Source organism: Mesobacillus sp. QJM3NY_10 (genome assembly GCF_056173465.1).
Map to the genome: position 1 here is coordinate 107,501 of NZ_CM149675.1, position 115,056 is coordinate 222,556.

Below are 115,056 nucleotides of genomic sequence, written 5' to 3' on the forward strand. Positions count from 1 at the left end.
ATTATATACGATTGGCTTAAGACAGGTTTGGAGGTAAAACACGTAAAGCTGTCAGAAGAAGAGCTAACTTAAGACAGGTTTGGAGGTAAAACAGGTAAAGCTGTCAGAAGAAGAGCTAACTTAAGACAGGTTTGGAGGAAAAACACGAAAAGTTGTCAGAAGAAGAGTCAACTTAAGACAGGTTTGAAGGGAAAGTACAAAAAGCTGTCAGAAGAAGAGCTAACTTAAGACAGGTTTGGAGGAAAAACACGAAAAGTTGTCAGAAGAAGAGTCAACTTAAGACAGGTTTGAAGGGAAAGTACAAAAAGCTGTCAAAAGAAGAAGCAACTTCGGACAAGTTTAGAGGAAAAGGTTGAAAAGCTGTCAGAAGTAGAAGCAACTTCAGACAAGTTTAGAGGAAAGGTACGAAAAGCTGTCAGAAGAAGAAGCGACTTCGGACAAGTTTAGAGGAAAAGATCGAAAAGCTGTCAAAAGAAGAAGCAACTTCAGACAAGTTTATAGGAAAAGTATAAAAAGCTGTCAGATGTAGAGGCACCTTTAGACAAGTAGGTGCTTGTACTCTAAACTCCTAGTGCGTTGATCCAAGAAGGATTAACGCTTTTTTTGTGGAATCTATTTAACAATCAGAGCACATTTCTGATCTTCCCAGTTATTCTACGATCATTATAAAGATCTAATTACTTTTAGTTTTTTAAAAGAGTGATTGGGATAACAGGTCCGTTTCATTGATATGAAAAGACTAATAGGAGGAACTAAATGAGTAAGCAATTGAATTTTTGGTCATTCATCTTTTCAACAATCTGGGTCTTACTATTTTTCTTAGCTTCCTCCACAGGGCCTATTGATTACACCATATTAGGCAGGCATCCATTCGTTCTGCTTTTATATGTAACCTTGCTGACTTTTATAACAGGGCTTACAGGGATGGCAGGTATGGTGGATTGGAAGGGTATGACCAGGAGTTTTTCGACGATCATCATGACTTTAGGGTTATCTGCATTTTTAGCTATCGTTATATTTTTTGGCAATTTATTGAGTTAGTGGTAGCACTAATACAGGCACAGGTGAGTCCCTCAAAAAATAAAATATACCAGAATTTAATGTTTTTCGTGAAAGAATGCTTATGTAATATGGATGGAAATGCTGGTTAGGCACGGACTCCTTCGCATTAAAGCTGGTTCTGAACAAATTTTTCATTGATGTGTTCAGATACAAGTTTCCACATGTTACAAAATGGGTATAATAACCAACACACCCCTTATTGTCATGTTTTGGCATACATAATTTTGGCGAATATAATTCAGGATGCATTCATTGCACCAAAAAAAAATTTTTTGTATAATTAAAGTCAAATATAGTCAAAGTCAGATTGGGGGAGGTTTAGTGAGGAATATATCGGACATCATAGAACATTACCTTAAGCAGGTTTTAGAAATGAGCGATAAGGACATCGTTGAAATCAAACGAAGTGAAATCGCCGATAAATTTCAGTGCGTGCCGTCCCAGATCAATTATGTCATCAATACAAGGTTCACGATTGAACGGGGCTATCTTGTTGAGAGTAAACGGGGTGGCGGTGGCTACATCCGTATCATCAAAGTCCAGGCTTATGATCATGCACATTTGATTGATGATTTACTGTCTTTGATTCAGACACGAATTCCGCAAAGCAGCGCTGAGCATGTCATTTTCCGGCTTGTTGAGGAAGATGTAGTCACTGACCGCGAGGCGAAGATCATGCTGAGTGTGCTTGACAGGTCCGTCCTGTATATAGAGCTGCCGCAGCGTGATGAGTTGCGTGCGAGAATGTTGAAGGCAATGCTTATGGCATTGAAGTATAAATAATATCAAAGCAGATGAAGAGGTGAGGGCATGATCTGCCAAGAGTGTAATCAAAGGCCGGCAACGCTGCACTTCACGAATTATTCAAATGGAGAAAAAACGGAATTGCACTTGTGTGAAATATGCGCACAAGAAAAAGGCGAACTGTTTATGATGAACAACGGCCCTGCTTTTTCGATCAATAGCTTACTTGCCGGATTGTTGAATATGGAACCTGCTTTTCCGGCACAGAAAAAGGAACCCTTTGAAGCTGAGCAAGTTGCCCAGTGCCCGCAATGTTCAATGACGTTTCCGCAGTTTGTGAAAGTAGGCCGTTTTGGCTGTGCGACTTGCTATGATGCTTTTCGTGAACAGCTTACCCCGATTGTAAGGAGGCTCCATAGTGGTAATTCCATGCATAATGGAAAAATCCCTAAAAGAGTCGGCGGGGACCTTCATGTAAGGAAGACAATCGATCAGCTTAAGCTAACCCTGAAAGACTTAATTTTGGCAGAGGAATTTGAGAAAGCTGCTGAGAAAAGGGACCAGATCAGGGAACTTGAAAGGAAATTGTCAGCAGGTCAAGAGGGAGGGGAGTAGCCTTGTCATTGGAGAAGTTTATCAATCAGGCTGTCAGCTCCTGGATGAGTGATGATGGACCTGATTCAGACATTGTCCTTAGCTCTCGTATCCGTTTTGCAAGGAATCTTGATGAATATAACTTTCCGACGCTGTTCACCAATGGAGAGGCAGAAGCAGTGGTAGGTACGATCATGGAACGTGCCAGTAATACACCAATAGCTGCCTTCGGTCAGTTGGAAATGATCAAAATGGATGAAATTCCGCCTTTGCAGAAAAGGGTGTTAGTCGAGAAGCATTTGATCAGTCCGAATCTAGCAGAAAACTCCGTTCATGGTGCCGTCTTACTGTCTGAAAATGAAGAAGTGAGTATCATGATCAATGAGGAAGATCATGTTAGGATTCAGTGTTTATTTCCGGGCTTCCAGCTTAGTGAGGCTCTAGGGGCTGCAAATGAAATCGATGACTGGCTTGAGGACTATGTCAATTATGCGTTTGATGAGAAGTTTGGCTATTTGACCAGTTGTCCTACTAATGTGGGCAGTGGCCTAAGGGCATCGGTGATGATGCACCTGCCAGGACTTGTGTTGACACAGCAAATGAACAGGATCGTCCCGGCGATTAACCAGCTTGGTTTGGTGGTAAGAGGTATTTACGGCGAGGGCAGTGAAGCGCTCGGCAATATTTTTCAAATCTCGAACCAAATCACACTCGGAAAATCGGAAGAGGACATCGTAGACGATTTAAAAAGTGTTGTAAGCCAGATTATATCTCAGGAAAGGTCAGCGCGGGAAGCATTAGCGAAGACTTCGAACATACAATTAGAAGACAGAGTGTTTCGATCATATGGGACACTTGCCAATAGCAGGATCATCGAAACGAAGGAAGCTGCCCGCTGCCTTTCTGATTTAAGGCTTGGAATAGATATGGGCTTTATAAAAAATATATCAAAATCGATACTGAATGAATTGATGATATTAACTCAACCTGGGTTTTTGCAGCAATATGCGGGAGGACCATTAAGACCGAATGAACGGGATATCCGCAGGGCTGCTTTAATAAGAGAACGATTGAAAATGGAAACAAAAGACGAGTCAGGAGGATGATCTTATGATGTTTGGACGATTTACCGAGAGGGCACAAAAAGTATTGGCACTCGCACAGGAAGAGGCAATCCGCCTTGGACATAACAATATCGGTACAGAACACATCTTGCTTGGCCTTGTGCGTGAGGGAGAGGGCATTGCGGCAAAGGCGCTTTATGGACTTGGGCTTGGAGCAGAGAAAATCCAGAAGGAAGTTGAAAACCTAATTGGCCGCGGCCAGGAAACTTCCCAGACAATCCACTATACACCTAGAGCTAAAAAGGTCATCGAGCTTTCCATGGATGAGGCAAGGAAGTTGGGCCATTCCTATGTAGGCACAGAACATATCCTTCTCGGATTGATCCGTGAGGGAGAGGGCGTGGCTGCAAGAGTGCTGAACAACCTTGGTGTAAGCTTGAACAAAGCGCGCCAGCAGGTTTTACAGCTGCTTGGAAGCAATGAAACTTCAGGTCATCAGGGAGGCGGAACGGCTAATGCCAATACTCCTACACTTGATAGCCTTGCAAGAGACTTAACAGTAATCGCCAGGGAAGGCAGCCTTGATCCGGTTATCGGCCGCAGCAAGGAAATCCAGCGTGTCATCGAAGTGTTAAGCCGCCGGACGAAGAACAACCCTGTCTTGATCGGGGAGCCTGGTGTAGGTAAAACAGCGATTGCTGAAGGGTTAGCACAGCAGATTGTAAACAATGAAGTGCCTGAAATCCTCCGTGACAAGCGTGTCATGACCCTGGATATGGGTACGGTTGTTGCCGGGACTAAATACCGCGGTGAATTTGAAGACCGCCTTAAGAAGGTAATGGATGAAATTCGCCAGGCTGGAAATATCATTCTTTTCATCGATGAGCTTCATACACTGATCGGTGCCGGCGGAGCAGAGGGTGCGATTGACGCGTCCAATATCCTGAAGCCATCATTGGCTCGTGGTGAACTGCAGTGTATCGGCGCGACCACTCTTGATGAATACCGCAAATACATCGAAAAAGATGCTGCGCTTGAACGACGTTTCCAGCCGATTACTGTTGATGAGCCAACTGCGGAAGAGTCAGTACAAATTTTGAAGGGGCTTCGTGACCGCTATGAAGCTCACCACCGAGTATCGATTACGGATGAAGCAATTGATGCGGCGGTAAAATTATCTGATCGCTACATCTCCGACCGTTTCCTACCGGATAAAGCGATTGACTTAATTGATGAAGCTGGTTCGAAGGTTCGCCTGCGCTCTTATACCACTCCGCCAAACCTTAAGGAGCTTGAGGTGAAGCTGGAGGAAGTACGCAAGGAGAAGGATGCTTCTGTCCAAAGCCAGGAGTTTGAAAAGGCTGCTTCATTAAGAGATACAGAACAGCGTCTTCGCGAACAGCTTGAAAATACGAAGAAATCATGGAAAGAAAAGCAGGGCAAGGAAAACAGTGAAGTGACAGTGGAAGACATCGCTCATGTGGTGTCCAGTTGGACGAATATACCTGTTTCTAAGCTTGCGCAAACCGAAACAGATAAACTGCTGAACCTTGAGGAAATCCTTCATTCCCGTGTTATTGGCCAGGATGAAGCGGTTAAAGCAGTATCCAAGGCAGTAAGGCGTGCTCGTGCAGGCTTGAAGGACCCGAAACGTCCTATTGGCTCATTCATCTTCCTTGGACCAACAGGTGTTGGTAAAACAGAATTGGCAAGAGCATTGGCAGAGTCCATGTTTGGGGATGAAGATGCGATGATCCGCGTCGATATGTCCGAGTACATGGAGAAGCATTCGACATCCCGTCTTGTTGGTTCACCTCCAGGCTATGTCGGATATGATGAAGGCGGCCAATTGACTGAGAAGGTTCGCAGGAAGCCATATTCCGTCATCCTGCTCGATGAAATCGAAAAAGCGCATCCAGATGTGTTCAATATTTTGCTGCAGGTCCTCGAGGATGGTCGTTTGACTGACTCTAAAGGCCGGACAGTCGATTTCCGTAATACAATCATGATCTTGACATCCAATGTCGGAGCTGAAGCGTTGAAGCGGAATAAATATGTTGGTTTCAATATCCAGGATGGCGAACAGGATTACAAAGATATGAAGGGCAAAGTGATGGAAGAGCTGAAAAAGGCGTTCCGTCCTGAATTCCTCAACCGTATCGATGAGATCATCGTCTTCCATGCACTTGAAAAGCCGCATTTGAAGGAAATTGTGACATTGATGTCCGATCAGCTTGTGAAGCGCCTGAAAGAACAGGAAATCACACTAGAGCTGACAGAGGCGGCAAAAGAGAAGATTTCCGAGGAAGGATACGATCCGGAATACGGCGCACGTCCGTTGCGCAGGGCAATCCAGAAGCATATCGAAGACCAGCTGTCTGAAGAATTGCTCAGAGGAACTGTCCTTACCGGGCAAAATGTCGTCATTGACGTTGAAAATGGCGAGTTCGTCGTCAAGACTCCAGAAGGATCGACAAAAGTTTAAAATGGCTTAACATGTTATCAAAAGGGGTATACGTACTAAATACGTGTACCCCTTTTTTTCTACTAAGTCATATTTAATCATTTTGGTTGCATAAGTTTTATTTGCACTTTCCCTCGTAAGAGCCTCGGTGCCTATTTGGGTTGCGGAAGTTGAATAGCAGGGAAACAGGCCATTCTTAAAAATAGTTGGAATTGCGGCATCTGTATATGAACATAATTTAATTGAAGAAGTAAACATTTTGGATTCATGACCTCAAATAAGCCTTGGAGAAAAAATTACATAGGTACTTCAGTCGCTATCATTTCTATTATTACTTGTTTGGCTTTATTATAAAGTTAATAACTTTTTTTATTGAGAGGCTAAGAAAATGGCAAAAAGAAAAACAAAATTCATGTGCCAGGAATGCGGCTATGAATCTCCGAAATGGATGGGGAAATGCCCGGGATGCGGGCAATGGAATAAGATGGTCGAGGAAGTGGAAAGCACTGGCTCGACAAGAAGAGGAGCTTTTGCCAACACAGGGAATACGGGTGTTGCCGCAAAGGCGACTCCAATCACCAGTATTGAAACTGTCAGTGAGCCGCGGATTACGACAGACTTGAATGAGTTGAACCGCGTACTTGGCGGTGGCGTTGTCAGGGGATCGCTTGTATTGATTGGCGGGGACCCTGGTATTGGTAAATCGACACTATTGCTTCAGGTATCTTATCAGCTGGCCAAAAAGGCTCATTCAGTCCTATATATTTCAGGTGAGGAGTCGATGAGGCAAACGAAGCTGCGCGCAGACCGTCTTGGAGTCACATCGGATAACCTGCTTGTTTATTCGGAAACAAATCTACAAGAAATCAGCCTCACGATTGAAAATACTAACCCGGACTTTGTCATTGTGGACTCAATCCAAACCATATTCCATCCGGAAGTGACATCTGCTCCTGGGAGCGTGTCACAGGTTAGGGAATGTACAGCGGAGTTAATGAGGATTGGAAAAACAAAGGGGATCGCGATTTTTATCGTTGGCCATGTCACAAAGGAAGGCTCTATCGCCGGACCTAGACTGCTGGAGCATATGGTGGATACAGTTCTATATTTTGAAGGGGAAAGGCACCATACGTACAGAATCCTCCGGGCTGTCAAAAACCGTTTCGGCTCCACGAATGAAATGGGTATTTTCGAGATGAAGGAAATGGGTCTTGAAGAAGTGGCAAACCCCTCGGAAATTTTTTTAGAAGAAAGATCCCAGGGAGCTTCAGGTTCAACGGTTGTGGCCTCGATGGAAGGAACACGGCCAGTATTGGTTGAGATACAGGCCTTGATTTCACCGACGAGCTTCGGGAATCCAAGGCGGATGGCTACCGGAATCGACCATAACCGCGTGTCGCTGCTGATGGCGGTGCTGGAGAAGCGTGTCGGGTTGCTGCTGGCTAACCAGGATGCTTATTTGAAGGTCGCCGGCGGAGTGAAGCTGGATGAACCGGCAATCGATCTTGCGGTGGCTGTCAGCATTGCTTCAAGTTTCAGGGATAAACCCACCCGCGCTACTGATTGTATCATTGGCGAGGTGGGTCTGACTGGGGAAGTAAGGAGAGTCTCGAGGATTGAACAGCGCGTCCAGGAAGCGGCGAAGCTTGGCTTTGAAAGAATTATTTTACCGGAGAATAATCTTGGCGGATGGACTCCTCCGCGGGGTGTTGAGCTTATCGGGGTATCATCTGTCAGCCATGCATTAAAAGTCACCTTGGGAGGTTGATGGATTGGAACACAAAGAGCTTGAAGAAAAAGGGTTAGGTGAAATCCTTCAATTTATCGCTCCAGGTACGCCTCTAAGGGATGGAATCGATAATGTGCTCCGGGCCAAGACAGGTGGATTGATTGTGTTTGGATACAATGAGAAAGTGAAAAACCTGGTCGACGGCGGTTTTGAGATCAATTGCAGGTTCAGCCCCAGCTATCTCTATGAACTGGCGAAGATGGATGGCGCAATCATCCTGAATGAGACGGGAAGCAAAATTTTATTCGCCAACGCCCAGTTAGCTCCTGATACGGGAGTACCCTCGACTGAGACAGGAATGAGGCACAGGACAGCGGAACGTGTGGCAAGGCAGACGAAGGCACTCGTTATCGCAATTTCCCAGCGAAGGAATGTCATTACCCTGTACCAGGGACACCTTCGCTATGCTTTGAAGGAAATCGGTGTCATCTTGACGAAGGCGAACCAGGCAATCCAGACGCTGGAAAAGTATAAAGTCGTCCTTGAACAAAGCATTACCAATCTGGGAATCCTCGAATTTGAGGACCTTGTTACCTATAATGATTTGCTTCAGGTTATCCATCGTTTTGAAATGGTACTGAGAATCAAGACAGAGCTTTTGACATATTTGAGCGAGCTCGGACTCGAAGGGCGACTGATCCGCCTACAAATGCAGGAGCTTTTATCTGAAATGGAAAAAGAAGCATTGCTTGTCATCAAAGATTATTCAGCAGAATCAGAAGTGAAGGCAGAGGATGTGATGGCTCGTTTTCAGGAGCTTTCAAAGGCCGGAGTCATTGAGGATTCTACCATCCTTAAGCTTCTCGGGCATCAGGGATATGTGCATATGGATGAATTTATCTGTCCTCGTGGATATCGAATGCTGAATAAGATCCCTCGGCTGCCGATGATCATTACGGAGAATTTGATAAAACGTTTCACCAAATTCACGAATATGATTGCAGCTTCCGTTGAAGAACTGGATGATGTAGAGGGTATTGGCGAAGTAAGGGCTCGGAAAATCAAAGAAGGCTTTAAACTCATCAGGGACCAGCTGATGGCGGACCGCCAAATGTAATCCCAAACATTGGCGGCCTGCTTTTAATTGACACCTGCATGCCCCGGTGCTACCTTAAAGATGAGATTTACTCCTATAGAGATTATGGCAATCTTGCTGTAATTTTGTCATTTTTAATTGTACAAATTACGTAACCTTTGCCAGGGTCAATTCGTATAATCATTTGGGTGTTTATATTTTAAGAAAATGTTTTCATTACGAGGGTTTCAAAAATTGGAAGTTGTTTATAATGAGTAAAAGGAGGTGAAAGGATGTTAAGACGTATCATTCAAGCCTGCTTCCTGATCATTGGGGGAACGCTTGGTATATTCTTAATTCCTGATTTATTATCATTAATGAACGCGGGAGACATGACTCTGATCAATAATCCTTATGTTACTGCTGTTTTGGGCGCACTTATTTTTTATCTTCTTACTTTTTGGGCTGTAGATCCTGTGACCAATTTTGTGAGGTGGGCTGAAGAGTCGCTGATCAAGGCACCAATTACGGATGTCCTATTTGGCAGTGTTGGCCTTTTCTTTGGATTGCTGGTGGCATTTTTAGTAGGCTTTGCCCTTAATGCAATCCAGGTTCCTGTTGTGAATACAGTCGCACCGACACTCCTGACACTTTTATTTGGATATCTTGGATTCCAGGTCGGTTTCAAGAAGCGTGATGAACTGCTTGGTTTATTTTCAAAACCAAAGAAAAAAGGCACTGAAGAAGAAGCGGATAAAGAAAATGAAACTCGTGCAAGAGAGTGGAAGATACTCGATACAAGTGTGATTATTGATGGCAGGGTTGCGGATATCTGCCAGACTGGGTTCCTTGAAGGCACCATTGTCATCCCGCAGTTTGTCCTCGAAGAATTACAGCATATCGCTGATTCATCTGACGTGTTGAAGCGCAATCGCGGACGACGCGGATTGGACATCCTTAACCGTATTCAAAAGGAACTTAAGATTAAGGTTGAAATATATGAAGGTGATTTCGACGACATCCAGGAAGTCGACAGCAAGCTTGTAAAGCTGGCAAAGCTGACAAATGGTGTCGTCGTCACGAATGATTTCAACCTGAACAAAGTATGTGAATTGCAGAAGGTTGCCGTGCTGAATATCAATGACCTCGCAAATGCGGTAAAACCAGTTGTCCTTCCTGGAGAAGAATTGAGCATCCAGGTAATCAAGGATGGCAAGGAACATAATCAGGGCATTGCCTACCTTGATGATGGCACAATGATCGTAGTCGAAGAAGGCCGCGATTATATCGGAAAGCGTATCGATGTTCTTGTAACAAGTGTACTGCAAACATCAGCTGGCAGGATGATTTTCGCTAAGCCGAAACTATTGGAAAAAAGCATAATCAGTTGATCCATCCCCGGATGGACCAAGCCTTTATGGGCAGTTGATTCCCGCTTCCTTCATTGACTCACTGAAGGCGTGAAGCAGGGCCTCGACTGCCCGTTTATATGTTAAAGTGTACGAAAAAGATTTGCTGCGATGTTTGATGATTTTTTTAAAGCAGAAATGAGATAGGAGTTTTTCGTCATGCCTTATCAGGTCATTATTCCAGCTGCGGGTCAGGGAAAAAGAATGGGAGCAGGAAAAAACAAGTTGCTGCTCACTTTGGAAGGTGTCCCGATCCTGATCCATACACTTAGGGTGTTTGAAGCAGATGCTGAATGCTCAGGCATCATTCTAGCCATCAACCCGAGTGATGAGCAAGAGTTTAAGTCTTTATTGAAAGAATATGGTATACATAAAGTATCTTCGCTTGTCACTGGCGGCGAGGAACGCCAGGACAGTGTATATAACGGGCTGAGGGCAGTCCATTCACTCGATGGGATCGTGCTGGTCCATGATGCTGCCCGTCCATTCATCAGACTAGAAACCATCCACAATCTCGTGGAGGCCGCTAGCAAGGATGGCGGGGCAATCGTGGCTGTTCCAGTTAAAGATACCATCAAGAAAGCGGACGACGGCAGGGTAGCTGAAACAGTTGAGCGTTCAAGCTTGTGGTCAGTCCAGACCCCTCAGGCTTTCCGTGCTTCCGTATTGCTTGAGGCCCATAACAAGGCAATGAGGGAGCAATTCATCGGTACAGATGAATCAAGCCTAGTCGAACGGATCCCACATCATGTCAGCATCATTGAAGGGGACTATGATAATATTAAGCTGACAACACCAGAAGATTTATATTTTGCCGAAGCGATTCTGCGCAAGCGAAAGGAATCCGGTGTTTGATAGAGTATATAAACCCAGCAATTTTAAAAGGAGTAATTCATTATGTTTCGTATTGGACAAGGTTTCGATGTACATCAATTGACCGAGGGCAGGCCGCTGATCATTGGCGGGATCACGATTCCATATGAAAAGGGGCTTCTTGGCCACTCTGATGCCGATGTGCTTTTACATACGGTAGCTGATGCATGCCTTGGAGCAATCGGCGAAGGAGACATCGGCAGACATTTCCCGGATACTGATCCTGAATTCAAGGACGCTGATTCAGCTAAATTGCTTGAACACGTATGGAAGATTGTGAAGGATAAAGGATACGAGCTTGTTAACATAGACTGCACGATTATCGCACAGCAGCCTAAGATGGCACCGCATATCGAAGCCATGCGTGAAAGGATTGCAGGCTTAATGGAAGGCACCCCTGACCAGGTGAATGTCAAGGCGACAACAACAGAAAAGCTTGGTTTCCCGGGGCGGGGAGAAGGTATCGCTTCCCAGGCAACCGTGTTGTTAAAGCAGCTTGAGAAATAAAACGCAGGCAGCTTGATAAGCCACTTCCGCTTTATATATCGATAGTGATACAATAATGGACAGCTATATTAGAGGAGGATTCAATATGTCATCAGATATCCGGGTGCGTTATGCGCCGAGTCCGACTGGACATTTACATATCGGGAATGCCCGTACAGCACTATTCAACTATCTATTCGCACGTAACAGGGGCGGAAAGTTCATTATCCGCATTGAAGATACAGATAAAAAACGCAATATAGAAGGCGGAGAGCAAAGCCAGTTGAAGTACCTTCAGTGGCTCGGAATCGACTGGGATGAGAGTGTCGATGTTGGCGGCGATTATGGACCGTATCGCCAATCAGAACGGAACCACATATATGAAAAGTACAATCAGGAGCTTTTGGAAAAAGGCTTTGCCTATAAGTGTTATTGCACAGAGGAAGAGCTGGAAGCTGAGCGCGAGGAGCAGTCTGCGCGCAATGAAACTCCTCAATACTCAGGACGCTGCCGAAATCTTACAGCAGAACAGAAGGAACAGTTTGAAAAAGAAGGTCGCCAGCCGAGCCTTCGTTTCAAGGTGCCTGCAGGCAAAATCCTTAAATTCGATGATATGGTAAAAGGTGAGGTTAGCTTTGAGTCCGACGGGATGGGTGATTATGTCATCGTCAAGAAAGATGGCACGCCTACTTATAACTATGCGGTTGTCATCGACGACCATTTGATGAAGATTTCCCACGTTCTACGCGGGGATGACCATATTTCCAATACACCGAAGCAGCTTGTGATTTACGAAGCGTTTGGCTGGGAGCCTCCGGTATTTGGCCATATGACTTTAATCGTCAATGAAAGCCGCAAAAAGCTGAGCAAGCGTGACGAATCGATCATCCAGTTTATCGAGCAGTATGAAGAGCTCGGTTATTTGCCAGAGGCTTTGTTCAACTTCATCACGCTGCTTGGATGGTCACCAGCAGGTGAAGAAGAGATTTACTCTAAGGATGAGTTCATTGAAATATTTGATCCAGCGAGGCTTTCAAAATCACCTGCGCTCTTTGACCAGCAGAAGCTTGCATGGATGAACAATCAATATATGAAAAAAGTTGATCTGGACCGTGTTGTCGAGCTAGCACTGCCGCACCTTATTAAAGCTGGAAAAGTCAGCGAGAATCGTACAGAGGAAGAGGATGTCTGGGTTCGCGGCCTTATTTCTCTTTACCATGATAAAATGAGCTTCGGAGCGGAAATCGTTGAGATGTCGGATTTATTTTTCCGCGCTGAGGTAAACTATGATGAAGAAGCAAAAGAGGTACTTGCAGGTGAACAGGTTCCAGAAGTGCTGAATGCATTCCTTGCGGAGATCGATAAGCTTGAAGAGTTCAAGGCAGATGGAATCAAGGCAGCGGTCAAGGCAGTCCAAAAAGGAACTGGCCATAAGGGTCAGAAGCTGTTCATGCCAATCCGTGCGGCTGCCACAGGGCAAACACATGGACCAGACCTGATGCTTGCAATGGAACTGATCGGCAAAGAAAAAGTGATGCAAAGAGTCCAGAAGCTTTTAGGCTAATAACTTTTTTAAGCTATTTTAGTTAACAGAAATACAAAAATGTAATATAGTAAGAGTAATTCTATATAACCAAAGTGTTGAAGAGGAAAAGTAGAAGAATGACGCTTATTAGAGAGAACCATCACCGGCTGAAAGTGGTTCAGGCCTCTCATTTTTCGAAATGCGCCTCGGAGTCCCTTTGCGAAAAGGCAATCAGTGCCTGAGTAGTATCGGGCGGGTCCTCCCGTTAACAGGTGAAAGTTGAGGCTATTGCTTAAGGTAGCCTAAACAGAGTGGAACCGCGCATATCAAGCGTCTCTGTCGTATACGACAGGGGCGCTTTTTTATATGGTGTCTGGCGAGCAAGTTGGATAATGTACCCGAAAAATGAGGGATCGCCACTTTAAGGTCACATAAACAAGGAATATGTGACCGAAAAAGCAGGAAAGCCATCGTTACGGTCACATAAAGGATTTTGTAAGGCTATATAATCAAATTTTAGCTTTATGGGTGCTCACTACTGAGCAAAAGTGCAATAACAATTTATTAAGAAGGAGGATTTCACCATGTTTAAGATGATGAAGGAAGACATAGATGTTGTTTTTGATCAAGATCCTTCTGCCAGGAGCGTGCTGGAAGTGGTTTTGACATACGCAGGCCTGCATGCGATATGGTCCCATCGTTTGGCACATGCTTTCTACAAGCGGAAGTTTTATTTTGTTGCAAGGGCCATTTCGCAAATCAGCCGTTTTTTCACGGGAGTTGAAATCCATCCGGGAGCCAAGATTGGCAGACGCTTTTTCATCGACCATGGAATGGGGGTCGTCATTGGTGAAACATGTGAGATTGGGGATAATGTGACGGTGTTCCAGGGAGTGACCCTGGGCGGTACTGGCAAGGAAAAGGGAAAACGCCACCCGACTGTTAACGACAATGCTCTGATTGCCACCGGGGCGAAGGTTTTAGGTTCGATCACGATTGGGGAGAATTCTAAGGTGGGCGCCGGTTCGGTTGTCCTGAAGGATGTACCTCCGAACTCCACCGTTGTTGGCATCCCTGGAAAAATCGTCATCCAGGATGGCGTAAGAGTCAAGAAGGACTTTAACCATCGCGATTTGCCTGATCCTGTTGCAGATCGATGCAAGGAAATCGAAATGGAATTGGTTAAATTGAAAAAAGAACTAGAATTAGTCAAATTACATGAAGAACTTGAAGTTGCGAAGCAAGGAAGGGGCATGGAAAATGGGAATTAAAATCTATAATACACTTACTCGTAACAAGGAAGAGTTTATCCCGCTAGAAGAGGGAAAAGTGAAAATGTATGTTTGCGGTCCGACCGTCTATAACTACATTCACATCGGAAATGCCCGCCCGGCCATCGTTTTTGATACGGTCCGCCGCTATCTTGAGTTCCGCGGCTATGATGTAAATTATGTTTCGAACTTCACCGATGTCGATGACAAACTGATCAAAGCAGCAAATGAACTCGGGGAAGATGTACCGACAATCGCGCAACGATTCATCGATGCTTACTTTGAGGATGTCCATGCACTTGGCTGCAAGACAGCTGATGCACACCCAAGGGTAACGGAAACAATGGATTTGATTATCGACTTTATCAGCGCGCTGATTGATAAGGGCTTTGCCTATGAATCAGGTGGAGATGTTTACTACCGCACGAGAGAATTCAAAGAATACGGCAAGCTTTCCCATCAATCCATTGAAGAGCTGAAGGTTGGAGCAAGGATTCAGGTTGGGGAAAAGAAACAAGATGCGCTTGACTTCGTGCTTTGGAAGTCGGCAAAGGAAGGCGAGATTTCTTGGGATAGTCCTTGGGGCAAAGGCCGTCCAGGCTGGCATATTGAGTGCTCAGCGATGGCCCGCGAATATCTTGGAGATTCGATCGATATCCATGCTGGCGGACAGGATTTGGCCTTCCCGCACCATGAAAATGAAATCGCCCAGTCAGAGGCGTTGACAGGCCAGACATTTGCCCGCTACTGGATGCATAATGGATACATCAATATTGACAATGAAAAGATGTCCAAGTCACTTGGCAATTTTGTCACAGTTCATGACATCATTAAGCAGATTGATCCACAGGTATTAAGATTTTTCATGATTTCAGTACATTACCGGAATCCGATCAATTATAGCCAGGAGCTGCTTGAAAAGACAAAGGCTGCTTTCGAGCGCTTGAAGACATCTTACCAAAATCTGAAGCACCGACTCGGAGCAAGCGCAAATCTTACTGATGACAACCAGGAATGGCTGGATAAAATCGCTGGGATCCGTGAGCAGTTCATCAAGGATATGGATGATGACTTCAATACCGCAAATGGCGTCTCCACGCTGTTTGAACTCTCGAAGCTATCCAATCTGTACTTGATGGAGAAAAACACTTCCGAGGAAGTAATTAACGCTTTCATGAAGGAATTCGAGATTTTGTTTGGCGTTCTCGGCTTGTCGCTTAAAGATGAGGAATTGCTTGATGAAGAAATCGAAGCCTTGATTGAAAAAAGAACGCAGGCTCGCAAGGACAGGAATTTCCAGCTGGCAGATGAGATCCGTGACCAGTTGAAAGAAATGAACATCATCATCGAAGACACTCCGCAAGGCATCAGATGGAAAAGAGGCTAAATGATGCTGCATTACGAACAAAAAGTAGATGAAAAACAATTGAATAGCCTGGCGCTTGCCTATATGGGTGATGCCGTATATGAACTGTATGTCCGGCATCACCTGCTGCAAAGCGGCAAGGTTCGGCCAAACAAGCTGCATAAAGAAGCGACCGCTTATGTATCGGCAAAATCACAGGCGAAATACCTCCACAAGCTGATCGAAATGGAGAAGCTGTCCGAAGCGGAAATAACGATTGTAAAAAGGGGCCGGAATGCGAAGTCAGGATCCGTACCGAGAAACACCGACGTGCAAACTTACCGGTACAGCACAGCATTTGAGGCATTGATTGGTTCTCTATATCTGGCAGGTAATGAGAAACGAATCGAAGAATTGATTACCACAATATTTGCACTTGCTGAAGAATAGAAGGGAGGAAAGATTCCATGAGCCAGAAACAAAGCCGGAACAATAGGCAAAAACCAGTTGATGACAAGAAGCGCAAACCAGCTCGGAACCAGGCGCAAAGACTGGATGATAAGCCAAAGAACAGACCAGCCAGAGGCCAGGACCAGAAACATGAGGCAAGGCGTGACCAAAAACATGAGCCAAGGCGTGACCAGAAGCACGGACAAAAACCTGACCAACTTCAAGAACAAAACGAAAACCAGGATTACATAATCGGAAAAAATCCGGTAATCGAAGCCTTGAAATCGGAGCGTGACATTAACAAAATCCTGATAGCGGAGGGCTCTCAGGGCGGACAGATGCAACAGGTAATCGGGATGGCGAAGGAAGCCAATGTCATCGTCCAATTCGTCCCGAAAAAGAAAATCGACCAGCTTGCGGATGGAAATCACCAGGGTGTCATCGCCCAGGTGGCAGCTTATGAATATGCAGAGATCGATGATTTGTTCGCGGCAGCGGAAAAGAAAAATGAGGCTCCTTTCTTTTTGCTCCTCGATGAAATTGAGGATCCACACAATCTTGGTTCCATCATGAGGACAGCTGATGCCTCAGGGGCTCACGGTATTATCATTCCTAAAAGAAGAGCTGTTGGGCTGACAACTACAGTTGCAAAATTATCAACTGGTGCCATCGAATATATCCCGGTTGCGAGAGTCACGAATATGGCGCAGACAATCGATGAGTTGAAGGAACGTGGTGTCTGGATCGCTGGAACGGATGCATCGGCAAAACAGGATTTTCGTCAAATCGATGGAACTTTGCCTCTTGGCCTGGTGATCGGCAGCGAAGGAAAAGGAATGGGAAGGCTGATCAGGGATAAGTGTGATTTTCTTTTAAGTCTTCCAATGGTTGGACATGTTACTTCCTTGAATGCATCAGTTGCCGCGGCACTCTTGATGTATGAAGTTCACCGCAAACGTCATCCGCTAGGGGAATAGGAATGGATATCCTGCTTGTTGACGGCTACAACATCATTGGCGCATGGCCGGAGCTGGTCAGTTTGAAGAAGAGAGAACTTTCTGCCGCCAGGGACCGGCTGGTGGAAATCATGGCTGAATACCAGGCATATACCGGCTATCACGTCATCATTGTTTTTGACGCCCATTTTGTATCGGGAACCCAAAAGAAATATAAAAATTATAAGGTGGAAGTTATTTTTACAAAAGAAAATGAAACGGCGGATGAGCGGATTGAGAGACTGGCCATCGACCTCAGTAACCGCAAAACGCAGATACACGTAGCCACCTCAGACTACACCGAGCAGTGGGCAATTTTTGGACAGGGAGCCCTAAGGAAATCAGCAAGGGAGCTGCTTAACGAAACAAATTTAATCAGCAAAAAAATCGAGAAAAGCGTGAAAGTGATCCAGGAAAAGAAGCCAAGTGCCAAGATTCCGCTTACAAAAGAAGTGGCAGAAATTTTTGAAAAATGGCGCAGAGGTGAACATTGACCTGTTGACGTCTTAAAAAAGCCTGCTGTATAATATTTCTAACTGTATGTGCGGGCGGGGGGATCGAAATGAGTGCTGACATCGGGAATCGTTTAAATGAAGCTTATTTGTTGATGGAAGATGAAGAAATTGTAGAAGCAGTGCACAAAGGAGAAAGTGATGCACTTGATTTTCTGATTCACAAATACAGGAATTTTGTTCGGGCGAAAGCACGGTCATATTTCCTGATTGGAGCAGATAAAGAGGACATCGTGCAGGAAGGAATGATCGGCTTATATAAAGCGATCCGTGATTTCCGAGAGGACAAGCTAACATCATTCAAAGCATTTGCAGAACTATGCATTACCCGTCAGATCATTACGGCCATCAAGACGGCCACAAGGCAAAAACACATCCCGCTTAATTCCTATGTTTCCCTGGACAAGCCGATTTATGATGAAGAATCGGACCGGACGCTGATGGATGTTTTATCCGGAGCCAAAGTGATGGACCCCGAAGAGTTATTTATCAACCAGGAAGAGTTTGACCAGATTGAAGTGAAAATGTCAGAGCTGCTGAGTGATCTTGAACGAAAAGTGCTCGCATTATATTTGGACGGACAATCCTACCAGGAAATCTCTGAAGAGCTGAATCGCCATGTCAAGTCAATTGACAATGCGCTTCAGCGCGTGAAGCGGAAGCTGGAGAGGTATCTTGAGCTGAGAGAGCTGTCGGTATAAGGTGAATTGCCGAAAAATAGCCGCAAAACTGACTTTTAATATCGCCACCTCTTATTGACACAAGCTATCAGCCATGGTATCTTTTTAAAGATATAATAGATGGCGGTTTCATGACATCAGATTGGAATCAGCCTGTTGAAGCGGGTGTAGTGTCAATGAACAACAAAGTGACTCTTGCTTGTAAGGAATGCGGTTCCCGCAATTATTCCACGACAAGCAACAAGCAAACGCAAACAGAACGGCTGGAGCTGAAAAAGTACTGCAGCAACTGCGGTGCCCATACAGTTCATAAGGAAACGAAATAAGGTTTTCAGATAGATCATCATATGGAATCCCGATAAGTTGGAGGTTACAAAATGCAGCGCATCACTAATTTTTTCAGTGAAGTTGGACGTGAAATGAGAAAGGTCAGCTGGCCTAGACGCAAAGAACTGACTCGCTATACGATGATAGTTCTGTCTACAGTTGCTTTTGCTGCTCTATTCTTCGCAGTGTTAGACCTTGGTATTTCTGAATTGATTCGCTTAATTCTTGAATAACCAATACGCACTCATGGTATAATGGAAAATATAAACGCAGGACAAGTTTAAAAGCCCGGATAACGGGTTTTTTATTTGCTTGAAAAATTCGCATTCAACGTCTGGGCTGCAGTGTTCGCTTAAACTGTAACACCCGGAAGTTTGGAAATGGGGAGGGACGGACGATTTAGTCCTCGATAATGGAAAAGAATTGGTATGTAGTGCATACTTACTCAGGCTACGAGAACAAGGTCAAGACAAATCTTGAAAAGCGCGTTGAAACAATGGGCATGCAAGATAAGATCTTCCGGGTTATAGTACCTGAAGAAGAAGAAACAGATTTCAAAAATGGTAAAAAGAAAGTTGTTAAGAGAAAGACGTTCCCTGGCTATGTCCTGGTAGAAATAGTCATGACGGATGATTCCTGGTATGTTGTCCGCAACACGCCTGGTGTAACTGGATTCGTTGGCTCTTCTGGTGCAGGCTCAAAACCAACCGCGTTATTGCCTGAAGAAGTAACGTTTATCCTCAAGCGCATGGGAGTGGTGGAGCAGAAGGTTGATATCAACTTCGAACTTGGTGAAACTGTCCAGGTAAGCGAAGGGCCGTTCGCCAACTTCACAGGGACAATCGAAGAAATCGATAAGGACAAGGCGAAGCTTAAAGTTCTTGTCAATATGTTCGGCCGCGATACTCCGGTAGAGCTCGAATTTTCGCAGATTGAAAAAATATAATCTGAAATAGCTTGAAATCAACTTTAAAAAGTGTTAATATTTCATAGGTCAGTATGTCTTGGACGATTGACAGATTATATGTCAAGTTCTTTATTTTATATAAAGACTTTTAAAATGAGTGGGAGGGGAAAATCCCCTATTACCACATCACGGACTTTAAGGAGGTGTGTCTCGTGGCTAAAAAAGTAATTAAGATGGTTAAGTTGCAAATCCCTGCTGGTAAAGCCAATCCGGCACCACCAGTTGGACCTGCACTAGGTCAAGCCGGTGTTAATATCATGGGATTCTGTAAGGAGTTTAACGCTCGTACAGCTGATCAAGCTGGATTAATCATTCCTGTTGAAATTACGGTTTTTGAAGACCGTTCATTTACATTTATTACGAAAACTCCTCCTGCTGCAGTTCTTTTGAAGGTAGCAGCTGGAATCCAGTCTGGTTCTGGTGAACCGAACCGTAATAAAGTAGCAACAGTCAAGCGTGATAAAGTACGTGAGATTGCTGAACAGAAAATGCCTGACCTGAACGCAGCTAGCGTTGAAGCAGCAATGCGCATGGTTGAAGGTACTGCACGCAGCATGGGAATCACAATCGAAGATTAATTTCTGCTGCAGAGGATTGATAGGTTGCGTAGCTGAATTTGATTTCACTCGCAACCTTTTATCTGTCTGATACGGCGCCTTTAGGGCGCCTTCGCTTTTCGTTGTCTAGCTTAGACGTCATAAGGCGCCTTCGCTTTTCAACTTGTCTGGCTTTGGCACCTGACAAAGGTGCCTCCGCTTTTCAAAGTGGGAGGTTATTCCGTTAAAACCACAATATAGGAGGAAATTAAAATGGCTAAAAAAGGTAAAAAGTATCTAGAAGCTGTAAAGCTTGTAGATCGCTCTCAAGCATATACAGTTGCAGAAGCAGTTGATCTTGCTAAGAAGACAAGCACTGTGAAATTCGACGCTACAGTTGAAGCTGCTTTCCGTTTGGGTGTAGACCCTAAGAAAGCTGACCAGCAAATCCGTGGAGCAGTTGTGCTTCCAAATGGTACTGGTAAAACTCAACGTGTTCTAGTATTCGCTAAAGGCGAAAAGGTAAAAGAAGCAGAAGCTGCTGGCGCAGACTATGTTGGCGATGCAGAATACATCACTAAGATCCAGCAAGGCTGGTTCGACTTTGACGTAATCGTTGCAACACCTGACATGATGGGTGAAGTTGGTAAGCTTGGTCGCGTATTGGGACCTAAAGGCTTAATGCCAAACCCTAAGACTGGCACAGTTACTTTCGATGTAACGAAAGCAGTTAACGAAATCAAAGCTGGTAAAGTAGAATACCGCGTTGATAAGTCTGGTAACATCCACGTACCTATCGGAAAAGTTTCTTTCGAAGACGGAAAGCTTGTTGAAAACTTCAACACAATCTTCGAAACTATGATGAAGGTTAAGCCAGCTGCAGCTAAAGGAACTTACATGAAGAACGTTACGATCTCTACTACAATGGGACCTGGCGTTAAAGTAGATCCTTCAACTGTAAAATAATAGTATTTGACAATTAAAGAAGCATTAGATATAATTCTTCTTGTTGTGAAAATAAAATAACATTTGTACCGCAGACAGCAGGGGCTTATAGCTTAATAACCTGCCGAGGTCATACGATAGAGCAACACTTTTACTATTGTATACTTCCTCCGTGTCTGTCCAGATGCGGAGGTTTTTATTTGATCGGTATAAATGCAAAAATCTACAGGAGGTGTAAGGATGAGCAATATCATCGAAGTGAAAAAGCAAATCGTTGACGAGATTGCTGGCAAACTAAAAGAAAGCAAATCAACAATCGTTGTTGATTACCGCGGACTTACAGTTTCTGAAGTAACTGAACTTCGTAAAGAGCTTCGTGAAGCTGGCGTAGAATTCAAAGTTTACAAAAACTCTATGACACGCCGTGCTGCTGAAGCTGCTGAACTTGCTGACTTAAACACATCTTTAACAGGTCCTAACGCAATCGCGTTCAGTACTGAAGATGTAGTAGCGCCAGCGAAGATTCTTAACGAATTCGCTAAAAAGCACGAAGCGCTTGAAATCAAGGCGGGCGTAGTTGAAGGCAACATCGTTACAGTAGAAGAAATCAAGGCACTTGCAGACCTACCGTCTCGCGAAGGTCTACTTTCTATGCTACTCAGCGTACTTCAAGCTCCAATCCGCAATCTTGCTCTTGCTGCAAAAGCTGTTGCAGAACAGAAAGAAGAGCAAGGCGCGTAAGTTAAAAATAATTACCGTTTAACAATAAAAAAACTAACCTATTAGGAGGAAACAAATCATGACTCAAGAACAAATCATTGAAGCAGTTAAAAATATGACTGTTTTAGAACTTAACGATCTAGTAAAAGCAATCGAAGAAGAATTCGGCGTAACTGCTGCTGCACCAGTTGCTATGATGGGTGGAGCTGCTGGAGCTGCTGCTGAAGAACAAACTGAATTTGACGTAGTACTTGCATCTGCTGGCGACCAGAAGATCAAGGTTATCAAAGTTGTTCGTGAAATCACAGGTCTTGGTCTTAAAGAAGCGAAGGAAGTTGTTGACAACGCTCCTAAAGCTCTTAAAGAAGGCGTTTCTAAAGAAGAAGCTGAAGAAATCAAAGCTAAGCTTGAAGAAGTTGGAGCTAACGTCGAAGTTAAGTAATCAACCTTACAATAAAAAGCTCGCTGCTAAAGCGGGCTTTTTTTTCGCTTTCAATCTTTGGTAGGTGAATGAAAAATAAGGTATTAACTTCGAGAAATGTCTAGCTCCAGCGCCTAGCCCCTCGAGACGCTTCGGTCCTGCCAATGAAGTCAAAGAACGACTTCAATGTCAGGCCCTCCAGCGCTTATCGGGGCTGATCAAGGCGCATCCGCTTTCCGTTTTTTGCTTTTTATTAATTAAAAGTTTATACTACCGCAGTAGCAATGCAATCCGCGATCGCATTCTTCAAATGAGTCCCCGTGGAGGTGAGAGATTTTGACTGAACATTATTACTCCCGCAAACCCAGTACCGAAAGCAATCCTGTGAAATGGCAAAGTGAATTGAAGAGGAATACCTTCCGCTTTAAGGTTGACAGTGGAGTTTTTTCGAAAAAGGAAGTCGATTTTGGATCAAGATTATTGATCGACACGTTCGAACTAAATAAAGCTGATGGATTGATTCTTGATGTTGGCTGCGGCTATGGGCCGATCGGACTTTCACTTGCCAAGGCTTATCCAGAAGCGATGGTCCACATGGTGGATGTCAATGAAAGAGCGATTATGCTTGCTGAGGAGAACGCGGCAGAAAATAAAATAGATAATGTGAAAATCTATGAAAGTGACCGGTTGACTGGAGTGAAGGAGAAAGGATTCGATGCAATCCTTACCAATCCGCCGATCCGTGCCGGAAAAAAGGTTGTGCATGATATTTTTGAACAAAGTTTTCTGCATTTAGCTGAAGGCGGAGAGCTTTGGGTGGTCATCCAGAAGAAACAGGGTGCGCCATCAGCAATGGAAAAAATGAAAGAGTTATTTGGTGAAGTAGGCATTGCGGCAAAAAGTAAAGGATACTTTATTCTCAAATCTGTTAAATGTTGACGTGAGAAAACCGCTATGTTAATATTATAAAATGCCAATATATTAGTTTCCTTTTCAATTGCTATTTTCATCGAAAGTTGTATAATTTTGGGCATAAAGGGAAAACTAACAAAATAATTGTTCGTTGCAGGAAATGTGGTTTTTAGGTGAAAACCCTTTTTCTTTTTGTCTTTTGAAATGGAGGAAACTTCATGGACAAGACAGGGATAGATGAATAATAACGCTTGATTTGAGGGGTGAATCAGTTGACAGGTCAACTAGTTCAGTATGGACGACACCGCCAACGTAGAAGTTATGCTCGCATCAGTGAAGTTTTGGAATTGCCGAATTTGATTGAAATTCAAACCTCTTCCTATCAGTGGTTTCTTGATGAGGGCCTCCGTGAAATGTTCCAGGACATTTCACCGATTGAAGACTTTACTGGTAACTTATCGTTAGAGTTTATCGATTACAGTCTTGGCGAACCGAAATATCCAGTGGAAGAATCGAAAGAAAGAGACGTCACTTACTCCGCACCATTGCGAGTAAAGGTCCGCCTTGTGAATAAGGAAACAGGTGAAGTAAAGGACCAGGATGTCTTCATGGGCGATTTCCCGCTTATGACAGAAACTGGCACGTTTGTAATTAACGGTGCTGAAAGGGTTATCGTTTCCCAGTTAGTGCGCTCACCAAGTGTGTACTACAGCGGAAAACTTGATAAGAACGGGAAGAAAGGGTTCACTGCGACCGTTATTCCTAACCGTGGCGCCTGGTTAGAGTATGAAACAGATGCCAAGGATGTTGTATATGTAAGGATCGATCGTACGAGGAAACTCCCTGTTACGGTTCTTTTGCGTGCATTAGGGTTCGGTTCTGATCAAGAAATCATTGATCTGATCGGTGATAACGAATATATCCGTAATACTCTTGAAAAAGACAATACGGAAAGTACGGAAAAAGCGCTTCTTGAAATTTATGAGCGTCTCCGTCCAGGCGAACCGCCTACAGTTGACAACGCAAAAAGCCTTCTGGTATCAAGATTCTTTGATCCAAAGCGCTATGACCTTGCAAATGTAGGGCGTTATAAAATCAACAAAAAGCTTCATATTAAAAACCGTTTATTCGGGCAAAAGCTTGCTGAAACATTAGTAGACCCAGAAACAGGAGAAATCATTGCCGAGAAAGGCGTCACTTTAGACCGCCGTACACTCGATAAGATCATACCTGCGCTGGAGAAGAATGTTGGCTTCAAGGATTTCAGCCCATATGGCGGCGTGGTTGAAGAGGACGTAACGCTGCAAAGCATTAAAATCTACTCTCCGAACGATGTTGAGGGCGAGAAAGAAATTAATGTTTTAGGAAACGCCTATGTCCCTGAACCGATCAAAAACATCACGCCTGCTGATATCATTTCATCCATCAGCTACTTCTTTAACTTGTTGCATGGTGTTGGCGATACGGATGACATCGACCATTTAGGAAACAGACGCCTTCGTTCTGTTGGTGAACTGTTGCAGAACCAATTCCGTATTGGTTTGTCCAGAATGGAGCGTGTAGTCCGTGAAAGAATGTCCATCCAGGATACAAATACGATTACACCACAGCAATTAATCAATATCCGCCCGGTAATTGCGTCCATTAAAGAGTTCTTTGGAAGCTCCCAGCTTTCACAGTTCATGGACCAGACAAATCCGCTGGCTGAATTGACACATAAAAGGCGTCTATCTGCATTGGGACCTGGTGGTCTTACACGTGAACGCGCTGGTTTCGAAGTGCGTGACGTTCACTATTCCCACTACGGACGTATGTGCCCGATTGAAACGCCGGAAGGTCCAAACATCGGTTTGATCAACTCACTTTCAAGTTTCGCTAAGGTTAATCGCTTCGGATTCATTGAGACTCCGTACCGCCGCGTTGATCCTGAAACAGGTAAAGTGACAAGCCATTTTGATTACTTAACAGCTGATGAAGAAGATAACTATGTAGTTGCACAGGCGAATGCTCGTCTTGCTGATGATGGTTCTTTCATTGATGATGAAGTAATAGCCCGTTTCCGTGGTGAAAACACAGTCGTCAAACGTGACCGCGTCGATTATATGGACGTATCACCTAAGCAGGTTGTATCTGCAGCGACTGCGTGTATCCCGTTCTTGGAAAACGATGACTCCAACCGTGCACTAATGGGTGCGAACATGCAAAGACAGGCTGTTCCGTTAATGCAGCCGGAAGCACCAATCGTAGGTACGGGAATGGAGCACGTGAACGCAAAGGATTCCGGTGCTGCAGTAATCTGTAAGCATGAAGGAATTGTAGAACACGTTGAAGCGCGTCAAGTATGGGTTCGCCGTGTTACTGAAGTAGACGGTCAGGAAGTTAAGGGTGACCTTGATAAATACCGCATGCTTAAGTTCATTCGTTCCAATCAGGGTACTTGTTATAACCAGCGCCCAATCGTAAGCCTTGGTGACCGTGTAGTTAAAGGAGAAATCCTTGCTGACGGACCATCAATGGAAAAAGGTGAACTGGCACTAGGACGTAACGTTCTTGTTGGGTTCATGACATGGAATGGCTATAACTATGAAGATGCCATCATTATGAGTGAGCGCCTTGTTAAAGATGATGTTTATACATCAATCCATATAGAAGAATACGAATCAGAGTCCCGAGATACTAAGCTTGGACCTGAAGAAATCACACGCGATATCCCTAACGTCGGGGAAGATGCATTGAGAAATCTTGACGAGCGCGGAATCATCCGTGTTGGTGCCGAAGTAAAAGACGGAGATCTTCTTGTCGGTAAGGTAACACCTAAAGGGGTTACTGAATTGACAGCTGAAGAACGCCTCTTGCATGCAATCTTTGGTGAAAAAGCAAGGGAAGTCCGTGATACATCATTGCGTGTTCCACACGGCGGCGGCGGGATTGTCCTTGACGTCAAAGTGTTCAACCGCGAAGATGGCGACGAGCTCCCTCCTGGAGTGAACCAGCTGGTCCGTGCTTACATCGTTCAGAAGCGTAAGATATCTGAAGGTGATAAGATGGCGGGACGCCACGGTAACAAAGGGGTTATCTCGAAAATCCTTCCGGAAGAGGATATGCCTTTCCTGCCGGACGGAACACCAGTCGATATCATGCTTAACCCACTAGGGGTACCATCACGTATGAACATCGGTCAGGTTCTTGAGCTTCACCTTGGTATGGCAGCGCGCTACCTTGGAATCCATGTTGCTTCACCGGTATTCGATGGTGCTCGTGAGGAAGATGTATGGTCAACAATCCAGGAAGCTGGTATGGCCAGAGATGCGAAAACTGTCCTATATGATGGACGTACAGGTGAACCATTCGATAACCGTGTATCTGTCGGTGTCATGTACATGATCAAGCTTGCTCACATGGTAGACGATAAGCTTCATGCTCGTTCTACTGGACCATACTCACTTGTTACGCAGCAGCCACTCGGCGGTAAAGCTCAGTTCGGCGGACAGCGTTTCGGGGAGATGGAGGTTTGGGCGCTCGAAGCATACGGTGCTGCTTACACATTGCAGGAAATCTTAACTGTCAAGTCCGATGATGTTGTTGGACGTGTTAAAACATACGAAGCAATTGTAAAAGGTGAAAACGTACCAGAACCAGGCGTTCCTGAATCATTCAAAGTATTGATGAAAGAACTTCAGAGTCTTGGTATGGACGTCAAGATCCTATCAGGCGATGAAAAAGAAATAGAAATGCGCGATTTTGATGATGAAGAAGAATTGCAGCATGCAGAAACATTGACAATTGCTCCTGAAACAGAAGAAATGAATTCTGAAAAAGTAGGAATGAAAGAATAGGTCCATCTAATTGGCACACGTGAACAAACAGTTGAATAACAGTATTGTCCACGTGTGTTCCTTTTTGGGTGGCCATAAGGGTAAAACCCTAGATTAAAAGGGAGGTAGGCCCCTTGCTAGATGTTAATAATTTTGAGTACATGAAAATTGGCCTCGCTTCACCAGACAAGATCCGTTCGTGGTCTTTCGGTGAGGTTAAAAAGCCGGAAACAATCAACTATCGTACTTTAAAACCAGAAAAAGACGGCTTATTCTGTGAGCGTATCTTCGGACCGACGAAGGACTGGGAATGTCACTGCGGAAAGTACAAAAGAGTTCGCTACAAAGGCGTAGTCTGTGACCGATGCGGCGTTGAAGTAACACGTGCGAAAGTCCGTCGTGAAAGAATGGGACACATCGAGCTTGCAGCTCCTGTTTCTCACATCTGGTATTTCAAAGGTATTCCTAGCCGTATGGGACTTATCCTTGATATGTCTCCGCGCGCACTTGAAGAAGTTATTTACTTTGCTTCTTACGTCGTTACGGAAACTGGCGACACTGCCCTTGAGAAGAAGCAGTTGTTGTCAGAAAAAGAATACCGCGCTTATCGTGAAAAATACGGTAACAAATTCCAGGCGGCAATGGGAGCAGAAGCAATCAAAAAGCTGCTTTCAGATATCGACCTTGATAAAGAAGCCGACATGCTGAAGGAAGAATTAAGAACAGCACAAGGCCAGCGTCGTACTCGTGCGATCAAGCGTCTTGAAGTAGTTGAAGCGTTCCGTGGTTCAGGCAATGAGCCATCTTGGATGATCCTTGATGTCCTCCCTGTCATCCCGCCGGAACTTCGCCCGATGGTACAGCTTGATGGCGGTCGATTCGCAACTTCCGACCTGAACGATTTATACCGCCGAGTAATCAACCGTAACAACCGTCTTAAGCGTCTTCTTGACCTTGGTGCTCCTAGCATCATCGTTCAGAACGAAAAGCGTATGCTTCAGGAAGCTGTTGACGCGTTAATCGATAACGGCCGCCGCGGCCGTCCGGTAACAGGGCCAGGTAACCGTCCGTTGAAGTCCCTGTCTCATATGCTTAAGGGTAAGCAAGGTCGTTTCCGTCAAAACCTTCTTGGTAAGCGTGTTGACTACTCTGGCCGTTCTGTTATCGTCGTAGGTCCTAACCTGCAAATGTACCAGTGCGGTCTACCTAAAGAAATGGCACTTGAGCTGTTCAAGCCATTCGTAATGAAAGAATTAGTGCAAAAAGGTTTAGCGCACAACATTAAGTCTGCTAAACGTAAAATTGAGCGCGTTAGCCCTGAGGTTTGGGATGTTCTAGAAGATGTAATCAGAGAGCACCCGGTATTGCTTAACCGTGCCCCAACTCTTCATAGATTGGGAATCCAGGCGTTTGAGCCAACGTTAGTAGAAGGACGTGCAATCCGTCTTCACCCTCTAGTATGTACAGCTTATAACGCTGACTTCGACGGTGACCAGATGGCAGTCCACGTGCCACTTTCTGCTGAAGCACAGGCAGAAGCACGTCTATTGATGCTTGCTGCTCAAAACATCCTGAACCCTAAGGATGGAAAGCCAGTTGTTACTCCTTCCCAGGACATGGTTTTAGGTAACTACTACCTGACTTTGGAAAGAGAGGGTGCAGTTGGCGAAGGTATGGTATTCAAGGATACAAATGAAGCGTTGATCGCATACCAGAATGGCTACGTACATCTTCATACTCGTATTGCTGTTGCCGCATCATCACTTGGCAACCAGACATTCACTGAAGAGCAAAATGGCCAGCTCTTGATCACGACAGTCGGAAAGTTGATTTTCAATGAAATCCTTCCAGCGTCATTCCCTTATATCAATGAGCCTTCCAAGCAAAATCTTGAGGAGAAAACTCCAGAAATATATTTTGTTGAAAAAGGTGCGGATATCAAGGAAGTTATCAAGAGCATGAAATTGGTGGATCCGTTCAAGAAGAAAATTCTCGGAAACATCATTGCTGAAGTGTTCAAGAAGTTCAAAATCACTGAAACATCAAAAATGCTTGACCGTATGAAGGGTCTTGGCTTCACATACTCGACTAAAGCGGGTATTACGGTTGGTGTGGCTGATATCGTGGTTCTTAAAGAGAAGCAGGAAATCATTTCAGAAGGACAAAAAAAGGTAGATAATGTTCTTAAGCAGTTCAGACGCGGTTTGATTACCGAGGATGAGCGTTATGATCGCGTAATTTCTATCTGGAGCCAGGCGAAGGATAATATCCAGGCTAAGCTAATGAAATCACTAGATAATTCAAACCCTATCTTCATGATGAGTGACTCCGGTGCCCGTGGTAACGCGTCCAACTTCACGCAGCTTGCTGGTATGCGTGGTCTGATGGCCAACCCGGCTGGACGAATCATCGAGTTGCCGATCAAGTCAAGTTTCCGTGAAGGTCTGACAGTATTGGAGTACTTCATCTCCACTCACGGTGCTCGTAAAGGTCTTGCCGATACAGCACTTAAGACTGCTGACTCAGGTTACCTGACTCGCCGTCTCGTAGACGTGGCACAGGATGTTATCGTTCGCGAAGACGATTGCGGTACAGACAGAGGTTTATTTATCAAATCACTTAAAGATGGTACCGAAGTAATCGAACCTCTAGATGAGCGTTTAATTGGCCGTTATGCAAGAAAGGCAATCAAGCATCCTGAAACAAAGGCTGTGATTGTACCTGAAAACGGATTGATTACAGAAGACTTGACTGTTGAAGTAATAGAAGCAGGGATCGAAGAAGTATGGATCCGCTCTGCATTCACATGTAATACACGCCATGGCGTATGTAAGAAGTGTTACGGCCGCAACCTTGCGACCGGCCAGGAAGTCGAAGTTGGCGAAGCGGTCGGTATCATTGCTGCCCAGTCAATCGGTGAGCCAGGTACTCAGCTTACAATGCGTACATTCCATACGGGCGGTGTTGCAGGAGACGATATCACACAAGGTCTTCCGCGTATCCAGGAATTGTTCGAAGCACGTAATCCTAAAGGGCAAGCTGTCATCTCTGAATTGGAAGGTGTCGTAGTCGGCATCAACGAAGGAAAAGATCGTCAGCAAGAAATCGTCATTCAGGGTGAAATCGAAAGCCGCACATACAATGCGCCATATACAGCACGCCTAAAGGTTGCTATAAATGACCATGTAGAACGCGGTCAGGAACTCACTGAAGGTTCAATCGACCCTAAGGAACTTTTAAGAGTCAAAGACGTTCAATCCGTGCAGGAATACTTATTGAAAGAAGTTCAAAAAGTATACCGTATGCAGGGTGTTGAAATCGGCGACAAGCACGTAGAAGTAATGGTTCGCCAGATGATGCGCAAGATCAGGGTTATCGACGCTGGTGAAACAGATGTACTACCAGGTACATTGCTTGAGATCCATCAGTTCACTGACGCTAACCGCAAAGCACTTCTTGAAGGAAAAATGCCAGCAACAGGACGTCCAGTATTGCTTGGTATCACAAAAGCATCACTTGAGACGGATTCATTCCTGTCTGCAGCATCCTTCCAGGAAACAACAAGAGTGCTTACAGATGCTGCGATCAAAGGCAAGCGCGATGAGCTTCTCGGCCTGAAGGAAAATGTTATCATCGGTAAACTCGTTCCAGCAGGAACAGGCATGCAGCGATACAGAAGAGCTGAGCCAATCTCAATGGAAGAAGAAAATGCCGAAGATGTAATCACTGTAGAATAAAATAAGAAGCGCGGTGCTCTCTGCCACGGCAGAAAGTGCCGCCTTTTTAAAGAAAAAAAGAATGGGTCTATGAATAAAAACAGCAATCTAGCGAAAAAAGTTTTTCAATGCTGTTGACATACCTTGCGCTAAGTGTTAATATTTCAAAGGTGCTCCTATTTACCGGTTACTTTGGAGGATATCATGTCTTATGAAAAAGTAGCTCAAGCTAAAAAGATTATAGTAGGATCAAAGCAAACAGTGAAAGCACTGAAGGCTGGCGAAGTAATCGAACTGGTCATTGCGAAGGACGCTGACATGAAAGTGACAGCGAATCTATTGCAGACTGCCAGGGAAATCAACACCGCCATCACCTATGTCGACTCAATGAAAAAATTGGGGAAGGCATGCGGGATTGCCGTAGGAGCTTCAGCTGTAGCGATAACCAAGTAAAAACTGTTTTTGCAGTGAACTGCAAGAACTTTGTTTTTTGTTAAAAAATGAACCACCTGGATGTGTGGGCTTACAAAAATGTGAAGGGAGGAAAATGATCATGCCTACTATTAACCAATTAGTGCGCAAACCGCGCAGCTCTAAAGAGGAGAAGTCAAAATCTCCAGCGCTTAATAAAGGTTACAACAGCTTCAAGAAAGCTCAAACTAACGTTTCATCTCCACAAAAGCGTGGTGTATGTACTCGTGTTGGTACTATGACTCCTAAGAAGCCAAACTCAGCGTTGCGTAAATACGCTCGTGTACGTTTGACTAACGGAATCGAGGTAACAGCTTATATCCCTGGTATCGGGCACAACCTTCAAGAGCACAGTGTTGTTCTTATCCGTGGAGGACGTGTAAAAGACTTACCGGGTGTACGTTACCACATCGTTCGTGGTGCTCTTGATACTGCTGGAGTAAACAACCGTATGCAGGGCCGTTCTAAGTACGGTACTAAGAGACCAAAAGCAGCTAAAAAATAATAAACAAAACTAATTAGCCTTTTTGAAAGGAGGAAAAAATATGCCACGTAAAGGTCCAGTTGCAAAAAGAGACGTATTGCCGGATCCGATTTATAACTCAAAGCTTATCACTCGCTTGATCAACAAGATGATGATCGATGGCAAGAGAGGTAAATCACAAAAGATCCTTTATTCAGCTTTTGATATCATTCGTGAGCGTTCAGGCAAAGAGCCAATCGAAGTATTCGATGCAGCACTTAAGAACATCATGCCTGTTCTAGAAGTAAAAGCACGCCGTGTAGGTGGAGCTAACTATCAAGTCCCAATCGAGGTGCGTGCAGACCGCCGTACAACTCTTGGTCTTCGCTGGTTGGTAAACTACTCACGTCTTCGTGGGGAAAAGACAATGGAAGAGCGTCTTGCTAACGAAATTCTTGACGCTGCTAACAACACCGGTGCTTCTGTTAAGAAGCGTGAAGATACACACAAAATGGCGGAAGCAAACAAAGCATTCGCTCACTATCGTTGGTAATCTTACCTTCAATCTAAAAACACTTATACTAGGAAGGAGAAAGACCAAATGGCAAGAGAGTTCTCCTTAGAAAAAACTCGTAATATTGGGATCATGGCTCATATTGATGCTGGTAAAACAACAACAACTGAGCGTGTTCTTTATTATACTGGCCGTATTCACAAAATCGGCGAAACACACGAAGGTGCTTCTCAAATGGACTGGATGGAGCAGGAACAAGAGCGTGGTATCACGATCACTTCTGCTGCAACAACAGCTTCTTGGAAAGAACACCGTGTAAACATCATCGATACACCAGGACACGTAGACTTCACTGTTGAAGTTGAACGTTCACTTCGTGTACTTGATGGTGCAGTAGCAGTACTTGACGCACAGTCAGGTGTTGAGCCTCAAACAGAAACAGTTTGGCGCCAGGCTACAACTTATGGAGTTCCACGTGTAGTATTCGTTAACAAAATGGATAAACTAGGCGCGGACTTCCTATACTCTGTATCAACTATTCATGATCGTCTACAAGCTAATGCTCACCCGATCCAATTACCGATCGGTGCTGAAGATGAGTTCGAAGCTATCATCGACCTAGTTGAAATGAGAGCAATCTTCTACGGTAATGACCTTGGAACAGAAATCTCTGTTGGTGAAATTCCGGAAGAATATATGGCACAAGCTGAAGAATACCGTGAAAAGTTAGTTGAAGCGGTAGCTGAGCTTGATGAAGAGTTAATGGAAAAATACCTTGGCGGAGAAGAGCTTACAGTCGAAGAGATCAAAGCTGCAATCCGTAAAGGTACAACAAATGTTGAATTCTACCCAGTTATCTGTGGTTCAGCATTCAAAAACAAAGGTGTACAGCTAATGCTTGACGCTGTAATCGACTACCTTCCATCTCCACTTGATGTACCTGCGATCCAGGGCCATCTTCCGGACTCAGAAGACGTAGTTGAGCGTCACTCTGACGACAGCGAGCCATTCTCAGCACTTGCGTTCAAAGTTATGACTGACCCTTATGTTGGTAAATTAACATTCTTCCGCGTTTACTCTGGTACCCTTGATTCTGGTTCTTATGTCCAGAACTCTACCAAAGGAAAGCGTGAGCGTATCGGACGTATCCTTCAAATGCACGCGAACAGCCGTCAGGAAATCTCAACGGTTTACGCTGGCGACATCGCTGCAGCTGTAGGTTTGAAAGATACAACTACTGGTGACACTCTATGTGATGAAAAGTCTCTAGTTATTCTTGAATCCATGCAGTTCCCAGAGCCTGTAATCCAGTTATCAGTTGAGCCTAAGTCAAAAGCTGACCAAGACAAGATGACAACTGCATTGCAAAAGCTTCAAGAAGAAGATCCTACATTCCGCGCACACACTGACCAGGAAACTGGACAGGTTATCATCGCTGGAATGGGTGAACTTCACCTAGACATCATCGTTGACCGTATGAAGCGCGAATTTAAAGTGGAAGCAAACGTAGGTGCACCTCAGGTTGCATACCGTGAAACTTTCCGCGAATCAGCTAACGTTGAAGGTAAATTTGCTCGTCAATCCGGTGGACGTGGTCAATACGGACACGTTTGGATCGAGTTCTCTCCAAACGAAGAAGGTAAAGGCTTTGAATTCGTAAACGGCATCGTCGGTGGTGTAGTTCCACGTGAATACATCCCAGCTGTTCAAGCTGGTCTTGAAGATGCTCTAGATCGCGGAGTTCTTGCAGGATATCCACTTGTTGACATCAAGGCAAGACTGTTTGACGGTTCTTACCACGATGTTGACTCCTCTGAAATGGCGTTTAAAATCGCTGCTTCAATGGCACTTAAGAATGCGGCTTCCAAGTGTAAGCCAGTTATCCTTGAGCCTGTCATGAGGGTTGAAGTTGTTATCCCTGAAGAATACCTTGGAGATATCATGGGTATGATTACTGCTCGTCGCGGACGCGTCGAAGGTATGGATGCTCGTGGTAACGCTCAAGTTGTTCGTTCGATGGTTCCACTTTCAGAAATGTTCGGTTATGCAACTGCCCTTCGTTCAAGTACACAAGGACGTGGTGTATTCTCAATGCACTTCGACCACTACGAAGAAGTTCCTAAATCTGTTTCTGAAGAAATCATCAAAAAAAATAAAGGTGAATAATTGATTTTCACCTATTAATCAAGTATAACTACTAATGTAAGCATAACGCTGTGGAATAGGTGATCCTGTTCCACGGCACATTAAAATATACTTAATTTTCATATATTAAAGGAGGATTTTTCTAATGGGAAAAGCTAAATTCGATCGTTCTAAGCCACACGTTAACATTGGTACAATTGGTCACGTTGACCATGGTAAAACTACTCTAACTGCTGCTATCACTACTGTTCTTTCTAAAGTAGGCGGCGGTGAAGCACGCGGATATGACCAAATCGACGCTGCTCCAGAAGAGCGCGAGCGTGGAATCACAATCTCAACTGCACACGTTGAGTATGAAACTGCAACTCGTCACTATGCACACGTTGACTGCCCAGGACACGCTGACTATGTTAAGAACATGATCACTGGTGCTGCACAAATGGACGGCGGTATTCTTGTAGTATCTGCTGCTGACGGCCCAATGCCACAAACTCGTGAGCACATCCTTCTTTCTCGTCAGGTAGGCGTACCTTACCTTGTTGTATTCATGAACAAGTGTGACATGGTTGACGACGAAGAACTTCTTGAACTAGTAGAAATGGAAGTACGTGATCTTCTTTCTGAGTACGACTTCCCTGGCGATGACATTCCAGTTATCAAAGGTTCTGCTCTTAGAGCTCTTGAAGGAGCACCAGAATGGGAAGAAAAAATCACTGAGCTTATGGCTGCAGTTGATGAGTACATCCCAACACCAACACGTGACACTGACAAGCCATTCATGATGCCTGTTGAGGACGTATTCTCAATCACTGGCCGTGGAACAGTTGCTACTGGTCGTGTTGAGCGTGGACAAGTTAAAGTCGGTGACGTAATCGAAATCATCGGTCTTACTGAAGAGCCAAAGTCAACTACTGTAACAGGTGTTGAAATGTTCCGTAAGCTTCTTGACTATGCTGAAGCTGGAGACAACATCGGTGCACTTCTTCGTGGGGTAGCTCGTGAAGATATCCAACGTGGTCAAGTACTTGCTAAGCCAGGTTCTGTTAAGCCACACACAAAGTTCACTGCTGAAGTATACGTTCTTTCAAAAGAAGAAGGTGGACGTCACACTCCATTCTTCACAAACTACCGTCCACAGTTCTACTTCCGTACAACTGATGTAACTGGTATTTGTAACCTTCCTGAAGGCGTAGAAATGGTTATGCCTGGCGACAACATCGAAATGACTGTTGAACTAATCGCTCCAATCGCTATCGAAGAAGGAACTAAGTTCTCAATTCGTGAAGGCGGCCGTACTGTAGGCGCTGGCGTTGTAGCTTCAATTCAAGAGTAATTTTTAATAATAACAATGAAAGCAGCTGGATGACGATCCAGCTGTTTTTTTTGTTTCTTATTTTAAAGAGAAGTTTGATAGCCGTTATTACAAATGTAAATTTTAGATTTGGATATATACAGTAATAAAAAAGAATAACGCCTTGATAGAAGAGAATGAAACGAGATATTGTTCACTAAAAAATGATAATGTGCGGATAAAAGAGAAACAAGTGAGTTTATCGTCACATTAAGACCGATAATGTGCGGATAAAAAGGAAACAGTTGAGTTTATCGTCACATTAAAACCGATAATGTGCGGATAAAAAGGAAACAGTTGAGTTTATCGTCACATTAAGACCGATAATGTGCGGATAAAAAGGAAACAGTTGAGTTTATCGTCAGATTAAAACCGATAATGTGCGGATAAAAGAAAATCAAGTGAGTTTATCGTCACATTAAGACCGATAATGTGCGGATAAAAGAGAAACAAGTCAGTTTATCGTCACATTAAGACCGATAAAGTGCGGATTAAAAAGGAATCCAGAGAGTTAATCGTCACATATCTAATTTAATCTATATCAGATTCTCTATAGCCAGATAATCAAACACCAATTTGAGTTAATGAGCAAGGGTGTAAACATTACTTCTCCGGCACACATTATTAAAATCCTTTCAAAACTCAAATGAGTTTCTTCTATAATATAAGTGCAAATCCAAAACGCTGCATGTATTCTCCGAATTCATGACCCCACGTTCTACAGGAATATTTTTCTCTACGTCCAAATAGTTAGAAATCTCTATCCCTACTTGTAAAATACATTAACGCCAGCTATAATAGTAAAAGTGTGTTAAACATAATTAAAAAGCGGAATACTTCTTGCATTTGGGTTATGTTTTATGTATAATAGACAATGTTGGTCTTTGACTGCGATGATGCGAAAGGTTGCTGACACACCCGGCCGCTTTGCCATGGCGAGTGTGTGGGAAATTTTCGCGGAGAATGTCTATTTTAAAATAGGCGAAAAGGAGGGAAAGTAATGGCAAAACAAAAAATTCGTATCCGTTTGAAAGCTTATGATCACAGGATTCTTGATCAATCTGCAGAGAAAATTGTTGAAACTGCAAAACGTTCTGGTGCGGCGGTGTCTGGTCCAATCCCACTACCTACAGAAAAGTCAATTTACACAATTCTTCGTGCGGTGCATAAGTACAAGGATTCTCGTGAGCAGTTCGAAATGCGTACGCATAAGCGTCTGATTGATATCATCAATCCGACTCCGCAAACGGTCGATTCACTAATGCGTTTAGACCTGCCATCAGGTGTAGATATCGAAATCAAACTTTAATAAATAAAACATTATAATTCACAGGAGGTGTGACTGAAATGACCAAAGGAATCTTAGGAAGAAAGATCGGTATGACTCAAGTATTTGCTGAAAACGGCGACCTTATCCCGGTTACTGTGGTAGAAGCTTCTCCAAACGTAGTGCTTCAAGTGAAATCTGCTGAGACAGATGGCTACGAAGCAATCCAGCTTGGCTTTGAAGACAAGCGCGAAAAGCTTTCTAACAAACCTGAAAAAGGCCACGTTTCAAAAGCAAACACTGCTCCTAAGCGCTTCGTAAAAGAATTAAACGGAGTCGATGTAGCAGGATATGAAGTTGGTCAGGAAGTCAAAGTTGATATTTTCGCAGAAGGCGATATCGTAGATGTTACAGGAATCTCAAAGGGTAAAGGTTTCCAAGGTGTAATCAAGCGCCACGGACAATCTCGCGGACCAATGGCTCACGGTTCTCGTTACCACCGCCGCCCTGGTTCAATGGGTCCTGTTGCTCCAAACCGCGTATTCAAGGGTAAATTGCTACCTGGACGCATGGGTGGAGAGCAGATCACTGTTCAAAACCTGCAAATCGTTAAAATTGACGTAGAGCGTAACCTTCTTCTTATCAAAGGAAACGTTCCAGGTGCTAGAAAAGCCCTTCTAAAAATCAAAGCTGCTGTAAAAGCTAAGTAATTTTTACAGGAAAGGAGGAAACAAGAATGCCTAAAGTAGCATTATTTAACCAAGCTGGTTCACAAGTTGGAGAAATCGAACTTAACGATTCAGTATTTGGTATTGAGCCTAACAACCACGTAATGTTCGAAGCAGTAGTCATGCAGAGAGCTTCATTGCGTCAGGGAACTCATAAAACTAAAATTCGTTCTGAAGTAGCGGGCGGTGGACGTAAGCCGTGGAAACAAAAAGGAACTGGACGTGCGCGTCAAGGTTCTATCCGTTCTCCACAATGGCGCGGTGGCGGTACTGTATTCGGTCCTGTTCCACGCAGCTACAGCTATAAATTGCCTAAAAAAGTTCGACGTTTAGCAATCAAATCTGCTTTATCATCAAAAGTACAATCTGAAAATATCCTTGTTCTTGAAAGCCTTGCTTTTGAAGCTCCAAAGACAAAGGAATTCAAAAACGTGCTTAGTGGTCTTTCTGTTAACAAGAAAGCCCTGATCGTAACAGCAGGTCTTGAAGAGAACGTAGCACTTTCAGCACGTAACATTCCTGGAGTAACTGTTGTTACTGCTGATGGAATCAACGTATTGGATGTTCTAAATCATGATAAGCTGATCATGACAAAAGCAGCTGTTGAAAAAGTAGAGGAGGTGCTTGCATAATGGATGCACGCGATATCATTAAGCGCCCCGTTATTACAGAACGTTCTTCTGATCTAATGACTGAGAAGAAGTACACTTTCGAAGTTGACACTAGAGCTAACAAAACTCAAGTTAAAGACGCGATTGAAACTATTTTCGGCGTTAACGTTGAAAAAGTAAACATCATGAATTACAAAGGTAAGTTTAAGCGTATGGGCAAGTTCGGCGGTTACACAAATAAGCGTCGTAAAGCGATCGTTAAACTAACTCAAGACAGCAAAGAAATCGAATTCTTCGAAGTATAATAATCCAATAAGAAGAGGAGGGAAACGAAATGGCGATTAAAAAGTACAAACCTACCTCCAACGGTCGTCGTAATATGACAGCATCTGATTTTGCTGAGATTACAACTGACAAGCCGGAAAAATCCTTGCTTGCTCCGTTGCACAGAAAAGGCGGTCGTAACAACCAGGGTAAGTTAACTGTTCGTCATCAAGGTGGCGGCCATAAGCGTCAGTACAGAATCATCGACTTTAAACGTACAAAAGATGGCATTCCAGGACGCGTTGCCACAATTGAGTATGATCCAAACCGTTCAGCAAACATTGCGTTAATTAATTATGTAGATGGTGAAAAGAGATACATCCTAGCTCCTAAAAACCTAGTAGTAGGTATGGAAGTTATGTCTGGCCCAACAGCTGACATTAAAGTAGGTAACGCTCTTCCACTAGCAAACATCCCAGTTGGTACAGTAGTACACAACATCGAATTGAAGCCTGGCAAAGGTGGACAATTAGTTCGTTCTGCTGGTACTTCAGCACAGGTTCTTGGTAAAGAAGGCAAATATGTATTGATTCGTTTGAACTCAGGCGAAGTACGTATGATCCTTTCTGAGTGCCGCGCGACTGTAGGTCAAGTTGGTAACGAACAACACGAATTGATCAACATCGGTAAAGCAGGTCGTTCACGCTGGTTAGGCAAGCGCCCAACAGTTCGTGGATCTGTAATGAACCCTAACGATCACCCACACGGTGGTGGTGAAGGACGCTCCCCAATCGGACGTAAATCACCAATGTCACCATGGGGCAAGCCGACTCTTGGTTACAAGACTCGCAAGAAGAAGAACAAATCCGACAAGTTTATTGTACGTCGTCGTAAAAAATAACGGGATTGAGCTACGGTTCGCGGGAACCGTAGGGCAATCACGAAGGGAGGTTCAATCATGGGTCGTAGCTTAAAAAAAGGACCTTTTGTTGATGAGCACTTAATCACAAAGATCGAAAAGTTAAATGAAACTGAAGCGAAGAAAGTTGTTAAGACTTGGTCTCGCCGTTCAACGATCTTCCCACAATTCATCGGACACACGATTGCTGTCTACGATGGTCGCAAACATGTACCTGTTTATGTCACTGAAGACATGGTAGGCCACAAGCTTGGAGAATTCGCTCCAACTCGTACTTACAAAGGACATGGTAATGACGATAAGAAAACAAGACGTTAATGAGAGGAGGGCATCCAAATGCAAGCTAAAGCTGTTGCAAGAACAGTTCGTATTGCTCCTCGTAAAGCTCGACTAGTTCTAGATTTAATTCGAGGAAAGCAAGTTGGTGAAGCGGTAGCTATCTTAAACCTTACCCCTAAGGCAGCTTCTCCAATCGTAGATAAAGTGTTAAAATCTGCATTAGCAAACGCAGAGCACAACTATGAGATGGATGTTAATAACCTTGTCGTATCGGAAGCTTACGCTAACGAAGGACCAACGTTGAAACGTTTCCGTCCACGTGCTATGGGCCGTGCAAGTGCTATTAACAAACGTACTAGCCACATTACTATCGTTTTATCAGAAAAGAAGGAGGGATAATCAGTGGGTCAAAAAGTAAATCCAGTCGGTTTGCGTGTCGGAATCATTCGTGATTGGGAATCAAAATGGTACGCAGGCAAAGACTACGCTGATCTTTTACACGAAGACCTTAAGGTTCGTGAGTACATCACTAAGCGTTTACGCGATGCTTCTCTTTCTAAAGTAGAAATCGAGCGCGCTGCAAACCGCTTGAATGTAACTGTCCACACAGCGAAGCCAGGAATGGTTATCGGTAAGGGTGGTACAGAAGTTGAAGCACTTCGTAAAGCGCTAAACGAACTGACAGGCAAACGTGTTCATATAAACATTCTTGAAATCAAAAAAGCTGATATCGATGCGAAATTGGTTGCAGAAAACATTGCACGCCAATTGGAAAACCGTGTATCTTTCCGTCGCGCACAAAAGCAAGTTATCCAACGTGCAATGCGTGCTGGCGCTAAAGGTATCAAGACAATGGTCTCCGGACGTCTTGGCGGTGCAGACATCGCTCGTTCAGAACAATACAGCGAAGGAACAGTTCCACTTCATACTCTTCGTGCCGATATCGATTATGCTACTGCTGAAGCAGATACAACTTACGGTAAGCTAGGCGTTAAAGTATGGATTTATCGTGGAGAGGTCCTTCCTACGAAGAAGAAAACTGAGGAAGGAGGCAAATAATATGTTATTGCCTAAACGCGTTAAATATCGCCGTCAACACCGTGGCAAGATGCGCGGTCAAGCTAAAGGCGGTACTGAAGTAAACTTCGGTGAATTCGGTTTACAAGCTCTTGAAGCTTCTTGGATCACGAACCGTCAAATCGAATCTGCCCGTATTGCAATGACTCGTTACATGAAACGTGGCGGTAAAGTCTGGATCAAGATTTTCCCTCACAAGCCATATACTGCAAAGCCTCTAGAAGTCCGAATGGGTTCTGGTAAAGGTGCTCCTGAAGGTTGGGTAGCAGTTGTTAAACCAGGCAAAGTAATGTTCGAAGTTGCTGGCGTTTCTGAAGAAATCGCACGCGAAGCATTACGCCTTGCAGCACACAAGCTTCCTGTAAAGTGCAAGTTTGTTAAACGAGAAGAAATTGGTGGTGAATCTAATGAAAGCTAATGACATTCGTGACCTTACCACTGCTGAAATTGAACAAAAAGTTAAATCATTAAAAGAAGAGCTATTCAACCTGCGCTTTCAATTAGCGACTGGACAACTTGAAAACACAGCTCGCATTCGTGAAGTACGCAAAGCGATTGCTCGCATGAAAACTGTAATTCGTGAACGAGAGATCGGCGTTAACAGATAATTGAGAGGAGGTTCTCACAATGAGTGAACGCAACCAACGCAAAGTTTATACTGGACGCGTAGTATCTGACAAGATGGATAAAACTGTTACTGTTCTTGTTGAAACATACAAAAAGCATCCTTTATACGGCAAGCGTGTAAAATACTCTAAGAAATTCAAAGCTCATGATGAGCAAAACGAGGCAAAAATCGGCGACGTAGTACGTATCATGGAAACTCGTCCGCTATCTGCCACAAAACGCTTCCGCCTTGTAGAAGTGGTGGAAAAAGCTGTTATTATCTAATTGTTCGGATTAAGGTTTATTCCGAAGGGAGGTTACTCGCATGATCCAACAGGAAACACGTTTAAAAGTTGCTGACAATTCAGGTGCTCGTGAAGTTCTTACTATTAAGGTTCTTGGCGGTTCCGGCCGTAAGACTGCTAATATCGGAGACGTTATCGTTTGCACAGTGAAACAGGCAACACCAGGTGGCGTTGTTAAAAAAGGTGACGTTGTCAGAGCAGTTATCGTTCGTACAAAAACTGGTATGCGCCGTACTGACGGTTCTTACATCAAATTTGACGAGAATGCTTGTGTAATCATCCGTGACGATAAGAGTCCTCGTGGTACTCGTATCTTCGGACCAGTTGCACGTGAGCTTCGTGACAACAACTTCATGAAGATCGTTTCATTAGCTCCAGAAGTACTATAATCTATTTCAAATGCCTTTAAGGAGGTGCACACAGATGCATGTAAAAAAAGGTGACAAAGTAATGGTCATCTCTGGTAAGGACAAAGGCAAAACAGGGATCATCCTTGAAGCTTTTCCAAAGCAAAGCCGTGTTCTTGTAGAAGGAATCAACATCGTGAAAAAACACGCTAAGCCTTCTCAAGTAAATCCACAAGGTGGAATCTTGAACCAGGAAGCACCTATCCATGTATCAAACGTAATGCCTGTAGATCCGAAGTCTGGCAAGCCAACCCGAGTTGGTTACACTGTCGAGAACGGCAAGAAGGTACGCGTTGCTAAAAAATCCGGTGAAGTTCTAGATAAATAGTCTATTGAAGAAGGGAGGTACAATCGATGAACCGCCTAAAAGAAAAGTTCAACAATGAAATTACTCCTGCTCTTATGAGCAAGTTTAACTATAAGTCAATCATGGAAGTTCCTAAACTTGAAAAGATCGTAATCAACATGGGTGTAGGTGACGCTGTTGCCAACGCTAAAGCTCTTGATGTTGCAGTTGAGGAATTAGCAACGATCACTGGTCAAAAGCCGGTCGTGACTCGTGCTAAGAAATCAATCGCTGGCTTCCGCCTTCGTGAAGGTATGCCAATCGGTGCGAAAGTAACACTTCGCGGTGAGCGCATGTACGAATTCATCGACAAGTTAATTTCAGTATCTTTACCACGTGTACGTGACTTCCGCGGAATCTCTAAGAAGTCTTTCGACGGTCGCGGCAACTACACACTTGGTGTTAAAGAACAGTTAATCTTCCCTGAAATTGATTACGATAAAGTAAATAAAGTACGTGGCATGGACATTGTTATTGTAACGACTGCTAACACTGATGAAGAAGCTCGTGAACTATTAACACAATTCGGAATGCCATTTCAAAAGTAATCTCTAATAAGAGGGAGGCGAAAACGTGGCTAAGAAATCAATGATTGCGAAACAAAAACGCACGCCTAAATATAAAGTACAAGAGTACACTCGCTGTGAGCGCTGCGGCCGTCCGCACTCTGTATACCGCAAATTTAAGCTTTGCCGTATTTGTTTCCGTGAATTAGCATACAAAGGACAAATTCCTGGTGTGAAAAAAGCTAGCTGGTAAAACTGAAAGCTCTGGAAGGAGGTAAATTAAATGGTCATGACAGATCCGATTGCAGATTTGCTAACTCGTATTCGTAATGCGAATATGGTTCGTCACGAAAAACTAGAAGTACCTGCTTCTAACATTAAAAAAGAAATCGCTGAGATCCTTAAGCGTGAAGGTTTCGTGCGTGACGTTGAATATATCGAAGACAATAAGCAAGGTATCATCCGTATCTTCTTGAAGTACGGTGCAAACAATGAGCGTGTTATCACTGGTCTTAAGAGAATCAGTAAGCCAGGACTTCGCGTTTATGCTAAATCAACTGAAGTACCACGCGTACTTAACGGTTTAGGTATTGCTCTAGTATCAACTTCAAACGGCGTTTTAACTGACAAAGAAGCTCGCGCTAAGCAAGTGGGCGGAGAAGTTCTAGCATACGTTTGGTAATAGATTTTTCTGAATGAATGGAGGTGCAACAAATGTCACGCGTAGGTAAAAAACCAATTGAAATTCCAGCTGGTGTTACTGTTACTCTTGATAACAATCACGTAACAGTAAAAGGACCAAAAGGTGAATTGTCTCGTACTTTTCACTCTGACATCGAAATCAAGATCGAAGAGAACGTAGTCAACATTTCTCGCCCAACTGATAACAAAGAACATCGTGCATTGCACGGAACGACTCGTGCGGTTCTTGCTAACATGGTTGAGGGTGTTTCTAAAGGATTCGAAAGAGGTCTTGAACTAGTAGGTGTCGGTTACCGTGCGTCTAAGCAAGGTAACAAGCTTGTACTTAACGTAGGATACTCTCATCCGGTTGAAATCGAGGCAGAAAAAGGCCTTGAAATCGAAGTTCCTTCAAACACTAAGGTGATTATAAAGGGAACTGACAAAGAGCGTGTTGGCGCATTGGCTGCTAACATCCGTGACGTACGTCCACCAGAGCCTTACAAAGGCAAAGGTATTCGTTATGAAGGCGAATATGTACGCCGCAAAGAAGGTAAAACAGGTAAGTAATGCCGCATAGGTTAACGAAAGGAGTGACGTAAATGATTACGAAGGCTGATAAAAACGCTACTCGCCGTAAAAGACACGGTCGTGTCCGTGCGAAACTTAGCGGAACTGAAGCTCGTCCTCGTCTAAATGTGTTCCGTTCTAACAAGCACATTTATGCTCAACTAATCGACGATGTAAAGGGAGTAACTCTAGCGAGTGCTTCTACTTTAGATAAAGAAGTTAATGTTGAAGGCAATAACCTGGAAGCAGCAAAGCAAATCGGTGAATTGATCGCTAAGCGTGCTGTGGAAAAAGGTTATAAGTCAGTAGTATTTGACCGTGGCGGATACCTCTATCATGGCCGCGTTCAAGCGCTTGCTGATGCTGCCCGCGAAAACGGCTTAGAATTTTAATAGAAAAAGGAGGGACACAAAAAGATGCGTCGTATTGATCCAAACAAACTTGAACTTGAAGAGCGCGTAGTTACGATTAACCGTGTTGCTAAAGTTGTTAAAGGTGGACGCCGTTTCCGTTTTTCTGCTCTAGTAGTAGTAGGAGATAAAAACGGTCATGTCGGCATGGGTACTGGTAAAGCACAAGAAGTACCTGAAGCGATTCGCAAAGCTATCGAAGATGCGAAGAAGAACCTAATCCAAGTACCTATGGTTGGTACTACAATTCCACACCAGGTTATCGGACACTTTGGTGCTGGTGAGATCCTTCTGAAGCCTGCTTCTGAAGGTACAGGAGTTATCGCTGGTGGACCAGTTCGTGCGGTTCTAGAATTAGCTGGTGTGCATGATATCCTTTCTAAATCATTAGGAACAAACACACCAATTAATATGGTTCGTGCAACTCTAGAAGGTCTATCTCAACTTAAGCGTGCAGAAGACGTAGCAAAACTACGCGGTAAATCTGTGGAAGAACTGTTAGGATAAGGAGGGAAATCAAATGGCTAACAAATTAGAAATTACCCTCACTCGCAGCCTGATCGGCCGTCCGCAAGATCAGCGCGAAACAGTTAAGGCTCTTGGCTTACGTAAAATGAATCAAACAGTTGAGCAACAAGATAATGCAGCAATCCGCGGCATGATCAACAAAGTTTCTCACCTTGTTACTGTAAACGAAAAATAATTTATCCTTTTTAAAATAAGGAGGTGCCAACATGAAACTTCATGAATTAAAGCCTGCAGAAGGTTCCCGTAAAGAACGCAAACGTCTAGGACGTGGTATCGGTTCTGGCCAAGGTAAAACTGCTGGTAAAGGTCATAAAGGTCAAAACGCTCGTTCAGGCGGCGGTGTACGCCCTGGTTTTGAAGGTGGTCAAACTCCTTTATTCCGACGCTTGCCGAAACGCGGTTTCACGAACATCAACCGCAAAGAGTACGCAGTCGTTAACCTTGATGCTTTGAACGTATTCGAAGATGGAACTGAAGTGACTCCAGAACTTTTAATTGAAACAGGTCTTGTCAGGAAAGAATTAGCGGGTATTAAAGTACTTGCTAAAGGAAGCCTTGAAAAGAAACTAACTGTTAAAGCTCATAAGTTCTCCTCTGCAGCCGAAGAAGCGATCAAAGCTGCCGGCGGTCAAACTGAGGTGATTTAATGTTCCAGACAATCTCCAATTTTATGCGCGTGGGTGAAATTAGAAATAAAATTCTCTTCACCCTTTTAATGTTGATTGTATTTCGTATCGGTACATTTATTCCTGTACCGAGCGTAAATGCAGATATTTTAAAAGCACAGGATGACATGAGTGTCTTCGGTGTGCTGAATACTTTCGGTGGCGGTGCGCTGCAGAACTTCTCCATCTTCGCGATGGGAATCATGCCGTACATCACCGCTTCAATCATCATCCAGCTCTTGCAGATGGATGTTGTGCCAAAGTTTACTGAATGGTCCAAACAAGGAGAAGTCGGACGCCGTAAATTAGCTCAGTTTACCCGCTATTTCACGATCGTTCTTGGTTTCATCCAGGCACTTGGTATGTCTTATGGCTTTAACAATATGGCAGGCGGATTATTAATCCAGAATGCCGGTATCGGTACTTACTTGCTGATTGCTACGGTCTTGACTGCCGGAACTGCATTTCTTATGTGGCTCGGTGAGCAAATCACAGCAAAAGGCGTAGGAAACGGTATTTCAATCATTATCTTTGCAGGTATCGTTGCTGGTATTCCGACAATGGCCAACCAGATCTATGCACAGCAATTCTCTGATGCAGGGGACGCATTGTTCCTTCGCATTGTGACTATGCTGCTTATTCTATTGGCTGTTATCGCAATCGTTGTGGGTGTTATCTTCATCCAGCAGGCAACACGTAAAATACCTATCCAGTACGCTAAACGCATGAGCGCAGGAAATAACGCGGTTGGCGGCCAGAACACTCACCTTCCATTGAAAGTGAATGCTGCTGGTGTCATCCCGGTCATCTTCGCGATTTCGTTTATCGTTACACCTCCGACAATCGCTCAGTTCTTCGGCACGAATGATGTGACACTTTGGATCCAGAAGACGTTTGATTATACACAGCCGATCGGCATGATCGTATATGTGGCATTGATCATTGCGTTCACGTATTTCTATGCGTTCATCCAGGTGAATCCTGAACAGGTTGCCGAAAACCTGAAGAAGCAAGGTGGATATGTCCCAGGCATCCGTCCGGGCAAAAACACACAGGAGTACCTGACTAGGGTTCTATACCGACTGACATTCGTCGGCGCGATTTTCCTTTCGGTAATCTCTGTGCTGCCAGTATTTTTCATTCAATTTGCTGGTCTGCCTCAATCCGTACAGATTGGCGGAACAAGCTTGCTGATCGTGGTCGGCGTTGCGCTTGAAACGATGAAGCAGCTTGAAGCTCAGCTTGTAAAACGCCATTATAAAGGCTTTATAAAATAAGGTTTAGGGGACTCCTGGTTCCCTGAATCTTTAATAGAGACTGAGGGGGGAAATCTTGTGAATTTGGTTCTGATGGGGCTTCCGGGTGCCGGGAAGGGCACGCAAGCCGATAAAATTGTTGGTAAATACAACATCCCTCATATCTCAACAGGAGATATGTTCCGTGCAGCTATCAAAGAAGGAACGGAACTTGGATTACAGGCAAAATCATTTATGGACAAAGGAGAGCTAGTTCCTGATGAAGTAACAATCGGGATTGTCCGTGAGCGCTTAAGCAAAGCTGACTGTGAAAATGGATTCCTCTTAGATGGATTCCCACGCACAGTAGCGCAGGCTGAAGCTCTGGATACTATGCTTGCTGATCTTGGCAAGAAAATCGATTTTGTCATCAACATTGATGTTGATCAAAGCATCTTAATGGAACGTCTGACAGGACGCAGGATTTGTAAGAACTGCGGCGCTACCTACCACCTTGTGTTCAACCCTCCTGCAAAGGAAGGCGTTTGTGACCGTTGTGGCGGCGAGCTATACCAGCGCGCTGATGATAACGCCGAAACTGTTCAAAACCGTCTGGATGTTAATGTCCAGCAAACAAAGCCTCTGTTGAACTTCTATGAAGATAAAGGCTACTTACGCAATATTAACGGTCAGCAAGACATTGATGTCGTATTTGCTGATATCGAAGAATTGCTTGGGGGCTTAAATTAATGATCGTTTGTAAAACCTCTCGTGAAATAGAGATTATGCGAGAAGCAGGTCGCATTGTAGCGATGACTCACCAGGAGTTGAAAAAGCATATTGCTCCTGGCATTACAACTAAAGAACTGGATGCAATTGCCGAGGATTTCATCCGCAAACAAGATGCAACTCCTTCTTTTAAAGGTTATAATGGTTTTCGCGGCAGCATCTGTGCATCAGTTAATAACGAACTAGTTCACGGGATTCCTGGCGAACGGGTTCTTAATGAAGGCGACATCATCAGTATTGATATCGGAGCAAAGTACAACGGATACCACGGGGACTCTGCATGGACTTACCCGGTAGGAAAGATTGATGAGGAAGCCAAGCGTCTATTGGACGTTACTGAAGAGTCGTTGTTCAGAGGCTTGAAAGAAGCCAAGCCAGGGGAACGTCTTTCGAACATCTCCCATGCGATTCAAACGTATGTGGAATCAGAAGGCTTTTCTATTGTTCGTGAGTATGTCGGTCATGGAATTGGGCAAGAATTGCATGAGGACCCGCAAATTCCTCATTACGGACCTCCAAACAGAGGACCTAGGCTGAAGCCTGGTATGGTTCTATGTATAGAACCGATGGTGAATGCAGGAAGCCGCTATGTTAATACGTTAGCCGATGATTGGACTGTTGTAACGGTTGACGGTAAAATGTGTGCCCATTTTGAGCATACAATCGCGATCACAGAAACTGGTTTTGAGATATTAACCAAAGCCTGATTAAAGTGATTGGCCGTCTGGCTCTGTTGTTAGTCTTTAAATAGGCGGAAATGTGATTTCTATGCGGACGGGATGCCAGCTTTATGATATAATCATAAGGTTGAGTATTTCTCAATGTTATTCTCAATTGCTTGCTGCTTAGAACGTGTCACAAATAGGAAGCTACATTCCGTCAACGCGGAGTATATGATTTAATACGATTTGAATAAAGAAGGGAGACCAGTTTATGGCGAAAGATGATGTAATTGAAATTGAAGGCACAGTATTAGAAACTTTGCCTAATGCAATGTTTAAGGTAGAATTAGAGAATGGTCATACAGTGTTGGCTCATGTTTCCGGTAAAATTAGAATGCACTTCATTCGGATCTTGCCTGGAGATAAAGTAACAGTAGAGCTTTCTCCATATGATTTGACTCGCGGAAGAATTACTTACCGCTTTAAATAAACCGTGACTCCGTACTATCAAGGAGGTTAGAGTAATGAAAGTGAGACCATCTGTTAAGCCGATTTGCGAAAAATGTAAAGTTATTCGCAGAAAAGGCAAAGTTATGGTGATCTGTGAAAACCCTAAACATAAACAAAAACAAGGATAATATTAAAGGAGGTGCGCATCTAGATGGCACGTATTGCTGGTGTAGATATTCCACGTGAAAAGCGTGTAGTTATTGCTTTAACATACATTTACGGAATTGGCAGACCAACTGCTGAAAAGGTTCTAGCTGAAGCTGGTGTTTCTGAAGACACTCGTGTTCGCGATCTTACTGAAGAGGAACTTAACAAAATCCGTGATATCATTGACAAGTTAAAGGTTGAGGGTGACCTTCGCCGTGAAATCTCATTAAACATCAAGCGTCTAATGGAGATTGGTTCATTCCGTGGCTTGCGTCATCGTCGTGGCTTGCCTGTTCGCGGTCAAAACACGAAGAACAACGCACGTACTCGTAAAGGCCCACGTAAGACTGTAGCTAACAAGAAAAAATAATACGTAAAGGAGGGTAACATTTAAATGGCTCGTAAAACTAATACACGCAAACGCCGCGTCAAAAAGAATATTGAAAGTGGAGTTGCGCATATTCGTTCAACTTTCAACAATACTATCGTAACTATTACAGACGTACATGGTAATGCATTATCATGGTCTAGTGCAGGTGCGCTTGGTTTCAAGGGTTCACGTAAATCCACTCCATTCGCAGCACAAATGGCAGCTGAAGCTGCAGCTAAAACTTCCATGGAACATGGTTTGAAAACTTTAGAGGTAACTGTTAAAGGACCAGGTGCAGGTCGTGAAGCAGCAATTCGTGCTCTTCAAGCTGCAGGTCTTGAAGTTACAGCTATTAGAGATGTAACTCCGGTTCCACATAACGGCTGCCGCCCGCCAAAACGTCGCCGTGTTTAATTTTTCTGTATAGAATTTGTAGTCCTGTCTATAATGGGATATGATACAAATATTTTCTAGGTATACAGAAATCATTAATCCAGTTGTTGTGCACAAACGGGAACGTATACATGGGGGAATTTCGGTAAGGTAAAAACCTGCCGGGGTTTCGACGTTTTGAAGGAGGGTATATTTGATGATCGAAATAGAAAAACCAAAAATCGAAACGGTTGAGATCAGCGATGATGCCAAGTACGGCAAGTTTGTCGTAGAACCGCTTGAGCGTGGATATGGTACAACTTTGGGTAACTCCTTACGTCGTATCCTATTATCCTCACTCCCAGGTGCAGCTGTCACATCGATTCAAATCGATGGAGTACTTCATGAGTTCTCAACAATTGAAGGCGTCGTAGAAGATGTAACATCAATCATTCTAAACGTTAAGAAATTAGCGTTGAAAATCTACTCTGACGAAGAGAAGACACTTGAAATCGACTTACAGGGTGAGGGTCCAGTTACTGCAGCTGCAATCACGCATGATAGTGATGTCGAAATCCTTAATCCGGATCTTCATATCGCTACACTTTCAAGCAAAGGTTCATTGCGTATGCGCCTTACTGCAAGAAGAGGCCGCGGATACAATCCTGCTGTCCAAAACAAGCGGGAAGATCAGCCGATCGGTGTTATTCCAATCGACTCAATCTATACGCCGGTTTCACGCGTATCTTATCAAGTAGAAAACACTCGCGTAGGGCAAATGACGAATTATGACAAGCTGGTATTTGACGTTTGGACAGATGGCAGTACTGGTCCTAAGGAAGCTATTGCATTAGGTTCTAAAATCCTGACTGAGCACTTGAACATTTTTGTTGGTTTGACTGACGAAGCTCAAAATGCTGAGATCATGGTAGAGAAAGAAGAAGACCAAAAGGAAAAAGTTCTGGAAATGACAATTGAAGAACTTGACCTTTCTGTTCGTTCATATAACTGCTTAAAGCGTGCCGGTATCAACACTGTCCAAGAGCTTGCTCACAAGACAGAGGAAGATATGATGAAGGTTCGCAACCTTGGCAGAAAATCACTAGAAGAAGTAAAAGCAAAACTAGAAGAGCTAGGCTTAGGCTTACGCAAAGATGACTAGTTAATGCAGATTAACTAGGCATTTTGCTGTCAGTACTAAAACTGCCGGTTTATGACTTCAACAAAGGAGGGAAACACTCATGGGATACAGAAAGTTAGGACGCACAAGTGCCCAGCGTAAAGCAATGCTACGTGACTTAACAACTGATTTGATTATCAATGAGCGTATTGAAACTACTGAAACACGTGCGAAAGAGCTTCGTTCAGTTGTTGAGAAAATGATTACTCTTGGAAAGCGCGGAGATCTTCATGCTCGCCGTCAAGCTTCTGCTTGGGTTCGTAACGAAGTTGCAAACGCTGAAACAAACCAGGATGCAGTTCAAAAATTATTCGCTGACATCGCTCCACGCTATGCTGAGCGCCAAGGTGGATACACTCGTATTATGAAACTTGGACCACGTCGCGGTGATGGTGCGCCAATGGTAATTATCGAGTTAGTTTAATACCATTAAACACACTCAAACAAGGGCGATGGACAGTTTATACAAACTTGTTTCATCCCCTTTTTTTCTTATACTGAGGCCAAAAGCCTCTGTCGAAAACTGAAAAAAGCAGCACAAGCCAAAACGAGCGTTATGATGAGCAGGCCACTTGGAAAGAAGAGTTCACTGGCCCCATCGGCCGGTTACTTCAGGACTCTCCTGAATCGGTTAGCGATAGATACTTCATCTATTTATAACCGGAGCTGTTCTGCCTGTCTCGTCTAGCTCATGTACCTCTCCCCAGTCCTAATCGGACCTGCAGTTGCGGATCGCTTCCGCCCGGGGAGAGGTGCAGGCTTTTTTTATATACAAAGAATTAAAAAAGGTAAAAACAAAGAGAAGAGCCAGTTAAGAAGAGTTGAGAGGAGGGGCGGAGATGAGCAAACCCTTAGTTAGAATAGAAAATGTATCTTTCAGTTATGAAGGGCAGCATACTCCCGCGTTAAAAAATATCAATTTTGATATTTTTGAAGGAGAGTGGCTGGCGATTGTCGGGCATAACGGTTCTGGCAAATCTACGCTTGCAAAGCTTTTGAACGGCCTGCAATTTCCGCAGCAAGGTTCGATTGAGGTTTGTGGAGTCACTTTGTCAGAGGATACTGTATGGGATGTAAGAGGAAATGTGGGAATGGTTTTTCAAAATCCTGATAACCAATTCGTTGGAACAACGGTTCGGGATGATGTGGCTTTTGGTCTGGAAAATCACGGCATACCTAGAGAAACAATGGTAGAGCGCGTGCAGACTTCACTTGATAAAGTCAATATGGGAACCTTTCTAAATCAAGAGCCGCACCATCTGTCTGGCGGCCAAAAACAGCGTGTTGCCATTGCTGGTGTCCTGGCACTGCAGCCGTCGATCATTATTTTGGATGAAGCAACATCCATGCTCGATCCAAGAGGCCGTGCAGAGGTAATCAAAACGGTTCGTGAGTTGAAGGATCGTGAGAACATAACGGTCATTTCGATAACCCATGATCTTGAAGAAGCTGCGAAAGCGGACAGGATCATCGTCATGAACAAAGGCGAGCTATACCGTGAAGGAACTCCCGAGGGAATTTTTGAAATGGATGAAGAGCTGGTTAAGCTGGGTCTGGATATTCCCTTCCCAGTAAAAATGAGCAAAATCATGCGTGAAAAAGGAATTGCACTTACAAAATCTTATTTGACAGAAGAAGAGCTGGTGACGGAATTATGGACATCTCACTCAAAAATGTAGAATATCGTTACCAGGCAGATTCCCCATTCGAGCGTCTCGCGATTTCAGATGTATCCATCGATGTCCCTTCAGGAACGTACCTTGCAGTAATCGGGCATACCGGTTCTGGCAAGTCAACTGTGCTGCAGCACCTGAACGCACTATTGAAGCCGACTAAAGGCTCTGTTCTGATCGGCAGCAGGGAAATCAAGGCTGGCCGGAAAGAGAAGAACTTGAAGGGTGTCCGCGAAAAGGTGGGTATTGTCTTCCAGTTTCCGGAACATCAGTTATTCGAGGAGACGGTCGAAAAGGATATTATGTTTGGCCCGATGAATTTTGGCGTTACAGAGAAAGAAGCGAAGGCACGGGCAAGAGTCGCAATCAATCTGGTCGGTTTACCAGAAGATATACTTGAAAAATCACCGTTCGATCTTTCAGGCGGACAAATGCGCCGTGTAGCCATTGCCGGAGTGCTGGCAATGGAGCCAGAGGTCATTGTATTGGACGAGCCTACTGCAGGTCTGGATCCACGCGGACGCAAAGAAATAATGGACTTATTTTATTCACTTCATAAAAAAAGAGATCTATCTACTGTACTTGTTACCCACAGCATGGAAGATGCTGCCCGCTATGCGGATGATATAGTCGTCATGCATCAGGGAAAGGTTTTTACAAAAGGGACGCCTGACCAGATTTTCTCGAACCCTAAGGCTTTATTGGAATTGGGACTGGATGTACCGGAAGTAGTTGGCTTGCAGTTGAAGATCGAAGAAGCCTTCAATACTAAGTTCAGCAAAATCAGCCTTTCCGAGGATGAACTCGCCGAAATGGTGGCAGAGTTTATGGAAGGGGGCGGTCCAAAATGATGGAAAAAATGATCTTTGGCCGTTATGTGCCGGGAGACTCTATCCTTCATCGGATGGATCCGCGTTCCAAGCTGATCATCGTATTCCTTTTTGTGATTGTCGTATTTATCGCGAACAATGTGCTGACGTACGGAGTGTTAGCTGCTTATACACTTATTATGGTCGGACTGTCGAGGATTCCGCTGAGGTTCTTATACGGCGGGCTTAAGCCAGTATTTTTTCTGGTAATCTTCACATTCCTGCTCCATATCTTCATGACAAAAGAAGGCGATGTCATCTTCGAATTGGGATGGCTGCAAATATATGAAGAAGGTCTCAGGCAAGGTATCTTCATTTCTCTGAGGTTCCTGCTTCTGATTTTGATCACGTCACTATTGACCTTGACTACTACGCCAATCGAAATCACGGACGGACTGGAGACATTGCTGAATCCTTTAAAGAAATTTAAATTCCCCGTCCATGAGCTGGCATTGATGATGTCGATTTCCCTGAGATTCATTCCGACGCTCATGCAGGAAACTGACAAAATCATGAAGGCACAAACTGCCAGGGGAGTGGAGTATAACAGCGGTCCGATCAAAGACCGAATCAAAGCGATTGTTCCATTGCTGATTCCGTTGTTCATCAGTTCGTTCAAGCGGGCGGAGGAACTGGCAGTCGCAATGGAGGCACGAGGCTACAAGGGTGGCGAAGGACGCACCAAATACCGCCAACTGACATGGGGTATGCCGGACACCATGATGATTCTGTTCCTGGCTGCAGTCACGGTTCTATTAATAGTTTTAAGAGGGTAATCACTATGCCGCGAATCAAATGCACAATTTCATACGATGGTACTGGTTTTTCCGGCTACCAGGTGCAGCCTGGCAAAAGGACTGTCCAGGGTGAGTTAGAAAAGGCTTTGGAAAAGATGAACAAGGGTACAAGCTTCAGAGTCAGTGCATCTGGCCGTACAGACGCAGGAGTACATGCCCTCGGCCAGGTTATCCATTTTGACACAACGCTTGAAATTGAGCCTGCCAGGTGGCACACAGCGCTTAATTCATTATTGCCTGTTGATATTGCCGTTAGCTCAGTAGACATAGCGAAACCAGATTTTCATGCACGCTTTGACGCAGTCGGCAAGGAGTACCGTTATTTCTTGCTGCTATCCAAGCATCGGGACCCTTTCCAGCGGAACTATTCCTATCAGTTCCAGTATGAACTCGATCATGACGCAATGAGGGAAGCTAGCAAACAGTTGCTAGGGACACATGACTTCACTAGTTTTTGCTCAGCCAAAACAGAAGTAGAAGACCGGGTCAGGACGTTGAAGGAAATCGATTTTTACGAGGAGAACGGGCTGCTGGTATTCAGGTTTGTCGGTGATGGCTTTCTGTACAATATGGTAAGGATACTTGTAGGAACATTACTAGAGGTAGGGACAGGCAGGAGACCTGCTGACACCATGCTTCAGCTGCTTGCTGACCAGGACCGAACTCTCGCCGGCAAGACCGCCCCTGGTCACGGACTGTACCTGTGGAAGGTTTTTTATGACGAAGAAGTTTTAGCAATTCAAAAATAAATTTTAAAAAAATGATATGACAACTAATCCTGGTGTTGACAATCTCTCAACCACAGGTTAAGATATCATATGTATGTATTTTAAACCCACGATCAGCCCCGGAAGAGCTTTATCGTGTTTGAAAATATACCAACAATGAACTTGATTTTTTTTTGACTATTTAGGAGGGAAACTCATGCGTACAACGTTTATGGCAAATGCCAACAATATCGAGCGTAAATGGTACGTAGTTGACGCTGCAGGCAAGACTCTTGGTCGCCTTTCAACTGAAGTTGCAGCTATTCTACGTGGTAAACATAAACCAACTTTCACACCAAATGTTGACACTGGTGATCACGTAATCATCATCAATGCTTCTCAGATCGAACTTACTGGTAAGAAATTGACTGACAAAATCTACTACCGCCACACAATGCACCCAGGTGGATTGAAGCAAAGAACAGCTCTTGAAATGCGTACGAACTACGCTGAAAAGATGCTTGAACTTGCAATCAAAGGCATGCTTCCAAAGAACTCTCTTGGACGCCAAATGTTTAAAAAGCTTCATGTATATGCTGGTAACGAGCATCCACATCAAGCACAACAACCTGAAGTTTACGAACTTCGCGGATAATTATTAAGGAGGTAATTAACTTGGCACAGGTTCAATATATCGGTACCGGTCGTCGTAAGAGCTCCGTTGCGCGAGTTCGTTTAGTACCAGGCACTGGAAAAATTACAATCAATGATCGTGAAATTGAAGACTATATCCCATTCGCAGCTCTACGTGAAGTAGTTATGCAGCCGCTTGTTGCTACTGAAACTGTAGGAAGCTACGATATCCACGTTAACGTAAATGGCGGTGGATACACTGGCCAGGCTGGCGCAATCCGCCACGGTATCGCTCGTGCGTTACTGACAGTTGACCCAGAATACCGTCCAACACTTAAGCGTGCAGGACTATTAACTCGTGACGCTCGTATGAAAGAACGTAAGAAATACGGTCTTAAAGGCGCTCGTCGTGCACCTCAGTTCTCAAAGCGTTAATTTACGCTTCGGAAAGACTCTCAACCTCTGGTTGGGAGTCCTTTTTTATTATTTTGTTTCAGGGAGGTGCGGGGAGGGAGGATCTCCAACTGGAAAAAAACGCCCGGAATTTCCAATTCGCCAATAAATTTTGATTTTCGCCAATAAGTGGGTGATTTTCGCCAATAAAAATTGAAAATCGCCAATAAAGTTGTGAAAAGCGCCAATAAAATTTTTCAAGTGTTAAAAGCAGTCGTTGACGATCGCAATTATTGTTGTTTTTTTGTGAAAGTAAGTCGGATTCATTAGTATATTGGTTTTTTTGTTGTCCGAAAAGCAAAAAGCGGTGAGAAACCAGCCAAAAAAGCGGAGGCATCATTCTATGCCCCCGCCTAACTCTTTAATCCTCATATCCCTGCATGGAATCCATGTGGCTTGCGATCATTGCGATGATGGTTGGAGCCTCTTCCTTGGTGAAAATAAAGTTCGTTTCGTCTCGAATCATTTCATCATCCTCAGTCCAAATCCGGTTGATGCGGCGCAGGACCCCGTCACCAGTCTCCTCAATAAGGCCGAACTGGTAGGTAACCTCAACTTCATCCTCTTTTAAAAATGCCGTAACCTCAGGAGTTTCCCACTCAACATCAATTTCCTCGAGAATATCGTCCTCGTCTACAACCTCCGCAACATATAGCTCATCATCATCATCGATTCCGTCATCTTCATAATATAATGTGTCGTCATCCTCTGTAGCATAAACGACATCGAGCTCATCCTCATCATCGTTTATGTAATCGTGGAATCCTTCGTGAACCGCATCGACAATATCATCAATATCCGAGAGGATGACACGCGCAGGCTGCTCCAAATCCTCATCAATGGTTTCTGTATAGAATTCTTCATTATGCGGATCAAAATATAATATATAGAAATAGTCTCTTTCACCATCATCATAATCCACATAGAACTGTATCCTTGGATGCTTCGAGCCTCTCTCAACCGCCATCTGGCCTTCTTGATCATACTTTTCACAAATAGATTCAAGATGATCCTGCAACTCTCCAACGACACGATCGAACCATTCCATAGACATAGAAATCCATCCCTTCATCTGTAGTCAGGTTTAGCTTGCCCTGTTGTCCACAATATCCTTGTTAGTAAATTAAAGGAAAATCATATACGAGGTGGCTGCTGTACAAGCAGGATGAAAGCCTGGATTGCCCGAAAATGCGTGAATGGAGCTAAAAGGGTAAAAGGAGAGGGGTTGCATTGCCCGAAAATGTGGGAAAGAAGCTAAAAGGGTAAAAGGAGAGGCTCTGGATTGCCCGAAAATGCGAGAATGGAGCGACAAGGGTAAAAGGAAAGGCGTTGCATTGCCCGAAATGTGGGAAAGAAGTCAAATGGGTAAAAGGAGAGGCACTTCATTGCCCGAAAATGCGAGAATGGAGCGAAAAGGGTAAAAGGGGAGAAGTTACATTGCCCGAAAAAGCAAAACTAATTCCTCATACACAAGAAAAGCCGCCTGAACTCACGCTTCAGGCGGTTTCCTTCTATAATCCAAGCATGTCTCCAGCTATATCCGGAAAATCAATAAAAGGGTTCCGATTACCCTGAAGCTCTTGGATTGCTGCATTTCGGTGCTTTTCGTATAGTGTAACAGGATACTCGTGATGCCAGCTAAGCAGAAGCTCGAAATTCATCTGTGTATCCATCCTGATAACATCCTTATATCTTATAGCAAAGTAAAAAACAGCTCTCGCTACAATGCCTTTTCCATATTCGGGTTCGAATTTACCGGCTTCCACCATGCCGCAGCCTGTTCTGATGCCAAAAGCTGCAAGCTCAGGTTCGTAGGACTGAAAATCGTAATAAGGAAGATTGCTCCTCATGCTATTGCATCCAGGTTCACAGGCAAACAAGTGATGGAGGTCGCCTCGCATTGGATCATCGCCATCAAACCAGGATTGGGGCACAACATGTTCGGTGTTGAAAAGAAACTCGGAACTGGTTGTAAAGCCTCCTTCGCTCAAAGTATTCATGAGCCGCAGATCCTCTTCAATCACCTCCACCGGGTCAAGATTCTGCCCGGAGTAAAGGCTCTTCAGCTGCAGGTTCTCCTGTAAGTCTACCCATGGGTAAACATACTCATGCGGCGAATATTTCAGATGGGAGGAGTGTGTTCTGACCAGCAGTGAATGTAGTTCTTCTGGTGCGAAAACAGCGTCACAGTAATACTCATCACACATTCTTGCATCCAGCTCAGCATCATAATACGATTTATTCTCGATGTTATGAATATACAGCTCGCTAGCCGACAGGATCATATCGCATCCATGACCATCGTTTTGAAGCTCTGGTCAAAGATTTCCGCTAGATGCTCCGGCACAGTCAGATAAACGAGACCATTGCCTTCCAGCTTAGGCGAATTGCCAAGGGGCACAGTCCGCTTGACCAGTTGCGCATACAATTCAGGTTCTGTCAGCTCTCGCTCAAAGTGGGCTTTAGCATATGTCTTAATCAATGCCAGGGCACCCGATACGTGCGGAGCTGCCATCGAAGTACCGCTCAAGGTCGCATATTTTCCATTCAGGTAGGTTGATGTAATCCGCTCACCTGGAGCGACGACATCAATTTCATTATGTGAGTTGGTAAAGTCAGATGATCCTCGTTCAAGGTTCACGGCGCCCACACTGATGACTTCGTTATAAGCACCAGGGTAGGCGAATTCGTTGGTAGCATCGTCGCCATCCCCTTCATTCCCAGCGGCACAGACAACAAGGATATTCTTTTTTACAGCGGCTTGAATTGCCTCGTGCAATTCAGGAACGTCAGCTGGTCCGCCCAGCGACATAGAGATAATATCCGCTTCTTGCTCAATGGCATAATGAATACCTTTGATAATCCACTCATACTTGCCTGAACCAGCCTTGTTCAATACTTTTACAATGAGCAGACCAGCCTCAGGCGCAACACCAATGACGCCTGCCTCATTTTCCTGGGCGGCAATCGTGCCTGCCACGTGAGTGCCGTGGCCATTATAGTCAGTATAAAGATCGGAATTGCCTCGGTCGTCATCTGTAAAATTCCTGCCGCCAATAATCCGGTCCTTTAAATCTGGATGTGTAGTTTCGCAGCCAGTATCTAAAACAGCAACCTTCATTCCCTTTCCTTTCGTTTCGTTCCAAAGCTTGGGTGCCTGGATTAGCTCAACACCTTTTGGCACCTCTTTGATTTCGTCAGCTTCATCAATCACGGTATAAGGAATAACACGAACACCTTGCTCCATTTCTTTCCCTCCTTAGAGATAAAATTGAAGCTAGTTCTAGTTGTAATAATAAGTCTAACAATTCTGACTATTATTGAACAGGACCGTTAGTAGGGAATTTATTAGAAATAGAAATCCATAATTGGGTATTTCATCCTAATGACAATGCGGGAATATTATTCAGTAAACGTCTGAGAAAACTGGAAAAGGAATCGTCGGTCAATATTGCATTACTCCCTTACGAAGGTTGAACACTACTTTCTAAGGGGTGAGATTACTTTGAACGTCGTAACGACATTTATAGATAAAAGAAAACAAAAACAAGTGAAATATGAGCGATCGATGCTCCGTGAATTATCAATCAACATCCTGCAAGGCAGGGTGAAACAATATTTTGGCTCATCAAGGCTGACCTCGAATCTCATCATGAATTCAGGAATCGAAGAAGCTTGTTATGATGTAGCTATAGAAGCATATTTACTGGGCGCAAAGTTCAGCCGTTTTGGATATTTCGGTGAGCCGATAGAGGCGGTTAAGCCCCGCTGTGAAAAAGAAGAGCGGCATTTGATTGACACCTTATATAACTTTTTCCTTTTTTGGGGGAAGGGTGAAGAGGGAGTAGGTTCAGAAGAGCTTTATTACTTGTGTGAACAGTATGTAGACAGCTGGTGGAGAGAAGGATTCATGAAGGGTGAAAAGAAATATAAAATGAGGCTGCACTAGCAGAAGTTCTAAACCGTCGACCTGTCCCATATAGTTTATTATCAGGGACTAGCTGGGAAGGATGGTTTAGAACATGCTGAAGAAACTCAAATTCGGATTATTTGCAGCCGGCCTTGCTGTGCTGTTCCTTATATTGCAGTATGATTTTACCGAGCATGACTCCTGGGAATCCTGGAACCTTCCGCTTTCAGGAAAAATCATCTATCTTGATCCAGGACATGGAGGCGTTGACCCGGGGGCGGGAGAAGAGGAACCCTTTGAAAAAGATATCGCCCTTAGCGTTTCCTTAAAATTGCGGGATTACCTACAGCAGCAGGGAGCCCTCGTCATCTTAACTCGCGAGACAGATGTCGACCTAGCGGATAAAGGACTCAAGGGCTACAGTAAGCGAAAGGTCCAGGATTTAAAAAGACGACTGGATTTGATAAATGAGTCTGAAGCCGATTTTTATGCAACGATACACTTGAACGCGATCCCATCCTCAAAATGGAAAGGGGCGCAAACATTCTACTCCACGAATTACAAGGAAAACAAACGAGCCGCCAAACTGATTCAGGATGAATTACGCCGAAATCTTGAAAACACAGACCGAGATGCAAAGGCGGCGAATAGCATCTATTTATTGAAACATACGAATAAACCTGGGGTTTTGGTCGAGATAGGTTTTTTATCAAATCCACAGGAAGCCGCAAATCTGAAAGATGAGGCTTATCAGGAAAAAGTTGCAGGATCAATTTATGAAGGTATGCTCAGATATTTTACAGATGAACAGAAATTTTGGGAAAAATAAAGAGGGGTCCTTGATCCTTCTTTTTCTTTTTGGAAGGCTCTTTTCTCAAACTTTGTTGCTATTGAATACAAAATTGTAGTGAATTATCTATATGCCTTCGTAAAGTTGACGCTTCTTATGAGAAAAGAGCATGCAAACTTAATACCGACCTGTATATATTACGTTAAAATCGGCTTAAGGATTTTAACAACAATCTTTATGAAAACAGCCTTTTGGAAAAATATCTTTCAGAAATGTGTGATAGGTTTAACACTTAGGAATTTTATCAATATGTTATACTGTCCTTGGAGATAAATTTTTACAGAGGAAGGTGTCATTATGTTAACTGAAGCTAAGGTACGCGAAAGTTTAAAAGACCTTAAGGAACCATTTTTACATAAAACACTCGAAGAGATAAATGCAATCGAAGAAATCAAGATTAAAGAAGAGAAGAACCATGTAAGCGTTAAAATAGCTATCGCGAAAATAGGTACTGCAGAACAGCTGCAGCTGCAAACGGAAATTGTCAATATCTTAAAAAGCGCTGGAGCGGCATCTGTAGGATTGCGTTTCTCTGAACTGCCTGCAGAAGTTCTATCAAAATTCCAGACAGCGGCCCCTGAAGAAGAGGAAGGCTTGCTGTCTCCTAATAGCCAAACAACATTCATCGCGATCGCGAGTGGAAAAGGAGGAGTAGGTAAATCTACTGTTTCCGTCAACCTTGCTGTCTCACTAGCGCGTTTAGGCAAAAAAGTTGGACTTGTGGATGCTGACATCTACGGTTTCAGTGTTCCTGATATGATGGGTATCACAAAGCGTCCGGTTGTAAGGGGAGAAAGAATCATTCCAGTAGAAAGACACGGAGTGAAAGTTATCTCTATGGGATTCTTTGTTGAAGATAACGCACCAATTATCTGGCGCGGACCGATGCTTGGCAAAATGTTAAACAGCTTCTTCAATGAAGTCGAGTGGGGAGAACTTGATTATCTTCTGTTGGACTTGCCTCCTGGAACTGGGGATGTTGCGCTGGATGTTCACACCATGCTGCCATCATGTAAAGAAATCATCGTTACCACTCCGCATCCGACAGCGGCATTCGTTGCTGCGCGTGCAGGTGCGATGGCTCTTCGTACAGAGCATGAAATCCTCGGTGTCATTGAAAACATGTCTTACTTTGAAAGCAAGCTGACTGAGGAAAAAGAATATGTCTTTGGACAAGGCGGCGGTGAAAAGCTGGCTGACGAGCTAAACACTAAGCTGTTAGGCAAACTGCCATTAGGACAGCCAACCTGGAATGAAGAAGACTTTGCACCATCCATTTATCAAGAAGACGATAAAATTGGCGCACTCTATACAAATATTGCCCAGCAAGTTGTCCAAATGCTTGGAAAGTAATAAAACGAGCCTCTCCTATACCAGGAGAGGCTCTTTCATTGGAATATCCGGTTGGATTGCTGGTCGGGGCTGACCAAAGCGCCTGTGCTTTCTTGCAATTATTATTGACCTCCAGAGCCGCCGCCTGATTCTTCGCCGCCACCGCCGCCGGATCCACCGCCGCCTTCTTCAGATTCGCCTTCCGACTTTTGGGTTGGCATTTCTTCTGCGGCTTTAACGATCAAAGCCTGAAGTTTCGCCTTGAAAAGCGGGCTTTCAAAGGTCTCGGTCATCACTTTTTGCAGATGTTCCCGATATTCTTTGCTTTTGAGGACGTTAGTTAATTCCTTTTCAAGTTCAGGATCCTTCATGACTTCAATCATCATGCCTTTATATTCTGGATCCTTCATAAGGTCCTTTAACAACTTTTCATTTTCCTTCTTCATGCTTTTTGCGACGCTCTCAGCGAATTTTGGATCCTCGAAGGATTTTTTCCAAAACTCCATGCCTTTTTCGGAGGTCATTGTCTTTTCGACTGTATCAATTACGACCGGCTGGTCCATTATTAGCTTTTCCTTCATGCCATCGTCACCCATGACTTCCTGAATTGCTTTTTTGCCATCATCAGTCTTCAGGATGTCGACAACCATTTTCTTTGTTTCCTCGTAATCGACTTGCCCCCCTGCTGACTCGGCCGGAGAAGCGCAGCCGGCAGCTAAAAGTAAAAAGGTTACAGGGAGTAAAAACTTCATGATCTTCTTCATCTTCCATTCCCCTTTCACATAGACAGCCCTAATTTTAGGATGAGTAAAATGACAAATTGTTATACACGAATAACGACACCTAGATTTTTCAAACCCGCATTGGTACAATCAAATGGTGAAGTTTAATTTTCTTTTGGGGGAAAAAATCGTGACAAGCCGTAATTGGGTACACTTATTTCTCACCACCCTGGTTGTTGGAGCGGTGACAACTGCTGTGGTTGGTTTTATTGTCCGCTGGAGTGAATTCCAGCAACTGTTAAGTGATTTCAACATTCTTGAATTCCTTTCAATTTTAGTATGGCTAATGGGTGTGGGTCTTATATTTAGCATTCTTAGCCAAATGGGTTTCTTCGCTTATTTGACCGTACATCGCTTTGGCCTTGGTATTTTTAAATCTCTATGGAATCCTGTACAAGTCCTGTTGATTGCTTTTGTATTGTTTGACCTCGTATATCTGCGTTTTAACGCCTTCGCGGAAAGCGGCGAGAGCATCATGCCTTATATAGGTCTCGCGGTAATTGTCCTGATCGCTGGGTTGATTGTAGCGTTTATGAAGGTTAAGCAAACCAACAAAGAAGCTTTAATACCAGCATTGTTTTTCATGATTGTCGTAACAGTGATCGAATGGGTGCCCGTACTCCGGGTAAACGAGCACAGCTGGCTTTATCTCATGCTGTTTCCATTGTTAGCATGTAATGCCTACCAACTGCTGGTTTTGCATAAGCTTAACCAGAAATCACAGGAAGAACGAAAAGCCCTTGAAAAAAAGGCTAAAACAAAAACAAATGAAAAAGTGCAAAAAAAGCCGTCCAACGCATAGTTGGACGGTTATTTTATTTCTGCTGATTTAGAGTCACCGTTGGCGATCATTTCTGAAACTGTGACCATCTTCAGATTCTTTGCCCTGATATCCTTTAACACCAGAGGCAGTGCTTCCGCGGTTTGTTTAGCTGAATCAGAAGCATGCATCAACAGGATATCACCCTTCTTTGCCTTTGCAGCATTCTCGGCAATAACCTCAGTGCCAGGATTCGTCCAATCCTTTGAATCAAGACTCCAGTGGACGACTGTATACCCGAGTCGTTCGGCAATTTTTAAAGTGCGTTGATCAAAATGGCCAGTAGGGGCACGCAGCAGCTCGATATTCTTAACATTAAGCTTTTTAAATGCTTCCTGAGCTTTTAGGATATCACGCCTGATTTTATCTTCCTCTAGATCGGTATAATCCTTATACTCATATCCAAGCATGCCAATTTCATATCCCTCTTTCACCATCCGGCTCACCAGGTCTGGATGTCTTTCTGCCCAGGATCCTGACAAGAAGAAGGTGACAGCGCCTGCTTTCTCTTTCTTCAGAACGTCAAGAATCGGTTCCGCTTTTTCATCGCCCCAGCCAATATTAAAGGTCAAAGCTAAATCCTTTTCTCCTTTATAAATGGCTTTAGGACCATCCTTTGCTGAAAAAGCAGGGAGTTGGACCATGTTTTCCATGTAAAAGAACCAAGCTGTAAAAAAGGCTGCGATCACGATGACAAAAACTGTTTTAATCGACTTAGCATTCATTACATAAAAGAAATTCATTTTCTCACCACCTCGTCCAATGCACTCCTTGTCTCATTTTTATTCCGCAGGTCAAAAAGATATGATAATAAAAAAATCAGATTATAAAAATCCGAAAAAAAGACAACACTACAAGCACTATGTGAAAATGAACAGGAGTGTATATATGCTTGGTGTTCTGATCAATGAAAAGGAAATGAAAGAGCTAGAATACTTAATTAAAAGGGAAATGGATGAAATCCTATTCGATCTGAAGGATGATCGTATTGATCATGTAGTAAAGCGGTCGATGAAAGAAAGATATCAAATACTGTTTTCGCTTTTTAAAAGAGTAGCATCCCCTAAGGAATGTCTTAAGTATATGCCAGCGAAGAAAAGCATGTATAAAGGTTAATAAACAATAAGGAAACTTTTTTCGTAATACTTATTGACGTAAATAAATTATCCTGTTATATTAATAAACGTCGCTGCTGAGCCACTCGGTAACACGGTGATCGGCGGGAAAAATAATAAAAAATGTGGTTGACATCAAATCGGTCACATGTTATATTATGAAAGTCGCTTCTGAGCGGCAAGACAATGAATTGTTCTTTGAAAACTAAACAAACAAGCGTCAACAAACAATAAATGATCATGTTTCTTCTATAAGAACATGAGCCAACGTTTTAACTTTATGAGCTAACTCATAACTCTTTCTTGGAGAGTTTGATCCTGGCTCAGGACGAACGCTGGCGGCGTGCCTAATACATGCAAGTCGAGCGGATCTTCATTAGCTTGCTTTTGAAGATCAGCGGCGGACGGGTGAGTAACACGTGGGCAACCTGCCTGTAAGACTGGGATAACTTCGGGAAACCGGAGCTAATACCGGATAATCCTTTCCCTCACATGAGGGAAAGCTGAAAGACGGCCTCTCGCTGTCACTTACAGATGGGCCCGCGGCGCATTAGCTAGTTGGTGAGGTAACGGCTCACCAAGGCAACGATGCGTAGCCGACCTGAGAGGGTGATCGGCCACACTGGGACTGAGACACGGCCCAGACTCCTACGGGAGGCAGCAGTAGGGAATCTTCCGCAATGGACGAAAGTCTGACGGAGCAACGCCGCGTGAACGATGAAGGCCTTCGGGTCGTAAAGTTCTGTTGTCAGGGAAGAACAAGTATCGGAGTAACTGCCGGTACCTTGACGGTACCTGACCAGAAAGCCACGGCTAACTACGTGCCAGCAGCCGCGGTAATACGTAGGTGGCAAGCGTTGTCCGGAATTATTGGGCGTAAAGCGCGCGCAGGCGGTTCCTTAAGTCTGATGTGAAAGCCCCCGGCTCAACCGGGGAGGGTCATTGGAAACTGGGGAACTTGAGTGCAGAAGAGGAGAGCGGAATTCCACGTGTAGCGGTGAAATGCGTAGAGATGTGGAGGAACACCAGTGGCGAAGGCGGCTCTCTGGTCTGTAACTGACGCTGAGGCGCGAAAGCGTGGGGAGCGAACAGGATTAGATACCCTGGTAGTCCACGCCGTAAACGATGAGTGCTAAGTGTTAGAGGGTTTCCGCCCTTTAGTGCTGCAGCAAACGCATTAAGCACTCCGCCTGGGGAGTACGGCCGCAAGGCTGAAACTCAAAGGAATTGACGGGGGCCCGCACAAGCGGTGGAGCATGTGGTTTAATTCGAAGCAACGCGAAGAACCTTACCAGGTCTTGACATCCTCTGACAACCCTAGAGATAGGGCGTTCCCCTTCGGGGGACAGAGTGACAGGTGGTGCATGGTTGTCGTCAGCTCGTGTCGTGAGATGTTGGGTTAAGTCCCGCAACGAGCGCAACCCTTGATCTTAGTTGCCAGCATTCAGTTGGGCACTCTAAGGTGACTGCCGGTGACAAACCGGAGGAAGGTGGGGATGACGTCAAATCATCATGCCCCTTATGACCTGGGCTACACACGTGCTACAATGGATGGAACAAAGGGTCGCGAAGCCGCGAGGTCGAGCCAATCCCATAAATCCATTCTCAGTTCGGATTGCAGGCTGCAACTCGCCTGCATGAAGCCGGAATCGCTAGTAATCGCGGATCAGCATGCCGCGGTGAATACGTTCCCGGGCCTTGTACACACCGCCCGTCACACCACGAGAGTTTGTAACACCCGAAGTCGGTGGGGTAACCTTTATGGAGCCAGCCGCCTAAGGTGGGACAGATGATTGGGGTGAAGTCGTAACAAGGTAGCCGTATCGGAAGGTGCGGCTGGATCACCTCCTTTCTAAGGATATTGCCGTAATGGCAATCGGAATGCGAATCTTTCGATTCGTACTGCGGATTTAACAATCCGCATAGTTGTACGCTTGTTTGTTTAGTTTTGAGGGAGCAATTGCCTCAAAGCTTTTTTTGTTCCTTGAAAACTAGATAATCGTAAGTAAGAAGAACCAAGAAAAAAAACCGAGTAATCGCCATTTTAGTTTTTCTCTCTATTTAATAGAGAAATGACCTTTTAGGTTAAGTTAGAAAGGGCGCACGGTGGATGCCTTGGCACTAGGAGCCGATGAAGGACGGGACTAACACCGATATGCTTCGGGGAGCTGTAAGTAAGCTTTGATCCGGAGATTTCCGAATGGGGAAACCCACTGTTCGTAATGGGACAGTATCTTTACCTGAATACATAGGGTATTGAAGGCAGACCCGGGGAACTGAAACATCTAAGTACCCGGAGGAAGAGAAAGCAAACGCGATTCCCTGAGTAGCGGCGAGCGAAACGGGACATAGCCCAAACCAAGAGGCTTGCCTCTTGGGGTTGTAGGACACTCAACATGGAGTTACAAAGGAACGGGGTAGATGAAGTGGTCTGGAAAGGCCCGTCAAAGAAGGTAAAAACCCTGTAGTTGAAACTTCGTTCCCTCCTGAGTGGATCCTGAGTACGGCGGGACACGAGAAATCCCGTCGGAAGCTGGGAGGACCATCTCCCAAGGCTAAATACTCCCTAGTGACCGATAGTGAACCAGTACCGTGAGGGAAAGGTGAAAAGCACCCCGGAAGGGGAGTGAAATAGATCCTGAAACCGTGTGCCTACAAGTAGTCAGAGCCCGTTAATGGGTGATGGCGTGCCTTTTGTAGAATGAACCGGCGAGTTACGATTACATGCAAGGTTAAGTTGAGAAGACGGAGCCGCAGCGAAAGCGAGTCTGAATAGGGCGAATGAGTATGTGGTCGTAGACCCGAAACCAGGTGATCTACCCATGTCCAGGGTGAAGGTTGGGTAACACCAACTGGAGGCCCGAACCCACGCACGTTGAAAAGTGCGGGGATGAGGTGTGGGTAGCGGAGAAATTCCAATCGAACTTGGAGATAGCTGGTTCTCTCCGAAATAGCTTTAGGGCTAGCCTCACGTTGTAAGAGTCTTGGAGGTAGAGCACTGTTTGGACTAGGGGCCCTCATCGGGTTACCGAATTCAGACAAACTCCGAATGCCAAAGACTTATCCGTGGGAGTCAGACTGCGAGTGATAAGATCCGTAGTCAAAAGGGAAACAGCCCAGACCACCAGCTAAGGTCCCAAAGTATACGTTAAGTGGAAAAGGATGTGGAGTTGCTTAGACAACCAGGATGTTGGCTTAGAAGCAGCCACCATTTAAAGAGTGCGTAATAGCTCACTGGTCGAGTGACTCTGCGCCGAAAATGTACCGGGGCTAAACGTATCACCGAAGCTGTGGATTGACATCTTAGATGTCAGTGGTAGGAGAGCGTTCTAAGGGCGTTGAAGTCAGACCGTAAGGACTGGTGGAGCGCTTAGAAGTGAGAATGCCGGTATGAGTAGCGAAAGATGGGTGAGAATCCCATCCACCGAATGCCCAAGGTTTCCTGAGGAAGGCTCGTCCTCTCAGGGTTAGTCGGGACCTAAGCCGAGGCCGAAAGGCGTAGGCGATGGACAACAGGTTGATATTCCTGTACCACCTCTTTATCGTTTGAGCAATGGGGGGACGCAGTAGGATAGGGTAAGCGCGCTGTTGGATATGCGCGTCTAAGCAGTTAGGCTGCAAGTGAGGCAAATCCCGCTTGCGTGAAGGCTGAGCTGTGACAGCGAGGGAAATATAGTACCGAAGTTCCTGATTCCACACTGCCAAGAAAAGCCTCTAGCGAGATAAAAGGTGCCCGTACCGCAAACCGACACAGGTAGGCGAGGAGAGAATCCTAAGGTGAGCGAGAGAACTCTCGTTAAGGAACTCGGCAAAATGACCCCGTAACTTCGGGAGAAGGGGTGCTCATTTGGGTGAATAGCCTAGATGAGCCGCAGTGAATAGGCCCAGGCGACTGTTTAGCAAAAACACAGGTCTCTGCGAAGCCGCAAGGCGAAGTATAGGGGCTGACGCCTGCCCGGTGCTGGAAGGTTAAGAGGAGGGGTTAGCTCACGCGAAGCTCTGAATCGAAGCCCCAGTAAACGGCGGCCGTAACTATAACGGTCCTAAGGTAGCGAAATTCCTTGTCGGGTAAGTTCCGACCCGCACGAAAGGCGTAACGATCTGGGCACTGTCTCAACGAGAGACTCGGTGAAATTATAGTACCTGTGAAGATGCAGGTTACCCGCGACAGGACGGAAAGACCCCGTGGAGCTTTACTGTAGCCTGATATTGAATTTTGGTACAGCTTGTACAGGATAGGTAGGAGCCTGAGAAACCGGAGCGCCAGCTTCGGTGGAGGCGTCGGTGGGATACTACCCTGGCTGTATTGAAATTCTAACCCACGCCCCTGATCGGGGCGGGAGACAGTGTCAGGTGGGCAGTTTGACTGGGGCGGTCGCCTCCTAAAGAGTAACGGAGGCGCCCAAAGGTTCCCTCAGAATGGTTGGAAATCATTCGCAGAGTGTAAAGGCACAAGGGAGCTTGACTGCGAGACCTACAAGTCGAGCAGGGACGAAAGTCGGGCTTAGTGATCCGGTGGTTCCGCATGGAAGGGCCATCGCTCAACGGATAAAAGCTACCCCGGGGATAACAGGCTTATCTCCCCCAAGAGTCCACATCGACGGGGAGGTTTGGCACCTCGATGTCGGCTCATCGCATCCTGGGGCTGTAGTCGGTCCCAAGGGTTGGGCTGTTCGCCCATTAAAGCGGTACGCGAGCTGGGTTCAGAACGTCGTGAGACAGTTCGGTCCCTATCCGTCGTGGGCGCAGGAAATTTGAGAGGAGCTGTCCTTAGTACGAGAGGACCGGGATGGACGCACCGCTGGTGTACCAGTTGTCTTGCCAAAGGCATCGCTGGGTAGCTATGTGCGGACGGGATAAGTGCTGAAAGCATCTAAGCATGAAGCCCCCCTCAAGATGAGATTTCCCATAGCGCAAGCTAGTAAGAACCCTGAAAGATGATCAGGTTGATAGGTCAGAGGTGGAAGCGCGGTGACGTGTGGAGCTGACTGATACTAATCGTTCGAGGACTTAACCAAAAAAGATTACTCGTTTCTTCTTATTCTTCTTACACATTATCTAGTTTTGAGGGAATAAAGTTTTTTGCGATAGTAAAATAACTTAAAAATTTCCTCTTGAAAAATGCATAAAAGACAGTATAATAAATATTGTTCTTGAAAAATTGTCTGGTGGCGATGGCGAGAAGGTCACACCCGTTCCCATACCGAACACGGAAGTTAAGCTTCTCAGCGCCGATGGTAGTTGGGGGTTTCCCCCTGTGAGAGTAGGACGCCGCCGGGCGATTATGCTTTTTCATCTTGGACAACTTCTAAGATGAGGCAACCGAATCATCTGCAAGAGTTATGTTAATTACCATTATTCCGCAGTAGCTCAGTGGTAGAGCACTCGGCTGTTAACCGAGCGGTCGTAGGTTCGAATCCTACCTGCGGAGCCATTATCTCTAATGATGAAAGTCATTTGAGCTGGCAGCAAAATGCTTCCATAGCTCAGCAGGTAGAGCACTTCCATGGTAAGGAAGAGGTCAGCGGTTCGAGCCCGCTTGGAAGCTCTGAATATATTATTATACGGCCCCTTGGTCAAGCGGTTAAGACACCGCCCTTTCACGGCGGTAACACGGGTTCGAATCCCGTAGGGGTCACCAAGATTTTTTCGCGCTAGCGAAAATAATCATCATTAATTTCATGCTAGTGATGAAAACATCAGCGAATAAAATTATGGAGGATTAGCTCAGCTGGGAGAGCATCTGCCTTACAAGCAGAGGGTCGGCGGTTCGATCCCGTCATCCTCCACCATGATTTTTCACTCAGTGAAAACAATCTTCATTAACTTGCCGGTGTAGCTCAATTGGTAGAGCAACTGACTTGTAATCAGTAGGTTGGGGGTTCAAGTCCTCTTGCCGGCACCATCTTTCTAACTTCCCTGAATAAGCTTCAGCGGAAAGATGCGAGAAATCCCGAAGGGATTTTGAGCATGTACCTAGTTAGGAAGTTTCTTTATGTGGAGGGGTAGCGAAGTGGCTAAACGCGGCGGACTGTAAATCCGCTCCCTCAGGGTTCGGCGGTTCGAATCCGTCCCCCTCCACCATTTTAATACATATTAAAATTGGACAAGCTACTAATGTCCTTTTTATTTTTTCATTGGGCTATAGCCAAGCGGTAAGGCATCGCACTTTGACTGCGACATGCGTTGGTTCGAATCCAGCTAGCCCAGCCATTAACGAGCCATTAGCTCAGTCGGTAGAGCATCTGACTTTTAATCAGAGGGTCGAAGGTTCGAGTCCTTCATGGCTCACTCATGTTAAGACCCCTAAGAATGAACTTAATCCTTTATTTTTAGGGGTTTTATCTATTATAATAAAATCATGCGGAAGTAGTTCAGTGGTAGAATACAACCTTGCCAAGGTTGGGGTCGCGGGTTCGAATCCCGTCTTCCGCTCCAAATGGGGCCTTAGCTCAGCTGGGAGAGCGCCTGCCTTGCACGCAGGAGGTCAGCGGTTCGATCCCGCTAGGCTCCACCATCACACTACATAAATACCATTTCAGCCATAAATCCAACCGGGTTTATGGCTTTTTTTATTTTTTATTTAAGACAGGTTTGAAGGATTATGGGCTAAAGCTGTCAAGAAAGTGCAGTAATTATGACAGGTTTCAGGCTGCGGAGGCCAAAGCTGTCAAGAAAAAGCAGTTATTGTGACAGGTTTTAGGTTGCGGAGGCCAAAGCTGTCAAGAAAGTTCTGTTATTATGACAGGTTTCAGGCTGCGGAGGCCAAAGCTGTCAAGAAAAAGCAGTTATTGTGACAGGTTTCAGGTAGCGGAGCACCAAGCTGTCAAGAAAGTTCTGTTATTATGACAGGTTTCAGCTAATGGAGCCCAAAGCTGTCAAGAAAAAGCAGTTATTGTGACAGGTTTTAGGTTGTGGAGGCCAAAGCTGTCAAGAAAAAGCCGTTATTATGACAGGTTTCAGGTAGTGAAGCTCAAAGCTGTCAAGAAAAAGCCGTTATTGTGACAGGTTTCAGGTTGCGGAGGCCAAAGCTGTCAAGAAAAAGCCGTTATTGTGACAGGTTTCAGGGTGTGAAGCTCAAAGCTGTCAAGAAAGTGCAGATCGAAGGGCGGGATCCACTGCTACTCACGCTAAAGATGATCAAACTCTACAAAAAGGTGGTCCAAGTATCCCTTAATTCAGTTCGTAAATTCACTCAATTCCAAACCGTATATATATTCATGAAATTGTCCGGTTGAGTCATTTCAATGAAAGCGTTTAAAATAAGGGGTAGATGAGAGAAAGCAAGGGGGAGAAATAAATGAAGAAACTTTCGATTATTGGCATGCCTATGGATTTGGGTCAGATGAGAAGGGGAGTCGACATGGGCCCAAGTGCGATCCGTTATGCTGGAATAAATGAAAGATTAAGAGTGCTATTTGATGAGATAGAGGATTTGGGAGATATAGCAGTTGGCCGGCCAGAGGTTAAGATTGATCCTAACAGCAATCTCCGCAATCTGGAATTAGTGGCTGAAAAAAACAGCTTGCTTGCTGATGAGGTAGACAGGATTATTGAATCAGGATCATTCCCGCTTGTTTTAGGGGGCGACCATAGCATTGCGATTGGCACTTTGACGGGTGTGTCCAAGCATTATAAAAACCTGGGTGTCATTTGGTATGATGCACATGGAGACTTGAATACAGCAGATACTTCACCATCAGGGAATATCCACGGAATGCCGCTCGCTGCCAGCTTGGGATTAGGACATGAAATGCTGACTCAGTTAGGCGGGTATGCACCAAAGGTAAAACCAGAAAACATTGTCATCATCGGGGCACGTGCTTTGGATGATGGTGAGAAGGATTTAATCAAGGAGCTTGGGATCAAGGTGTTCACGATGCATGAAATTGACCGCCTTGGGATGGCTACGGTCATTGAGGAAACAGTCAACTATCTTAAAGATAAGACAGATGGTGTCCATCTTTCACTTGATTTGGATGGGCTGGATCCAACAGATGCTCCTGGTGTCGGTACGCCGGTAACTGGAGGAATCAGTTACCGTGAGAGCCACCTGGCTATGGAAATGTTGGCTGAAGCAAAAATCATCACTTCAGCTGAATTCGTCGAAGTGAATCCAATTCTTGATGAAAAGAACAAGACCGCTGTCGCAGCAGTCGCGTTAATGGGTTCTTTATTTGGAGAGAAACTTTTGTAATGCTTCAGTAGTTTTGGAATAGACTCATACTAGTGAGTAAAAAATAGGAGCAGCGGCCATGTGTGGCTGCTGCTCTCTTATTATTAATATAGAAATGTATTTTTTGATGATAAGTGATAATATTTATTTAGTAAATGGTCGAGTTTTGTACTTATGTCTACAACCCGTTGGTTTGACAGCGAGGTTCTTGCGGCTAATTCAACCATCTCTTTACGGCAATTTTCAATATCCTTCAACAACGTTTCTGCACACATTGATTGTTTCCTCGCTTTCACTGAAATATAGTTCATTTATTCCCCTGAAAAAAACTTTTTAAACCAAACTGGTAAAAATTTGTTAATATTAACATATCGTGTTTTTTTAACGTTTTTCGCAAAATAAGTCAGTTGGTAGATGATTTTGTCAATTACATACATATATAAAGTTTTTATAAAAAAAACGAAACCTTTTACGGAATCGATTCGTATATCGATTAGCCGCATGAAGCGCGGAGGTAAAATAATGGAGACAATTGTAAAACACAGAATAAAACAGGTAATCAAGGGAGACCAGAATGCCTATGGAGAGATTGTTGAGGTATACAAGGACAAGGTTTTCCAGCTTTGCTACCGTATGCTCGGGAATCGGCATGAGGCAGAGGATATTGCACAAGAGGCTTTTATCCGTGCATATATCAATATCAACAGCTTCAATCAAAACTTGAAGTTTTCAACATGGCTTTATAGAATTGCCACAAACCTATGTATTGACCGGATTCGCAAAAAGAAACCAGATTACTTTCTGGATGCGGAAGTGCCTGGAACAGAGGGCCTAACCATGTACTCCCAGGTCCCATCTGAAACTCCTTTGCCAGAGGATGAGGTTGAAAGTATCGAATTGCAGGATACGATCCAAAAAGAAATTTCAAAACTACCCGATAAATACAGGTCGGTCATCGTATTAAAGTATATTGAAGAACTCAGCCTGAATGAGATCAGTGAAATACTGGATTTGCCGCTTGGCACAGTGAAGACGAGGATCCATCGAGGAAGAGAAGCCTTAAGGCAACAGTTGCGACACGTATAAGGTGAGGTGAAAGAATATGAAATGTTCCGAACAAATTATTGACTATATGCATGAATACCTAGATGAAGAAATCTCCGAAGAACATGAAAAGATATTAAGAGAGCACCTGCACAGCTGTTCAGATTGCCAGGAATACTTCAGGGAGCTGAATAAGTCAATCGCTCTAGTGCAGAGCACCTCTCATATCCAGGCACCAGTTGATTTTACTTCAAAAGTGATGGCCGGCCTGCCGAAGGAAAAGAAAAAGACGGAAATCCAACGTTGGTTCAGGAGCCATCCATTGTTAACAGCTGCCTCGCTTTTCCTGGCATTAATGACTGGCAGCATCTTTTCGACTTGGAATGAAGAACACCAGTTTTCCGTATCGAAGCAGCCTAATCTGATTGTTGAAAATGATACAGTCATCGTACCTGAAGGGGAAGTCGTCAAGGGTGATGTCGTTGTCAGGAATGGCAAGGTGAAAATTGAAGGCGAGGTCCAGGGTAATGTCACAGTAATCAACGGTGAGTTGATTAACGGTGAGAAATACCTGGCAGCAGCAGGCAATGTCACCGGTGAAATAACAGAGGTCAATGAAGTGTTCGAGTGGATTTGGTACCATATAAAGAAGACCGCTAAAAATACCGCAGATCTTTTTGAGGACGACGAAAAAGAACAGTCATTCCAATAGGAATGGCTGTTTTTTAGAGTGCATCAAAAAGGATTAATTGGCAGGGGACTGCAGTAGACATGATTATTAATTTGAACAAGGCTTGTGTTATAATAAGAAAGTTATCTTTGTTTATAGGCTGAAGTGCTGGTCATCTTCCGCTTTTTTTTACAAAGGGCTGTTTACGTAAAGCTTGTTGTTAAAATCCTAAAACCGATTTTAACGTGATATATACCTATTTTGCAGGTCGGTATTAAGTTTGCATGCTCTTTTCTCATAAGAAGCGTCAACTTTACGAAGAAATATAGGCAATTCAATCCAATTTTTGTATTCAATAGCATCAATGTTTGAGAAAAGAGTCTTTACAATAGGCTGTTTTCGTCATTTTTACGAAAAGAGCTTTACTACAAGGCTGATTGAACTTTCAGGAAGGTTAGCGACTTTTCTGAAACAGTCTTACTAAACTACTGGAGGAAGTGCAATGTCGTTTGCAGATTTCGATTTTTTAGAATATCTAGCTAATATTGTTGACATTCTCCTGGTTTGGTTCGTCATTTATAAGCTGATTGCGATAATTCGAGGGACAAAGGCTGTCCAGCTTTTAAAAGGAATCTTTGTCATCCTGATCGTAAAGTTTGTCAGTGATTACTTCGGATTGAACACTCTTAGCTGGATGATGGAACAAGTACTAACCTGGGGATTCCTGGCCATTATCATCATCTTCCAGCCCGAATTGCGGCGGGCACTCGAACAGCTCGGCAGGGGACGGCTCTTTGCCAGATCAGGGCTGCAGGAAGAGGAAGACGAAGAGAAGATGGTGGAGGCCATTATCAAAGCAACTGATTATATGGCGAAGCGCCGAATCGGAGCATTGATCTCAATTGAAAGAGAAACAGGAATGAGTGATTACATAGAAACAGGCATACAGCTTCAATCAAAAATCTCCTCTGAACTGTTGATTAATCTTTTTATACCGAATACACCGCTTCATGATGGAGCTGTAGTCATACAGAAAAACATCGTAGCAGCGGCTGCTTGCTATTTGCCGCTGTCGGAAAGTCCGTTCATCTCGAAGGAGCTGGGTACAAGGCACAGGGCCGCACTCGGAATCAGTGAAGTAACTGACAGTATCACGATCGTTGTTTCTGAGGAGACAGGGAATGTATCGGTTACCCGGAATGGCGAACTTTACCGTGACTTGAGCGGGGAAACGCTAAGGGAACTGCTCACAGCCGAACTGATTTCCCCATCAAGAATCAAGCAGGCCGCTTCTACCCGCTGGAATTGGAGGGGGAAGAAAAATGGATAAATGGATGGATAATCCCTGGTTCATAAAAGTGGTTGCCCTTGTCCTTGCTGTTCTGCTCTTTGGATCTGTCCCTAAAAACGATCCAGGTAAGCCGGGTGATGTGAATGTGCCATCAGATGAAAAGGTGGAGACGGTTGAAGAAGTACCAGTAAAAAGGATTTATGATACCGATACTCTGGTAGTGTCCGGTGTTCCCGAGACTGTTTCTGTCACCCTGCAAGGCCCGAAGAATCTTGTTCAGCAGGCTAAGACACTGAGGAATTTCGAGGTGTTCGTAGATTTGACAGATGCTGAAATCGGGAATCAGCGAGTCCCGATTACGATTAAAGATGTCTCGGATCGCCTGACCGTCACCATTGAACCTGGTTATGCGAATGTTTCCATCCAGGAGAAGGTAACGAAAGAATTCAGGGTGGAGGCTGAGTTCAGCGCTAATATAGTTGAGGAAGGCTATATGGCCGAGAAACCAGCGGTAAAGCCTAATAAAGTCCAAATAACAGGTGCCAAAGATGTAGTTGATAAAATCACCTTTGTGAAAGCAACTGTCAATTCATCAGGGAAAATATCAGAAACAATCACACGAGAAGCAAGTGTACTAGCTTTGGATAAAGATATGAACAAGCTTAATGTCGTTGTGGAACCACAGGTTGTCGAGGTAACAATCCCGATTAAAAGCTCAAGCAAGAAGGTACCGATTGATATTGTCCGAAAAGGGACTCCTCCAAGTGGAGTAACAATCGATTCAATAACGTTAGAAACAAAGGAAGCAGAGATCATCGCTGACCCAGGCGTACTCGAGAATTTTGAAAAAGTCAGGGTCGAAGTGGATGTCAGCAAGATTGATGAGGATACGGAGATTACCCTCCCAGTCATCATCGGTGAAGGAATTGTCAAGGTATCACCCGAAACGGTAAAAGTGACCGTGAACGTCACGAAGGCTTCCGAGAAAAGCATTTCCAATGTTCCCATACAAATAGATGGGATGGATGAAGGCTTGGAAGTCAACTTCCTTGATCCTGCAAACGGTCAGACGAACTTGACCGTTTCTGGGCCGAGTGATATTGTTTCAGCTCTGTCATCAGATGATTTTAAGATCCTGATTGATGTGTCGGAACTGGATGAAGGAAATCATGAAGTCGACATGAAAGTGACAGCACCTCAAAATATAACGTGGAAATTGGCTAAAGAAAAAGCCAGTATATCGGTTGCGAAAAAAGATGCGTAAATGACTGCAATTTTTCATACAAGGAGAGATTTTAAGAATGGGTAAATATTTCGGTACAGATGGAGTACGTGGTGTTGCGAACAGCGAATTAACACCAGAATTAGCTTTCAAGCTTGGCCGCTTTGGAGGCTATGTCCTTACAAAGGAACATGATCGTCCTAAAGTTTTAATTGGAAGGGACACTCGTATTTCCGGACATATGCTTGAAGGAGCGCTGGTTGCCGGTCTATTATCAATCGGAGCGGAAGTTATGAGGCTCGGTGTCATCTCTACTCCAGGGGTAGCGTATTTGACGAAGGCCCTTGGTGCGCAGGCTGGAGTCATGATTTCGGCATCTCACAATCCAGTTGCGGATAATGGCATCAAATTCTTTGGCCCGGATGGATATAAGCTATCTGATGATCAAGAGAATGAAATCGAGCAATTGATGGATATGGAAGTGGATGAGCTTCCTCGTCCTGTTGGTGCTAACCTTGGTCAGGTGAATGATTATTTTGAAGGCGGCCAAAAGTACCTTCAATATCTTAAGCAATCAGTTGATGAAGAATTCACGGGGCTGCATATCGCGCTCGACTGCGCACATGGGGCAACCTCCTCATTGGCTACGCATTTATTTGCTGACCTTGATGCTGATACTTCAACAATGGGAGCATCGCCTAACGGTTTGAATATCAATGATGGTGTTGGATCAACTCATCCTGAAGCACTTGCTGCATTCGTTAAAGAAAAGGGTGCAGATCTTGGGCTTGCGTTTGATGGAGATGGCGACCGCTTGATTGCGATTGATGAAAAGGGAAACATCGTTGATGGCGACCAAATCATGTATATTTGCGGCAAGTTCCTGAAGGAAAGAGGCCAGCTGAAGCAGGGTACAGTTGTTTCAACCGTAATGAGCAACCTTGGTTTCTACAAAGGCCTAGAAGAGCATGGAGTTAAAAGTGTTCAGACAGCTGTTGGCGACCGCTATGTAGTAGAAGAAATGAAGAAGAATGGTTACAATCTCGGCGGAGAGCAGTCCGGGCATATCATTTTCCTTGATTACAATACAACTGGTGACGGCCTGTTAACTGGCCTGCAGCTTGCCAATATCATGAAAGCAACGAACAAGCCGCTTTCTGAACTGGCTGGAGAAATGAAGAAGTACCCTCAGGTCCTCGTGAATATCCGGGTGACTGATAAGCACCACGTAACAGATAACGAGAAGGTAAAAGCAGTGATTGAACAAGTTGAAGCGGAAATGAACGGCAACGGCCGTATCCTTGTTCGTCCTTCCGGAACAGAGCCATTGGTACGCGTCATGGCAGAGGCAGCAACAGCAGAGCTTTGCGAAGAATATGTAAGACGAATTGCTGTCGTTGTTGAAGAAGAAATGGGATTAAAAGAATAGGAATCAGTCATATGCATAAGGGCTTCTGCACGTAGAAGAGCCCTTATGCATATTTATTTATGAAGGGAAGTTTTAGCCAGACTGTAAAGGGTAATTGTACGGGAAGGCTGTTTTCCTTTGTTTTCTATTGACGGATGCATCAGTATCATGTATGATAATCCTGTTTTTGTAAATAAGGCTGTTTGTGCAACATATGCCTTATAAAACGATTTTATCGGAAAGGTGGGCAGAGGTAGATCAAGGGAAAACTAAAGCGCCAGGACTAATCCTTGACCGTAAATGTGGGTTAGTTGACGAGGTGGAGGTTTATCGAAGTTTCGGCGGATGCCTCCCGGCTGAAAGCACAGCCGCGAATTCCATCTTTAAAACATTAAGGCAACTTAATGCACAAAGAGATGGGGATGCTAAAACTAACGAGGATTAGATAATAGAGTCTGACCTCAAACCAATTATATGAGATAAGGGGGCAAGCCGCCCCTATAAAAGAGGCTTCTTGCCCCCTGTCGTACAGGAGGAACGGAAGTTATGTGTGGAATCGTTGGATATATCGGAAATAATGACTCGAAAGAGATTTTATTAAAAGGTCTGGAAAAGCTTGAGTACAGAGGTTATGATTCTGCGGGAATCGCAGTCATGAATGAAAAGGGAGTTCACGTTTTTAAGGAAAAAGGACGCATTGCGGATCTTCGCAACGCAGTGGACAATGATGTAATGGCGAACGCTGGTATCGGCCATACTCGCTGGGCTACTCACGGTCCTCCAAGCAAAGTGAACGCTCACCCTCACCAAAGCACAACTGGCAGACTGACTCTTGTTCACAATGGCGTGATCGAGAACTACGATCTATTGAAGCGCGAGTATTTGCAGAATGTAGAATTGAAAAGTGAAACAGACACTGAGATTATCGTTCAGTTGATTGATCTGTTCGTAAACGAAGGTCTGAGCCTGGAAGAAGCGTTCCGTAAGACGCTGACACTTTTACATGGTTCATATGCACTTGCCCTTATAGATGAGCAAAACGAAGACACTATTTTTGTGGCGAAAAACAAGAGCCCGCTTCTTGTCGGCCTTGGCGATGGTTTCAATGTTGTTGCTAGTGACGCGATGGCAATGATTCAGGTAACAAACCAGTATGTTGAACTGATGGATAAGGAAATGGTCATTGTCACTAAGGACGAAGTGGCAATCAAGAACCTTGAAGGTGAAGTTATTTCACGTGCCCCTTATACAGCAGAGCTTGATGCAAGCGACATTGAAAAGGGAACATACCCACACTACATGCTCAAGGAAATCGACGAACAGCCGCTAGTGATGCGTAAAATCATCCAGAACTATCAGGATGGCGAAGGCGCGCTTGAAATAGATTCTGACATCGTTGCTGCGATGAAAGAAGCAGATCGCATTTACATCGTCGCTGCGGGTACTTCTTATCATGCCGGCCTTGTTGGCAAGCAGTTCATCGAAAAATTGGCGAAGATTCCTGTTGAAGTCCATATCTCAAGTGAGTTCGGCTACAATATGCCGCTTCTATCTGAAAAGCCATTGTTCATCTTCATTTCCCAGAGTGGAGAAACTGCGGACAGCCGCCAGGTTCTTGTTCAGGTGAAGGAAATGGGCTATAAAGCATTGACGATTACGAACGTACCTGGTTCAACACTTTCCCGTGAAGCAGATTACACTCTTCTTCTACATGCTGGTCCGGAAATCGCGGTTGCTTCAACAAAAGCGTATACGGCACAGCTTGCTGTCCTGGCAATTTTAGCAGAAGTAACAGCTCGCGGAATTGGCCACGATGTAGACTTTGATCTTGTACAGGAATTAGGAATCGTAGCGACAGCTATGGAAGCTCTTTGCGACGACAAAGAAGAATTCGAAAGCATCGCTCGCGAATACCTGACTGTTACAAGAAACGCATTCTTCATCGGACGCGGAATCGATTTCTACGTAGGTCTTGAAGGCGCGTTGAAGCTAAAAGAAATCTCGTACATCCAGGCTGAAGGCTTTGCCGGCGGAGAACTGAAGCACGGAACAATCGCTTTGATCGAAGAAGGCACACCAGTCATTGCTCTTGCAACACAAGAATTTGTTAACCTAAGCATCCGTGGAAACGTCAAAGAAGTCGTTGCCCGCGGAGCAAACCCGTGCATCATTTCCATGAATGGACTGGAAACAGACGAAGACCGCTTCGTCATCCCAGAAGTGCACAGCCTATTAACACCTCTTATCTCAGTAATACCAATGCAATTGATTTCTTACTACGCAGCATTGCACCGCGACTGTGACGTTGATAAGCCACGTAACCTGGCTAAATCTGTTACGGTTGAATAAAATTTTTTAAAACTCCAGAAGGGTCGGGAGCGTACTTGGTACGTTTCTCGATCCTTTTTTTTGGTATCGCTTGGATTTAGACTTTTCCAACCTGTCCAATCATAAATTATCTATAGAGAGAGACAATAACTCTGTATGGAATGAGTTTATACGGAGGTATTGGGATGGAAATAGATAAGGAAATGAACTATGGCAGTGATTATAAATATATTCCTGCTACTTCTATAGGCAGCGGTGTGGGCATGGAGATTTTGCCAGACCTATTTAATTATACTGTCCAGATCGTCAATATTCATTTGGTTGGAAATCCGGAAACAAAGGATTTTGTTCTAATCGATGCGGGAATGCCAGAATCAGCGGAAGAGATCATTTCCGTTACAGAAGAGCGTTTTGGAGCGAACATCCGTCCAAAAGCGATTATTTTAACACATGGTCATTTTGATCATGTTGGAGCGATTATCGAATTGGTGAAACATTGGGAAGTTCCTGTTTATGCACATGAACTGGAAATACCTTTTCTCACAGGACAAATGAGTTACCCTGAACCAGATCCAACTGTTGAAGGCGGTATGGTTGCGAAAATGTCGCCTTTGTTTCCAAACGAACCGATCGACCTGGGGAATAATGTAGAAAAACTACCTTCTGATGGCACGATACCGCATATGCCAGAATTTAAATGGATTCACACACCAGGTCATACGCCCGGCCATGTTTCTTTTTTTAGAGAAAGAGATCGAGTGCTGATTGCAGGAGACGCATTTGTGACTGTTAAACAGGAGTCACTGTATAAAGTGTTAACACAGGAACAGGAAATAAGCGGTCCCCCAAGGTATCTGACGCCAGATTGGAAATCCGCGAAGGAATCAGTCATTAAGCTTGAGGCATTGAAACCGGCCGCGGCCGTGACAGGACATGGACTGCCGATGTCAGGTGAATTACTGTCAAACAGCCTTGAAAAGCTGGTCCGGGAATTTGACAGTATTGCGGTACCGGACTATGGGAAGTACGTGGATAAGAGCATCAACTAAGTGAATATTTAGTATTGAAGGCGTATGTGTATGCCTTCTTTTTTTTTGAGTCATGGCGGTCTATTTCCTTGTCTAAAACTTTCAAAACTCAACACTAGCAAGGGATGATATAATGTTAATACTGAATCATAATAGGAAGGCGATAGGGAAAGCGGAGGGATTTTATTGCTGAAAAGGGAGAATATTTATTATCTACTTCTTTTTTTATTTGTCACACTGGTTGCCTTTCTAGGAAATCAGGTTGAGTTAGACACCAAGGATATCTTCATAGCTCTCAGTCTTTTTCTAGTTTTTAACATCATTAATTATCATTTAAACATCCTAACGGAAACAAAAGGAGTAACCACTGAATACTCGATTAATTACGGTATTGCGATTGCGATTTATGCTGGACCAATTGGCGTTCTCCTCTATGAGATTCTAAATCATGGCTCCACTCTCATGATCAATATATGGAAGAAAAAGACAAATGATAATCCGTTTTTATATACATTCTATAATATTACAACGTTTTCAGCTGCTAATATATTAGCCTACTATTTATATGGGTTGCTTTGGCCGCTATTGAATCATCTACCATTTGGCATCTGGATAACTTTTTTCCTAATTACTGTGGTAACAGCTTTTACTTCCGATACCTTCATTCTTATTTATTTCTGGCTGATAAAAGAAATTCGCTCCTGGAAAGATGCGGCTCAATTTTATAGCTATTGGAATTTACTTGATATTGGGAAGACCGTTATGACAAACGGATTGTTAATTGTATTCCTCTATCACAATCAGTGGGAATACTTAATCGGATTATTGGTGTTATATCACTTTGTTAATCGTTCCATTTTGATGAAGACAATAAATATACAGGACAAGTTGGAGCGGGATAAATTTGAAGTGATGGCCTATAAAGATGCTTTAACGGGGGCCAATAATCGAGCATTTATGGATAAGAAGATAGATGACCTGTCCAACCTCGGGCAAACAATGGGGGTCGTAGTCGCTGACATCGACCGTTTTAAATTGATTAATGATACGTATAACCACGCGGTCGGTGATCAAGCCCTCAAGTTTTATGTAAAGTTCTTAACTAGCTTCCTGGAGGAAGATGACCTGCTTTTCCGGAGCGGTGGTGAAGAGTTCACTTTATTTTTAAGGAACCGTACATTCGAAGAAACGTATGCACTCCTCGAGGAAATGAGGCAGGAACTCGAAAAGGCAAGGCTGGAGATCGAATTCAACGGGGAGCAGTATATAATTGCTTTTACGTCATCTTTTGGCCTCTATTTTAATAACTTTTCTGAACCATCTTCGATTGAAAAAGGATATATACTGGCCGATAACCTTTTGCTGAAATCAAAGCGACAGGGCAGGAACCAAATAACCGCAGAAAATGGAATGGTTTAAAGCAACTAACCTTTTACAAGGGGTGGTTGCTTTTTTCTCTTTGCTATTTCCTTATGAAAACAATTCATTTTTAATGTAAATTTTAGTTAACATGTCCATACAAATAGCCTGCCGAAAACTCGGCAGGCTAAATTTACGATTATTCCTCAACCACCGGCAGTACGATCGATGACGGATATTTAGAGTTAGACAAAATCGTTGCAATCCCACCGAGCTGGTCGAGCAGCTGCGATGCTGGCGACATGGAGTGCGGGAAGTCGCTTGGCCCGATGGCAACGCGGAGTCTGTGCCCTTCTTTGATGACGAAGTTGCTAGGGAAGATCTCGACATCCAGCTCCATAACTTCATATGGCTTCACTTCCTGCACCGCAGCTCTCGTAAATGGGTGCCATGGCTGGATGTTCTCTCCATCGAGGAAGCGGCTCTTGATTTCGTCGACTGCCCGGTGAGAGGCGGCGAGCCAGCCTGCAGTAATTTCGCGGGAAGTCCCGTCCGGTGCGACATCGGTTACACGTACAGACAATACGAGTTCACGAGCGGTTGTTTTGGCAAAAATTTTAGCGGCGATTGGCCCGGAAACACGCAAGTCTGAATTTACTGGTGCTGTCGTATAGGTGAGCTCGCCCAATTCTGTCAGGCGATTATCCTTCGTACAAGGGAGGGCATCCGGGATTCCTGCCATCCACTGGTTCGTGCTGCCTGAACAAATGCCGTTCAACGGCTGCTGAAGCATTGTGCGCGATGGCTCCGCATAGGAAGGAGTCTCCTTCGTCAACTGCTTACCGCTGCGCAAGTAAAACTTCTCAGCTTCTGCCTCCTGATGTGGCCAGCCTGGCTGGACCTCGAAACGATCCTCACCGAGCACATATTGAGTGACATCAGGTATTTTGTTGATGTTCGTGTTGATTCCCATCAAATACTGATCGAACCATCGCAACGCCAGCTGGTCAAGGGCAGGGACATTGTCGGCAGGCAAACCGCTGCCATAGTTTCCGTGCGTCCAGTTTCCCATCAGCAGCTTTGTCTGTACGCCGTTTGCTTTTAATTTTTCATAAAGAAGCGGGGTTCCACGCTGGAACAGGTCATGAAGTCCTCCGGTGAAAAATGCGGGAACTTCAATTTGCTCGGCAACTGCCAGTGGAGAGCGCAGTTGTGCGGCTGGTCCATCATAGGCGAAGTCGCCGCCTGTTATCGCAGAGCTTAGGGTGCTGACTGGAAAGCCGAGAATTTGTCCGGTGTGGTTTAGCAAAACGGTCGTTCCCATGATTGGGTCCGACAGAGTGTAGGAAGGCGGAAGCAAGCCGCTGCCTGTCACAAGTCCGAGCCAGAGCGGGATGAATCCTGTGTTGACCATTCCTCCTGACATGAGAATGTCGCGGTACATATCACCCATCGGCACGATCGGGAAAATGGCTTCCAGTCCTTCAGGCTGTTGGGCTGCGGTTAAAAGCTGGTTGATCGCCCGGTAGGAAGAGCCATATAAACCAACCTTTCCAGTGCTCCACGGCTGGCTTGCTGCCCATTCGACGAGCTCCTTGCCATCGCGCTGTTCTGCTTCGCCGAATGAATCCCATGCACCCTGTGAGGCGCCTGTCCCCCGGACATCGACTGCCACATGGGCATAGCCGCGCTTAATAAAATACTCATTTAGATTCTCGGTGCTGCTTACGTTCTTGTTATACGGTGTTTGTGTGAGGATGACAGGGAACGGTCCCTCGCCATCAGGCAGATGCACATCGGCTGCTAAAATTACGCCATCCCTCATCGTGATGAAAACATCTTTTTCCGTAGTATAGTTTGAATACTGTTCTGGGCGGTCATAGCTTGTGTCTTCCCATTCATGCCCTGAAGCGGAGGCCTGGGAAGAACCAAGCCCCGAGAACAGGCTGAAGATGAGTAAAAAAGCAAGTGAAATATTGAATAATTTCATCAGCAAGCCTCCTGTAAGGGTTTTCAAATTAATCATACGAAAAATCACCAGGACACTTATATACGATAAATGTCGGGTTCTTAGAATCAGCAAAATAAAACAGTGTGATCCGCCAGGGAATCACACTGATAAAAAACTTATTCGTCGGCTTCTTCGCTCTGTCTGTTCGTCTGGTAAGGAAGGGTATCCCAGAAGCTGGTATCCATCTTTTCGATAGAGTCATCAGCAATCGCTCTTACTGTAGCATCCAAAGTGGTGATGGTCTGCTTGATCAGGTAGCCGTTGCTCTTCTGGCCTAACGCATAAGACTCGTAAAAATGGTCGGACATGCCGCGCATTTCGAATAATAGAGTCGAAATGTCATAGCGGACAGCTGCGCCGTTACGGCCAATGTTTTCTCCCGTACCGCCGCGATATTTGCCGATATGGCCCCAGCCAGTATCTTCAAGCGCATTGTATACGACTGCACCAAGCTTCTTGGAACCTTCAAGCACCTCTGGCTTCACATTTTCATTCGTAGGATAAAGAATCGATCCAGAAACAAGTTCACCTTCTGTTTCGCTGAGCGTGCCCTGGTGATGAAGGTCGATCATGTAATCGATTTCATATTTTTCAAAAACATTTTCGTGTAGTGCGCGAGCTTCTGGTTCCATATCGCTCGTTTCTTTTGCGTGCTCCCGGTTAAGGTCAACTTCGTTTGCATTATAGCGGGTAAGGTGGCGGTCGCCATCAGCGTGGTAATCTTCAAGTGAAAAGTCGACATCGCCCATTGCTCCGTCCGCATTCAGCATCGGAATCACAAGGATGTTTACATTATCAAGTACATCACTAGTTTTACCAGTGCCCAAATGCTTGATGAATTCAAGCGCTCCCTCAGTTGTCAGCTGCTCGTTTCCGTGCTGCTGTGTCAGGAACAACACGGTTGGGTTTTCCGGATTGGAAATATACTTTGCCATGTGAATATCGCGGCCCTTGACTGTCTGGCCGATCACTTCCAGTTCCATTGCCTCCTGTTTGGCATCCTGAGTCTTCAGGTAATCTACTAAACTTTCATATGTATGCAAAATCGATGTTTGTACGGCTCCATTTCCGGCACTCGGTCCATTCCCGACAGCACCTGCAGGCAGGGCCACTGCAGTCACCGCGCCAAGAGCCATCATGCTTGATAAAGAAACCGATAGAACCTTCTTTTTCAAATTCATCGTCATTCCTCCTATAAACTAGATTCACTATATATATTACTGAATTTTTAAAAAACATTTAATAGAGTATGGTACCTATTTTTCAGACAAATTTCGAGCCTCGAAATAAGTAAAAATGATAGAGTTTAAAAGAGTGAAGATGGGGTTTAATAGGCAAAAAGTAATTAGTTAGGCGAAGTAAGCAGGAATCGCTATAATAAACATAACTAGAACTGAGTAAGGAGACACAGTGATGGCAGCGATCTTAATTGTCGATGATGATCCTAATATTTTATTTTTGGTAAAAAGCCAGCTTCAGGGAGCAGGACATGTTGTATACCAGGCACAGGATGGAACAGGTGCTTTGAAAACGCTGAATGAAACTGTCATTGATTTGACGGTAGTGGATGTGATGATGCCCGGAATGGACGGATATGAGCTAACGAAGCAAATCCGGGAACTGCACGATATCCCGGTGATCATGCTGACGGCGAAGGGGCAGATTGAGGACAAGGAGCAGGGATTCCTTTCAGGCACGGATGACTATATCGTAAAGCCATTTGACCCGAAGGAGCTGATTTTCAGGATCAACGCATTATTCCGGCGCTATCAGAAGAGGAGCAATATGCTGATCACAATTGGCAATGTAACGATCAACCAGCAAAACTTCGAGGTTCAGGTGGGTGATAAGACGCTGATTTTGCCTCTGAAGGAGTTTGAGCTTCTTTCTTACATGGCAGCGAAGCCGAACCAGGTGTTTACGAGAAACCAGCTGATCGAGGAAATCTGGGGCCTTGATTTTTCAGGGGATGAACGTACGCTGAACGTCCATGTCAAAAGGCTTCGAGACCGGTTCTCTGAATTGACCGATGACTTCACGATCAAAACAATCCGCGGAGTCGGTTATTTGGTTGAGGTACAAAGCAAATGAAATCCATCTATTCAAAATTTGTGATAGCGACCATAGCCATTATCCTGACGAGCACGCTGCTTGGATTTTTGATAGCCAACACCTACTATCATCAGCTGGTGAAGCCATTGAACGACGAGAAGAATGTCAGTGTGGCGCAGAATCTTTCAAGCTACATAGAGAGCCAGGAGAATATCGAGCTTGAAAACTATCTCGAAAGTGCCGCATCGATGGGATACCAAATCTACGCAGTCAATGCAAGTGGCTACGAACAGTACTTTGGCGCACCTTTTAAAAACCCCAACCTTCAGAAGGGAGCCGTAGATTCGGTACTGAGCGGGGAAATCTACCATGGCATGAGGGACTACCCGATGGAAACGTTCGTCACTGGCTTTTTCGCGAATGAGCTCCGAAATACGGTAGGTGTGCCCTTCACCTATGGTAATGAACGATATGCGCTCTTCATCAGGCCTGACATCAAGCTTTTGTTCAGTGAAGTCCATGTGCTGATGGGCTGGATGATCCTAATCATGTTCATCATCAGCGTCATCCTTGTACTGATAGCTTCAAAGTATCTTGTAAAGCCGATCACAAAGCTGACATTCGCAACAAAAGAGATCCAGACGGGAAATTTTGATATCAAGCTGGACATCAGCCGGCAGGATGAGCTTGGTGTCCTGGCAAGAAGCTTCGAGGAAATGAGCTTAAGGCTCAGCCAGCTTGACCAGATGAGGAGAGAATTCGTCTCGAATGTATCCCATGACTTCCAATCGCCATTGCTGAACATCCAGGGCTACACCCAGCTGCTGGGAAAAGAGGGTTTGAAGCAGGAAGAAAAGGCGCATTATATCCAGGTGATCCAACAGGAAACAAACCGGCTGTCATTAATGACAAAGCAGCTGCTTTTGCTGACATCCCTGGAAAAAGAAGAGTTTATCTTCAAGCCGGCCGCTTTTAATTTAGGAACACAAATGAAGGAACTCATCCAAAAATATGTATGGCAGCTTGATGAGAAGGGGATTGCCCTCACCTTTCATTTGCCGGAAGTCATCTACCATGGCGATGGAAACCTCCTTCATAATGCCTGGGAGAATCTTTTGTCAAACGCAATCAAATACAATAAGGAAAACGGAGAGATCGAAATCACCCTTCATGAAGAAACCGACCTGGTAAAAATCATCTTCAAGGACACCGGAATCGGCATGTCCCCGGAAGAGACCGAGCGGATATTCGACCGTTTTTACCGTGCTGATCCATCGAGATCAAAGGAAATCGAGGGCACCGGTCTTGGTTTGTCCATCGTAGACAGGATTATAAAATTGCACGATGGAAGTATTAACGTGACCAGCGAACCAGGTAAAGGTTCTGAGTTCGTTGTGTTGCTGCCTAAAAAGTAAAACAGCACACCACCTCATTTGTAATATCCAGTTCACCTTCTGTTCACTTTCGATTCTTATAATGAGAATCGTAAGTCATCAGAAGGTTTTTTTATACAGAATGTATAAAAATCACTTCTAGAAATGTCTAGCTACAACGCCTAGCCCCTCGAGTCGCTTCGGTCCGCCCGATGAAGTCAAAGAACGACTTCACTGGTCGGCCCTCCAGCGCTTGTCGGGGCTGACCAAGGCGTTTGCGCTTTTCTTATGGAGGAGGAGTTTTTATGAAGGGGAAAAATTTGGCGCTGCTTCGATTTTCAGCAGTGTTTTCAGTAATCGGGGCGGTGCTTGGGGCTCATATGGCAGGTGCGGGTTCGTATGCGTTTCGGCCGATCCATGCCCATATCCTGGTTGTCGGGTGGCTGACCTTGTTTGCCTGGGCAGTTTATTATGAGGTATTCACGATTACGTCCAAAAAATTGGCCGCGTGGCATACATGGACTGCAATCATTGGCACGACAGGATTGACAGCAGGTATGTGGGTCCATAACCTGAAGCCGTTTGATTTACCAGAGGCTTTTTCACTCATCCTTTATATTGGCGGAGGGGTGACATTGCTTGTCAGCTTTATCCTCTTCCTGGTGTCGACATTTTTTATCGAAGGCTGATTTCGTAAAGATTGTTGTTAAATAGTGACAAAGTTTGCGAAAAGAGCCTTATCGAAAGACATTAAAGAGGGGGAGAGGGAAAAATGAAGTGGGTTAGGAAATTAACGGCTTTTTCAGGCAGCCAAAAGGGCTCGAAAGGAATCGTGGCCATTTGGGTCCTTGCTGCAATATTGATGGGTTGGCTTTTCCCGAGTGCGAGTGAGTATGCGACAAGCGTCAATGAGTCGGGTCTTCCTGAGGATTCCGTTTCGTTAAAAGCAGATGAAAAAATCAAAGAGTATTTTCCTGAAGACAATGGGATTCCCGCACTGCTCGTTTTTAATAAAAAGGGGGAATTCACAGAAACCGACTTTGCGATCATTGACCAGGTCAGCAAAAAGCTGATAGAGGCGGAGCTAGAGGGTGTAAAGGCGGTGGTGCCGTTCCATCAGATGCCACCCCAGGCAAAAGCAACGTTTCTATCAGAAAACAATACGACACTCATTTTGCCAGTATCACTGAAAGAAAATCTTGAACGCAGCACAATCAATGAAAATATTAAAAAGATTGGGCAGCTGGCAAAGAAAGAGTTGAAAAGCCAGGATGAGGTCAAGCTGGCCATCACCGGCCCTGCGGGGATTGTCGCAGATATGATCGGCATCTTTGCCCGGGCGGATATCGTGCTCCTGCTTGGGACGGTCGGATTGATCTTCATCCTGTTAATCCTGATTTACCGTTCGCCGCTGTTGGCATTGGTACCTTTAATAGGAGCAGGACTCGTCTACGAAATGGTTAATAAAAGTATTGGGATATTTGGCTCTGCAGGGATGGAAATCGAGACGCAGGCGACCTCGATCATGTCAATCCTGTTGTTTGCAGCCCTGACTGATTATTCGCTTTTCATTGTGGCGCGTTTTAAAGAAGAACTAAAAAAGGTAGAAAGCAAATTTACCGCGATGAAGCAGGCGATGGAGGAAGTCACTGAACCGATTCTCTTCAGCGGCGGGACCGTGCTGGCAGCGATGCTTGTGTTGTTCGCTGCCATTTATGAGCCGTACCGAAATTTTGCGCCGGTCTTCTCGATTGCATTGGTGTTGATTCTGCTCGGCGGATTGACGTTGCTGCCAGCTCTGTATGTGCTTTTTGGCAGGAATGCGTTCTGGCCGTCCCTTCCAAAAGTGGATGACCAGGCTCCGGCAAAGGCGACCATATGGTCAAGGCTTGGGAAAATGGTGGTGGAAAATCCGGTTAAGAGCGGAGTCTTCGTACTCATCCCGCTGGTGGCCATCGCCTTGAACACGCTCAATATCACTTATTCATTCAATCTTATCAAATCTTTCCCTGATGACATCCAGTCAAGGCAGGGATATGAGATCCTGGAGAAGAACTTCTCGCCGGGTGAGCTGGCACCGACAACCCTGATCGTTGAAAGTGACAGTGAAATAGGGAAAGAAGAGCTGCAAGCCTTAAGGGGTGAGCTCCTTGATATGGATGGGGTTGAACAGGTGAATCCTGATTTCGCCCTGCAGGCTAATTCTTATTTTTCTAAAGATAAAAATGCTGCAAAGCTGGAGATCGTTTTTGCCGGCAATCCTTATGACCAAAAGACATTCGATCAGTTGAATGAAATCCGTATTCAGGGAGGAGAGCTGAAGCAAGATGCTGGCCTTGAAGGTGCAAACTTCTACTATGCTGGCGAAACCGCAAAGCAGGCAGAAGTCCGAGAAGTGAATGATCGTGATACATGGGTGGTCGTCCTGTTAACGACCGTTGTCATCATGGTCCTGCTTGGCATGCAGACAAAATCCCTGATTGCTCCCATCTATATGATGGCAACGATCATCCTGTCTTATTTTACAGCGCTAGGAGCCGGCTTCTTCATCTTTGACCAGTTCTTCGGCTATTCTGAAATCAGTTACCGGATTCCGTTATACACGTTCATCTTCCTGGTGGCACTTGGAGTGGACTACAACATCATGCTCATTTCGAGGATAAAAGAGGAAGCAAGGAACCATCCGATCAAAGAGGCGATCAGTCGGGGCTTATCCCATACAGGTGGAGTCATTTCATCAGCAGGAGTCATTCTTGCCGCAACATTCGCCGTCCTGATCACCCAGCCAATCATGGAACTATTCATGTTCGGGTTCACTGTCGCGATCGGTGTCTTGATTGATACATTCCTGATTCGAACAATTCTTGTACCAGCCATCATGGTCAAGCTGGGAAAATACAGCCTTTGGCCGCAAAAAGTAAAATAGAAACAAAAAAAGCGTGCTCAGCTGTGGCACGCTTTTTAGTGGGGGCATTAATTACTCTCTAGTTCTTCCTCAAAGTAAAATGTGCTTGGGTATTCCTTCACAGTGTATGAATATCTTTTCATGTTTTTTACGTATTGGGATTTCATGATTGTCACTGTTTCGCCGGTTTCCTTGATATTGACCGATTGACCTGTTTTATAAATGTTGCTTGCGCTTTTCAATTAGCCACGCCCTTTCATGTTCTTTTAATTATACCACATTTTCTGATTCACTTTTATTAATCCAGTATGGGCTTTTGAATGATTTTTTATAAAACCCTGTTTTTGGAAAATTCCTAAATACTTGCACTATCTTATCAATTCTGTTATTCTTAGGAAGAATTATTTTTGTTCGGTATGCAAGGAAAGAACATGCACTGCTTGATTCGCCTGGATATCACTGAGACAAGAATAGTAACAAATTGTGTGGATATCACACTAGGAGGCAACAAAAATGGAAAACGGTAAAGTAAAATGGTTTAACGCAGAAAAAGGTTTCGGATTCATCGAACGTGAAGGTGGAGAAGACGTATTCGTACACTTCTCAGCTATCCAAGGCGAAGGCTTCAAGACTCTTGAAGAAGGCCAAGAAGTTTCTTTCGACGTTGAGCAAGGCGCTCGTGGACCACAAGCAGCTAACGTTACAAAACTATAATAACGGATTAGCCCATACAAACAAGCTCTGATTCATCAGAGCTTGTTTTTTTATGTTCATGTATATTTGAATAATAATAAAAGGCTGTTTTCGTAACGATTGTTGTTAAAATCCTAAAGCTGATTTTAACGTAATATATATCCAGTTTGCAGGTCGGTATGAAGTTTGCATGCTCTTTTCTCATAAGGAAACGTCAACTTCACGAAGGAAAATAGCTGATTCAATCCAATATTATATGCAATAGCAACAAAGTTTGAGAAAAGAGCCTAATAAAAAAACCCCACTCCAATTGAGTGGGGTTTAATGCGGTAAAGCAATGGTTGTTCTTATTATAGCATAAGTTTTACAGACACTGTAAAAAAGTTTTTCGGATTACAAACTTTGTTGCTTGCCTGCACAACATTTCGCACCAATTAGTTCCCCCTAAATACCTGAGACCCCAAAATACGATAGCATCCCTTAGAAATAGACAAAATTATGCAATTTTATCAAAAATATCTGAATTTTCCATTGAAGTATCCATAAGGGGAGTAGATAATAATTATGTAGGCATATATTCATATTCTGGAGAACCCCGGGGGATACAATGGTAGAGTTTATAAAAGATTTGATCCTGCATTTTTCAATTATATTATCGCTCGGCTTCATGTATAACTTTCTATGGATGCAGAAGCGTTCGGTATATAAGAAACAAGTCTTTAAAATGGCCATTTTAGCTGCGCTATTGATGACAATGGCGTTGCCTGTAAGATTCCATGGTGGCATGGAATTCGACTTGAAGCTGATTCCAGTCTTCATTGCCTTTTTTTATCTAAGCAGGACTGATAGCTTTTTGCTTGTGGCTGTCCTGTTGTTATTGCAGGGATTTGTGGGGATTGACAAGCTCCCCGTCACGGCCGTCAATTATATGGTCATATTAATTCTATTTTTTTCGATTGAAAAATTATATAAGAATACAACTGTTAACAGAAAAATCGCGCTCGGCCTTTTTGTGTACGGCCTGATCACAACGACAAGACTCGCGGCAATGATCAACGCCGGCAAAGCGGAAGACTACCTGTATTTGCTTGTATTTTCACTCGTCTCTTTCGTTGCGCTATCGGTCACCATTTATATCATTGAAATGACCAACTTGCAGCTTAAATTGATGCATGAGCTTCACAAAGCTGAGAAATTTTCAGCAATCAGCCAGCTAGCAGCCTCGGTTGCCCATGAAATACGGAACCCAATGACCACAATCAGAGGCTTCATGCAGGTTCTCCAGGGAGAAAGGAATTTGAATGATAACCAGAATCTCTTCATCACGATATCCCTTCAGGAGCTGGATCGTACCCAGACAATCATTGATAATTTCCTCTCGCTGGCAAAACCAAATACAGGCAGCATGGCAAAAATTGACCTGAGCGAACTTTTAAAAGAAACGATTGACTTCATGAGATCCTATTCGCATCTCGCCAATACGGAATTAGTGGAGGCAATCGATAAGAACCTTTGCATCAAAGGTGATGCCCATGAAATCAGACAAGTTTTTATTAATATCCTGAAAAATGGCATCGAAGCGATGCCTTCTGGCGGAAGCATCTACATCATCGCCAAGGTCGACAAGAATAATGTGAGAATCCAGTTCCGGGATGAAGGAGTCGGCATGAACAAAGAGCAGCTCGACAGACTCGGTCACCCTTATTACTCCACGAAGGAAAAAGGCACAGGCCTCGGCATGATGATTTCCTTTGATATTATCCAAAGAATGAGGGGCCGAATCAATGTCGAAAGTACAGAAGGAAAAGGCACCACATTCACGATTCTGTTGCCATGTGAGTAATAGAATACGTTTCTTGTAGAAGGGCTCTATCGACCAAACAGAAGGCGAACGCGCGGGAAAATGTCCGATAGAAGAGCTCTATCGGACAAACGGAAGGCGAAAGCGAGAGAAAGTGTCCTATAGAAGAACCTGCTGTACAAACGGAAGCTAGAAAACGAGATTGTAAATGAAAGAGAAGGCAGATGACGGTCTTCTTTTTTTATGGATAGGTTCATAAGTTTACCAGAAGCTTGTCGGAGTTGAGCAGTCGCCTTCGCTTTATTTGTTTGGAAGTGATTTTTAGTGCGTCGAAATACAATCTTAAGCTATAATAATTTTTAAAAGATTTCTATAATTGTTACTGCGGGAAAGGGGAAGTTCACCATGGCTGATTTTAATACTTATTTTTTGATGAATGCTGATGAGGTCATTTCATATGTAAAAGAAAAGACCGATTTTTTTAATAAAGATGCTGAATTGAGCTGTACCGAAATTGGGGATGGCAATTTGAATTACGTATTCCAGGTGATTGATGAGCAATCGGGAAAGTCATTGATTGTCAAACAGGCTGGTGATACTGCGAGGATTTCTGACGAATTCAAGCTTTCCACAAACCGGATCAGGATTGAATCCAATGTGCTTAGGCTTGAAGGTGAGCTGGCACCAGGTTTGGTCCCGGATGTATACCTGTTTGATGATGTGATGAATTGCTGCGTGATGGAGGATCTTTCTGATCATACAATCCTCCGTACAGCGCTTAATGAAGGCCGTATTTTTCCAAAGCTTGCGGATGACCTGACTACTTTCATGGTCAATACGCTTCTGCTCACTTCGGATGTGGTCATGGAGCATAAGGCGAAAAAGGCGCTTGTCCAGGATTATATCAACCCAGAATTGTGCGAAATTTCCGAGGACCTAGTATACTCTGAACCTTTCACTGACCATAACAACCGAAATGACTTGTTCCCGGCAAACAAGGGTTGGATAGAAGAAAATATATATGGTGATGATAAATTGCGCTTTGAAGCTGCGAAGCTGAAGTTTGCTTTCATGACCAATGCCCAGGCACTTGTACATGGGGATTTGCATTCAGGTTCTGTTTTTGTAAAAGAAGAATCAACAAAAGTAATCGATCCTGAATTCGCGTTCTACGGTCCGATGGGCTATGACGTTGGCAACGTGGTTGCGAACCTGATGTTCGCGTGGTCACGCGCATATGTAACAAATGCTGAAGAGAAATATATTTCCTGGCTTGAGGAGACAATCAAAGATACGGTAAACCTTTTTGTAGAAAAATTCCTGGTAAGTTGGAAGGATAATGTCACTGATATCATGGCGAAGGAGCAGGACTTCGACCGCTGGTATCTGGATTCTGTTCTTCAGGATACTGCCTCGGTAACTGGCATGGAGATGATCCGCCGTATTGCCGGCCTGGCGAAGGTCAAGGATATAACGTCCATTTCTGATGAGGGGCAGCGCGTTCTTGCAGAGAGGATTTGCCTGTCTGCAGCGAAGCGGTTCATCTTGGAATCCGGCAGCTACAAAACGGGTGAACAATTTTTAAAAGTATTAAAGGATTCAGCTTCAAGCCATAATATGCGATAATAGGACGTTCCCTATCTAGATTTTTAGAGAAAGAGAGGCGCATCATATGTTGCTTCTGGAAGAACGGATGAAAGTCGTAAAATACGGCAAGAAAATCATTTCAAGCGGCCTGACTAAAGGGACTGGTGGAAATATCAGCATTTTCAATCGGGAAAAGCAACTGGTTGCCATCAGTCCGAGCGGGATCGATTATTTCGAGACGAAGCCTGAAGATATTGTGATCATTAATTTGGATGGCGAAATCGTTGATGGCAGTAAAAAGCCTTCGAGTGAGCTTGACATGCATTTGATTTTTTACCAGCGCCGCGAAGATTTAAACGCGCTTGTCCACACCCACTCGCCCTATGCCAAAACGATTGCGACACTTGGTTGGGACATTCCGCCGATTACTTATTTGGTGGCGTTTGCCGGTCCGAATGTAAGGTGCGCTCCCTATGCAACATTCGGGACGAAGGAGCTCGCCGAAAAGGCATTTGAAGGCATGGTGGATAGAAGAGCTGTGCTGTTGGCGAACCACGGCATGATTGCCGGTGCCCATAACATCGAAACAGCATTTACAGTCGCTGAGGAAATCGAGTTCAGCGCTCAGATTTATTATCAGGCGAAAGCGATTGGCGAGCCAACAGAACTAACTGAAGAAGAAATGGCACGCCTGTCCAAAAAATTTGAAAGTTACGGCCAGAGATGACCCTCTATTTTGAGGGTTTTTCTTTTTTTGTGTCTGGGACTCTGAAACAACCTCCTCTTGCCTTTAGTCGTCCTGATAAGTTTTCATCCCTTTTTATATTGGAAAGTTAACTGTCCGCTATATTTCATAAAAGTGAATCACAAAGTAACTAGATTATGCTATGATTATTAAAAGAAAAAAATGGACTGATTGGATAGTTTTACTAGAGGGGGACAGGCTGGCTATGAGAGCGAGGACAAGGAAGAGTGAACCTTTTTCATTTGATAAACTGAAGGAATTTTTCACTACTGTGATTCTGCATCTTAGTTTCTATGCCTTCATCGTGTTTCTCGTGATATTTTTCATTGATAATTTTAGCTAAATACATAAAAACACAGCTGCCGTGGTTGGCAGCTGTGTTTTGTTTTTATGGATTCATCGGGTTGTTATCGTTATGAGGATCCATAGGGTTATTGTTTCTGTTCTGGTTCGGATTGTTTAAGTTTGGACCAGTTCCAGGGTTCTGGTTCGGATTGTTTAAGTTTGGACCAGTTCCAGGGTTCTGGTTCGGATTGTTCAGGTTTGGATCAGTTCCAGGGTTCTGATTCAGGTTATTCAGGTTCGGCGGTGTAGCAGGGTTCGGGTTGACCGGGTTGTTCTTTTTCATTTTCTGCTGTTGGACCGCTGCCTGATCAATGCTGGTTTTTTCGATTTTCTCATCGAATTTGGCCAGGTATTTGGAAGCGAAGTTCTTACCGCCAAGACCGAATGCGAGTCCGAATGCGAGCGCCAGTCCTCCAAGTGTCAGGATGAACGCTGCGTTTACGATTGCTGGTGCTACTCCAAGCTGGTCAAGGGCCATGAAGACAGCAATGGTGATGATCGCATATTTTGCGACAGTTGCCAGCACATTGGAAGAGTCCCCTTGCAGGATGCTGCTGAGTACTTTCTTTGCAAGCCCGCCGAGCCATAGGCCGACACCAAGGATGACAATCGCGGCAATTACATGTGGCAGATAAGCAATGACGCCTCGTGCCAGGTCGACGAAGAAATCAAGGTTTACTACATTCAATGCTTCAGCTACAAATAGCAGGACGACGATGACCTGGACAATATAGCCGATAATTTCCGATAAGCTTAATGCGTTAAAACGCTTGGCAGCGCTACCTACAGTTACTCCTTTAAAATAGGAATCAAAACCAATTCTTCTTAATAAATCAGCAGTGAATTTTTTCAGCCATTTTCCAAGCCATAGGCCGATCATGACAAGAATGATGGCTACGACGATATTTGGAATCATCGTCAGGATGTCATTCAACATTGCGATGGCTGGTTCAGATATTCCTTCGACATCAAGTCGCTCGAGAGCGGCGATGACAGTCGGGATTAATATCAAGACGAAAGCAACAGTGCCGATCACGCGTGAAAGGCTAGTGCCTTCAAATAAGCGAGAAAGTCCGAAACGCTGGACTAAGGTTTCAGTGCCAATGCTTTGTAGAAAGTTCGTCAGGATATCACGAACGATTTTAGCAACAAAGTAACCGACTAAAAGAATCAGCGCTGCCGCGAAAAGTTTAGGAATGAAGGACAGGATTCCTGCGATCATGTTTTCGAAAGGTTCTGAAACGCCGTGCAGGTTCAGTGCGGACAATACAGCTGGCAATGCCATCAGTAAGACAAGATAGAAGACGATGTTCGCGACTTTATCAACTGCATTCGTCGTCTGCTGGTTGTCGTCCGTAAGCTTATACTTGCTTAACTTTTCATGGACACCTAGCGTCTTGCCGCCTTTTTGGATCAGGAATTTCAAGCCAGAAGCAATCAACCAGGCAAATAATAGAATCAATCCTGCTTTCAGGATATTAGGAATCGCTGCGGCAATAGTGGAGAACATTCCGATGAGCGGCTCCGTCAAAACATATAAATCTAAGATATTCAGGAACATGATGAAGACAAATACTAGAATTAAAATATAGACAATCTTGCTGATGATTTTTTCAGCGGAATACTTGTTATTGTTCACATTCGAAAAAAGCTTGTTATCAAGGCTTGTTTTCTGAAGCCCTTTGTAAACTGCTTTTTCTATTAATTTTGCGACAAGCCATCCGACGAGCAGGACTGCAAGCGCGATCAGCACATTGGGCAGTTTGCCAAGAATGCTGTCCCAGCCATTGTAAAAATTATTGTTCAAACTTCTCACTCCTCATTTTAATTGGATTTTCAAGCCGAGCTGCGGATGTGTATGGATAAAAACTAAAACTAGTGCAGCTTCAACCTGTGAAAAAAGTCCTTAGTTAGCTAGCAAGCATACTTTAATCTACCCAAATATTGTCTATGTAAACAAAGTAAGGAACATCGTCTAATGGGAGTGTTGAGTTTTGAAACTATTGATATAAAGAGAGAGAAGAGGGAAGGGCTGTACAGATTTTAAAGAAGTCTTCGATTGTGTACGAGATTTAAGAGGGGCTATAAATAATAAAAAACCGAGCAAGGGGCTCGGTTTTAATTGTTATGCTTTCTTCGATCTTTTTAAATATGCGTAAATCAGGTATCCGAAAATCACGACGACACCTAAAATGATCGTGAGCATCGCGAAGTTTTCTTCAATGAATGGCATTGCTTTGTCACCTAGAGCAACGATGATCGCTGCTTCAAGGAAGAAGCGTAGGCCTCGTCCAATAATGGACCAGATGATTAGTGTTGGAATCTTCACATTGGAGATTCCGGAAAAAATCGTGAACACTTTGTATGGGATTGGAGTGAAACCAGCTATTAAGATCGCCATCGCGCCGTACTTTTCGAAGTACCCTTCTACTAGGGCGATTTTTTCTTCTTTTATAAAATAACGCAGAATTGGACGGCCAACTTTTTTACCGATGTACCAGCCCAGTAGTGCTCCGAGCACGGATCCGGCTGTTGTGATGAATGCGTACCACAATGCCCGGTCAGGGTTCGCGATTCCCATTGGGATCATCAAGACATCAGGCGGGATCGGGAAAAAGGAAGATTCCAGGAAAGACACGAAGAATAGTCCCCAGGAACCAAATTCAAGCAGCCATTCTTCAAACGCATGTATCCATTCAGACATGAAAAAGTATCTCCTTTAAGTTGTTATAGGGAGGCAGCAAAATGAGCCTAGTAAAGAGTATACCATGTTTAATTCTGCTAGAGCCAACTATTTCAGCAATGAGATGATCGCATCTGACGGCCGGTTATCAGAGGCCGCAGGTAAATGAAAAGTCAGTGATTATTTATTTTCAGGCTAATAGTGGTACTCTATAAAGGAACTCGATAAAAAGAGGGAGTTGTCTATGGAATACATAATCTATTTGCTGCTCGGCGGCTTGATCAGTGTCCTCTCTGGATTTTTCGGGGTGGGCGGAGGCTTTATCCTGACGCCCATATTACTGTTGGTAGGATTTTCGCCACTTGAAGCAATCACGACAAGTTTGTTTTTCACAGTGGGTACATCTATTTCGGGAATTACAGCACATATACGCCTAAAGAATATCCTCTGGAAAGAGGGATTGATCATGGGAGTAAGTGGTATTGTCGCGACGCAGCTGGCGAGACCACTTGTGTATGCTCTTGAAGCGCGAGGGTGGGATGAAGTCGTCATTCCTTTCCTCTATATTATACTGCTCACTTATTTCGCGATAAAAATGATTCGCCAGGGCAAGAAGACAGACGACGGGAACCCTGCCCCAACTTATTTTTCGATGCCAATGCTATTGGCTGTTGGCTTTCTCGGTGGTTTTGTTTCGGCAACACTGGGCGTTGGCGGCGGGTTCATCATCGTACCGCTTATCATTACATCGCTGGGCTTCAATCCGAAAAAGGCAGTCGGAACGAGTCTTTTTGCTGTACTGTTGATCGTCTCAGTAGGATTCATCTCATATGCGATCAATACGGAAATCAATTACTTTATTGGTCTGATGCTGATTGCCGGTACGCTATTCGGCTCCCATTTCGGCGCAAGGATGACTGGTTATTTTGAAAACAGGGAAATGAACGGAATGCTAGGTATCCTTTATCTTGTCACGCTGGCAGGAGCAGTTCTGAAGCTGTTTGATCTGAATAAAATGGGCCTTTGGATAATGGGTATTTTCATAGTGTATTTTTTTGTAAAGTCACTACTTAAAACCAGGGTAATGAAAAAAGGCTGAGCAGCTCAGCCTTTTTAATGGTTAACCAGGACTTTATAAAATTATTGAGTCGTGGATAACTCCATGTAGTTTTTTTAATCCAGCTCCAGCGCCTAGCCCCTCGAGTCGCTTCGGTCCGCCCAATGAAGTCAAAGAACGACTTCACCGGTCGGCCCTCCAGCGCTTGTCGGGGCTGAACGAGGCGCTTGTGCTTTTTGTTCTTTAAGCCTCCGAGGTGAATGGATGTTTTATGAACTTAGGAAGCTCCAGTCCGGCTCCCTTTTTCACAAACAATGCTCCCTCTCTTTTAAAAGGAACGCGCTGAAACTGGAGGTCTTTGTAATCAGGTGTGAAGTGGAATTCGATACAGTCTGTTTCCCCAAAGCCAGCAACAATGTTTTTGATATTAACAGGTGATGTACTGATAACATCGTACAGTTGGACAACGCGGTTTTCCTTTGTGAAAATAACAATCGCGTCTTCTTCTGCAAGATAGTAGAGATGGTCGGTAAAAATATTCAGGATATGGTACATCGTAATCCCGGACGAATTGGTAGTCGAAAAGGTTTTTGAATCCGGCACTCGTCCGTAAACTGTTTTTTCAATGAAATCCAGGTCATCTGCCAAATCGAGTTTCCTAAAATCGAATCCGCCTGGGCCAGCAGATATCTTTGCGGCATGCTGATACTCCTCAACCTCTTCAAACCCGAATTTCGGATAAAAGTCGAGCACACGATCATTCGCGAACAGGTACATAAAATCATACTTTCTCTGATACACGTCCAAAACATGGTTCATCAGACTTGCTGACAGACCCTTGTTCCGATATTCCAGATGAGTCATAACGGTGCCAATCTGAAGAGCTTTATAACTTTTTCCTTCAATAATAAAATCGAGCTCGTTTACAGAGACATTGGCAACAATCTTGTCGTTATCTGCATAGGAGAACGGGATGTATCGCTCTCCCCAATATCCATGTTCGTGCCAGCTTTCAAAATCAATTCCAAAAACATCAAGTGCCAGCTGCAGGAAGCTTTTTCTTAAAGTTTTATTGTCGCGGTAATGGCTTACTAGCTTCATATATCAAAACTCCTGTCTTTCGAGGCAAACATGTATGTTTTATGATGGAACCGGATACCGTAAATCAATCCGATCGCGAGCATATTGCCCATAAGCGAGCTGCCGCCGTAACTGATGAATGGCAGCGGAATCCCGGTAATCGGCAGCAACTGGATCGTCATCCCGATATTCTGGAAGACGTGAAAGGTGATCATGCTGATGACGCCCGCGCTAATGTAGGTATTGAATGGGTCATTCGTATCCAGTGCGGTTTTTGTCAAATGGTAGATTAACAGGAAGTAAAGGCCGATGACAAAGCTGCCGCCCGCAAAGCCAAATTCCTCGCCGATCACACTGAAGATGAAGTCCGTATGGCTTTCGGGAATGTAGACTTCACTGCCCTTCAGGCCTTTCCCGGTAAGCATACCGGAACCAATGGCACTGAGGGATTTTTGCAGATGGTAGCCATATTCAGGGTAGCTCTCTGGGTCAAGCCACGCATAAATGCGCCCGAACTGATACGTTTTTACACCCAGGTATTCTTTTAGGATTTCCGGTTTCCAGATCACGAGATACAATATGCCTGCTCCAAGTGCCGCACCTCCGCCATAAAGCGGCAGGATGATTTTCCAGGTGATACCTGAAACAAGGATGATTCCTGTGAAAATCGCAAGCACGACGAGAGAGGTTCCTAGGTCTGGCTGCAGCATGATCATTCCAAGTGGCAAGGCGGTTATGAAGCCAAGCTTGATGAAAAGCAGGAAGTCAGTTTGAAGTGTCTTTCTTGTATGCCTTTTATGGTGGGCATAGATCGTGCTGCTAAGGGCAAGAATCAGAAAGACTTTCATGAATTCTGAAGGTTGGATGGAACCGAACGGCTCGATGAAAAACCAGCTTTTTGCGCCATTCCTTTCCTCGGCTATACTGGCAGGAGCGAAAAACAGGAAGATGAGCAGGAAGACTCCGAAGCCGTACAAATACCAGCTGAGTTTGCGGTACTGTTCGCTGTCGAACATCATCACGACACCAATGATCCCCGACCCAACGACATACCAAAAGATTTGTTTGTATAAAAAGTTCTGTCCAACATATTGGCCTGTTCTCTGGGCGCTGTATATCGCGAAGCAGCTTGTCAGAAAGAACAACAATAAAAGGAGCGTCAATGTCCAATCAAACCGGTCAAATTTTTTAATAGGCTTCTCCATTTGCTACACCCTGTCTCAATCCGTTTTTACAATATTATGCTAGCAGAGTTGAATTATCCTTACAATCCCTGCTCAGGTAACATTTTCCTATGCAAGTAATAGACGAATGAAAAGAGAGAATAGTTCCTTTTGTAAAGGCTCTTTTCTCAAACTTTGTTGCTATTGAATACAAGATTGGAGTGATTTCCCTATATTCCTTCGTAAAGTTGACGCCTCTTATGAGAAAGAGCATGCAAACTTCTTACCGACCTGCAAAATGGGTATATATTACGTTAAAATCGTCTTTAGGATTTTAACAACAATTTTTACGAAAACAGTGTTTGTAAAAGGGATTCTTTTAACGTGTTAGTACGATAATAATTATGTTTTTGAAGAGTCAGAATAAGATATTTTCATGTGTTTTTGTTAGAATGGAAGGAGTGTTATTTGTACGGAGTCAGAGTGTCGCTGGCAATCATGCAGCTGAGAATTTTCCGGGAGGTTGTGCCATTGAAAAAGAACCATCCTTATAGCAGGGATTTACTATATGTCCATTTGAACGAGCGGGACCAGTACGTGCTCTCGCATGGTATGGAATTCTATGAATTCGCAAGGTCATTGTCTGATTCGCTTAACCATCTGCTGCTGTTGAAGCATCGCTATGAGGATGGTGAGTTCAATAGACATACCTTATTTGAATATGTACCTGAAGACAGCGTCGAAAAGTTGGTCGCCGCAAATGTCCATGCATACGGGGATTTTTGCTGGATTGACTTTGAGGAAGTGGAAGCACTGAATGTGCTGACGGCCCAGGAGATTGCCGAGCTTCTTTATCTAGGCCATATCAAGCACCATTTGAAGCAGCCATTTTATAACCAGCTCGATAATCGCTTTGTTTACCTTTCCCATGAGGATGGCTGGTTCAACAAAATATATTACCGCAACTTCAATGATTTTTTCCGGATGCTCGGAACGGTCCTTTCTGGCAAGCTCGGGGAAATGAAACCGGAAAAAACACTGCTCGGGATCAGGAAAAAGAAGTCCTACCCAGCCGTCAGCAAGGAGATTCTGAAATCGTTGACACCGGCGATGAAGGAAGGGGCGGTTTTTTCGCTGAAAAACATCCAGCAAAACCGCAACAGAATTGAAATACCGATTTGGATTATCGGAGATTTTGCCAACATGGATGACATGCATGATGAATATAAAGAAGCAAGCCGCAGCAATCCGGATGGCAGGCTTGTCTTTGATAAAAAAGTGAAAGAATGGAGTCTGCTTGCTCAATAAAGCTGTTTTCGTAAAGATTGCTGTTAAAATCCTAAATCCGATTTTAACGTGATAAATACTCAGTTTGTAGGTCGGTACTAAGTTTGCAAGCTCTTTTCTCATAATAGGCTAAAATCTTTATGAAGAAACATGGTCATTTAATCCTATTCTGTAGTCAATAGCAACAAAGTTAAGAAAAGAGCTTCTAATAAAGTCGAAAAAGCAAAATTTTTGGAGCAATTTTTGGCCATTCGTGTATAATGGGATTTAGCGGAAAATTACATATCGAAATGAACGGGTGTCTTTTTAAACAAGACTTAATAGGGAAGTTGGTGAAAATCCAACGCGGTCCCGCCACTGTAAATGGGAGCAATCTGCAACGGCCACTGTACAAATGTATGGGAAGGCGCAGCGAGCATTGACCATGAGCCAGGAGACCTGCCTGTCCATTGCACCAACAAACCTACGAGGATAGGGAGGTGCCGACAGGCTCTATGTCTTTTTATGATAATAAAGAACATTTGCTTACTCGGACATCTCCCCTTCAGGTGGAGATGTTTTTTAAATTTTATCAAAGGCTTTGTTGAGGGCCAATGCTGGATTTTAACATCCAGTTGATTGTAGTGGAAGGCGCGTAGACTCCTGCGGGAAAAGCTGAGAAGATGAGACCCCGCAGGAGCTTGCGACGAGGAGGCTCAGCCTCAGCCCGCGGAAAGCGAAGCGCCTGGAACGAAAATCAACCACGCAAGCCTTATTAGAAATTGGAGGAGAAGCAAATGAAAAAGTTATTATTGTTGATGATGGCTGCTGCCATGATCCTGGTTGGCTGTGGTACTGAATCACAACCTGAAAAGAATGAAGGCGAAAAAACCGCGCAGGAGCAAAAGCCGGGTTTCCCCGTCACTGTAAAAGATGCGCTTGATGAAGAAGTTGTCATTGAAGAAAAGCCAGAAAAGATCATCTCCCTGATTCCGAGCAACACGGAAATCGTTTACGCGCTTGACAGCGGAGATGCGATTGTCGGTGTCACCGATTTCGACAATTATCCAGAGGAAGTAATGTCGAAGGAAAAAATCGGCGGGATGGAATTCAATATAGAGAAAATGATTTCTCTGAAGCCAGACCTCGTTCTTGCTCCTGGATCAACAGCGGACACTGTAAAAGAAGGTCTTCAGCAATTGAAGGATGCAGGAATTGATGTTGTGGTTGTGAATGATGCGCAGTCATTTGAAGAAGTGTATCAATCAATCGAGATGATTGGCCAGGCCATCGGTGAGACAGATAAGGCAAATGAACTTATTGAAAATATGAAAAACAGTTTTGCTGAACTGAAGAAGAAAGCAGAGGCAATTAAACCAGAAGAGCAGAAGTCAGTATTTGTCGAGGTCTCTCCTGCACCGGAAATCTACACAGCCGGTAAAAATACTTTCATTAATGAAATGCTTGAGTTGATTGGCGCCAAGAATGCAGCCGGAGATATGGATGGCTGGCCAAAGGTTGACCCGGAGGCAATCGTCGAGCGTAATCCCGATGTTATTGTGACAACCTATGGTTACTACACAGAAAAACCAATCGAACAGGTTCTTGCGCGGCAAGGCTGGAATAATGTAAAAGCGGTCAAGGACCAGCAGGTATTCGATGTCCACTCTGACCTCGTAACCCGTTCTGGCCCAAGGCTCGCTGAAGGAGCAGAGGAGCTTGCAAAAGCCATTTATCCGGACGTTTTTAAATAATAAAGGATTAGCATATATCATTTCGACAGCATTTTTGATCATTTCGATGCTGTTGGGCATATCGATTGGAACGGTTTCCATCCCTGTACCCGCTATTATTGAAATTATTGGTGCTGAGGTTTTCCGCTTTCAGGGCCAGGGAATCGATTCGATGCATGAGAGCATTGTCATGGATATCAGGCTGCCGCGCGTTTTGCTGGCAGGACTCGTCGGAGCGTCCCTGGCAATTGCCGGTGCGGCGTTCCAGGGACTGCTCCGTAACCCACTGGCTGACCCATATACACTGGGGATTTCATCAGGGGCCTCAATCGGTGCAGTCATCACGTTGTTTTTTGGAATCTCATTGCCGTTAGTTGGGGCATTCACCTTGCCGGTGCTGAGTATTTTGTTCGCATTCGCAACCGTGTTGTTTGTGCTCTTTTTTGCCCGGAGAGTCGACAGGCTGCTAAGGGTTGAGACGATTATATTGACGGGAATCATTTTAAGTTCATTTCTTGGATCATTTATTTCATTGATGATCGCCCTATCTGGCGAGGAACTGCGGCAAATCATTGGCTGGCTGCTTGGCAGCGTCTCGATGCGCGGCTGGGAATACATCAAAATTATTTTCCCTTTCTTTATTGTTGGTTTGGTGATTTTGTTAGCAAATACCAGAGAGTTAAATGCAATGTCCTTCGGTGAGGAACGGGCGCAGCACCTTGGTGTCAATGTCGAGCGCCGCAAAATGCTGATTTTATTGTCTGGCTCGCTTTTAACAGGTTCAGCGGTTGCGGTGTCAGGGACGATCGGCTTCGTCGGCCTCGTCATCCCGCATCTGACAAGGACCGTCTGGGGACCGGATCATCGACATTTGCTGCCGCTATCCGTTTTGATTGGCAGCGGCTTCCTGATTCTTGCCGACCTTGTATCGAGGACAATCATCGCGCCATCAGAATTACCGATCGGCGTGATCACAGCCTTGATTGGAGCTCCGGTTTTTGCATTGATTTTAATGAGAAATCGTAAGGAAAGAAGTGCTGGCCGATGATTACAGTGAAGAGTTTGACAGGCGGATATGCAGGCGGAGAGGTGTTGAAGGGAATCTCCTTTGAGGTTTGCGAGGGGGAGTTGTTTGGAATCCTTGGGCCCAATGGCAGCGGAAAAACAACGCTTTTAAAAATGATCAGCGGAGCTCTGGACTTCAGAGAAGGTTCTATCGACGTGGATGGGCGTCCGTTGACACAATACTTGCCAAAGCAGCTTGCAAGGATGATGGCCGTCCTGCCTCAGCACGGTGAACAGACCTTTCCTTATTCGGTAAAAGAAACCGTCGCACTCGGGCGCTATGCACACCAGAAAGGCTGGTTCAATAGCTGGCGTAATGAGGATGAACAGATCGTCCAGAAGGTGATGGAACAGACAGGGATAACTCGCCTTCAGGATAAATCGATCGTGGAATTGTCCGGCGGTGAAAAGCAGCGGGTATTTCTCGCGCAGGCGCTGGCCCAGCAGCCCAGGATCCTCTTGCTTGATGAGCCGACGAACCACCTTGACCTCAGTTTCCAAAAGGAACTGCTTGACTTGCTGAAAAAGTGGGCAGCGGAAGAGGAGTTGACGGTTGTCTCGATTTTTCATGACTTGAATCTGGCTTCATTATATTGTGACAGGCTGCTGTTGATGGAAAATGGTGAAGTTTTGATCGTTGACACTCCTACAGAGGTTTTAAAGGAAGAAAGAATTAAAAAAGTCTATAAAACCCAGATCAAAAACCATCCGCACCCGGAAATTGCCAAGCCGCAATTGCTGCTGGTTCCCGAAGCGGGCGGCAGTCCTGATGCTGATTTTAAAATAGATGCCAGAATTCTTGATGTAGAACAAGACAGGATTGTCCTGCAGTCACCGATGAACTTGAGGACGATGTCTTCCGGAATCACCGGTGCCGGGATTGGCTGGCATAGTTCGTTCGTGCACAGAGTTGTTCCGATGGAATATGACTGCAGCGACCATAAGGCTGAAATGGCTGAGTATTTGCAGGAGAATGGCTTCCTGCCAAGCGAGACGGTTGGGATGATGACAGCTGTTCCTGCAGAGACAGCATCCTACCAACTGTTTGAGGATGGAGACCTTTCCATTTTCATCATTGTCTCTGCCGGGAATACCCATCGTGACAGACCGCGGAATATCAATACATGGCTATTCATTAATGGCAAGATTTCCGAGGAGGCTTTTATCCAGAGCGCAATGACTGCGGCAGAAGCGAAAATAAGCGTTTTGAATGAGCTTGAGGGAAGCGGGGCTGGCATTGCTGGACAGTCAGCTGGCATTTCGACAGACAGCATATGCATCGCCGCAACCCAGCAGGGGGAGTCGATTGCCTATGCAGGCACTGCCACCCCGCTCGGCAAGCTGATCAGTGAAGGAATTTATACCTGCACGAAGGATGCGATATTGAAGTACAGAGCCAGTAAAGCTGCGTTCAAGCATTAAATGAAGGAATTACATCATTTAGTCTCGAATTCTTGTTTAAGAGGTGATGATGATGGAATTGAAAATGGGTTATGTCATTTTATATGTGGCTGATTTGGAAAAAACAAAGCATTTTTACGGTGAGTTGCTTGGCCTTAAACTTCGAAATGAATTTGGCACCTACATTGAATATGAAACAGGCAATACAGTCCTATCGATGAATACAAGGGAAAGCGGCCGCGAAATCACAAATCTGCCGATTCCAGATGGAGTCAGGAATGAACAAACCTTTGAGCTCGGATTCGTAACAGAGGATGTCCAGGGCGCTGTGGAAAAACTGCGTTCAGCAGGAGTCCCGATCCTGCTCGAGCCAATCGAAAAACCCTGGGGCCAGGTCGTCGCCTATGCAGCCGATCCAGATGGGCACTACATAGAAATCTGTACTCCGATTGGGTAAAACAAAGTCCTGCGGCTTATTGAGCTTGCAGGACTTTGTTTGTAATTGATCTCTTTATGCCGGGATAGAGCTGAAACCCCAGAAAAGGTTCCATGTAAGCTTTAAATTAGGTAGGAATCGCTGAATAGATCCTATAGAAAGATTCTATAAGCCCAAAAGAGGTTAAAACCAACGAAAAGGTCCTATAGAAAGATTCTTTAAGCCCAAAAGAGGTTAAAACCAACGAAAAGGTCCTATACAAAGATCTATAAGCCCAAATGAGGTTAAAACCCTCGAAAAGGACCTATAGAAAGATTCTATAAGCCCAAATGAGGTTTCAACAGCCGAAAAGGACCTATAGAAAGATTTTATAAGCCCAAATGAGGCTAAAACCCTGGAAAAGGTCTATAGAAAAGTTCTAAGAGCCCGAATGAGGTTTCAAGCACCAAAAAGGTTCCGTAGAAGCTCTTTCTCCTGTACACAATCCTGGGTCAGGCTCAAAACAAAACTAAGCTGCATCCTTCACTGGTTTCTTTGCAAGTAGTGAGGCTGTGATGCCTAAGATCGGAAGGATGATGGTCATCAGCAGAATTTCTTCATATCCGCCGAAATAATCGTAGGCGAGCCCGAATGGCAATGGCCCCAACGCTGAACCAAGCACGGTGACGGTCATCGCCGAACCTTTGATGCTGCCAAGCGATTTTCGTCCGAAGAAGCTCGGCCAGACGTAGTTCAAGGTTATCCTTTCAAATCCCCCGCTGATTCCCCATAATACCCCGAATGCAATCGCGATTGCTGTTTGATCGGCGGCAAGAAGCACAAGGATGAAAAGAATCTCCCCTGCAAAAATACCTGCCAGGACGTACTGCACTTTTACCCGATCGAGCATTGGTCCTGCGATCAATGTGACCGGAAAACCGATCAAAGCCATCAAGCTTAACACAAGTGCGGCAATCGCAGGAGAAATCCCGTTTGTTTTAAAAATCGAGATTAGGTGGAAAGTCAGCCCAGTGTTGACGAGGGACGGAATACCCACACAAAACAGCAACAGCCAGTAGGCGCGTGTTTTGACTGCCTCCTGGACCGTCCAATTCACCTCTTCAAAAGGCTTGATTGTTCTGTTAGGGTCAGCAGGGTCGTTTGTCCAATCAGGCTTAACTCCATCTGGGTATTCACCGATATCCTCCGGTTTGTTTCTAATTAAAAAATAGGCCAGCGGAACAAAAACGACGAGAAGCAGGACTCCCCATACCTTCCAAGAAAAACTCCAGCCCCACGTCGCAACAAGCCAGGCATTTAATGGCGGTAGTGCAGCTGAGCTGGCAAAGCCGCCAATTGCCATGAGGCTCATCGCCTTTCCGCGTTTTGTTATGAACCACTGTGGGACAAGAGTGTTTGGAATAAGACTCATCGAACCCTGACCGAGGACCCTGATCAGGAAAAAGCCGATGAACAGCATCGCGGTGTTAACGACCATACTGTTCCAGAAGCTGGCCAGCGCCAGCCCGATGCCAACAATAACTGACATCTTTCTTTGACCCCATTTATCAACGAAGCGACCGACAAAGAACATGCAAATACCGGCTGCAAGGGTCGCAAGTGAATAGACCGCTGATACATGCGAGCGGCTCCAGCCGAAATCTTTTATGTAAGAATCAATGAATACGGAAACCGAGTATGTTTGCCCGGGGCCTGAAAAAAACACGCCCATACCAGCGATGAAAACGATGACCCAGCCGTAATAGAAATTCGTTTTGAATGGTGCTGAAGAACCTGATGTATTCATGTCAAAACCTCCCAAACCATCATAACAAAATGTTGCAGAAAATAGCTTGCTAGATGCAGAGCCAAAATGGTGATTTTACATTTTAAGGTTTTTAACGTATATATGTGAAAAAAAGAGATATCAGTCGATATTTGAAGAAAATCATAAGATGCAGCGCTTACAATACTGGTTGCTCATTTTGATAAATGTGTTATGATAAATCCTGTTTTTATCGGACCCGGCTTGCTTGAGAGTAGGAAGCCACAAAAACTATTAAGGGGTGTTTACTTGAATACTAGTACAATTAAAGAACAATGGTTTGGCAACGTCAAAGGAGATGTCCTTGCGGGAATCGTCGTCGCGCTTGCTTTGATTCCTGAAGCGATCGCCTTTTCGATTATTGCTGGCGTTGACCCGATGGTAGGACTTTACGCTTCATTTGCGATTGCTGTGACAATCGCGATTGTCGGCGGCCGTCCTGGCATGATTTCAGCTGCGACCGGTGCGATGGCGCTGTTGATGGTGACGCTTGTTGCTGACCATGGTTTGCAATATTTAATGGCAGCTACGATTTTGACAGGTCTCCTGCAGATTCTGTTTGGTGTGTTTAAATTAGCGAGGTTCATGAAGTTCATTCCACGTTCCGTTATGATTGGCTTCGTGAACGCACTTGCAATTTTGATTTTCATGGCGCAGCTAGAGCAGTTTGTAGACGCAACATGGGTAATGTATGCAATGGTAGCGGGCGCGCTTGCGATCATTTATCTCTTCCCGCGTATTTCTAAGGCTGTTCCGTCTCCGCTTGTGGCGATTATCGTCATTACGGTTCTAGCACTTATGACAAAGAGTGATGTAAGAACAGTTGGCGATATGGGTAATCTGACTTCAGCATTGCCAACATTCTTGATTCCGAATGTACCTTTCAACCTGGAAACGTTAAAAATTATTTTTCCATATTCATTGGCTTTGGCGATTGTCGGTTTGCTTGAATCATTGCTGACTGCTCAAATCGTCGATGATATGACTGATACTTCTAGTGATAAAAATAAAGAAAGCCGCGGCCAGGGAATTGCGAATATCGTTGCCGGACTATTCGGGGGCATGGCAGGCTGCGCAATGATTGGCCAGTCCGTTATTAACGTTAAATCTGGCGGCCGAGGCAGATTATCTGCCCTTGTTGCCGGTACTTTCCTGATGTTCCTGATCCTTGTTTTAGGAAATGTCGTTGTCCAAATTCCGATGGCTGCCCTGGTTGGTGTCATGATCATGGTATCAATTGGAACGTTTGACTGGTCATCAATTAAAGGCATGGCGAAGACTCCTGTTACAGATTCAATCGTCATGGTTGTTACGACTGTCACAACTGTGTTCACGCATGACCTATCAAAAGGTGTATTTGCCGGTATCATCTTAAGTGCTATTTTCTTCGTAGCGAAAATTTCAAAGGTGAAAATCACTTCAACATTTGATGTGGCAGCTGAACGCCGCACATATTTTGTAACAGGACAGGTATTCTTCGCATCTGTTACTGACTTAATCGAAGCATTCGATTTGAAAGAAACAGCAAAAGAAGTCGTAATCGACCTGACACATGCCCATGTATGGGATGATTCAGCCGTTGCGGCAATTGATAAAATCGTCATCAAATTGAGGGAGAATGGAACAGTGGTCCGCTTGCACGGCCTGAATGATCCGAGCTCTCATTTGATTGACAAGCTAGCTGTCCACAAACAGGAAGGCGCTAAACTTTCAGGACATTAAAATGTAATATTTATTTTCAGGAAGCACGTTGACGAATCAGCGTGCTTTCTTTATATATAAGATAATGGAAATAAATTCAGGAGGAATGGCATGTTTAAAAGAATCTTGTTAGCTTCTGATGGTTCAGACCATTCAGTGCGTGCGGCGAAAAAAGCGGTGGAATTAGCGAAGCTTAGTGGCGATAGTGAAATAACAGTGGTTTATGTTGTCGATGGGCAGACTTCCAAGGAGGACGTCCTTCACAATGCAGACCGAACAGTAGTCGAGGAGAAAAGAAAAATCAGGCTCCAGCCCGTAACAAACATGCTTGAAGCGGAGAGCCTGAACTTCAAGTATGAAAAATTGTTAGGTGAACCAGGACCAGCAATTGTCGACTATGCCAACAAAAATCAATTTGATGTCGTCGTCGTCGGCAGCCGCGGCTTGAACGGCCTCCAGGAAATGGTTCTTGGCAGCGTCAGCCATAAAGTTGCTAAACGAGTAAAAGCACCCGTTCTAATTGTAAAATAAACTCGCTCAATCAGCAGTCAGGTCATTTTAATGATTTGACTGCTTTTTTTCGGTTTCTAATCCTATATGGCAATTGAATGCCATTTAAACAGCTTCGCTCATTCACAGAATTATAAATCAATTCATATGGTAATTTAGGCGCTGAATTTGGGTGGATTGCCTATAAGCGGCTATTGAAAGGGAAATTATTCGGCAGATGTAAACTTTTAACTCCCTGGCAGGTTTCATGCTTAAAAAACAGGAAATAGTATAGCTTGAGAGTTATTATTAAAAATTGATAACAATTCCGTAATTTAAAAATAAAGTGGTAAAATAGGAAGCGGAAAGTGGAGCCAGATTGAATTTATTGGAGGTCTATTTTTATGAAGACAAGAATCGGGCTGCTGTACGGCGGCAAATCGGCTGAACATAAAGTATCGATGCAGACAGCTTTGGCTGTGACGAAAGCATTGGATTTTGAAAAATTCGAGATTTATCCTATATACATAACGGAGGAGGGAGAGTGGGTCAAGGGTCCTCAACTGGGCGCTCCTGCAGAGAATGTAAAGGCACTTGAGTTTTCCGATAACTCGAACCTGCCGACTCCTTCATTTACACCGGCATTATTCCAGGCGGGCGGTGCAGAATCCGGGCAGACTCTTGATGTCATCTTCCCATTGCTTCACGGACCGAACGGTGAGGATGGAACGGTTCAAGGCTTGCTTGAATTATTGAACCTCCCCTACGTTGGCAATGGTGTCCTTGCTTCGGCTGCAGGCATGGATAAAATCGTCATGAAAAATGTTTTTGCACAGGCGGGACTTCCTCAGGTGGACTATGTGTCCGCTCTAAGAAGCGAATGGGAAAAGGACAGTGAAAAAGTATACGGCCAAGTTGAAGAAAGACTGGGATACCCTTGCTTTGTAAAGCCTGCAAACCTTGGGTCCAGCGTAGGAATCAGCAAGGCTTCCAACAAGCAGGAGCTTGAAGAAGCGTTCAAAGAGGCCTTCCAATTCGACCGTAAAATCATCATTGAACAGGGTGTCGTTGCACGTGAGATCGAAATCGGCGTACTGGGCAATGATGAACCAGAATGCTCGGTAGTTGGGGAAATCGTCCCTAAGAAGGATTTCTATGATTACAAAGCGAAGTATGAAGATGGCGATACAGCTATGATCATCCCTGCTGAAATCACAGAGCAGCAATATGCTGATCTAAAAGAAATGGCAATTACTGCTTTCAAGGCACTGGATTGTTCAGGACTCGTCCGTGCAGATTTCTTCCTGACAAAGGATGGCCAGCTGCTGATCAATGAAGTGAACACAATGCCTGGCTTCACGCCATTCAGCATGTTCCCGCTATTGTGGAAGCATACCGGCGTCGAATATCCGCAGTTAATCGAAAAGCTGGTGAACCTTGGAATCGAGCGTCACGCTGAAAAACAGAAGATCAAGTATACTTTCTAGAATATAAATCATCCAGGGAGACACGGCAGCCATAGGCATGGCCGTGTCCCTTTATTTCGGGAGGATATTAGCATGATTCAAAAACCTTTATCAGAGATCGCCCAAATGGCAGGTGCGTTGAATGATGTCAGCAAATTTGCTGATGTAATCGTCAAGGGCGTTTCAATCGACACTCGTAAAATAGAAGCAGGAAATCTGTTTATTCCTTTTAAAGGTGCAAGGACAGATGGGCATAACTTTGTTGCTGATGTCATCCAGAATGGCGGAGCTTCGGCAGCATTATGGCAAAAGGATGTTCCGAATCCGCCGGGGGATTTGCCGATCATCATTGTCGAAGACACAACAACCACCTTGCAGGAGCTGGCAAGAAGCTACCGCAACTCGCTGGATATCAAGGTTGTCGGCATTACCGGCAGCAATGGGAAAACGACGACGAAGGACATGACAGCAAATCTGCTGGCGCAAAAATTCAAGGTGCAAAAGACCGAAGGGAACTTCAATAACCACCTGGGCCTTCCGCTGACTCTTCTTCGCTTGCGTGAAGATACAGAGGTTGCCGTACTTGAAATGGGTATGAGCAGCAAAGGTGAGATTGAATTTTTAACGAAAATGGGCCGTCCGGATGCTGTGATCATCACGAATATCGGTGAATCGCATCTGCTTGACCTCGGTTCAAGGGAAGCGATTGCTGATGCGA

Annotated in this window: 115 protein-coding genes, 10 tRNA genes, 3 rRNA genes, 1 riboswitch and 2 other annotated features (1 of these 131 running past the window's edge); of the genes, 113 read left to right on the top strand and 15 right to left on the bottom strand. The window is 44.5% G+C overall.

Annotated elements, in window-relative coordinates:
* Positions 1-756 precede the first annotated feature (756 nt).
* The 68 genes from AC0VX7_RS00555 (at position 757) to rpsI (ending at position 56,129) form a co-directional block, all read left to right on the top strand.
* Entirely contained in the window at positions 757-1,041 is a 285-nt protein-coding gene (locus AC0VX7_RS00555; protein WP_475426259.1) for a hypothetical protein, read from the top strand.
* Between the two features lie 342 nt (positions 1,042-1,383).
* Entirely contained in the window at positions 1,384-1,845 is a 462-nt protein-coding gene (locus AC0VX7_RS00560) for a CtsR family transcriptional regulator (RefSeq protein ID WP_215033365.1), read from the top strand.
* A 27-nt stretch (positions 1,846-1,872) separates the two neighbouring features.
* On the top strand, positions 1,873-2,421 hold the full coding sequence (locus AC0VX7_RS00565) for a UvrB/UvrC motif-containing protein (RefSeq protein WP_475426260.1): 549 nt from the start codon (positions 1,873-1,875) through the stop codon (positions 2,419-2,421).
* 2 nt (positions 2,422-2,423) lie between these two features.
* A complete protein-coding gene (locus AC0VX7_RS00570) occupies positions 2,424-3,506 on the top strand; it encodes a protein arginine kinase (protein WP_475426261.1) in 1,083 nt (360 codons plus the stop codon).
* Between the two features lie 4 nt (positions 3,507-3,510).
* Entirely contained in the window at positions 3,511-5,949 is a 2,439-nt protein-coding gene (clpC, locus tag AC0VX7_RS00575) for an ATP-dependent protease ATP-binding subunit ClpC (protein ID WP_475426262.1), read from the top strand.
* Positions 5,950-6,316: 367 nt separating this feature from the next.
* The gene (gene radA, locus AC0VX7_RS00580; protein ID WP_215033374.1) at positions 6,317-7,696 is read left to right on the top strand and encodes a DNA repair protein RadA; all 1,380 of its coding nucleotides are present in this window, start codon (positions 6,317-6,319) and stop codon (positions 7,694-7,696) included.
* Positions 7,697-7,700: 4 nt separating this feature from the next.
* Complete coding sequence (gene disA, locus AC0VX7_RS00585; protein WP_475426263.1) at positions 7,701-8,774, top strand: DNA integrity scanning diadenylate cyclase DisA; 1,074 nt, start codon at positions 7,701-7,703, stop codon at positions 8,772-8,774.
* 251 nt (positions 8,775-9,025) lie between these two features.
* A complete protein-coding gene (locus tag AC0VX7_RS00590; RefSeq protein ID WP_475426264.1) occupies positions 9,026-10,123 on the top strand; it encodes a PIN/TRAM domain-containing protein in 1,098 nt (365 codons plus the stop codon).
* 177 nt (positions 10,124-10,300) lie between these two features.
* On the top strand, positions 10,301-10,996 hold the full coding sequence (gene ispD / locus AC0VX7_RS00595; protein ID WP_475426265.1) for a 2-C-methyl-D-erythritol 4-phosphate cytidylyltransferase: 696 nt from the start codon (positions 10,301-10,303) through the stop codon (positions 10,994-10,996).
* A 42-nt stretch (positions 10,997-11,038) separates the two neighbouring features.
* Positions 11,039-11,521, top strand: coding sequence for a 2-C-methyl-D-erythritol 2,4-cyclodiphosphate synthase (gene ispF, locus AC0VX7_RS00600; protein ID WP_475426266.1), 483 nt, complete (start codon positions 11,039-11,041; stop codon positions 11,519-11,521).
* A gap of 85 nt (positions 11,522-11,606) precedes the next feature.
* On the top strand, positions 11,607-13,064 hold the full coding sequence (gene gltX, locus AC0VX7_RS00605) for a glutamate--tRNA ligase (protein ID WP_475426267.1): 1,458 nt from the start codon (positions 11,607-11,609) through the stop codon (positions 13,062-13,064).
* A 68-nt stretch (positions 13,065-13,132) separates the two neighbouring features.
* Positions 13,133-13,366: a binding site (T-box leader), on the top strand.
* A gap of 243 nt (positions 13,367-13,609) precedes the next feature.
* Entirely contained in the window at positions 13,610-14,296 is a 687-nt protein-coding gene (gene epsC, locus AC0VX7_RS00610) for a serine O-acetyltransferase EpsC (RefSeq protein ID WP_215033394.1), read from the top strand.
* Complete coding sequence (cysS, locus tag AC0VX7_RS00615) at positions 14,286-15,683, top strand: cysteine--tRNA ligase (protein WP_475426268.1); 1,398 nt, start codon at positions 14,286-14,288, stop codon at positions 15,681-15,683. The genes epsC and cysS overlap by 11 nt, the downstream gene beginning before the upstream one ends.
* Positions 15,684-15,686: 3 nt before the next feature.
* Positions 15,687-16,091 carry a Mini-ribonuclease 3 gene (locus AC0VX7_RS00620; RefSeq protein WP_415802619.1) on the top strand — a complete coding sequence of 135 codons (405 nt, stop codon included), beginning with the start codon at positions 15,687-15,689 and terminating at the stop codon, positions 16,089-16,091.
* 248 nt (positions 16,092-16,339) lie between these two features.
* Entirely contained in the window at positions 16,340-17,068 is a 729-nt protein-coding gene (gene rlmB / locus AC0VX7_RS00625; RefSeq protein WP_475428052.1) for a 23S rRNA (guanosine(2251)-2'-O)-methyltransferase RlmB, read from the top strand.
* A gap of 2 nt (positions 17,069-17,070) precedes the next feature.
* Positions 17,071-17,580, top strand: coding sequence for an NYN domain-containing protein (locus AC0VX7_RS00630; RefSeq protein ID WP_041966539.1), 510 nt, complete (start codon positions 17,071-17,073; stop codon positions 17,578-17,580).
* A gap of 68 nt (positions 17,581-17,648) precedes the next feature.
* A complete protein-coding gene (gene sigH / locus AC0VX7_RS00635) occupies positions 17,649-18,299 on the top strand; it encodes an RNA polymerase sporulation sigma factor SigH (protein ID WP_215033403.1) in 651 nt (216 codons plus the stop codon).
* A gap of 110 nt (positions 18,300-18,409) precedes the next feature.
* On the top strand, positions 18,410-18,604 hold the full coding sequence (rpmG, locus tag AC0VX7_RS00640) for a 50S ribosomal protein L33 (RefSeq protein WP_475426269.1): 195 nt from the start codon (positions 18,410-18,412) through the stop codon (positions 18,602-18,604).
* A gap of 51 nt (positions 18,605-18,655) precedes the next feature.
* Positions 18,656-18,838, top strand: coding sequence for a preprotein translocase subunit SecE (gene secE / locus AC0VX7_RS00645; protein ID WP_475426270.1), 183 nt, complete (start codon positions 18,656-18,658; stop codon positions 18,836-18,838).
* A 179-nt stretch (positions 18,839-19,017) separates the two neighbouring features.
* Positions 19,018-19,551, top strand: coding sequence for a transcription termination/antitermination protein NusG (gene nusG, locus AC0VX7_RS00650; protein ID WP_215033411.1), 534 nt, complete (start codon positions 19,018-19,020; stop codon positions 19,549-19,551).
* 173 nt (positions 19,552-19,724) lie between these two features.
* A complete protein-coding gene (rplK, locus tag AC0VX7_RS00655) occupies positions 19,725-20,150 on the top strand; it encodes a 50S ribosomal protein L11 (RefSeq protein WP_023626445.1) in 426 nt (141 codons plus the stop codon).
* A 231-nt stretch (positions 20,151-20,381) separates the two neighbouring features.
* The gene (rplA, locus tag AC0VX7_RS00660; RefSeq protein WP_475426271.1) at positions 20,382-21,074 is read left to right on the top strand and encodes a 50S ribosomal protein L1; all 693 of its coding nucleotides are present in this window, start codon (positions 20,382-20,384) and stop codon (positions 21,072-21,074) included.
* A 50-nt stretch (positions 21,075-21,124) separates the two neighbouring features.
* Positions 21,125-21,261: a sequence feature (ribosomal protein L10 leader region), on the top strand.
* Positions 21,262-21,293: 32 nt separating this feature from the next.
* Positions 21,294-21,794 carry a 50S ribosomal protein L10 gene (gene rplJ / locus AC0VX7_RS00665; RefSeq protein ID WP_041966534.1) on the top strand — a complete coding sequence of 167 codons (501 nt, stop codon included), beginning with the start codon at positions 21,294-21,296 and terminating at the stop codon, positions 21,792-21,794.
* A gap of 58 nt (positions 21,795-21,852) precedes the next feature.
* Positions 21,853-22,215 carry a 50S ribosomal protein L7/L12 gene (rplL, locus tag AC0VX7_RS00670; RefSeq protein WP_041966533.1) on the top strand — a complete coding sequence of 121 codons (363 nt, stop codon included), beginning with the start codon at positions 21,853-21,855 and terminating at the stop codon, positions 22,213-22,215.
* A 315-nt stretch (positions 22,216-22,530) separates the two neighbouring features.
* The gene (locus tag AC0VX7_RS00675) at positions 22,531-23,133 is read left to right on the top strand and encodes a class I SAM-dependent methyltransferase (protein ID WP_475426272.1); all 603 of its coding nucleotides are present in this window, start codon (positions 22,531-22,533) and stop codon (positions 23,131-23,133) included.
* A gap of 245 nt (positions 23,134-23,378) precedes the next feature.
* The gene (rpoB, locus tag AC0VX7_RS00680) at positions 23,379-26,942 is read left to right on the top strand and encodes a DNA-directed RNA polymerase subunit beta (RefSeq protein ID WP_415801158.1); all 3,564 of its coding nucleotides are present in this window, start codon (positions 23,379-23,381) and stop codon (positions 26,940-26,942) included.
* A 113-nt stretch (positions 26,943-27,055) separates the two neighbouring features.
* The gene (gene rpoC, locus AC0VX7_RS00685; protein WP_475426273.1) at positions 27,056-30,658 is read left to right on the top strand and encodes a DNA-directed RNA polymerase subunit beta'; all 3,603 of its coding nucleotides are present in this window, start codon (positions 27,056-27,058) and stop codon (positions 30,656-30,658) included.
* Positions 30,659-30,841: 183 nt separating this feature from the next.
* Complete coding sequence (locus AC0VX7_RS00690) at positions 30,842-31,090, top strand: 50S ribosomal protein L7ae-like protein (RefSeq protein WP_475426274.1); 249 nt, start codon at positions 30,842-30,844, stop codon at positions 31,088-31,090.
* Between the two features lie 100 nt (positions 31,091-31,190).
* Entirely contained in the window at positions 31,191-31,613 is a 423-nt protein-coding gene (rpsL, locus tag AC0VX7_RS00695) for a 30S ribosomal protein S12 (protein ID WP_023626436.1), read from the top strand.
* A 40-nt stretch (positions 31,614-31,653) separates the two neighbouring features.
* Entirely contained in the window at positions 31,654-32,124 is a 471-nt protein-coding gene (gene rpsG / locus AC0VX7_RS00700) for a 30S ribosomal protein S7 (protein ID WP_041966528.1), read from the top strand.
* A gap of 48 nt (positions 32,125-32,172) precedes the next feature.
* Complete coding sequence (gene fusA, locus AC0VX7_RS00705; RefSeq protein ID WP_475426275.1) at positions 32,173-34,251, top strand: elongation factor G; 2,079 nt, start codon at positions 32,173-32,175, stop codon at positions 34,249-34,251.
* A 124-nt stretch (positions 34,252-34,375) separates the two neighbouring features.
* Positions 34,376-35,563 (top strand): elongation factor Tu, encoded by a 1,188-nt coding sequence (gene tuf / locus AC0VX7_RS00710; RefSeq protein WP_475426276.1) that lies wholly within the window; start codon positions 34,376-34,378, stop codon positions 35,561-35,563.
* Positions 35,564-36,581: 1,018 nt separating this feature from the next.
* Positions 36,582-36,890: a 30S ribosomal protein S10 gene (gene rpsJ, locus AC0VX7_RS00715; protein WP_009791329.1), complete on the top strand. Its 309-nt coding sequence runs from the start codon at positions 36,582-36,584 to the stop codon at positions 36,888-36,890.
* A gap of 38 nt (positions 36,891-36,928) precedes the next feature.
* Complete coding sequence (gene rplC / locus AC0VX7_RS00720; RefSeq protein WP_215033432.1) at positions 36,929-37,558, top strand: 50S ribosomal protein L3; 630 nt, start codon at positions 36,929-36,931, stop codon at positions 37,556-37,558.
* 26 nt (positions 37,559-37,584) lie between these two features.
* A complete protein-coding gene (gene rplD / locus AC0VX7_RS00725) occupies positions 37,585-38,208 on the top strand; it encodes a 50S ribosomal protein L4 (RefSeq protein WP_215033435.1) in 624 nt (207 codons plus the stop codon).
* Complete coding sequence (rplW, locus tag AC0VX7_RS00730; protein WP_041966523.1) at positions 38,208-38,492, top strand: 50S ribosomal protein L23; 285 nt, start codon at positions 38,208-38,210, stop codon at positions 38,490-38,492. Before rplD ends, rplW begins: the two co-directional genes overlap by 1 nt.
* A gap of 29 nt (positions 38,493-38,521) precedes the next feature.
* Positions 38,522-39,352, top strand: coding sequence for a 50S ribosomal protein L2 (gene rplB / locus AC0VX7_RS00735; RefSeq protein WP_214909322.1), 831 nt, complete (start codon positions 38,522-38,524; stop codon positions 39,350-39,352).
* Between the two features lie 57 nt (positions 39,353-39,409).
* Positions 39,410-39,688: a 30S ribosomal protein S19 gene (rpsS, locus tag AC0VX7_RS00740; RefSeq protein WP_023626426.1), complete on the top strand. Its 279-nt coding sequence runs from the start codon at positions 39,410-39,412 to the stop codon at positions 39,686-39,688.
* 18 nt (positions 39,689-39,706) lie between these two features.
* Complete coding sequence (rplV, locus tag AC0VX7_RS00745; RefSeq protein WP_023626425.1) at positions 39,707-40,048, top strand: 50S ribosomal protein L22; 342 nt, start codon at positions 39,707-39,709, stop codon at positions 40,046-40,048.
* 3 nt (positions 40,049-40,051) lie between these two features.
* Complete coding sequence (rpsC, locus tag AC0VX7_RS00750) at positions 40,052-40,708, top strand: 30S ribosomal protein S3 (RefSeq protein WP_079504263.1); 657 nt, start codon at positions 40,052-40,054, stop codon at positions 40,706-40,708.
* A 1-nt stretch (position 40,709) separates the two neighbouring features.
* Positions 40,710-41,144 carry a 50S ribosomal protein L16 gene (gene rplP, locus AC0VX7_RS00755; RefSeq protein ID WP_023626423.1) on the top strand — a complete coding sequence of 145 codons (435 nt, stop codon included), beginning with the start codon at positions 40,710-40,712 and terminating at the stop codon, positions 41,142-41,144.
* The gene (gene rpmC, locus AC0VX7_RS00760; protein ID WP_023626422.1) at positions 41,134-41,334 is read left to right on the top strand and encodes a 50S ribosomal protein L29; all 201 of its coding nucleotides are present in this window, start codon (positions 41,134-41,136) and stop codon (positions 41,332-41,334) included. The genes rplP and rpmC overlap by 11 nt, the downstream gene beginning before the upstream one ends.
* 19 nt (positions 41,335-41,353) lie before the next feature.
* The gene (rpsQ, locus tag AC0VX7_RS00765; protein WP_023626421.1) at positions 41,354-41,617 is read left to right on the top strand and encodes a 30S ribosomal protein S17; all 264 of its coding nucleotides are present in this window, start codon (positions 41,354-41,356) and stop codon (positions 41,615-41,617) included.
* A 40-nt stretch (positions 41,618-41,657) separates the two neighbouring features.
* Entirely contained in the window at positions 41,658-42,026 is a 369-nt protein-coding gene (gene rplN, locus AC0VX7_RS00770) for a 50S ribosomal protein L14 (RefSeq protein ID WP_023626420.1), read from the top strand.
* 34 nt (positions 42,027-42,060) lie between these two features.
* Complete coding sequence (rplX, locus tag AC0VX7_RS00775; RefSeq protein WP_125482132.1) at positions 42,061-42,372, top strand: 50S ribosomal protein L24; 312 nt, start codon at positions 42,061-42,063, stop codon at positions 42,370-42,372.
* Positions 42,373-42,398: 26 nt separating this feature from the next.
* On the top strand, positions 42,399-42,938 hold the full coding sequence (rplE, locus tag AC0VX7_RS00780; protein ID WP_041966519.1) for a 50S ribosomal protein L5: 540 nt from the start codon (positions 42,399-42,401) through the stop codon (positions 42,936-42,938).
* A gap of 25 nt (positions 42,939-42,963) precedes the next feature.
* Positions 42,964-43,149, top strand: coding sequence for a 30S ribosomal protein S14 (gene rpsN / locus AC0VX7_RS00785; protein WP_009499044.1), 186 nt, complete (start codon positions 42,964-42,966; stop codon positions 43,147-43,149).
* Positions 43,150-43,179: 30 nt separating this feature from the next.
* Positions 43,180-43,578 carry a 30S ribosomal protein S8 gene (rpsH, locus tag AC0VX7_RS00790; RefSeq protein ID WP_023626417.1) on the top strand — a complete coding sequence of 133 codons (399 nt, stop codon included), beginning with the start codon at positions 43,180-43,182 and terminating at the stop codon, positions 43,576-43,578.
* A gap of 32 nt (positions 43,579-43,610) precedes the next feature.
* Positions 43,611-44,147, top strand: coding sequence for a 50S ribosomal protein L6 (rplF, locus tag AC0VX7_RS00795; protein ID WP_475426277.1), 537 nt, complete (start codon positions 43,611-43,613; stop codon positions 44,145-44,147).
* Positions 44,148-44,179: 32 nt separating this feature from the next.
* Positions 44,180-44,539: a 50S ribosomal protein L18 gene (rplR, locus tag AC0VX7_RS00800; protein ID WP_192472775.1), complete on the top strand. Its 360-nt coding sequence runs from the start codon at positions 44,180-44,182 to the stop codon at positions 44,537-44,539.
* Between the two features lie 24 nt (positions 44,540-44,563).
* Positions 44,564-45,064, top strand: a complete 501-nt coding sequence (rpsE, locus tag AC0VX7_RS00805; protein ID WP_035209554.1) for a 30S ribosomal protein S5 — start codon at positions 44,564-44,566, stop codon at positions 45,062-45,064.
* Positions 45,065-45,077: 13 nt separating this feature from the next.
* The gene (gene rpmD / locus AC0VX7_RS00810; RefSeq protein WP_023626413.1) at positions 45,078-45,260 is read left to right on the top strand and encodes a 50S ribosomal protein L30; all 183 of its coding nucleotides are present in this window, start codon (positions 45,078-45,080) and stop codon (positions 45,258-45,260) included.
* A gap of 31 nt (positions 45,261-45,291) precedes the next feature.
* Positions 45,292-45,732 (top strand): 50S ribosomal protein L15, encoded by a 441-nt coding sequence (gene rplO, locus AC0VX7_RS00815; RefSeq protein ID WP_041966516.1) that lies wholly within the window; start codon positions 45,292-45,294, stop codon positions 45,730-45,732.
* Complete coding sequence (gene secY / locus AC0VX7_RS00820; RefSeq protein ID WP_215033441.1) at positions 45,732-47,027, top strand: preprotein translocase subunit SecY; 1,296 nt, start codon at positions 45,732-45,734, stop codon at positions 47,025-47,027. Before rplO ends, secY begins: the two co-directional genes overlap by 1 nt.
* 57 nt (positions 47,028-47,084) lie before the next feature.
* Complete coding sequence (locus AC0VX7_RS00825; protein ID WP_041966514.1) at positions 47,085-47,735, top strand: adenylate kinase; 651 nt, start codon at positions 47,085-47,087, stop codon at positions 47,733-47,735.
* On the top strand, positions 47,735-48,481 hold the full coding sequence (gene map, locus AC0VX7_RS00830) for a type I methionyl aminopeptidase (protein WP_215033447.1): 747 nt from the start codon (positions 47,735-47,737) through the stop codon (positions 48,479-48,481). Before AC0VX7_RS00825 ends, map begins: the two co-directional genes overlap by 1 nt.
* A 226-nt stretch (positions 48,482-48,707) precedes the next feature.
* Positions 48,708-48,926: a translation initiation factor IF-1 gene (infA, locus tag AC0VX7_RS00835; RefSeq protein WP_019157108.1), complete on the top strand. Its 219-nt coding sequence runs from the start codon at positions 48,708-48,710 to the stop codon at positions 48,924-48,926.
* Between the two features lie 34 nt (positions 48,927-48,960).
* The gene (gene rpmJ / locus AC0VX7_RS00840; RefSeq protein ID WP_003156543.1) at positions 48,961-49,074 is read left to right on the top strand and encodes a 50S ribosomal protein L36; all 114 of its coding nucleotides are present in this window, start codon (positions 48,961-48,963) and stop codon (positions 49,072-49,074) included.
* 23 nt (positions 49,075-49,097) lie between these two features.
* On the top strand, positions 49,098-49,463 hold the full coding sequence (gene rpsM, locus AC0VX7_RS00845) for a 30S ribosomal protein S13 (protein ID WP_214909288.1): 366 nt from the start codon (positions 49,098-49,100) through the stop codon (positions 49,461-49,463).
* Between the two features lie 24 nt (positions 49,464-49,487).
* The gene (gene rpsK / locus AC0VX7_RS00850) at positions 49,488-49,877 is read left to right on the top strand and encodes a 30S ribosomal protein S11 (RefSeq protein WP_041966511.1); all 390 of its coding nucleotides are present in this window, start codon (positions 49,488-49,490) and stop codon (positions 49,875-49,877) included.
* A gap of 175 nt (positions 49,878-50,052) precedes the next feature.
* Positions 50,053-50,997, top strand: a complete 945-nt coding sequence (locus AC0VX7_RS00855) for a DNA-directed RNA polymerase subunit alpha (RefSeq protein WP_215026119.1) — start codon at positions 50,053-50,055, stop codon at positions 50,995-50,997.
* Positions 50,998-51,076: 79 nt separating this feature from the next.
* Positions 51,077-51,439: a 50S ribosomal protein L17 gene (gene rplQ / locus AC0VX7_RS00860; RefSeq protein WP_041966509.1), complete on the top strand. Its 363-nt coding sequence runs from the start codon at positions 51,077-51,079 to the stop codon at positions 51,437-51,439.
* A 415-nt stretch (positions 51,440-51,854) separates the two neighbouring features.
* Positions 51,855-52,694, top strand: a complete 840-nt coding sequence (locus AC0VX7_RS00865; protein WP_475426278.1) for an energy-coupling factor ABC transporter ATP-binding protein — start codon at positions 51,855-51,857, stop codon at positions 52,692-52,694.
* A complete protein-coding gene (locus tag AC0VX7_RS00870; protein WP_475426279.1) occupies positions 52,670-53,539 on the top strand; it encodes an energy-coupling factor ABC transporter ATP-binding protein in 870 nt (289 codons plus the stop codon). The genes AC0VX7_RS00865 and AC0VX7_RS00870 overlap by 25 nt, the downstream gene beginning before the upstream one ends.
* Positions 53,536-54,333: a cobalt ECF transporter T component CbiQ gene (gene cbiQ, locus AC0VX7_RS00875; protein ID WP_475426280.1), complete on the top strand. Its 798-nt coding sequence runs from the start codon at positions 53,536-53,538 to the stop codon at positions 54,331-54,333. Before AC0VX7_RS00870 ends, cbiQ begins: the two co-directional genes overlap by 4 nt.
* A 5-nt stretch (positions 54,334-54,338) precedes the next feature.
* A complete protein-coding gene (gene truA / locus AC0VX7_RS00880) occupies positions 54,339-55,103 on the top strand; it encodes a tRNA pseudouridine(38-40) synthase TruA (protein WP_475426281.1) in 765 nt (254 codons plus the stop codon).
* A gap of 175 nt (positions 55,104-55,278) precedes the next feature.
* Positions 55,279-55,716, top strand: coding sequence for a 50S ribosomal protein L13 (gene rplM / locus AC0VX7_RS00885; protein WP_041966504.1), 438 nt, complete (start codon positions 55,279-55,281; stop codon positions 55,714-55,716).
* A gap of 20 nt (positions 55,717-55,736) precedes the next feature.
* Positions 55,737-56,129 carry a 30S ribosomal protein S9 gene (gene rpsI, locus AC0VX7_RS00890; protein WP_475426282.1) on the top strand — a complete coding sequence of 131 codons (393 nt, stop codon included), beginning with the start codon at positions 55,737-55,739 and terminating at the stop codon, positions 56,127-56,129.
* A 58-nt stretch (positions 56,130-56,187) separates the two neighbouring features.
* Here the strand turns inward: rpsI and AC0VX7_RS00895 are convergent, their stop codons facing one another.
* From AC0VX7_RS00895 to AC0VX7_RS00910, 4 genes are all read right to left on the bottom strand, one after another.
* The gene (locus AC0VX7_RS00895; protein ID WP_475426283.1) at positions 56,188-56,487 is read right to left on the bottom strand and encodes a hypothetical protein; all 300 of its coding nucleotides are present in this window, start codon (positions 56,485-56,487) and stop codon (positions 56,188-56,190) included.
* Between the two features lie 21 nt (positions 56,488-56,508).
* Positions 56,509-57,201: a hypothetical protein gene (locus AC0VX7_RS00900; protein ID WP_475426284.1), complete on the bottom strand. Its 693-nt coding sequence runs from the start codon at positions 57,199-57,201 to the stop codon at positions 56,509-56,511.
* A gap of 457 nt (positions 57,202-57,658) precedes the next feature.
* Entirely contained in the window at positions 57,659-58,432 is a 774-nt protein-coding gene (locus tag AC0VX7_RS00905; protein ID WP_475426285.1) for an endonuclease I family protein, read from the bottom strand.
* On the bottom strand, positions 58,429-59,394 hold the full coding sequence (locus tag AC0VX7_RS00910; RefSeq protein ID WP_475426286.1) for a S8 family peptidase: 966 nt from the start codon (positions 59,392-59,394) through the stop codon (positions 58,429-58,431). The genes AC0VX7_RS00905 and AC0VX7_RS00910 overlap by 4 nt, the downstream gene beginning before the upstream one ends.
* 258 nt (positions 59,395-59,652) lie before the next feature.
* On the opposite strand from AC0VX7_RS00910, the gene AC0VX7_RS00915 reads away from it, so the two are divergent.
* From AC0VX7_RS00915 to AC0VX7_RS00925, 3 genes are all read left to right on the top strand, one after another.
* A complete protein-coding gene (locus tag AC0VX7_RS00915; protein WP_214909255.1) occupies positions 59,653-60,096 on the top strand; it encodes a YbaK family protein in 444 nt (147 codons plus the stop codon).
* 73 nt (positions 60,097-60,169) lie between these two features.
* On the top strand, positions 60,170-60,886 hold the full coding sequence (gene cwlD, locus AC0VX7_RS00920) for an N-acetylmuramoyl-L-alanine amidase CwlD (protein ID WP_475426287.1): 717 nt from the start codon (positions 60,170-60,172) through the stop codon (positions 60,884-60,886).
* A 318-nt stretch (positions 60,887-61,204) separates the two neighbouring features.
* Positions 61,205-62,260: a P-loop NTPase gene (locus tag AC0VX7_RS00925; protein ID WP_475426288.1), complete on the top strand. Its 1,056-nt coding sequence runs from the start codon at positions 61,205-61,207 to the stop codon at positions 62,258-62,260.
* 101 nt (positions 62,261-62,361) lie between these two features.
* On the opposite strand, the gene gerD is transcribed toward AC0VX7_RS00925, so the two are convergent.
* On the bottom strand, positions 62,362-63,003 hold the full coding sequence (gerD, locus tag AC0VX7_RS00930; RefSeq protein WP_475426289.1) for a spore germination lipoprotein GerD: 642 nt from the start codon (positions 63,001-63,003) through the stop codon (positions 62,362-62,364).
* A gap of 148 nt (positions 63,004-63,151) precedes the next feature.
* Here gerD and AC0VX7_RS00935 point away from each other — a divergent pair, with 148 nt between their 5' ends.
* On the top strand, positions 63,152-63,823 hold the full coding sequence (locus AC0VX7_RS00935; protein ID WP_475426290.1) for a KinB-signaling pathway activation protein: 672 nt from the start codon (positions 63,152-63,154) through the stop codon (positions 63,821-63,823).
* A gap of 8 nt (positions 63,824-63,831) precedes the next feature.
* Here the strand turns inward: AC0VX7_RS00935 and pdaB are convergent, their stop codons facing one another.
* Positions 63,832-64,584, bottom strand: coding sequence for a polysaccharide deacetylase family sporulation protein PdaB (gene pdaB, locus AC0VX7_RS00940; RefSeq protein ID WP_475426291.1), 753 nt, complete (start codon positions 64,582-64,584; stop codon positions 63,832-63,834).
* Positions 64,585-64,729: 145 nt separating this feature from the next.
* Between pdaB and AC0VX7_RS00945 the strand changes: the two genes are divergently transcribed.
* The 15 genes from AC0VX7_RS00945 to rocF all read left to right on the top strand — a co-directional run bounded on the left by AC0VX7_RS00945 (position 64,730) and on the right by rocF (position 73,153).
* Positions 64,730-64,957, top strand: a complete 228-nt coding sequence (locus AC0VX7_RS00945) for a hypothetical protein (protein WP_023626387.1) — start codon at positions 64,730-64,732, stop codon at positions 64,955-64,957.
* A 299-nt stretch (positions 64,958-65,256) separates the two neighbouring features.
* Positions 65,257-66,808: ribosomal RNA gene (locus AC0VX7_RS00950) — 16S ribosomal RNA — on the top strand.
* A 231-nt stretch (positions 66,809-67,039) separates the two neighbouring features.
* Positions 67,040-69,974 (top strand): 23S ribosomal RNA (locus AC0VX7_RS00955).
* A 146-nt stretch (positions 69,975-70,120) separates the two neighbouring features.
* A 5S ribosomal RNA gene (gene rrf / locus AC0VX7_RS00960) occupies positions 70,121-70,236 on the top strand.
* Together the 16S, 23S and 5S rRNA genes with 10 tRNA genes alongside form the textbook arrangement of a ribosomal RNA operon.
* Before the next feature lie 79 nt (positions 70,237-70,315).
* Positions 70,316-70,390: transfer RNA gene (locus AC0VX7_RS00965), tRNA-Asn, on the top strand.
* Positions 70,391-70,431: 41 nt separating this feature from the next.
* Positions 70,432-70,504 (top strand) — tRNA-Thr (locus tag AC0VX7_RS00970).
* Positions 70,505-70,522: 18 nt separating this feature from the next.
* Positions 70,523-70,597: transfer RNA gene (locus tag AC0VX7_RS00975), tRNA-Glu, on the top strand.
* Positions 70,598-70,672: 75 nt separating this feature from the next.
* A tRNA-Val gene (locus tag AC0VX7_RS00980) sits at positions 70,673-70,748 on the top strand.
* 37 nt (positions 70,749-70,785) lie between these two features.
* Positions 70,786-70,861 (top strand) — tRNA-Thr (locus AC0VX7_RS00985).
* 94 nt (positions 70,862-70,955) lie between these two features.
* A tRNA-Tyr gene (locus AC0VX7_RS00990) sits at positions 70,956-71,040 on the top strand.
* 54 nt (positions 71,041-71,094) lie between these two features.
* A tRNA-Gln gene (locus tag AC0VX7_RS00995) sits at positions 71,095-71,169 on the top strand.
* Positions 71,170-71,174: 5 nt separating this feature from the next.
* Positions 71,175-71,247: transfer RNA gene (locus AC0VX7_RS01000), tRNA-Lys, on the top strand.
* 72 nt (positions 71,248-71,319) lie between these two features.
* A tRNA-Gly gene (locus AC0VX7_RS01005) sits at positions 71,320-71,394 on the top strand.
* Positions 71,395-71,397: 3 nt separating this feature from the next.
* Positions 71,398-71,473: transfer RNA gene (locus tag AC0VX7_RS01010), tRNA-Ala, on the top strand.
* A gap of 783 nt (positions 71,474-72,256) precedes the next feature.
* Positions 72,257-73,153, top strand: a complete 897-nt coding sequence (rocF, locus tag AC0VX7_RS01015; RefSeq protein ID WP_475426292.1) for an arginase — start codon at positions 72,257-72,259, stop codon at positions 73,151-73,153.
* 83 nt (positions 73,154-73,236) lie between these two features.
* On the opposite strand, the gene AC0VX7_RS01020 is transcribed toward rocF, so the two are convergent.
* Positions 73,237-73,443 carry a Spo0E family sporulation regulatory protein-aspartic acid phosphatase gene (locus AC0VX7_RS01020; protein ID WP_475426293.1) on the bottom strand — a complete coding sequence of 69 codons (207 nt, stop codon included), beginning with the start codon at positions 73,441-73,443 and terminating at the stop codon, positions 73,237-73,239.
* A 211-nt stretch (positions 73,444-73,654) separates the two neighbouring features.
* Here AC0VX7_RS01020 and sigW point away from each other — a divergent pair, with 211 nt between their 5' ends.
* The 8 genes from sigW (at position 73,655) to AC0VX7_RS01060 (ending at position 83,542) form a co-directional block, all read left to right on the top strand.
* A complete protein-coding gene (gene sigW, locus AC0VX7_RS01025; RefSeq protein WP_144481378.1) occupies positions 73,655-74,218 on the top strand; it encodes an RNA polymerase sigma factor SigW in 564 nt (187 codons plus the stop codon).
* Between the two features lie 16 nt (positions 74,219-74,234).
* A complete protein-coding gene (locus AC0VX7_RS01030; RefSeq protein WP_475426294.1) occupies positions 74,235-74,888 on the top strand; it encodes a zf-HC2 domain-containing protein in 654 nt (217 codons plus the stop codon).
* A 460-nt stretch (positions 74,889-75,348) separates the two neighbouring features.
* The gene (cdaA, locus tag AC0VX7_RS01035) at positions 75,349-76,176 is read left to right on the top strand and encodes a diadenylate cyclase CdaA (RefSeq protein WP_041964276.1); all 828 of its coding nucleotides are present in this window, start codon (positions 75,349-75,351) and stop codon (positions 76,174-76,176) included.
* A complete protein-coding gene (locus tag AC0VX7_RS01040; protein ID WP_475426295.1) occupies positions 76,169-77,401 on the top strand; it encodes a CdaR family protein in 1,233 nt (410 codons plus the stop codon). The genes cdaA and AC0VX7_RS01040 overlap by 8 nt, the downstream gene beginning before the upstream one ends.
* Positions 77,402-77,438: 37 nt before the next feature.
* Positions 77,439-78,788, top strand: a complete 1,350-nt coding sequence (gene glmM / locus AC0VX7_RS01045; protein WP_475426296.1) for a phosphoglucosamine mutase — start codon at positions 77,439-77,441, stop codon at positions 78,786-78,788.
* 525 nt (positions 78,789-79,313) lie between these two features.
* Positions 79,314-81,116 carry a glutamine--fructose-6-phosphate transaminase (isomerizing) gene (gene glmS, locus AC0VX7_RS01050; RefSeq protein ID WP_475426297.1) on the top strand — a complete coding sequence of 601 codons (1,803 nt, stop codon included), beginning with the start codon at positions 79,314-79,316 and terminating at the stop codon, positions 81,114-81,116.
* A 170-nt stretch (positions 81,117-81,286) separates the two neighbouring features.
* Positions 81,287-82,144, top strand: coding sequence for an MBL fold metallo-hydrolase (locus AC0VX7_RS01055; RefSeq protein WP_475428053.1), 858 nt, complete (start codon positions 81,287-81,289; stop codon positions 82,142-82,144).
* A gap of 165 nt (positions 82,145-82,309) precedes the next feature.
* Complete coding sequence (locus tag AC0VX7_RS01060; RefSeq protein WP_475426298.1) at positions 82,310-83,542, top strand: GGDEF domain-containing protein; 1,233 nt, start codon at positions 82,310-82,312, stop codon at positions 83,540-83,542.
* Between the two features lie 139 nt (positions 83,543-83,681).
* Here AC0VX7_RS01060 and AC0VX7_RS01065 read toward each other — a convergent pair whose 3' ends face one another.
* Together AC0VX7_RS01065 and AC0VX7_RS01070 are read right to left on the bottom strand one after the other, a co-directional pair.
* A complete protein-coding gene (locus AC0VX7_RS01065) occupies positions 83,682-85,472 on the bottom strand; it encodes a CocE/NonD family hydrolase (protein ID WP_475426299.1) in 1,791 nt (596 codons plus the stop codon).
* A gap of 137 nt (positions 85,473-85,609) precedes the next feature.
* A complete protein-coding gene (locus tag AC0VX7_RS01070) occupies positions 85,610-86,674 on the bottom strand; it encodes a M14 family zinc carboxypeptidase (RefSeq protein WP_475426300.1) in 1,065 nt (354 codons plus the stop codon).
* 232 nt (positions 86,675-86,906) lie between these two features.
* Here AC0VX7_RS01070 and AC0VX7_RS01075 point away from each other — a divergent pair, with 232 nt between their 5' ends.
* From AC0VX7_RS01075 to AC0VX7_RS01090, 4 genes are all read left to right on the top strand, one after another.
* The gene (locus AC0VX7_RS01075) at positions 86,907-87,584 is read left to right on the top strand and encodes a response regulator transcription factor (RefSeq protein ID WP_475426301.1); all 678 of its coding nucleotides are present in this window, start codon (positions 86,907-86,909) and stop codon (positions 87,582-87,584) included.
* The gene (locus AC0VX7_RS01080) at positions 87,581-88,960 is read left to right on the top strand and encodes a sensor histidine kinase (protein ID WP_475426302.1); all 1,380 of its coding nucleotides are present in this window, start codon (positions 87,581-87,583) and stop codon (positions 88,958-88,960) included. The genes AC0VX7_RS01075 and AC0VX7_RS01080 overlap by 4 nt, the downstream gene beginning before the upstream one ends.
* A gap of 263 nt (positions 88,961-89,223) precedes the next feature.
* Positions 89,224-89,607 (top strand): hypothetical protein, encoded by a 384-nt coding sequence (locus AC0VX7_RS01085; RefSeq protein WP_215036379.1) that lies wholly within the window; start codon positions 89,224-89,226, stop codon positions 89,605-89,607.
* A gap of 83 nt (positions 89,608-89,690) precedes the next feature.
* Positions 89,691-91,844, top strand: a complete 2,154-nt coding sequence (locus AC0VX7_RS01090; RefSeq protein ID WP_475426303.1) for an MMPL family transporter — start codon at positions 89,691-89,693, stop codon at positions 91,842-91,844.
* Positions 91,845-91,891: 47 nt separating this feature from the next.
* On the opposite strand, the gene AC0VX7_RS01095 is transcribed toward AC0VX7_RS01090, so the two are convergent.
* Positions 91,892-92,065, bottom strand: a complete 174-nt coding sequence (locus AC0VX7_RS01095) for a hypothetical protein (RefSeq protein WP_214911033.1) — start codon at positions 92,063-92,065, stop codon at positions 91,892-91,894.
* Positions 92,066-92,336: 271 nt separating this feature from the next.
* On the opposite strand from AC0VX7_RS01095, the gene AC0VX7_RS01100 reads away from it, so the two are divergent.
* The 4 genes from AC0VX7_RS01100 to AC0VX7_RS01115 all read left to right on the top strand — a co-directional run bounded on the left by AC0VX7_RS01100 (position 92,337) and on the right by AC0VX7_RS01115 (position 96,631).
* A complete protein-coding gene (locus AC0VX7_RS01100; protein WP_023626356.1) occupies positions 92,337-92,537 on the top strand; it encodes a cold-shock protein in 201 nt (66 codons plus the stop codon).
* 586 nt (positions 92,538-93,123) lie between these two features.
* Complete coding sequence (locus tag AC0VX7_RS01105; protein WP_475426304.1) at positions 93,124-94,359, top strand: ATP-binding protein; 1,236 nt, start codon at positions 93,124-93,126, stop codon at positions 94,357-94,359.
* Between the two features lie 363 nt (positions 94,360-94,722).
* Positions 94,723-95,943 (top strand): S-methyl-5-thioribose kinase, encoded by a 1,221-nt coding sequence (mtnK, locus tag AC0VX7_RS01110; protein ID WP_475426305.1) that lies wholly within the window; start codon positions 94,723-94,725, stop codon positions 95,941-95,943.
* Between the two features lie 46 nt (positions 95,944-95,989).
* Positions 95,990-96,631: an L-fuculose-phosphate aldolase gene (locus AC0VX7_RS01115; RefSeq protein WP_475426306.1), complete on the top strand. Its 642-nt coding sequence runs from the start codon at positions 95,990-95,992 to the stop codon at positions 96,629-96,631.
* 406 nt (positions 96,632-97,037) lie between these two features.
* Here AC0VX7_RS01115 and AC0VX7_RS01120 read toward each other — a convergent pair whose 3' ends face one another.
* Both AC0VX7_RS01120 and AC0VX7_RS01125 read right to left on the bottom strand, forming a co-directional pair.
* On the bottom strand, positions 97,038-98,801 hold the full coding sequence (locus tag AC0VX7_RS01120) for a mechanosensitive ion channel (RefSeq protein ID WP_475426307.1): 1,764 nt from the start codon (positions 98,799-98,801) through the stop codon (positions 97,038-97,040).
* Positions 98,802-99,119: 318 nt separating this feature from the next.
* A complete protein-coding gene (locus tag AC0VX7_RS01125) occupies positions 99,120-99,698 on the bottom strand; it encodes a YqaA family protein (RefSeq protein ID WP_102264899.1) in 579 nt (192 codons plus the stop codon).
* A gap of 223 nt (positions 99,699-99,921) precedes the next feature.
* Here AC0VX7_RS01125 and AC0VX7_RS01130 point away from each other — a divergent pair, with 223 nt between their 5' ends.
* Positions 99,922-100,776, top strand: coding sequence for a sulfite exporter TauE/SafE family protein (locus tag AC0VX7_RS01130; protein WP_475426308.1), 855 nt, complete (start codon positions 99,922-99,924; stop codon positions 100,774-100,776).
* Positions 100,777-100,977: 201 nt separating this feature from the next.
* On the opposite strand, the gene AC0VX7_RS01135 is transcribed toward AC0VX7_RS01130, so the two are convergent.
* Both AC0VX7_RS01135 and AC0VX7_RS01140 read right to left on the bottom strand, forming a co-directional pair.
* Positions 100,978-101,835 carry a GNAT family N-acetyltransferase gene (locus AC0VX7_RS01135; protein WP_475426309.1) on the bottom strand — a complete coding sequence of 286 codons (858 nt, stop codon included), beginning with the start codon at positions 101,833-101,835 and terminating at the stop codon, positions 100,978-100,980.
* On the bottom strand, positions 101,832-103,019 hold the full coding sequence (locus AC0VX7_RS01140) for an FtsW/RodA/SpoVE family cell cycle protein (RefSeq protein ID WP_475426310.1): 1,188 nt from the start codon (positions 103,017-103,019) through the stop codon (positions 101,832-101,834). The genes AC0VX7_RS01135 and AC0VX7_RS01140 overlap by 4 nt, the downstream gene beginning before the upstream one ends.
* A gap of 489 nt (positions 103,020-103,508) precedes the next feature.
* Between AC0VX7_RS01140 and AC0VX7_RS01145 the strand changes: the two genes are divergently transcribed.
* The 5 genes from AC0VX7_RS01145 (at position 103,509) to AC0VX7_RS01165 (ending at position 108,899) form a co-directional block, all read left to right on the top strand.
* Positions 103,509-104,285 carry a hypothetical protein gene (locus AC0VX7_RS01145; RefSeq protein ID WP_475428054.1) on the top strand — a complete coding sequence of 259 codons (777 nt, stop codon included), beginning with the start codon at positions 103,509-103,511 and terminating at the stop codon, positions 104,283-104,285.
* A gap of 258 nt (positions 104,286-104,543) precedes the next feature.
* Positions 104,544-104,724: riboswitch (cobalamin riboswitch) on the top strand.
* 316 nt (positions 104,725-105,040) lie between these two features.
* Positions 105,041-105,997 carry an ABC transporter substrate-binding protein gene (locus AC0VX7_RS01150; RefSeq protein ID WP_475426311.1) on the top strand — a complete coding sequence of 319 codons (957 nt, stop codon included), beginning with the start codon at positions 105,041-105,043 and terminating at the stop codon, positions 105,995-105,997.
* Complete coding sequence (locus AC0VX7_RS01155; RefSeq protein WP_475426312.1) at positions 105,963-107,024, top strand: FecCD family ABC transporter permease; 1,062 nt, start codon at positions 105,963-105,965, stop codon at positions 107,022-107,024. Before AC0VX7_RS01150 ends, AC0VX7_RS01155 begins: the two co-directional genes overlap by 35 nt.
* Positions 107,021-108,463, top strand: a complete 1,443-nt coding sequence (locus AC0VX7_RS01160; RefSeq protein ID WP_475426313.1) for a heme ABC transporter ATP-binding protein — start codon at positions 107,021-107,023, stop codon at positions 108,461-108,463. The genes AC0VX7_RS01155 and AC0VX7_RS01160 overlap by 4 nt, the downstream gene beginning before the upstream one ends.
* 52 nt (positions 108,464-108,515) lie before the next feature.
* Complete coding sequence (locus AC0VX7_RS01165) at positions 108,516-108,899, top strand: VOC family protein (RefSeq protein ID WP_475426314.1); 384 nt, start codon at positions 108,516-108,518, stop codon at positions 108,897-108,899.
* A 487-nt stretch (positions 108,900-109,386) separates the two neighbouring features.
* Here the strand turns inward: AC0VX7_RS01165 and AC0VX7_RS01170 are convergent, their stop codons facing one another.
* Complete coding sequence (locus AC0VX7_RS01170; protein ID WP_475426315.1) at positions 109,387-110,664, bottom strand: MFS transporter; 1,278 nt, start codon at positions 110,662-110,664, stop codon at positions 109,387-109,389.
* A 267-nt stretch (positions 110,665-110,931) separates the two neighbouring features.
* Between AC0VX7_RS01170 and AC0VX7_RS01175 the strand changes: the two genes are divergently transcribed.
* The 4 genes from AC0VX7_RS01175 to AC0VX7_RS01190 form a co-directional block, all read left to right on the top strand.
* Positions 110,932-112,404, top strand: coding sequence for a SulP family inorganic anion transporter (locus AC0VX7_RS01175; protein WP_475426316.1), 1,473 nt, complete (start codon positions 110,932-110,934; stop codon positions 112,402-112,404).
* 90 nt (positions 112,405-112,494) lie between these two features.
* A complete protein-coding gene (locus AC0VX7_RS01180) occupies positions 112,495-112,914 on the top strand; it encodes a universal stress protein (protein ID WP_475426317.1) in 420 nt (139 codons plus the stop codon).
* A gap of 362 nt (positions 112,915-113,276) precedes the next feature.
* Positions 113,277-114,359: a D-alanine--D-alanine ligase gene (locus AC0VX7_RS01185; RefSeq protein ID WP_475426318.1), complete on the top strand. Its 1,083-nt coding sequence runs from the start codon at positions 113,277-113,279 to the stop codon at positions 114,357-114,359.
* Positions 114,360-114,431: 72 nt separating this feature from the next.
* On the top strand, positions 114,432-115,056 hold the start of the coding sequence (locus AC0VX7_RS01190) for a UDP-N-acetylmuramoyl-tripeptide--D-alanyl-D-alanine ligase (RefSeq protein ID WP_475426319.1). The gene runs 755 nt beyond the window's last position; 625 of the gene's 1,380 nt are visible here — the first part of the coding sequence; the start codon lies at positions 114,432-114,434; its stop codon lies off the right edge, out of view.

Coding starts and splice junctions, on each gene's coding strand:
- AC0VX7_RS01170 (WP_475426315.1), bottom strand. CDS start 110,664: ATGAATACATCAGGTTCTTCAGCACCATTCAAAACGAATTTCTATTAC.
- AC0VX7_RS01115 (WP_475426306.1), top strand. CDS start 95,990: ATGTTGCTTCTGGAAGAACGGATGAAAGTCGTAAAATACGGCAAGAAA.
- rocF (WP_475426292.1), top strand. CDS start 72,257: ATGAAGAAACTTTCGATTATTGGCATGCCTATGGATTTGGGTCAGATG.
- AC0VX7_RS01125 (WP_102264899.1), bottom strand. CDS start 99,698: ATGTCTGAATGGATACATGCGTTTGAAGAATGGCTGCTTGAATTTGGT.
- rplA (WP_475426271.1), top strand. CDS start 20,382: ATGGCTAAAAAAGGTAAAAAGTATCTAGAAGCTGTAAAGCTTGTAGAT.
- rplQ (WP_041966509.1), top strand. CDS start 51,077: ATGGGATACAGAAAGTTAGGACGCACAAGTGCCCAGCGTAAAGCAATG.
- glmM (WP_475426296.1), top strand. CDS start 77,439: ATGGGTAAATATTTCGGTACAGATGGAGTACGTGGTGTTGCGAACAGC.
- clpC (WP_475426262.1), top strand. CDS start 3,511: ATGATGTTTGGACGATTTACCGAGAGGGCACAAAAAGTATTGGCACTC.
- rpmG (WP_475426269.1), top strand. CDS start 18,410: ATGACATCAGATTGGAATCAGCCTGTTGAAGCGGGTGTAGTGTCAATG.
- ispF (WP_475426266.1), top strand. CDS start 11,039: ATGTTTCGTATTGGACAAGGTTTCGATGTACATCAATTGACCGAGGGC.
- rplL (WP_041966533.1), top strand. CDS start 21,853: ATGACTCAAGAACAAATCATTGAAGCAGTTAAAAATATGACTGTTTTA.
- fusA (WP_475426275.1), top strand. CDS start 32,173: ATGGCAAGAGAGTTCTCCTTAGAAAAAACTCGTAATATTGGGATCATG.
- rplD (WP_215033435.1), top strand. CDS start 37,585: ATGCCTAAAGTAGCATTATTTAACCAAGCTGGTTCACAAGTTGGAGAA.
- AC0VX7_RS00905 (WP_475426285.1), bottom strand. CDS start 58,432: ATGATCCTGTCGGCTAGCGAGCTGTATATTCATAACATCGAGAATAAA.
- cwlD (WP_475426287.1), top strand. CDS start 60,170: ATGCTGAAGAAACTCAAATTCGGATTATTTGCAGCCGGCCTTGCTGTG.
- rplO (WP_041966516.1), top strand. CDS start 45,292: ATGAAACTTCATGAATTAAAGCCTGCAGAAGGTTCCCGTAAAGAACGC.
- AC0VX7_RS01075 (WP_475426301.1), top strand. CDS start 86,907: ATGGCAGCGATCTTAATTGTCGATGATGATCCTAATATTTTATTTTTG.
- AC0VX7_RS00870 (WP_475426279.1), top strand. CDS start 52,670: ATGGACATCTCACTCAAAAATGTAGAATATCGTTACCAGGCAGATTCC.
- rplR (WP_192472775.1), top strand. CDS start 44,180: ATGATTACGAAGGCTGATAAAAACGCTACTCGCCGTAAAAGACACGGT.
- rpsL (WP_023626436.1), top strand. CDS start 31,191: ATGCCTACTATTAACCAATTAGTGCGCAAACCGCGCAGCTCTAAAGAG.
- AC0VX7_RS01105 (WP_475426304.1), top strand. CDS start 93,124: ATGGTAGAGTTTATAAAAGATTTGATCCTGCATTTTTCAATTATATTA.
- rpsG (WP_041966528.1), top strand. CDS start 31,654: ATGCCACGTAAAGGTCCAGTTGCAAAAAGAGACGTATTGCCGGATCCG.
- rplC (WP_215033432.1), top strand. CDS start 36,929: ATGACCAAAGGAATCTTAGGAAGAAAGATCGGTATGACTCAAGTATTT.
- cbiQ (WP_475426280.1), top strand. CDS start 53,536: ATGATGGAAAAAATGATCTTTGGCCGTTATGTGCCGGGAGACTCTATC.
- cdaA (WP_041964276.1), top strand. CDS start 75,349: ATGTCGTTTGCAGATTTCGATTTTTTAGAATATCTAGCTAATATTGTT.
- AC0VX7_RS00690 (WP_475426274.1), top strand. CDS start 30,842: ATGTCTTATGAAAAAGTAGCTCAAGCTAAAAAGATTATAGTAGGATCA.
- rplE (WP_041966519.1), top strand. CDS start 42,399: ATGAACCGCCTAAAAGAAAAGTTCAACAATGAAATTACTCCTGCTCTT.
- ispD (WP_475426265.1), top strand. CDS start 10,301: ATGCCTTATCAGGTCATTATTCCAGCTGCGGGTCAGGGAAAAAGAATG.
- rpsQ (WP_023626421.1), top strand. CDS start 41,354: ATGAGTGAACGCAACCAACGCAAAGTTTATACTGGACGCGTAGTATCT.
- AC0VX7_RS00630 (WP_041966539.1), top strand. CDS start 17,071: ATGGATATCCTGCTTGTTGACGGCTACAACATCATTGGCGCATGGCCG.
- rplW (WP_041966523.1), top strand. CDS start 38,208: ATGGATGCACGCGATATCATTAAGCGCCCCGTTATTACAGAACGTTCT.
- AC0VX7_RS01090 (WP_475426303.1), top strand. CDS start 89,691: ATGAAGTGGGTTAGGAAATTAACGGCTTTTTCAGGCAGCCAAAAGGGC.
- sigH (WP_215033403.1), top strand. CDS start 17,649: ATGAGTGCTGACATCGGGAATCGTTTAAATGAAGCTTATTTGTTGATG.
- rplV (WP_023626425.1), top strand. CDS start 39,707: ATGCAAGCTAAAGCTGTTGCAAGAACAGTTCGTATTGCTCCTCGTAAA.
- rpsM (WP_214909288.1), top strand. CDS start 49,098: ATGGCACGTATTGCTGGTGTAGATATTCCACGTGAAAAGCGTGTAGTT.
- rplN (WP_023626420.1), top strand. CDS start 41,658: ATGATCCAACAGGAAACACGTTTAAAAGTTGCTGACAATTCAGGTGCT.
- AC0VX7_RS00555 (WP_475426259.1), top strand. CDS start 757: ATGAGTAAGCAATTGAATTTTTGGTCATTCATCTTTTCAACAATCTGG.
- rpmD (WP_023626413.1), top strand. CDS start 45,078: ATGGCTAACAAATTAGAAATTACCCTCACTCGCAGCCTGATCGGCCGT.
- rpmC (WP_023626422.1), top strand. CDS start 41,134: ATGAAAGCTAATGACATTCGTGACCTTACCACTGCTGAAATTGAACAA.
- radA (WP_215033374.1), top strand. CDS start 6,317: ATGGCAAAAAGAAAAACAAAATTCATGTGCCAGGAATGCGGCTATGAA.
- tuf (WP_475426276.1), top strand. CDS start 34,376: ATGGGAAAAGCTAAATTCGATCGTTCTAAGCCACACGTTAACATTGGT.
- rplJ (WP_041966534.1), top strand. CDS start 21,294: ATGAGCAATATCATCGAAGTGAAAAAGCAAATCGTTGACGAGATTGCT.
- rpsJ (WP_009791329.1), top strand. CDS start 36,582: ATGGCAAAACAAAAAATTCGTATCCGTTTGAAAGCTTATGATCACAGG.
- gltX (WP_475426267.1), top strand. CDS start 11,607: ATGTCATCAGATATCCGGGTGCGTTATGCGCCGAGTCCGACTGGACAT.
- AC0VX7_RS01070 (WP_475426300.1), bottom strand. CDS start 86,674: ATGAATTTGAAAAAGAAGGTTCTATCGGTTTCTTTATCAAGCATGATG.
- AC0VX7_RS00925 (WP_475426288.1), top strand. CDS start 61,205: ATGTTAACTGAAGCTAAGGTACGCGAAAGTTTAAAAGACCTTAAGGAA.
- AC0VX7_RS00910 (WP_475426286.1), bottom strand. CDS start 59,394: ATGGAGCAAGGTGTTCGTGTTATTCCTTATACCGTGATTGATGAAGCT.
- AC0VX7_RS01180 (WP_475426317.1), top strand. CDS start 112,495: ATGTTTAAAAGAATCTTGTTAGCTTCTGATGGTTCAGACCATTCAGTG.
- rplB (WP_214909322.1), top strand. CDS start 38,522: ATGGCGATTAAAAAGTACAAACCTACCTCCAACGGTCGTCGTAATATG.
- AC0VX7_RS00900 (WP_475426284.1), bottom strand. CDS start 57,201: ATGTCTATGGAATGGTTCGATCGTGTCGTTGGAGAGTTGCAGGATCAT.
- secY (WP_215033441.1), top strand. CDS start 45,732: ATGTTCCAGACAATCTCCAATTTTATGCGCGTGGGTGAAATTAGAAAT.
- rplM (WP_041966504.1), top strand. CDS start 55,279: ATGCGTACAACGTTTATGGCAAATGCCAACAATATCGAGCGTAAATGG.
- secE (WP_475426270.1), top strand. CDS start 18,656: ATGCAGCGCATCACTAATTTTTTCAGTGAAGTTGGACGTGAAATGAGA.
- AC0VX7_RS00865 (WP_475426278.1), top strand. CDS start 51,855: ATGAGCAAACCCTTAGTTAGAATAGAAAATGTATCTTTCAGTTATGAA.
- AC0VX7_RS01080 (WP_475426302.1), top strand. CDS start 87,581: ATGAAATCCATCTATTCAAAATTTGTGATAGCGACCATAGCCATTATC.
- rpsS (WP_023626426.1), top strand. CDS start 39,410: ATGGGTCGTAGCTTAAAAAAAGGACCTTTTGTTGATGAGCACTTAATC.
- rpsH (WP_023626417.1), top strand. CDS start 43,180: ATGGTCATGACAGATCCGATTGCAGATTTGCTAACTCGTATTCGTAAT.
- AC0VX7_RS01030 (WP_475426294.1), top strand. CDS start 74,235: ATGAAATGTTCCGAACAAATTATTGACTATATGCATGAATACCTAGAT.
- rplF (WP_475426277.1), top strand. CDS start 43,611: ATGTCACGCGTAGGTAAAAAACCAATTGAAATTCCAGCTGGTGTTACT.
- AC0VX7_RS01160 (WP_475426313.1), top strand. CDS start 107,021: ATGATTACAGTGAAGAGTTTGACAGGCGGATATGCAGGCGGAGAGGTG.
- nusG (WP_215033411.1), top strand. CDS start 19,018: ATGGAAAAGAATTGGTATGTAGTGCATACTTACTCAGGCTACGAGAAC.
- rpsE (WP_035209554.1), top strand. CDS start 44,564: ATGCGTCGTATTGATCCAAACAAACTTGAACTTGAAGAGCGCGTAGTT.
- rplP (WP_023626423.1), top strand. CDS start 40,710: ATGTTATTGCCTAAACGCGTTAAATATCGCCGTCAACACCGTGGCAAG.
- sigW (WP_144481378.1), top strand. CDS start 73,655: ATGGAGACAATTGTAAAACACAGAATAAAACAGGTAATCAAGGGAGAC.
- AC0VX7_RS01020 (WP_475426293.1), bottom strand. CDS start 73,443: ATGAACTATATTTCAGTGAAAGCGAGGAAACAATCAATGTGTGCAGAA.
- AC0VX7_RS01130 (WP_475426308.1), top strand. CDS start 99,922: ATGGAATACATAATCTATTTGCTGCTCGGCGGCTTGATCAGTGTCCTC.
- AC0VX7_RS01135 (WP_475426309.1), bottom strand. CDS start 101,835: ATGAAGCTAGTAAGCCATTACCGCGACAATAAAACTTTAAGAAAAAGC.
- rpsK (WP_041966511.1), top strand. CDS start 49,488: ATGGCTCGTAAAACTAATACACGCAAACGCCGCGTCAAAAAGAATATT.
- AC0VX7_RS01085 (WP_215036379.1), top strand. CDS start 89,224: ATGAAGGGGAAAAATTTGGCGCTGCTTCGATTTTCAGCAGTGTTTTCA.
- pdaB (WP_475426291.1), bottom strand. CDS start 64,584: ATGAATTTCTTTTATGTAATGAATGCTAAGTCGATTAAAACAGTTTTT.
- AC0VX7_RS01065 (WP_475426299.1), bottom strand. CDS start 85,472: ATGAAATTATTCAATATTTCACTTGCTTTTTTACTCATCTTCAGCCTG.
- AC0VX7_RS00855 (WP_215026119.1), top strand. CDS start 50,053: ATGATCGAAATAGAAAAACCAAAAATCGAAACGGTTGAGATCAGCGAT.
- rpmJ (WP_003156543.1), top strand. CDS start 48,961: ATGAAAGTGAGACCATCTGTTAAGCCGATTTGCGAAAAATGTAAAGTT.
- AC0VX7_RS01140 (WP_475426310.1), bottom strand. CDS start 103,019: ATGGAGAAGCCTATTAAAAAATTTGACCGGTTTGATTGGACATTGACG.
- glmS (WP_475426297.1), top strand. CDS start 79,314: ATGTGTGGAATCGTTGGATATATCGGAAATAATGACTCGAAAGAGATT.
- cysS (WP_475426268.1), top strand. CDS start 14,286: ATGGGAATTAAAATCTATAATACACTTACTCGTAACAAGGAAGAGTTT.
- AC0VX7_RS01100 (WP_023626356.1), top strand. CDS start 92,337: ATGGAAAACGGTAAAGTAAAATGGTTTAACGCAGAAAAAGGTTTCGGA.
- epsC (WP_215033394.1), top strand. CDS start 13,610: ATGTTTAAGATGATGAAGGAAGACATAGATGTTGTTTTTGATCAAGAT.
- AC0VX7_RS00590 (WP_475426264.1), top strand. CDS start 9,026: ATGTTAAGACGTATCATTCAAGCCTGCTTCCTGATCATTGGGGGAACG.
- gerD (WP_475426289.1), bottom strand. CDS start 63,003: ATGAAGAAGATCATGAAGTTTTTACTCCCTGTAACCTTTTTACTTTTA.
- rplX (WP_125482132.1), top strand. CDS start 42,061: ATGCATGTAAAAAAAGGTGACAAAGTAATGGTCATCTCTGGTAAGGAC.
- mtnK (WP_475426305.1), top strand. CDS start 94,723: ATGGCTGATTTTAATACTTATTTTTTGATGAATGCTGATGAGGTCATT.
- AC0VX7_RS01040 (WP_475426295.1), top strand. CDS start 76,169: ATGGATAAATGGATGGATAATCCCTGGTTCATAAAAGTGGTTGCCCTT.
- AC0VX7_RS00945 (WP_023626387.1), top strand. CDS start 64,730: ATGCTTGGTGTTCTGATCAATGAAAAGGAAATGAAAGAGCTAGAATAC.
- AC0VX7_RS01165 (WP_475426314.1), top strand. CDS start 108,516: ATGGAATTGAAAATGGGTTATGTCATTTTATATGTGGCTGATTTGGAA.
- AC0VX7_RS00895 (WP_475426283.1), bottom strand. CDS start 56,487: ATGATGCCTCCGCTTTTTTGGCTGGTTTCTCACCGCTTTTTGCTTTTC.
- AC0VX7_RS00620 (WP_415802619.1), top strand. CDS start 15,687: ATGCTGCATTACGAACAAAAAGTAGATGAAAAACAATTGAATAGCCTG.
- AC0VX7_RS00565 (WP_475426260.1), top strand. CDS start 1,873: ATGATCTGCCAAGAGTGTAATCAAAGGCCGGCAACGCTGCACTTCACG.
- AC0VX7_RS01150 (WP_475426311.1), top strand. CDS start 105,041: ATGAAAAAGTTATTATTGTTGATGATGGCTGCTGCCATGATCCTGGTT.
- map (WP_215033447.1), top strand. CDS start 47,735: ATGATCGTTTGTAAAACCTCTCGTGAAATAGAGATTATGCGAGAAGCA.
- AC0VX7_RS01185 (WP_475426318.1), top strand. CDS start 113,277: ATGAAGACAAGAATCGGGCTGCTGTACGGCGGCAAATCGGCTGAACAT.
- truA (WP_475426281.1), top strand. CDS start 54,339: ATGCCGCGAATCAAATGCACAATTTCATACGATGGTACTGGTTTTTCC.
- infA (WP_019157108.1), top strand. CDS start 48,708: ATGGCGAAAGATGATGTAATTGAAATTGAAGGCACAGTATTAGAAACT.